The 111327-nt window shown below is 59.7% G+C and carries 106 protein-coding genes and 31 pseudogenes (1 of these 137 only partly in view); 70 read left to right on the top strand and 67 right to left on the bottom strand.

Features of this window, described 5'->3' with window-relative positions:
• Positions 1 to 152: 152 nt before the first annotated feature.
• The 8 genes from sctT to G5S42_RS42405 all read right to left on the bottom strand — a co-directional run bounded on the left by sctT (position 153) and on the right by G5S42_RS42405 (position 6510).
• Positions 153 to 1031 (bottom strand): type III secretion system export apparatus subunit SctT, encoded by an 879-nt coding sequence (gene sctT / locus G5S42_RS42370; RefSeq protein WP_176112530.1) that lies wholly within the window; start codon positions 1029 to 1031, stop codon positions 153 to 155.
• Complete coding sequence (locus G5S42_RS42375) at positions 1028 to 1534, bottom strand: hypothetical protein (RefSeq protein ID WP_176112532.1); 507 nt, start codon at positions 1532 to 1534, stop codon at positions 1028 to 1030. Before G5S42_RS42375 ends, sctT begins: the two co-directional genes overlap by 4 nt.
• Positions 1531 to 2892: a type III secretion system ATPase SctN gene (gene sctN / locus G5S42_RS42380; RefSeq protein ID WP_176112534.1), complete on the bottom strand. Its 1362-nt coding sequence runs from the start codon at positions 2890 to 2892 to the stop codon at positions 1531 to 1533. The genes G5S42_RS42375 and sctN overlap by 4 nt, the downstream gene beginning before the upstream one ends.
• Entirely contained in the window at positions 2889 to 3698 is an 810-nt protein-coding gene (gene sctL / locus G5S42_RS42385) for a type III secretion system stator protein SctL (RefSeq protein WP_246392644.1), read from the bottom strand. The genes sctN and sctL overlap by 4 nt, the downstream gene beginning before the upstream one ends.
• Complete coding sequence (locus tag G5S42_RS42390) at positions 3683 to 4426, bottom strand: type III secretion protein HrpB4 (protein WP_176112536.1); 744 nt, start codon at positions 4424 to 4426, stop codon at positions 3683 to 3685. Before G5S42_RS42390 ends, sctL begins: the two co-directional genes overlap by 16 nt.
• Before the next feature lie 116 nt (positions 4427 to 4542).
• A complete protein-coding gene (gene sctJ / locus G5S42_RS42395) occupies positions 4543 to 5367 on the bottom strand; it encodes a type III secretion system inner membrane ring lipoprotein SctJ (RefSeq protein WP_176112537.1) in 825 nt (274 codons plus the stop codon).
• A gap of 61 nt (positions 5368 to 5428) precedes the next feature.
• Positions 5429 to 5881 carry a type III secretion protein HrpB2 gene (locus tag G5S42_RS42400; RefSeq protein WP_176112538.1) on the bottom strand — a complete coding sequence of 151 codons (453 nt, stop codon included), beginning with the start codon at positions 5879 to 5881 and terminating at the stop codon, positions 5429 to 5431.
• Positions 5882 to 5913: 32 nt separating this feature from the next.
• Positions 5914 to 6510: an HrpB1 family type III secretion system apparatus protein gene (locus G5S42_RS42405; protein ID WP_176112539.1), complete on the bottom strand. Its 597-nt coding sequence runs from the start codon at positions 6508 to 6510 to the stop codon at positions 5914 to 5916.
• A 258-nt stretch (positions 6511 to 6768) separates the two neighbouring features.
• On the opposite strand from G5S42_RS42405, the gene sctU reads away from it, so the two are divergent.
• The 12 genes and pseudogenes from sctU to G5S42_RS46010 form a co-directional block, all read left to right on the top strand.
• Complete coding sequence (gene sctU, locus G5S42_RS42410) at positions 6769 to 7875, top strand: type III secretion system export apparatus subunit SctU (RefSeq protein WP_176112540.1); 1107 nt, start codon at positions 6769 to 6771, stop codon at positions 7873 to 7875.
• Positions 7869 to 9971, top strand: coding sequence for a type III secretion system export apparatus subunit SctV (gene sctV, locus G5S42_RS42415; protein WP_176112542.1), 2103 nt, complete (start codon positions 7869 to 7871; stop codon positions 9969 to 9971). Before sctU ends, sctV begins: the two co-directional genes overlap by 7 nt.
• A 7-nt stretch (positions 9972 to 9978) precedes the next feature.
• The gene (gene sctP, locus G5S42_RS42420; protein ID WP_176112543.1) at positions 9979 to 10656 is read left to right on the top strand and encodes a type III secretion system protein SctP; all 678 of its coding nucleotides are present in this window, start codon (positions 9979 to 9981) and stop codon (positions 10654 to 10656) included.
• Positions 10657 to 10683: 27 nt separating this feature from the next.
• A complete protein-coding gene (gene sctQ, locus G5S42_RS42425) occupies positions 10684 to 12033 on the top strand; it encodes a type III secretion system cytoplasmic ring protein SctQ (protein ID WP_176112546.1) in 1350 nt (449 codons plus the stop codon).
• Positions 12020 to 12670: a type III secretion system export apparatus subunit SctR gene (gene sctR / locus G5S42_RS42430; protein ID WP_176112548.1), complete on the top strand. Its 651-nt coding sequence runs from the start codon at positions 12020 to 12022 to the stop codon at positions 12668 to 12670. The genes sctQ and sctR overlap by 14 nt, the downstream gene beginning before the upstream one ends.
• Positions 12671 to 12680: 10 nt before the next feature.
• Positions 12681 to 12944, top strand: a complete 264-nt coding sequence (gene sctS, locus G5S42_RS42435; RefSeq protein ID WP_176112549.1) for a type III secretion system export apparatus subunit SctS — start codon at positions 12681 to 12683, stop codon at positions 12942 to 12944.
• A gap of 24 nt (positions 12945 to 12968) precedes the next feature.
• Positions 12969 to 14207: a hypothetical protein gene (locus tag G5S42_RS42440; RefSeq protein WP_176112551.1), complete on the top strand. Its 1239-nt coding sequence runs from the start codon at positions 12969 to 12971 to the stop codon at positions 14205 to 14207.
• A 178-nt stretch (positions 14208 to 14385) separates the two neighbouring features.
• The gene (locus tag G5S42_RS42445) at positions 14386 to 15651 is read left to right on the top strand and encodes a type III secretion protein (protein ID WP_176112552.1); all 1266 of its coding nucleotides are present in this window, start codon (positions 14386 to 14388) and stop codon (positions 15649 to 15651) included.
• Between the two features lie 127 nt (positions 15652 to 15778).
• Positions 15779 to 16024 (top strand): type III secretion protein, encoded by a 246-nt coding sequence (locus tag G5S42_RS42450; RefSeq protein WP_176112553.1) that lies wholly within the window; start codon positions 15779 to 15781, stop codon positions 16022 to 16024.
• 47 nt (positions 16025 to 16071) lie between these two features.
• A complete protein-coding gene (locus tag G5S42_RS42455) occupies positions 16072 to 16527 on the top strand; it encodes a CesT family type III secretion system chaperone (RefSeq protein ID WP_176112555.1) in 456 nt (151 codons plus the stop codon).
• A 203-nt stretch (positions 16528 to 16730) separates the two neighbouring features.
• Positions 16731 to 17366, top strand: coding sequence for a phosphotransferase family protein (locus G5S42_RS42460; protein WP_176112557.1), 636 nt, complete (start codon positions 16731 to 16733; stop codon positions 17364 to 17366).
• Positions 17367 to 17400: 34 nt separating this feature from the next.
• Positions 17401 to 17712, top strand: a pseudogene (locus G5S42_RS46010) (class I SAM-dependent methyltransferase); the annotation flags it as partial.
• Here G5S42_RS46010 and G5S42_RS42465 read toward each other — a convergent pair.
• Together G5S42_RS42465 and G5S42_RS42470 are read right to left on the bottom strand one after the other, a co-directional pair.
• A complete protein-coding gene (locus G5S42_RS42465; RefSeq protein ID WP_376777365.1) occupies positions 17700 to 18380 on the bottom strand; it encodes a GNAT family N-acetyltransferase in 681 nt (226 codons plus the stop codon). The pseudogene G5S42_RS46010 and the gene G5S42_RS42465 sit on opposite strands and share 13 nt — an antisense overlap.
• A gap of 422 nt (positions 18381 to 18802) precedes the next feature.
• Complete coding sequence (locus G5S42_RS42470; protein ID WP_217710380.1) at positions 18803 to 18985, bottom strand: hypothetical protein; 183 nt, start codon at positions 18983 to 18985, stop codon at positions 18803 to 18805.
• 488 nt (positions 18986 to 19473) lie between these two features.
• Between G5S42_RS42470 and G5S42_RS43980 the strand changes: the two genes are divergently transcribed.
• The 3 genes and pseudogenes from G5S42_RS43980 to G5S42_RS42485 form a co-directional block, all read left to right on the top strand.
• The gene (locus tag G5S42_RS43980) at positions 19474 to 19755 is read left to right on the top strand and encodes a hypothetical protein (protein WP_217710381.1); all 282 of its coding nucleotides are present in this window, start codon (positions 19474 to 19476) and stop codon (positions 19753 to 19755) included.
• Positions 19756 to 19904: 149 nt separating this feature from the next.
• Positions 19905 to 20143: pseudogene (locus G5S42_RS42480) on the top strand (DDE-type integrase/transposase/recombinase); the annotation flags it as partial.
• Positions 20144 to 20148: 5 nt separating this feature from the next.
• Positions 20149 to 20313 (top strand): annotated as a pseudogene (locus tag G5S42_RS42485) (IS3 family transposase); the annotation flags it as partial.
• Positions 20314 to 20369: 56 nt separating this feature from the next.
• Here the strand turns inward: G5S42_RS42485 and G5S42_RS42490 are convergent.
• From G5S42_RS42490 to G5S42_RS42510, 5 genes and pseudogenes are all read right to left on the bottom strand, one after another.
• Positions 20370 to 21092 (bottom strand): IS6 family transposase, encoded by a 723-nt coding sequence (locus G5S42_RS42490; protein WP_176112563.1) that lies wholly within the window; start codon positions 21090 to 21092, stop codon positions 20370 to 20372.
• Between the two features lie 56 nt (positions 21093 to 21148).
• Positions 21149 to 21475 (bottom strand): annotated as a pseudogene (locus tag G5S42_RS46015) (winged helix-turn-helix domain-containing protein); the annotation flags it as partial.
• A 221-nt stretch (positions 21476 to 21696) separates the two neighbouring features.
• Positions 21697 to 22461, bottom strand: a complete 765-nt coding sequence (locus G5S42_RS42500; protein WP_176112567.1) for a hypothetical protein — start codon at positions 22459 to 22461, stop codon at positions 21697 to 21699.
• Positions 22462 to 22463: 2 nt separating this feature from the next.
• A complete protein-coding gene (locus G5S42_RS46135; RefSeq protein WP_246392619.1) occupies positions 22464 to 22871 on the bottom strand; it encodes a hypothetical protein in 408 nt (135 codons plus the stop codon).
• Positions 22872 to 23103: 232 nt separating this feature from the next.
• Positions 23104 to 24057 carry an IS5 family transposase gene (locus tag G5S42_RS42510; RefSeq protein ID WP_176112570.1) on the bottom strand — a complete coding sequence of 318 codons (954 nt, stop codon included), beginning with the start codon at positions 24055 to 24057 and terminating at the stop codon, positions 23104 to 23106.
• Between the two features lie 166 nt (positions 24058 to 24223).
• Here G5S42_RS42510 and G5S42_RS45010 point away from each other — a divergent pair.
• A pseudogene (locus G5S42_RS45010) lies at positions 24224 to 24380 on the top strand (IS5/IS1182 family transposase); the annotation flags it as partial.
• 72 nt (positions 24381 to 24452) lie between these two features.
• Here G5S42_RS45010 and G5S42_RS42515 read toward each other — a convergent pair.
• Complete coding sequence (locus G5S42_RS42515; RefSeq protein ID WP_176112572.1) at positions 24453 to 24692, bottom strand: hypothetical protein; 240 nt, start codon at positions 24690 to 24692, stop codon at positions 24453 to 24455.
• 205 nt (positions 24693 to 24897) lie between these two features.
• Between G5S42_RS42515 and G5S42_RS42520 the strand changes: the two genes are divergently transcribed.
• Genes G5S42_RS42520 through G5S42_RS42530 form a run of 3 tightly spaced genes read left to right on the top strand, consistent with a single transcriptional unit; the run spans position 24898 to position 26303 of the window.
• The gene (locus G5S42_RS42520) at positions 24898 to 25239 is read left to right on the top strand and encodes a hypothetical protein (protein WP_176112573.1); all 342 of its coding nucleotides are present in this window, start codon (positions 24898 to 24900) and stop codon (positions 25237 to 25239) included.
• A gap of 28 nt (positions 25240 to 25267) precedes the next feature.
• The gene (locus G5S42_RS45380) at positions 25268 to 25525 is read left to right on the top strand and encodes a helix-turn-helix domain-containing protein (RefSeq protein ID WP_176112575.1); all 258 of its coding nucleotides are present in this window, start codon (positions 25268 to 25270) and stop codon (positions 25523 to 25525) included.
• Positions 25526 to 25580: 55 nt separating this feature from the next.
• Entirely contained in the window at positions 25581 to 26303 is a 723-nt protein-coding gene (locus G5S42_RS42530) for an IS6 family transposase (RefSeq protein ID WP_176112576.1), read from the top strand.
• A gap of 26 nt (positions 26304 to 26329) precedes the next feature.
• On the opposite strand, the pseudogene G5S42_RS42535 reads toward G5S42_RS42530, so the two are convergent.
• From G5S42_RS42535 to G5S42_RS42545, 3 genes and pseudogenes are all read right to left on the bottom strand, one after another.
• Positions 26330 to 26715: pseudogene (locus tag G5S42_RS42535) on the bottom strand (transposase); the annotation flags it as partial.
• Positions 26716 to 26784: 69 nt separating this feature from the next.
• The gene (locus G5S42_RS42540; protein WP_176112579.1) at positions 26785 to 28485 is read right to left on the bottom strand and encodes a tetratricopeptide repeat protein; all 1701 of its coding nucleotides are present in this window, start codon (positions 28483 to 28485) and stop codon (positions 26785 to 26787) included.
• 152 nt (positions 28486 to 28637) lie between these two features.
• Positions 28638 to 31086: pseudogene (locus G5S42_RS42545) on the bottom strand (Tn3 family transposase); the annotation flags it as partial.
• On the opposite strand from G5S42_RS42545, the pseudogene G5S42_RS42550 reads away from it, so the two are divergent.
• Positions 31084 to 31235: pseudogene (locus G5S42_RS42550) on the top strand (IS6 family transposase); the annotation flags it as partial. The pseudogenes G5S42_RS42545 and G5S42_RS42550 overlap by 3 nt on opposite strands.
• Positions 31178 to 31483 carry a hypothetical protein gene (locus G5S42_RS42555; RefSeq protein ID WP_176112528.1) on the top strand — a complete coding sequence of 102 codons (306 nt, stop codon included), beginning with the start codon at positions 31178 to 31180 and terminating at the stop codon, positions 31481 to 31483. The pseudogene G5S42_RS42550 and the gene G5S42_RS42555, both read left to right, overlap by 58 nt.
• A gap of 828 nt (positions 31484 to 32311) precedes the next feature.
• Here the strand turns inward: G5S42_RS42555 and G5S42_RS42560 are convergent.
• A pseudogene (locus G5S42_RS42560) lies at positions 32312 to 32931 on the bottom strand (transposase).
• 107 nt (positions 32932 to 33038) lie between these two features.
• Here G5S42_RS42560 and G5S42_RS42565 point away from each other — a divergent pair.
• Positions 33039 to 33974, top strand: a complete 936-nt coding sequence (locus G5S42_RS42565; protein ID WP_176112581.1) for a hypothetical protein — start codon at positions 33039 to 33041, stop codon at positions 33972 to 33974.
• A 223-nt stretch (positions 33975 to 34197) separates the two neighbouring features.
• On the opposite strand, the gene G5S42_RS42570 is transcribed toward G5S42_RS42565, so the two are convergent.
• Both G5S42_RS42570 and G5S42_RS42575 read right to left on the bottom strand, forming a co-directional pair.
• On the bottom strand, positions 34198 to 35520 hold the full coding sequence (locus G5S42_RS42570; protein WP_176112582.1) for an IS5 family transposase: 1323 nt from the start codon (positions 35518 to 35520) through the stop codon (positions 34198 to 34200).
• A 520-nt stretch (positions 35521 to 36040) separates the two neighbouring features.
• Positions 36041 to 36764, bottom strand: a protein-coding gene (locus tag G5S42_RS42575) for an IS6 family transposase (protein WP_176112584.1) whose coding sequence is annotated in 2 segments (ribosomal slippage) — positions 36041 to 36604 and positions 36606 to 36764 — 723 coding nt in all. Because the reading frame shifts where the segments join, the coding sequence is not laid out codon by codon here.
• On the opposite strand from G5S42_RS42575, the pseudogene G5S42_RS42580 reads away from it, so the two are divergent.
• Positions 36763 to 37245, top strand: a pseudogene (locus tag G5S42_RS42580) (IS701 family transposase); the annotation flags it as partial. The gene G5S42_RS42575 and the pseudogene G5S42_RS42580 overlap by 2 nt on opposite strands.
• 55 nt (positions 37246 to 37300) lie before the next feature.
• On the opposite strand, the gene G5S42_RS42585 reads toward G5S42_RS42580, so the two are convergent.
• Positions 37301 to 38023, bottom strand: a complete 723-nt coding sequence (locus G5S42_RS42585; protein ID WP_176112586.1) for an IS6 family transposase — start codon at positions 38021 to 38023, stop codon at positions 37301 to 37303.
• 40 nt (positions 38024 to 38063) lie between these two features.
• On the opposite strand from G5S42_RS42585, the pseudogene G5S42_RS42590 reads away from it, so the two are divergent.
• The 3 pseudogenes from G5S42_RS42590 to G5S42_RS42600 all read left to right on the top strand — a co-directional run.
• A pseudogene (locus G5S42_RS42590) lies at positions 38064 to 38489 on the top strand (IS21 family transposase); the annotation flags it as partial.
• A gap of 6 nt (positions 38490 to 38495) precedes the next feature.
• Positions 38496 to 39272, top strand: a pseudogene (gene istB / locus G5S42_RS42595) (IS21-like element helper ATPase IstB); the annotation flags it as partial.
• A gap of 430 nt (positions 39273 to 39702) precedes the next feature.
• Positions 39703 to 40920 (top strand): annotated as a pseudogene (locus G5S42_RS42600) (tyrosine-type recombinase/integrase); the annotation flags it as partial.
• A gap of 701 nt (positions 40921 to 41621) precedes the next feature.
• On the opposite strand, the gene G5S42_RS42605 reads toward G5S42_RS42600, so the two are convergent.
• On the bottom strand, positions 41622 to 42731 hold the full coding sequence (locus G5S42_RS42605) for a replication initiator protein A (RefSeq protein ID WP_176112588.1): 1110 nt from the start codon (positions 42729 to 42731) through the stop codon (positions 41622 to 41624).
• A gap of 180 nt (positions 42732 to 42911) precedes the next feature.
• Between G5S42_RS42605 and G5S42_RS42610 the strand changes: the two are divergent.
• Positions 42912 to 43019 (top strand): annotated as a pseudogene (locus G5S42_RS42610) (IS6 family transposase); the annotation flags it as partial.
• 88 nt (positions 43020 to 43107) lie between these two features.
• Positions 43108 to 43365, top strand: coding sequence for a helix-turn-helix domain-containing protein (locus G5S42_RS42615; protein ID WP_281375217.1), 258 nt, complete (start codon positions 43108 to 43110; stop codon positions 43363 to 43365).
• Here G5S42_RS42615 and G5S42_RS42620 read toward each other — a convergent pair.
• Positions 43328 to 44066 (bottom strand): annotated as a pseudogene (locus G5S42_RS42620) (IS6 family transposase). The gene G5S42_RS42615 and the pseudogene G5S42_RS42620 sit on opposite strands and share 38 nt — an antisense overlap.
• Before the next feature lie 41 nt (positions 44067 to 44107).
• Between G5S42_RS42620 and G5S42_RS42625 the strand changes: the two are divergent.
• Positions 44108 to 45067 (top strand): annotated as a pseudogene (locus G5S42_RS42625) (IS5 family transposase); the annotation flags it as partial.
• A 39-nt stretch (positions 45068 to 45106) separates the two neighbouring features.
• Positions 45107 to 45334 (top strand): hypothetical protein, encoded by a 228-nt coding sequence (locus G5S42_RS42630; RefSeq protein ID WP_176112591.1) that lies wholly within the window; start codon positions 45107 to 45109, stop codon positions 45332 to 45334.
• Here the strand turns inward: G5S42_RS42630 and G5S42_RS42635 are convergent.
• From G5S42_RS42635 to G5S42_RS42645, 3 genes and pseudogenes are all read right to left on the bottom strand, one after another.
• Positions 45289 to 45458 (bottom strand): annotated as a pseudogene (locus G5S42_RS42635) (IS3 family transposase); the annotation flags it as partial. The gene G5S42_RS42630 and the pseudogene G5S42_RS42635 overlap by 46 nt on opposite strands.
• 50 nt (positions 45459 to 45508) lie before the next feature.
• On the bottom strand, positions 45509 to 46231 hold the full coding sequence (locus tag G5S42_RS42640) for an IS6 family transposase (protein WP_176112593.1): 723 nt from the start codon (positions 46229 to 46231) through the stop codon (positions 45509 to 45511).
• Positions 46232 to 46281: 50 nt separating this feature from the next.
• Positions 46282 to 47093, bottom strand: a protein-coding gene (locus G5S42_RS42645; RefSeq protein ID WP_176112594.1) for an IS5 family transposase whose coding sequence is annotated in 2 segments (ribosomal slippage) — positions 46282 to 46745 and positions 46745 to 47093 — 813 coding nt in all. Because the reading frame shifts where the segments join, the coding sequence is not laid out codon by codon here.
• 430 nt (positions 47094 to 47523) lie between these two features.
• Here G5S42_RS42645 and G5S42_RS42650 point away from each other — a divergent pair.
• On the top strand, positions 47524 to 47733 hold the full coding sequence (locus tag G5S42_RS42650) for a hypothetical protein (protein WP_176112596.1): 210 nt from the start codon (positions 47524 to 47526) through the stop codon (positions 47731 to 47733).
• A gap of 117 nt (positions 47734 to 47850) precedes the next feature.
• Here G5S42_RS42650 and G5S42_RS42655 read toward each other — a convergent pair whose 3' ends face one another.
• The 3 genes from G5S42_RS42655 to G5S42_RS42670 all read right to left on the bottom strand — a co-directional run bounded on the left by G5S42_RS42655 (position 47851) and on the right by G5S42_RS42670 (position 49964).
• On the bottom strand, positions 47851 to 48072 hold the full coding sequence (locus G5S42_RS42655) for a hypothetical protein (RefSeq protein WP_176112768.1): 222 nt from the start codon (positions 48070 to 48072) through the stop codon (positions 47851 to 47853).
• 83 nt (positions 48073 to 48155) lie between these two features.
• Positions 48156 to 48374 carry a hypothetical protein gene (locus tag G5S42_RS42660; RefSeq protein ID WP_176112598.1) on the bottom strand — a complete coding sequence of 73 codons (219 nt, stop codon included), beginning with the start codon at positions 48372 to 48374 and terminating at the stop codon, positions 48156 to 48158.
• A gap of 867 nt (positions 48375 to 49241) precedes the next feature.
• Positions 49242 to 49964, bottom strand: a complete 723-nt coding sequence (locus G5S42_RS42670; protein ID WP_176112602.1) for an IS6 family transposase — start codon at positions 49962 to 49964, stop codon at positions 49242 to 49244.
• Positions 49965 to 50039: 75 nt separating this feature from the next.
• Between G5S42_RS42670 and G5S42_RS42675 the strand changes: the two are divergent.
• The 3 genes and pseudogenes from G5S42_RS42675 to G5S42_RS42685 all read left to right on the top strand — a co-directional run.
• Positions 50040 to 50180: pseudogene (locus tag G5S42_RS42675) on the top strand (IS3 family transposase); the annotation flags it as partial.
• Positions 50181 to 50575: 395 nt separating this feature from the next.
• Positions 50576 to 51934 (top strand): XopAG/AvrGf1 family type III secretion system effector, encoded by a 1359-nt coding sequence (xopAG, locus tag G5S42_RS42680; protein WP_217710383.1) that lies wholly within the window; start codon positions 50576 to 50578, stop codon positions 51932 to 51934.
• Positions 51935 to 52099: 165 nt separating this feature from the next.
• Entirely contained in the window at positions 52100 to 52822 is a 723-nt protein-coding gene (locus tag G5S42_RS42685) for an IS6 family transposase (RefSeq protein WP_176112604.1), read from the top strand.
• A gap of 499 nt (positions 52823 to 53321) precedes the next feature.
• Here G5S42_RS42685 and G5S42_RS42690 read toward each other — a convergent pair whose 3' ends face one another.
• Both G5S42_RS42690 and G5S42_RS42695 read right to left on the bottom strand, forming a co-directional pair.
• Positions 53322 to 53525: a hypothetical protein gene (locus G5S42_RS42690; RefSeq protein ID WP_176112529.1), complete on the bottom strand. Its 204-nt coding sequence runs from the start codon at positions 53523 to 53525 to the stop codon at positions 53322 to 53324.
• Entirely contained in the window at positions 53522 to 54529 is a 1008-nt protein-coding gene (locus G5S42_RS42695; RefSeq protein WP_176112606.1) for a DNA-binding protein, read from the bottom strand. Before G5S42_RS42695 ends, G5S42_RS42690 begins: the two co-directional genes overlap by 4 nt.
• A 156-nt stretch (positions 54530 to 54685) precedes the next feature.
• Between G5S42_RS42695 and G5S42_RS42700 the strand changes: the two genes are divergently transcribed.
• Positions 54686 to 55873, top strand: coding sequence for a tyrosine-type recombinase/integrase (locus tag G5S42_RS42700; protein WP_176112608.1), 1188 nt, complete (start codon positions 54686 to 54688; stop codon positions 55871 to 55873).
• A gap of 119 nt (positions 55874 to 55992) precedes the next feature.
• Here G5S42_RS42700 and G5S42_RS42705 read toward each other — a convergent pair whose 3' ends face one another.
• From G5S42_RS42705 to G5S42_RS42725, 6 genes and pseudogenes are all read right to left on the bottom strand, one after another.
• On the bottom strand, positions 55993 to 56244 hold the full coding sequence (locus G5S42_RS42705; protein ID WP_176112609.1) for a hypothetical protein: 252 nt from the start codon (positions 56242 to 56244) through the stop codon (positions 55993 to 55995).
• A gap of 351 nt (positions 56245 to 56595) precedes the next feature.
• The gene (locus G5S42_RS45020) at positions 56596 to 57315 is read right to left on the bottom strand and encodes an IS630 family transposase (RefSeq protein ID WP_312883743.1); all 720 of its coding nucleotides are present in this window, start codon (positions 57313 to 57315) and stop codon (positions 56596 to 56598) included.
• Positions 57210 to 57581 (bottom strand): annotated as a pseudogene (locus G5S42_RS45025) (helix-turn-helix domain-containing protein); the annotation flags it as partial. The gene G5S42_RS45020 and the pseudogene G5S42_RS45025, both read right to left, overlap by 106 nt.
• Before the next feature lie 88 nt (positions 57582 to 57669).
• A protein-coding gene (locus G5S42_RS42715) for an IS5 family transposase (RefSeq protein WP_176112613.1) occupies positions 57670 to 58475 on the bottom strand; the annotation gives its coding sequence in 2 pieces (ribosomal slippage) (positions 57670 to 58145 and positions 58145 to 58475; 807 coding nt in all).
• A 510-nt stretch (positions 58476 to 58985) separates the two neighbouring features.
• Positions 58986 to 59837 carry a hypothetical protein gene (locus G5S42_RS42720; RefSeq protein ID WP_176112615.1) on the bottom strand — a complete coding sequence of 284 codons (852 nt, stop codon included), beginning with the start codon at positions 59835 to 59837 and terminating at the stop codon, positions 58986 to 58988.
• 9 nt (positions 59838 to 59846) lie between these two features.
• A complete protein-coding gene (locus tag G5S42_RS42725) occupies positions 59847 to 60461 on the bottom strand; it encodes a helix-turn-helix transcriptional regulator (protein WP_176112617.1) in 615 nt (204 codons plus the stop codon).
• Positions 60462 to 60560: 99 nt separating this feature from the next.
• On the opposite strand from G5S42_RS42725, the gene G5S42_RS42730 reads away from it, so the two are divergent.
• The 3 genes from G5S42_RS42730 (at position 60561) to tnpB (G5S42_RS46025) (ending at position 62099) form a co-directional block, all read left to right on the top strand.
• Positions 60561 to 61283, top strand: coding sequence for an IS6 family transposase (locus G5S42_RS42730; RefSeq protein ID WP_176112618.1), 723 nt, complete (start codon positions 60561 to 60563; stop codon positions 61281 to 61283).
• Positions 61284 to 61476: 193 nt separating this feature from the next.
• Complete coding sequence (gene tnpA / locus G5S42_RS42735; RefSeq protein ID WP_312883744.1) at positions 61477 to 61935, top strand: IS66-like element accessory protein TnpA; 459 nt, start codon at positions 61477 to 61479, stop codon at positions 61933 to 61935.
• Positions 61932 to 62099, top strand: coding sequence for an IS66 family insertion sequence element accessory protein TnpB (gene tnpB / locus G5S42_RS46025; RefSeq protein WP_176112620.1), 168 nt, complete (start codon positions 61932 to 61934; stop codon positions 62097 to 62099). The genes tnpA (G5S42_RS42735) and tnpB (G5S42_RS46025) overlap by 4 nt, the downstream gene beginning before the upstream one ends.
• Positions 62100 to 62111: 12 nt before the next feature.
• On the opposite strand, the gene G5S42_RS42745 is transcribed toward tnpB (G5S42_RS46025), so the two are convergent.
• Entirely contained in the window at positions 62112 to 64205 is a 2094-nt protein-coding gene (locus G5S42_RS42745; protein WP_176112622.1) for a recombinase family protein, read from the bottom strand.
• The gene (locus tag G5S42_RS42750; RefSeq protein WP_176112358.1) at positions 64183 to 64380 is read right to left on the bottom strand and encodes a hypothetical protein; all 198 of its coding nucleotides are present in this window, start codon (positions 64378 to 64380) and stop codon (positions 64183 to 64185) included. Before G5S42_RS42750 ends, G5S42_RS42745 begins: the two co-directional genes overlap by 23 nt.
• A gap of 300 nt (positions 64381 to 64680) precedes the next feature.
• Here G5S42_RS42750 and tnpB (G5S42_RS42755) point away from each other — a divergent pair, with 300 nt between their 5' ends.
• The 5 genes and pseudogenes from tnpB (G5S42_RS42755) to G5S42_RS42775 all read left to right on the top strand — a co-directional run bounded on the left by tnpB (G5S42_RS42755) (position 64681) and on the right by G5S42_RS42775 (position 68351).
• On the top strand, positions 64681 to 64896 hold the full coding sequence (gene tnpB / locus G5S42_RS42755; RefSeq protein ID WP_376777326.1) for an IS66 family insertion sequence element accessory protein TnpB: 216 nt from the start codon (positions 64681 to 64683) through the stop codon (positions 64894 to 64896).
• Positions 64897 to 64926: 30 nt separating this feature from the next.
• Positions 64927 to 66494 (top strand): annotated as a pseudogene (gene tnpC, locus G5S42_RS42760) (IS66 family transposase).
• A 113-nt stretch (positions 66495 to 66607) separates the two neighbouring features.
• Positions 66608 to 67309 (top strand): IS6 family transposase, encoded by a 702-nt coding sequence (locus tag G5S42_RS42765; protein WP_176112624.1) that lies wholly within the window; start codon positions 66608 to 66610, stop codon positions 67307 to 67309.
• Positions 67310 to 67464: 155 nt separating this feature from the next.
• A complete protein-coding gene (locus tag G5S42_RS42770; RefSeq protein WP_176112626.1) occupies positions 67465 to 67893 on the top strand; it encodes an Xre family toxin-antitoxin system antitoxin in 429 nt (142 codons plus the stop codon).
• A complete protein-coding gene (locus G5S42_RS42775) occupies positions 67893 to 68351 on the top strand; it encodes an RES family NAD+ phosphorylase (RefSeq protein WP_176112628.1) in 459 nt (152 codons plus the stop codon). Before G5S42_RS42770 ends, G5S42_RS42775 begins: the two co-directional genes overlap by 1 nt.
• 313 nt (positions 68352 to 68664) lie before the next feature.
• Here G5S42_RS42775 and G5S42_RS42780 read toward each other — a convergent pair whose 3' ends face one another.
• Positions 68665 to 69366 carry an IS6 family transposase gene (locus G5S42_RS42780; protein ID WP_176112624.1) on the bottom strand — a complete coding sequence of 234 codons (702 nt, stop codon included), beginning with the start codon at positions 69364 to 69366 and terminating at the stop codon, positions 68665 to 68667.
• Between the two features lie 153 nt (positions 69367 to 69519).
• Between G5S42_RS42780 and ligD the strand changes: the two genes are divergently transcribed.
• Both ligD and G5S42_RS42790 read left to right on the top strand, forming a co-directional pair.
• Positions 69520 to 70122, top strand: coding sequence for a non-homologous end-joining DNA ligase LigD (gene ligD / locus G5S42_RS42785; RefSeq protein WP_176112630.1), 603 nt, complete (start codon positions 69520 to 69522; stop codon positions 70120 to 70122).
• Between the two features lie 7 nt (positions 70123 to 70129).
• Positions 70130 to 70273: pseudogene (locus G5S42_RS42790) on the top strand (type II toxin-antitoxin system PemK/MazF family toxin); the annotation flags it as partial.
• Between the two features lie 285 nt (positions 70274 to 70558).
• Here the strand turns inward: G5S42_RS42790 and tnpC (G5S42_RS42795) are convergent.
• From tnpC (G5S42_RS42795) to G5S42_RS42810, 4 genes are all read right to left on the bottom strand, one after another.
• Positions 70559 to 72139: an IS66 family transposase gene (gene tnpC / locus G5S42_RS42795; protein WP_176112633.1), complete on the bottom strand. Its 1581-nt coding sequence runs from the start codon at positions 72137 to 72139 to the stop codon at positions 70559 to 70561.
• Between the two features lie 32 nt (positions 72140 to 72171).
• Positions 72172 to 72525: an IS66 family insertion sequence element accessory protein TnpB gene (gene tnpB, locus G5S42_RS42800; protein WP_176112313.1), complete on the bottom strand. Its 354-nt coding sequence runs from the start codon at positions 72523 to 72525 to the stop codon at positions 72172 to 72174.
• Positions 72501 to 72995 (bottom strand): transposase, encoded by a 495-nt coding sequence (locus G5S42_RS42805; protein ID WP_176112314.1) that lies wholly within the window; start codon positions 72993 to 72995, stop codon positions 72501 to 72503. Before G5S42_RS42805 ends, tnpB (G5S42_RS42800) begins: the two co-directional genes overlap by 25 nt.
• Positions 72996 to 73645: 650 nt before the next feature.
• Positions 73646 to 74410: a helix-turn-helix domain-containing protein gene (locus G5S42_RS42810; RefSeq protein ID WP_176112635.1), complete on the bottom strand. Its 765-nt coding sequence runs from the start codon at positions 74408 to 74410 to the stop codon at positions 73646 to 73648.
• 195 nt (positions 74411 to 74605) lie between these two features.
• Here G5S42_RS42810 and G5S42_RS42815 point away from each other — a divergent pair, with 195 nt between their 5' ends.
• Positions 74606 to 75037, top strand: a complete 432-nt coding sequence (locus G5S42_RS42815) for a hypothetical protein (protein WP_176112637.1) — start codon at positions 74606 to 74608, stop codon at positions 75035 to 75037.
• A 504-nt stretch (positions 75038 to 75541) separates the two neighbouring features.
• Here G5S42_RS42815 and G5S42_RS42820 read toward each other — a convergent pair.
• The 4 genes from G5S42_RS42820 to G5S42_RS42835 all read right to left on the bottom strand — a co-directional run bounded on the left by G5S42_RS42820 (position 75542) and on the right by G5S42_RS42835 (position 77911).
• Positions 75542 to 76045: a hypothetical protein gene (locus G5S42_RS42820; RefSeq protein ID WP_176112638.1), complete on the bottom strand. Its 504-nt coding sequence runs from the start codon at positions 76043 to 76045 to the stop codon at positions 75542 to 75544.
• Positions 76046 to 76098: 53 nt separating this feature from the next.
• A complete protein-coding gene (locus tag G5S42_RS42825; protein ID WP_176112639.1) occupies positions 76099 to 76422 on the bottom strand; it encodes a hypothetical protein in 324 nt (107 codons plus the stop codon).
• Positions 76419 to 76874, bottom strand: a complete 456-nt coding sequence (locus tag G5S42_RS42830; RefSeq protein ID WP_176112640.1) for a hypothetical protein — start codon at positions 76872 to 76874, stop codon at positions 76419 to 76421. The genes G5S42_RS42825 and G5S42_RS42830 overlap by 4 nt, the downstream gene beginning before the upstream one ends.
• A gap of 71 nt (positions 76875 to 76945) precedes the next feature.
• Positions 76946 to 77911, bottom strand: a complete 966-nt coding sequence (locus tag G5S42_RS42835) for a tyrosine-type recombinase/integrase (RefSeq protein ID WP_176112641.1) — start codon at positions 77909 to 77911, stop codon at positions 76946 to 76948.
• A gap of 210 nt (positions 77912 to 78121) precedes the next feature.
• Between G5S42_RS42835 and G5S42_RS42840 the strand changes: the two genes are divergently transcribed.
• Positions 78122 to 78523, top strand: coding sequence for a hypothetical protein (locus G5S42_RS42840; RefSeq protein WP_246392621.1), 402 nt, complete (start codon positions 78122 to 78124; stop codon positions 78521 to 78523).
• Positions 78524 to 78537: 14 nt separating this feature from the next.
• On the opposite strand, the gene G5S42_RS42845 is transcribed toward G5S42_RS42840, so the two are convergent.
• The gene (locus tag G5S42_RS42845) at positions 78538 to 78834 is read right to left on the bottom strand and encodes a YlcI/YnfO family protein (protein ID WP_376777329.1); all 297 of its coding nucleotides are present in this window, start codon (positions 78832 to 78834) and stop codon (positions 78538 to 78540) included.
• Positions 78834 to 79442, bottom strand: coding sequence for an SEN1982 family lipoprotein (locus G5S42_RS42850; protein WP_246392647.1), 609 nt, complete (start codon positions 79440 to 79442; stop codon positions 78834 to 78836). Before G5S42_RS42850 ends, G5S42_RS42845 begins: the two co-directional genes overlap by 1 nt.
• 67 nt (positions 79443 to 79509) lie before the next feature.
• Here G5S42_RS42850 and G5S42_RS42855 point away from each other — a divergent pair, with 67 nt between their 5' ends.
• From G5S42_RS42855 to G5S42_RS42865, 3 genes and pseudogenes are all read left to right on the top strand, one after another.
• Positions 79510 to 79851, top strand: coding sequence for a hypothetical protein (locus tag G5S42_RS42855; protein ID WP_176112643.1), 342 nt, complete (start codon positions 79510 to 79512; stop codon positions 79849 to 79851).
• A gap of 409 nt (positions 79852 to 80260) precedes the next feature.
• Positions 80261 to 80995: an IS6 family transposase gene (locus G5S42_RS42860; protein WP_176112644.1), complete on the top strand. Its 735-nt coding sequence runs from the start codon at positions 80261 to 80263 to the stop codon at positions 80993 to 80995.
• A gap of 57 nt (positions 80996 to 81052) precedes the next feature.
• Positions 81053 to 81391, top strand: a pseudogene (locus G5S42_RS42865) (DDE-type integrase/transposase/recombinase); the annotation flags it as partial.
• Between the two features lie 39 nt (positions 81392 to 81430).
• On the opposite strand, the gene G5S42_RS45030 reads toward G5S42_RS42865, so the two are convergent.
• The 3 genes from G5S42_RS45030 to G5S42_RS42880 all read right to left on the bottom strand — a co-directional run bounded on the left by G5S42_RS45030 (position 81431) and on the right by G5S42_RS42880 (position 83508).
• Positions 81431 to 81838: a hypothetical protein gene (locus G5S42_RS45030; RefSeq protein WP_246392622.1), complete on the bottom strand. Its 408-nt coding sequence runs from the start codon at positions 81836 to 81838 to the stop codon at positions 81431 to 81433.
• A gap of 256 nt (positions 81839 to 82094) precedes the next feature.
• A complete protein-coding gene (locus G5S42_RS42875; protein WP_217710385.1) occupies positions 82095 to 82649 on the bottom strand; it encodes an IS630 family transposase in 555 nt (184 codons plus the stop codon).
• 100 nt (positions 82650 to 82749) lie between these two features.
• A complete protein-coding gene (locus tag G5S42_RS42880) occupies positions 82750 to 83508 on the bottom strand; it encodes a hypothetical protein (RefSeq protein WP_176112646.1) in 759 nt (252 codons plus the stop codon).
• Between the two features lie 762 nt (positions 83509 to 84270).
• Between G5S42_RS42880 and G5S42_RS42890 the strand changes: the two genes are divergently transcribed.
• Positions 84271 to 84531: a hypothetical protein gene (locus G5S42_RS42890; RefSeq protein WP_176112647.1), complete on the top strand. Its 261-nt coding sequence runs from the start codon at positions 84271 to 84273 to the stop codon at positions 84529 to 84531.
• A gap of 654 nt (positions 84532 to 85185) precedes the next feature.
• Positions 85186 to 85701 carry a hypothetical protein gene (locus G5S42_RS42895; protein WP_176112648.1) on the top strand — a complete coding sequence of 172 codons (516 nt, stop codon included), beginning with the start codon at positions 85186 to 85188 and terminating at the stop codon, positions 85699 to 85701.
• A gap of 146 nt (positions 85702 to 85847) precedes the next feature.
• Here G5S42_RS42895 and G5S42_RS42900 read toward each other — a convergent pair.
• From G5S42_RS42900 to G5S42_RS42910, 3 genes and pseudogenes are all read right to left on the bottom strand, one after another.
• Positions 85848 to 86995 (bottom strand): annotated as a pseudogene (locus G5S42_RS42900) (IS3 family transposase); the annotation flags it as partial.
• A gap of 380 nt (positions 86996 to 87375) precedes the next feature.
• Entirely contained in the window at positions 87376 to 88245 is an 870-nt protein-coding gene (locus tag G5S42_RS42905) for a GNAT family N-acetyltransferase (protein WP_176112558.1), read from the bottom strand.
• A gap of 157 nt (positions 88246 to 88402) precedes the next feature.
• Positions 88403 to 89125 carry an IS6 family transposase gene (locus G5S42_RS42910; RefSeq protein ID WP_176112649.1) on the bottom strand — a complete coding sequence of 241 codons (723 nt, stop codon included), beginning with the start codon at positions 89123 to 89125 and terminating at the stop codon, positions 88403 to 88405.
• A 59-nt stretch (positions 89126 to 89184) separates the two neighbouring features.
• Here G5S42_RS42910 and G5S42_RS42915 point away from each other — a divergent pair.
• Both G5S42_RS42915 and G5S42_RS45035 read left to right on the top strand, forming a co-directional pair.
• Positions 89185 to 89346 (top strand): annotated as a pseudogene (locus tag G5S42_RS42915) (IS6 family transposase); the annotation flags it as partial.
• Between the two features lie 99 nt (positions 89347 to 89445).
• Complete coding sequence (locus tag G5S42_RS45035; RefSeq protein ID WP_246392623.1) at positions 89446 to 89841, top strand: transposase; 396 nt, start codon at positions 89446 to 89448, stop codon at positions 89839 to 89841.
• Positions 89842 to 90111: 270 nt separating this feature from the next.
• Here G5S42_RS45035 and G5S42_RS42925 read toward each other — a convergent pair whose 3' ends face one another.
• Positions 90112 to 90903, bottom strand: a complete 792-nt coding sequence (locus G5S42_RS42925; protein ID WP_176112650.1) for a hypothetical protein — start codon at positions 90901 to 90903, stop codon at positions 90112 to 90114.
• 547 nt (positions 90904 to 91450) lie between these two features.
• On the opposite strand from G5S42_RS42925, the pseudogene G5S42_RS42930 reads away from it, so the two are divergent.
• Positions 91451 to 91585 (top strand): annotated as a pseudogene (locus tag G5S42_RS42930) (IS6 family transposase); the annotation flags it as partial.
• A 56-nt stretch (positions 91586 to 91641) separates the two neighbouring features.
• Here the strand turns inward: G5S42_RS42930 and G5S42_RS46145 are convergent.
• Positions 91642 to 91734, bottom strand: a pseudogene (locus G5S42_RS46145) (IS6 family transposase); the annotation flags it as partial.
• 49 nt (positions 91735 to 91783) lie between these two features.
• Between G5S42_RS46145 and G5S42_RS42935 the strand changes: the two are divergent.
• The 4 genes from G5S42_RS42935 (at position 91784) to G5S42_RS42950 (ending at position 96747) form a co-directional block, all read left to right on the top strand.
• Entirely contained in the window at positions 91784 to 92518 is a 735-nt protein-coding gene (locus G5S42_RS42935) for an IS6 family transposase (protein WP_176112651.1), read from the top strand.
• 61 nt (positions 92519 to 92579) lie between these two features.
• Positions 92580 to 92894 (top strand): hypothetical protein, encoded by a 315-nt coding sequence (locus G5S42_RS42940; protein WP_176112652.1) that lies wholly within the window; start codon positions 92580 to 92582, stop codon positions 92892 to 92894.
• A 194-nt stretch (positions 92895 to 93088) separates the two neighbouring features.
• Positions 93089 to 96445: a DEAD/DEAH box helicase gene (locus G5S42_RS42945; protein ID WP_176112774.1), complete on the top strand. Its 3357-nt coding sequence runs from the start codon at positions 93089 to 93091 to the stop codon at positions 96443 to 96445.
• Positions 96446 to 96468: 23 nt separating this feature from the next.
• Positions 96469 to 96747 carry a DUF3717 domain-containing protein gene (locus G5S42_RS42950; protein WP_176112653.1) on the top strand — a complete coding sequence of 93 codons (279 nt, stop codon included), beginning with the start codon at positions 96469 to 96471 and terminating at the stop codon, positions 96745 to 96747.
• A gap of 279 nt (positions 96748 to 97026) precedes the next feature.
• On the opposite strand, the gene G5S42_RS45040 is transcribed toward G5S42_RS42950, so the two are convergent.
• The gene (locus tag G5S42_RS45040; RefSeq protein WP_246392624.1) at positions 97027 to 97893 is read right to left on the bottom strand and encodes a transposase; all 867 of its coding nucleotides are present in this window, start codon (positions 97891 to 97893) and stop codon (positions 97027 to 97029) included.
• 847 nt (positions 97894 to 98740) lie between these two features.
• On the opposite strand from G5S42_RS45040, the gene G5S42_RS42965 reads away from it, so the two are divergent.
• From G5S42_RS42965 to G5S42_RS43010, 10 genes and pseudogenes are all read left to right on the top strand, one after another.
• Positions 98741 to 99130, top strand: coding sequence for a hypothetical protein (locus G5S42_RS42965; RefSeq protein ID WP_176112654.1), 390 nt, complete (start codon positions 98741 to 98743; stop codon positions 99128 to 99130).
• On the top strand, positions 99105 to 99407 hold the full coding sequence (locus tag G5S42_RS45045; RefSeq protein ID WP_246392625.1) for a helix-turn-helix transcriptional regulator: 303 nt from the start codon (positions 99105 to 99107) through the stop codon (positions 99405 to 99407). Before G5S42_RS42965 ends, G5S42_RS45045 begins: the two co-directional genes overlap by 26 nt.
• 194 nt (positions 99408 to 99601) lie before the next feature.
• A pseudogene (locus G5S42_RS42975) lies at positions 99602 to 99852 on the top strand (IS5/IS1182 family transposase); the annotation flags it as partial.
• Between the two features lie 383 nt (positions 99853 to 100235).
• On the top strand, positions 100236 to 100736 hold the full coding sequence (locus G5S42_RS42980) for a hypothetical protein (protein ID WP_176112655.1): 501 nt from the start codon (positions 100236 to 100238) through the stop codon (positions 100734 to 100736).
• A gap of 57 nt (positions 100737 to 100793) precedes the next feature.
• Entirely contained in the window at positions 100794 to 101357 is a 564-nt protein-coding gene (locus G5S42_RS45385) for a S8 family serine peptidase (protein WP_176112656.1), read from the top strand.
• Positions 101354 to 101686: pseudogene (locus tag G5S42_RS45390) on the top strand (S8 family serine peptidase); the annotation flags it as partial. The gene G5S42_RS45385 and the pseudogene G5S42_RS45390, both read left to right, overlap by 4 nt.
• Positions 101687 to 101947: 261 nt before the next feature.
• Positions 101948 to 102688, top strand: coding sequence for a DDE-type integrase/transposase/recombinase (locus tag G5S42_RS45055; RefSeq protein WP_376777366.1), 741 nt, complete (start codon positions 101948 to 101950; stop codon positions 102686 to 102688).
• A 23-nt stretch (positions 102689 to 102711) separates the two neighbouring features.
• Positions 102712 to 102957 (top strand): annotated as a pseudogene (locus tag G5S42_RS43000) (IS6 family transposase); the annotation flags it as partial.
• Between the two features lie 1106 nt (positions 102958 to 104063).
• Positions 104064 to 105692 (top strand): PA0049 C-terminal domain-containing protein, encoded by a 1629-nt coding sequence (locus tag G5S42_RS43005; RefSeq protein ID WP_246392626.1) that lies wholly within the window; start codon positions 104064 to 104066, stop codon positions 105690 to 105692.
• Positions 105693 to 105761: 69 nt separating this feature from the next.
• Positions 105762 to 105917: pseudogene (locus tag G5S42_RS43010) on the top strand (IS6 family transposase); the annotation flags it as partial.
• 54 nt (positions 105918 to 105971) lie between these two features.
• Here the strand turns inward: G5S42_RS43010 and G5S42_RS43015 are convergent.
• The 5 genes and pseudogenes from G5S42_RS43015 to G5S42_RS43040 form a co-directional block, all read right to left on the bottom strand.
• Positions 105972 to 106694 carry an IS6 family transposase gene (locus tag G5S42_RS43015; protein ID WP_176112657.1) on the bottom strand — a complete coding sequence of 241 codons (723 nt, stop codon included), beginning with the start codon at positions 106692 to 106694 and terminating at the stop codon, positions 105972 to 105974.
• A 259-nt stretch (positions 106695 to 106953) separates the two neighbouring features.
• Positions 106954 to 108007, bottom strand: a pseudogene (tnpC, locus tag G5S42_RS43025) (IS66 family transposase); the annotation flags it as partial.
• A 63-nt stretch (positions 108008 to 108070) separates the two neighbouring features.
• A complete protein-coding gene (gene tnpB, locus G5S42_RS43030; protein WP_176112658.1) occupies positions 108071 to 108409 on the bottom strand; it encodes an IS66 family insertion sequence element accessory protein TnpB in 339 nt (112 codons plus the stop codon).
• A complete protein-coding gene (gene tnpA, locus G5S42_RS43035) occupies positions 108406 to 108798 on the bottom strand; it encodes an IS66-like element accessory protein TnpA (RefSeq protein WP_312883745.1) in 393 nt (130 codons plus the stop codon). The genes tnpB (G5S42_RS43030) and tnpA (G5S42_RS43035) overlap by 4 nt, the downstream gene beginning before the upstream one ends.
• Before the next feature lie 290 nt (positions 108799 to 109088).
• The gene (locus G5S42_RS43040; protein WP_176112659.1) at positions 109089 to 109337 is read right to left on the bottom strand and encodes a hypothetical protein; all 249 of its coding nucleotides are present in this window, start codon (positions 109335 to 109337) and stop codon (positions 109089 to 109091) included.
• A 361-nt stretch (positions 109338 to 109698) separates the two neighbouring features.
• Here G5S42_RS43040 and G5S42_RS43045 point away from each other — a divergent pair, with 361 nt between their 5' ends.
• Positions 109699 to 110220 carry a hypothetical protein gene (locus G5S42_RS43045; RefSeq protein ID WP_176112660.1) on the top strand — a complete coding sequence of 174 codons (522 nt, stop codon included), beginning with the start codon at positions 109699 to 109701 and terminating at the stop codon, positions 110218 to 110220.
• A gap of 125 nt (positions 110221 to 110345) precedes the next feature.
• Here G5S42_RS43045 and G5S42_RS43050 read toward each other — a convergent pair whose 3' ends face one another.
• Positions 110346 to 111327: the 3' portion of a hypothetical protein gene (locus tag G5S42_RS43050; protein WP_176112661.1), read on the bottom strand. It continues 389 nt past the right edge of the window; the window shows 982 of its 1371 coding nt (coding positions 390-1371); the start codon falls outside the window, past its right edge — the gene reads right to left on this strand; it ends in the stop codon at positions 110346 to 110348.

Raw genomic sequence — 111327 nt, forward strand, 5'->3', positions numbered from 1 at the left:
AAATGGTGGCGACAAATGGAAAATACAGTGTCGAGAACATGGCTGTGCTCCTGGTGATGCGCTGGCTGCGTGTCATTCCGGATGGCAGTCAATGTAACGGAGAGTTGAATCGAAACTCTCAAAAAGTCTCACTTCCGATGACAATTTGAGAACTATTGAGTTTTTGTTGCCGGATTTGTCAAGGCTGGCGGCCGGGCGCCCGACGCGGCGTCAGGTTTGTCGGCGCCTGCCCTCTGCGAAAGTGCCTGCATTGTGGCCGAGAAGTCTCGCAGATTGAGCTGATTCTTGACCTGATCCACAAAGAGGCCAACGAAGAGCGCCAGCATTAGCAAGGTCATCGCTCCCTTGACGGGCTGGCTCAAGGTCGCCAGGTCGAACTTTGCCGCCGATTTGACTGCGAAGGCGAAGGCGAAATCGATCAGCAGCAGGATCAGCATCATAGGCGCGGCGAGCTTGGCGACCAGTTGCATGAGCGTGTCGGTTTCGCGCATGGTGAACGCTTCAATGATGTTCGAGACGTTGGGCGACGCTGCCGAAACTGGCCACCAGTTATACGACTCGTACACCGTTCCGAGGAGAAAGGTCATGCCGCCGAACGCCCAGAACGCGGTGATCGCAACCTGGCCGAGCAGCGTGGCGGTAGGAGTGGAAGTTTCGGGCCGCGTGGGGTTGCTGATCTGCACGTTGTTGTAACCGGCCAGGTCATCAATATAAGTGCCTGCGCCTTCCGCGACCCAGAACACTACGGACGCAGCGAAGCCGATCACGAGGCCGATCAGAATTTCGCGCATCTCCACTTCGACCAGCAGCGCGCCATGCAGGGTGCCAATGAAATCGCCCGGCTGGCCATACGCAACGTAAGCGCTGAACAGTATGACAAGTGCGGTCCGGACGAGGCCTTGCAGCACGGTGTGGCCAGTTGGCGGAAATATGTAGAAGGTGACAAACAGGCGCAGCGCACACAGCCCTATCAGGATCAGATAGCCGCCGATCAGTTCGACGATTGGCGGGAGCGCGGCAATTGAATTCACACGGGCACGCTCCGCGCGCGCAGCACGCGGCCAACGGCATTCTCCTGCGACTCGTCGTCAGCGCCATCGCTTGCCGTGTTGTCGATCTCGCGCTGTATGCGACTCGCACGGTCCTTGACCAGATCGATACACATGCGGTTGCTCGCGATCTGCTGGCGAGTCCGGGCAATCGCAGCGTCGCATTGCGCCAGTTCTGCCTGCTGCCGTTCGAGAGCGGACAGGTTCATGTGATGGAGCTCGGCCACGCGCTGTAGGTAACGCTGCGCTTCATTGAGCGCTTCGATAGAAAACGCCCGGGTTCCGCACGTGAGCGCATCCAGGCGTTCGTTGCGCTCGAGCAGCGCCGCGGCGCTGCTGTCGGCCTGACGCTGCCATGCGACACACAGCGCGACTTGCTGCGCCTGTCCCTCGCGCTGCTGCTGGAGCGTGCCACGCAAAACGTCGTCCAGCCGCTGGCGGCGACGCGCGGAAAGTTCGAGCGCCACGATGCGGCGATCGTTCATAGCGCTGGTGCGCCGAGTTCGGCGAGGCTGGCGCGGGTGCGCTCAAGCGGTGTGAATTCATCGGTGCCTTGCGTGAGAAAAGCTTCCAGCGCGGCGCGCTTGGCAATCGCTTCATCGGCGACAGGATTGTTGCCCGCCTGGTATTCGCCGATCTGCAGCAGCATCTCGACTTCGCGATACTTCGCCAGCATTTCGCGCACCCGCCCGGCCGCTTGCAGCGTGTGTGCGGGCACCACGCGCGGCATCACCCGCGAGAGACTGCCCAGCACGTCGATGGCGGGATAACGGTTCTTCATTGCGATCTCACGCGAGAGGATCATGTGGCCATCGAGAATGCCGCGTACTTCCTCGGCCACCGGATCGGTCCCGCTCTCGTCCTCGGCAAGTACGGTGTAAAGCGCCGTGATCGAGCCTGAATGCTCTCCCGCGCCCATCCCCGCGCGTTCCAGCAAGCGCGGCAAATCAGCGAAGATCGAAGGGGGAAAACCGCGCCGTGCGGGCGGCTCGCCGGCGGCCAGGCCGATCTCGCGGCCCGCGCGAGCAAATCGGGTAAGCGAGTCCATCATCAGCAGGACCCGCTGGCCCCGGTCGCGAAAATATTCGGCAACTGCAGTTGCAACATACGCGGCCTTCATGCGCTCCATGGAAGAGCGGTCCGAGGTCGAGCACACGACCACGGAGCGGGCCATTCCGTCCGTCCCCAGAATCTCCTCGACGAATTCGCGGACTTCACGTCCGCGTTCGCCAATCAGCGCGATCACGTTGATATCGCACTCGGTGCCGCGCGCGAACATGCCGAGCAAGGTGCTCTTGCCCACGCCCGCGGGTGCGAAGATGCCTACGCGCTGGCCCTCCGCCAGCGTCATCAGGCCATCCACCAGGCGCACGCCGGTAGTAAGAGGCTGCGTAATCGGGCGGCGGCCCATGGCAGGCGGCGGCCTACCGAACACCGGGCGCGTGTCGCTGGTTTCGATCGGCGGACCACCATCGAGCGGCACGCCCAGGCTGTCGATCACGCGGCCGAGCAGCGCGTCGCCTACGCCGACTTCCAGCGGCCGGCCGAGGCCGAACACCTGGGTCGACCGCGAAATACCGGAAAGCCGCGAGAATGGAGAGAGGAGCGCGAGGTCGCGCGTGAAGCCAGTAACTTCCGCGTGCTGCACCTGCCCGTCAGCCAGGTTGCGCAGCTCGCATAACTCGCCGAGCGATACGTCAAGCCCCGATACCTTGATCAGCGTGCCGACCACCTCGACCACCTTGCCTGTTCGCACGATGCCCGGCGCCTCGAGCAGCTCACGCTCGATTTCGTCGGTGAAAAGGCTGAAGTCCGCCTCGGGAGGAAGCCAGGGCTGGTTCATGTGCTGTGCGCCTCGCTTGTCTGGTCGCTCGGCGCATCCCCTTCCTCCAGCGCGCCCGAGCTGTGTTGCTCTGCGTCCAGGACGGCGCGCTTGAGCGCCCGTGACACCGCAGTGCGCACTGCACACAGCTGCGTTTCGAGACTGGCGTCGACCGTGCCGAAATCCGATTCTGCGATGCAACTGCCCGGCGCAAGCCGCCCGTCCGCCACGATGGACATCGGAAACGCCTGCCCTACTTCCCGCCAACGCACGGCTAGCCGGTCGAAAGCAATGCGGGCGTGATCGTGGTCGTCAGGATGCACGGCGATGTTCAGATAGGTCGCGCCGCCTGCAATGCGGTCGACTTCCAGAAGCGCCCTTTCAAACAACAGGCCGCGCTGCTCGACCCTCACCACCTTTTCGACAGCAATCGACACGACGGCTGCCAGGCGCTCGCGCATGCGTCCGAGCAACCGCGCATGTGCGTCGCCTTCTTGCGCGGTGCGCTCGAACCAGTCTGCGAGCGCGCGCTGCTCGCCTTCGCGATAACCTTCCGCCTCTGCCGTCTCGCGCTCGCGGCGCGCCTGTTCGATCAACTCGACCGCCTCCGCACGGCCCGCATCGACAAGCCTTGCTGCTTCCTCTCGCGCCGCAGCCAGCACTGCCTCGCGTTCGCTGCGCAGCGCTCGGAAGCCTTCGTCGAGCGCGACCAGCGCGCCGAATTCCGCTGCGCCCATGATCTCCGCTGCAGCGCCCACACGCGTGCTGCCCGGATCATCAGTGGCGCCGTCCTGCAATTGACGAGTGTTTCTCAACCAAATAGCCATGCCCACTCCGGTAGCAGTTCCGGCAGCCGCGCAAATAGCCGCGCGGTACCCGGTGAATCGATCTCGCGCGGCATGCCGGTAATCCATGCGGGCGGATGCTGCATGCGCGGCAACGCCAAGCCCAGCAGCGGACAGGGGGACACCTGCATTTCGAGGTCGCGCTGTATCAGCATCAGGCCTTCGAGCGAAAGTGCATCTGCGTCCAGTTCGCCCAGCGGCATGATCCGCGCCCGCATGCCAAGACGTGCAATATCCGGAGCCTCGGCAAGATGCGCGTCGTGCCATAGCGAATCGACTGAGCACCCGGCCCACGCGGAGAGTTGCTTGCGCGAGCGCCGGTCGATCAGACGGCGCACTTCCGTGCGCCTGAACGACAGCGCGCGCATGCGCAGCACCTGCAGTCCGGTGACGGCAGGAACCACGTCGATCAGCGACGGATTGGGGCTCGCGCCTTGTGGCCGGGGACGCAAGGCCGGCTGCGAGAGTGTTTCGATAGACGGCGCGGCCACGCCCGCGCTTGCGCACAAAGCAAGCGACACACGCTCCACGGCAGCAGGCGACGACTGCGCAAGCGCGCGGTTCCATTCGGCGAGCTGCGCCGCGTCGAGCGCGAGCAGGAACAGCGTCCAGGACGGATGCATCCAGCGCGCAGCTTCGCCAGCGTTGGCGCGATAAGCGCGCAGCGCTGCCGCCGCGCGTATGAAAGGTTGGTTGAGCCGCGCGCTCATGGTCGCGTCACTCCTGGTTTGCAGTCCGGTATGCAATCGGGTTTGCGAACGCGGCGCACGCGCGCTGGCGAGGTATCGTGTCATTTGTCATTGCAGACGGCATCCGGCCGCGCCGCTCATCCTGCCGGCCGCGCAGGCACGCGTCCGAGAATCCGGCGCACGCGCCCGACCAGACTCCCGCCCGTACCCTTCTCTGCGTCCGTCGCGGGCTCGCTGCCCAACTGCACGCTGCGCCGCGCCACCACCAGCAATGCGAGCGCAACCACGAGACAGCCGCCCACGATAGCCGCAATCACCCATGCCGGGGTGCCGGAAGCGCTTTTGATGCGGGCCACGTCGAGCGGGTCGGCTGCCACCGCGGTCACGCTGACTTCTTCGTAATTCAGGCCTTCCACGCTATGCATGACCAGTGTCTTGATCTGCGGCACCAGCGCGCCGACATCCGCGTCCGGCCGGTATTTGATGAACACCGCCGCCGACGACGGCTTGATGATTTGCGCGAGCGGATCGTTGTTCGGAAGCACGATCTGTACGCGTGCGACCAGCACGCCGTCGATTTTCGATAACGTCGACGAAAGTTCCTGCGACATGCCATAGATGAACCGCACGCGCTCCTCGGTCGGCGTGGACAACAGGCCGTCCTTCTTGAACAACTCGCCGAGGTTGTCGTAACTGCTGCGCGGCAAACCAGCCGCGCGCAACACCTGAATGGCCTGCACCACCTGGCTGTCATCCACTTGCAGCGACCAGGTCTTGCCGCTGTCTGGCGTCTCCTTGCCCGCATCCACGCCATGCTCGAGCAGCGCTACGAGGATCTCGTTGGCATCCTGCTCGGCCAGCTTGCCGTACAACTGCTTCTTGCAGCCGCCGAGAAGCATGCAGAGCGCAAGCGCGCACAACAGCCATCTACTTACGGGGCGCAGCGTGCTTGGTTCCACCATGTGCATTCCCTGCAGTTTTCTGAGTGATGACCCAACCAGCCGTTGCAAGCCGGAGGCGGAATTACTGGTTCTTCATCAGTGTCTCGATTGCCGACTTGGTCGACTGGACCACGCCCATCTTCGCCTGCAGATCAAGCTGCGCGGTCGACATATTCAGCATCAGCGTTGTGGCGCTCGCCGATAGTTGCTGCATCGACATCGTTGGCGCCGCCTGGACGAACGCCTGGGCGTCGACAGGAATGCGCTGCAGTTCTGCATCCTGGGTGGCCAGGACCTTCGCGGCGGTCTGCATGCCGCTGGGCGTGTTCGCGGCCGGTGCTTCAAGATGCGCACCCTGCATCATCGACTCGAAGCGGCTGGCCAGCTCCGCCGGCGTCGTCCCGCCCTTGCTCCCGCCCTGCGCGAGCGAATCGAGTGCGGCCCGCATTTGCAGGGCTTCAATACTGATACTCATGGGTATCTCCCGACACATTGCCATGGCGTTGGCGCCGTGTTCACGTGAAACGATCTTCAAACCTGCACCAGACGATGCTCGGCGTCTCGCTTTCACGCGCCGATAAAGCCCTGGTATGGCGCGCCTTCGGCCGCCGCGCCTGCCTTCTGGCCGCTGCCTGCGCTATTCGGCGTGCCTCGTGCGTCCGCTGGTGCTCGCGCCATGTCGATCATTGCCGCAACCGAATCGGGCATGACAAACTTGCCGTTCAATTGACCGGCCCGCTGCGCGGCCATCAGGTCGTCCCGGGCAATCAGCGCGCGCATTAGCTTGTCCGCGTCTCCGCCCGCCGCGTCACTCTCGATCACTTCGCCCGCGCACTGGCGCCAATGCGGGTCGCCCTTTGCGGCAAGGCTGAAAGCAAGCAACGACTTCGCATACAGGAAGCCTGGCGCGCGCGCCACGACCTGGTGAAGGATATGGATCGCATCATCCCAATTGCCATTCACGATTTGCAGGATGCCGTCTAGCGCATCCACTTCGGGGACATCAGGGCGCAACACATGCAGTGCATCGAGCACAAGACCAACGTCTTCACGATCCGCCGAAGGTCTAGGAAACTTTTCGAACAGCGCCACACACAACGTTTCAATCAATCCGCCGACAATTTCGGCACTGCAGTTCAGGTACTCCGGTTTGCTGGCGTTCACGGCTGCTGACTCCTTGATGACTTCGGGCCGGTACGAAAGACCATAGCAACTGGCAACACCGCCTCGCAGCACCGACGCGAAGCAAACGCAGCACACCCGAAGCGCCCGGCGTGCTTCGCCTCGCATGCGCTCGCTTCGCCTGCATACCGGCCGGCGCAAGCAGGGCGCGGTAACGTCGGTCACGCTTCCGGCCCATCCCGGCTAAGCGCCGGCGCCACATCTTTCCCGGCATCCTCCCGCCGTTCACAGAGCCGTTTCATGAGCCAGACCGACGAAAAGACTGAAAAGCCCACTCGCAAGAAGCTCGCGGACGCGCGCAATGACGGTCAGGCCGTACATAGCGCGGATCTGGTTTCGGCCGTCAGCATGGCAGCGGTGGTCCTGCTGCTCGCAGCGGGCGCAAGCCATCTCAACGACGCGTTTCGCGGCTTGATCGCGCTCGCGACCGTCTTCGTCGATGCCGATCATTCGGACACCAAGCTTTACGCACAGTTGTTCAAGCTCGGCGGAGCGGCGCTGGTCGTGATCATTCCCTGCGTGTGCGCGGCAGCGCTCGCGGCGATCCTCGCCTGCGGCGCGCAGGTCGGCTTCAAGATCGCGATGAAACCCGTGACGCCAAACCTGACCGCCGTCCATCCAATGACCGGCCTCAAGCGTATTTTTTCCGTCAAGACCCTGATCGACATGGCGAAGATGATCATCAAGGCTGTGCTCATGGGGGCAGCCATGTATGTCACCATCAAGCGGCTGTTCCCGCTGATCGTGGGATCGCTATACCGGCCATTGCCGGGGCTCGTGCTGTTGATGTGGGACATCATGGTGCGCCTGCTGGTCACCGCGACGGCGATCCTGCTTCTGACCGGCGGCGCAGACGTCAAGCTGCAGTCGATGATGTTCATCAAGCGGCTGATGATGAGCAAGGACGAAGTCAAGCATGAAAACAAGCAGCTCGAGGGCGATCCGCGCATCAAGCGCGAACGCCGGCGGATTGTGCGATCACTCCTGGAGACGGCGGTGCAGGCGCCCGTGTCGCAGGCTGATGTGATGCTCGTGAATCCGACACACTATGCAGTCGCACTGCGGTATGCACCCGACGAACATCCGTTGCCGCGCGTGATCGCAAAAGGCATGAACGAACGGGCTGCAAGGCTGCGCGGCGAGGCGCATGATGCGGGCGTGCCGATCATTGGCAATCCTCCCGTCGCGCGCGCGCTCTACAAGATCGGCATCGACCAGCCTATTCCCGAGGAACTGTTTGAAACCGTGGCGGCGATACTTCGCTGGGTCAATGCCGTCGGAGCGCAGCGCGGCGACACCGGAACCGCCACCTTCCGTTCCGGCGACTCCACGGACCTGTCATGTTGAAAGCGTTCAAACTGCCCGCCGGGGGCGAACTCGGTATCGCGGCCATGATCGTCGCGATCATCTCGCTGATGATCCTGCCGTTGCCACCCGCACTGATCGACATCCTGCTCGCAATCAACATTGCGATCAGCGTGACACTGCTCATGATCACGCTTTACGTGCCGAACGTGCTCTCGCTCTCCGCGTTTCCGACGCTGTTGCTGTTCACCACGCTCTACCGGCTGTCGCTGAACATTGCCTCCACCAAATCGATCCTTCTGGACGCCGAGGCTGGCCATATCATCGACAGTTTCGGCGAGCTGGTGGTAGGCGGCAACCTGGTGGTCGGGCTGGTGGTGTTTGGCATCATCACGACCGTGCAGTTCATTGTGATAGCGAAAGGTTCCGAACGCGCGGCGGAAGTCAGTGCGCGTTTTTCGCTCGACGCCATGCCGGGCAAGCAAATGAGTATTGATGCCGACTTGCGCGCCAACCTGCTGACCGGCGAACAGGCACGCATGAAGCGCGCGACGCTTGCAATCGAAAGCCAGCTGAACGGCCGCATGGACGGCGCGATGAAGTTCGTCAAGGGCGACGCGATCGCAGGCCTCATCATCACGACCATCAACATTGTCGCGGGGATCGCCGTGGGTGTCGCGTACCACGGCATGAGCGCGGGCGAAGCGGCGAACCGCTTCTCGGTGCTATCGGTGGGCGACGCCATGGTCTCGCAGATTCCTTCACTGCTGCTTTCGGTAGCGGCAGGCGTGATGATCACGAGGGTCTCGGACGAACGGCGCTCGAAGCCGATTTCGCTGGGCGACGAAATCGGCCGCCAGTTGGGTGCCAGTGCGCGCGCGCTGTACTTCGCGTCGGCGCTGCTGCTTGCGTTCGCCGCTGTCCCGGGTTTTCCCGCCGCGCTGTTCCTGCTGCTCTCGGGAACGCTGGCGTTTTCTGCGTTCCGCCTGAACCGCAAGACGCCGCAGCCTCCGGCCCAGGAGGACGAAGGCCTCAATGCCATGCAACGGTCGGGCTCCAGGACGCAGACGCCTGCAATCCTCACGCGCGCGCCGCAATTCACTTGCGCGCTAGGCGTGCGCATTGCGCCGGACCTGCTCGCGCGGCTGGCCATGCCGTCACTTGACAAGTCGTTCGATCTCGAACGCTGCGCGCTGCAGGAAGAACTCGGCCTGCCCTTTCCCGGCATCACCATGTGGACGCATGCCGCATTGCCCCCGTCCACCTGCGAGATCCTGGTCCACGACGTCCCGCAACTGCGCATTGAACTGCCGCCCGGCAAGGTGATGCTGCCCGAGGCTGCGCACACGCTGCATTTGTCGATGCCCGCAAGCGCGCCCGTGGACGCCGGTGCGCTCGCCGCGCTGATGGCGAAGGCGCAAACGCGCGACCCGATCGAACCCAGCGGCGCTCCCACGCACTGGATCGAAGACCGCCAGGTGCCCCCGAAGACCACGGTATGGCGCGCGGAGCAGGTGATCGCACATGCGTCGGTGGCGCTGCTGCGCCGGCATGCTCCGCTCTTCCTCGGCATCCAGGAAGTGCAGTGGATTCTCGATCAGCTCGGCGCCGAGTATCCTGGCCTTGTCGTCGAAGTGCAGAAGGGCTTGCCGCTGCAGCGCATCGCCGACGTGCTGCGCCGCTTGCTGGAGGAAAGCGTATCGATCCGCAACGTGCCCACCATCATGGAAAGCCTGATGGTATGGGGCCCGAAGGAAAAAGACACGCTGATGCTCACTGAGTACTTGCGCCGCGACCTATCGCGCTTTCTTGCGCATCGTGCGACCGCGGGCCGCAAAACACTTTCCGTGGTGTTGTTCGACCTGCAGGTCGAACAACATATCCGGCAGTCGATCAAGCAGACGCCCACCGGCAATTTCCTTGCGCTGCCGCCCGAGCACATGGCCACCCTCACTGAACGCATCAAGGCATTTGTGGGCGAGACGCCGCAAAGCGGCGTGGCGCTCGTCACGTCGATGGATATCCGCCGTTACGTGCGGCGCATGATCGAGACGAGCATCGGCTGGCTCGCGGTGTATTCGTACCAGGAACTGGGCGAGCAGGTCGAGTTCAAGCCGCTCGGCCGCGTTGGCCTTTGAGCTTGCGATGACCTCGATCTATTCGCGCCGCCTGCGCGTCGTTCCGGTCGATGATCACGCAGACGATGGCAGCGCATGGAGCAAGACCGAGCGCTCTTCGAACTTCGATTACGCGAGCCTGTTGCGCGGCGGTCCCGGTTTGCATCGGCCGGTCGGACGGGAGTCGCATGCCGTACAACCTGCAGGCACGCATCGCGGCGGAGCAGGCGACGGCGGCTTGCCGGCTTCGCGCGACGGCGCGTGCCTGCCGAGCGCAGGCCTGAAGTATACGCGCCTTGACAGCATGGCACTGGCCCCCGCCTCGTCCGATGCCGCGGGCAACGACGGCCAGGGAGCGCGTGTAGAGCATGCCTCCGAGGCGCTGGTTGCCTCGGTGTTCGCGAGCCAGCAACGGGGGCTCGACATGGTCGGGACACTCGCGCATGAGATCGCGGGATTCGCCAACGACCGCGCCATCGCGGCAGCGGGCAACTGGGACGTGCGCATGCCACTCGATGAGACGCAATTTTCTCACACCACGCTCTACCTCACGCTTTCGCGTTTCGTCATGCAGCTTCGCTTCGATGTGGCGGATCCCGCGGCCAGGCAACTACTCTTGGACCACAGTGCAATGCTTGAACGGGAGCTCGATGCAACACTCAGTGCTTGGGGCAACATCCGCGACATTCGGATCACCGTCTGGTAAGCGGGGCTGAAGCCAATGGCCGCTTCGATGCCGGAACTTGACGATGACTCGCGCCCAAGGCCGGTCGTGCACGCGGCGCTTGTGCATCGGCGCGGGGCCGGGGCAACCGATCTGGCGGCCGGCGCCGTCAACGCCGCCGGCCCGGCAATGCCCGTTGCCGCGCTCAGGCTCACGCCTGTCAGTCATGAACTGCTGCCCTTCTTACAGTCGCTGTGCGATCTTCGGCTTGCGGATTGCGCCGCTCAAGGCGGCGCGCAGCTAATCGCCATTGAAGTACTCGCGGCAGGCGAACAGGCGAGCGCCGGGTCGCGAGCACGCGACCCGGCGTTACTACGCCTCGCGTTCAGCGTGGCGGACAATCCCGCCGCGCGGGCGGAAGCGCTGCTCGAAGTCGACCTTGAACAATATCCCTCGCTGCGCATCGCGCTGGGCGGCAGCATGAGCGCTCCGGCAGCTGCCGCACCGGACGCAGCTGCCTCGCGCACGCGTGACGCGCTCACGCTGGCGGTGGCGGGCTTGCTTGTCGAGCCGCTGCTGACGCGCATGATGGTTCTTGGTTTTGTCGATGCACGTCTTGTCGACATCTCACGCGGGAGTCTTGCAAGCCGCGATGCGGGACCAGTCGTGCAACTCGCTTATGCGCTGGCGGACCCCGTGCGAGGCGCCACCAGCCGCGCGCCAGAACGCTACGAACATCTGCTGTCGCTGCCGCGCGCCGCGCTCATGGTCTTTGACGCCTGTGTCGCGCGCATCTCGCCAGTGACGTTTTTTTATGACCTGCTACTACCGGGCAGCATTGTGCTCGGCGTCAAGGCGCTGCCAGTCGCCACCCTTCAGGAACTGTCTCCGGGCGACGTCCTGCTGCGCGCCCTCTTTCCTGGATTCGACGCTCAGATCCTCGCCTCGCACGAAACCGCGCCGGATCCCGCTGGCCACGGCGCGCCAGCGCCGCGCGCCGTGGCCGTATGGGGCACGCCGGGGCTCAAGCGCCTGTGCGCCGCCGTGCAATTCGACGGGCCAACGCCCATCCTCGCCAAGGAGCCGTACATGTCAGACAAGCTGGACTCGGCTTTTGTCGATGCAGCCGCCACCGTCAATCAAGCCGATGACCTTATCCGGGTTGGCGAGCTGGAACTGCCCGTGCAATTCGAAATCGATACGGTCGCCATGCCGCTTGCACAACTCTCCACCCTTGGGCCCGGCTACGTGGTCGAGTTTCCCGTGCCGTTTGCCGACGCGCGGCTGCGTCTCGTCGTGCATGGGCGCACGATCGGGTACGGCGAACTGGTGACGGTCGGCGAGCACCTTGGCGTGCGAATCATTCGCATGGCGCACTGCGCCGCGGGGCGTCCGAGGTCCGCCGATGGTCCAGTTTAGCGACATCACCGGGCTGCTGCTGGCAATCGTCGTCATCAGCGTGATCCCGTTCGTGGCGATGGTTGTGACGTCGTACGCCAAGGTCGTGGTGGTGCTCGGGCTGCTGCGAAACGCGCTGGGCGTGCAGCAGGTGCCACCCAACATGGTGCTCAACGGTATCGCGATCCTGGTGTCGATCTATGTCATGGCGCCCATTGGCATTGCCGCCAGCAAGCAGCTGCAAAGCCAGTCGATCGCGCCGCAATCCTCGCAGGCGATGATCCAGATCTTCGACGCAACCGAGGAGCCGTTCCGCGCGTTTCTCAAGGCGCACGCGCAGGAACGCGAGAAGCGCTTTTTCGTGCGTTCCGCCAACATGGTGTGGCCCAAGCAGGAAGCGCAGGCGCTCAAAGAGGACGACCTGATCGTGCTCGCACCCGCCTTCGCGCTGACTCAACTCACCGATGCGTTCAAGATCGGCTTCATGCTGTATATCGCGTTTATCGTGGTCGACCTGATTATCGCAAATGTGCTGCTTGCAATGGGGCTGAACCAGATCACGCCGACCAACGTCGCGATCCCGTTCAAGCTGTTGTTGTTCGTGGCGATGGACGGCTGGTCGACGCTCATCCACGGGCTCGTAATGAGCTATCGATAGAAAATCCGCCATGCAAATGGACACGCTGATGCAGTACACCATGCAGGGCATGCTGCTCTGCCTGACCGTGTCGTTGCCGACAGTGGTGGTGGCCGCGCTGGTCGGGCTGGGCGTGTCGTTCCTGCAGGCGATCACATCTATGCAGGACCAGTCGATCTCGCATGCGGTAAAAATCATCGCGGTCACCGTCACGATTGTCATCGTCGCGCCGCTGTCGGGCGCCACCGTCCTGCATTTCGCCGACCAGATGATGAGCGCGGTGCTACCGCAATAGCGCGCCGCTGACAGGAGGACATCGATGACATGGATCGGATCGCAGGATGCCGCAGCGGCCGCCGAAGCGCAACGTCATTCGGAGGCGCGGCGCGCGGCGGAAACCCAGCGTGCCGGCGAGGCGCAGCGCCTCGATCACTCGCAGGCCACGCACAAAGGCATGCGCTTTGCGACACTGCATCACGGCACCAGTTATGCCTATGGCGGCAATTTGGAGCATGCGAGGCAAATCCGCTCGATCAACACCCGGAATCTGCTGCGGCCCGGGTGGCTGCGCTTGGTCATGCGGCGCCCCCGCCATGGCGAACATGCAGGCGGCGCAGAGGAAAGCGGCGGCTCCAAAGGCAGCATGTTTCATCCGCGTGAGGCGGATGTGGCACGGCGTCAGGCCGGCCGTGGCGGCCAGGGCTGCCATGCTCAGGACGAAGGCGGAGGCCCCTCGGACGAAGGCGGCTCGCCGGAGCACCGCAAGAAGCTGCGTGTCAAGGCCACGGGCGGGTCGGTGCGCAAGAGCCAGCGACCGCACGACGGCGGCGAGCAAGGCACCCGTGGTGGCGGAACTGGCGGCGGCAGTCAGCAACAGCGCGAGCGCCAGCCGGCCGACAGGCACGATGCGTGTCCGTCAGGAGCGGCAAGCGAAACGATAAAGCAGACCGGCACCGCCTGGCCACTCGCTGCCATCGCCGCCTGCTTCGATGCAGCCAGCGACGATCCCCGGCATTCAAGTGCCATGCGAGACGTCTGGGGCCACGGCCTGCTTGATATCGTCGACTGGCTCTCGGCCGATCCGTCTGCGGCCTTTCATCTCGGCATGATCCAGCAAGTCCGGCGCTGGCTTGCGTTCAGGCGCCGCAATGGCGCACAGCCGGCCGCGGGACTCGGACCCTTCGTCGAACTGACGAAGCAACGTGCCGCCACGCGTATGGGCGCAGCTTCGGCAGGCAACGCTGTTCACGCCGGCAGTACGCTTACCGCAACCACGACCGATCCCTGCCCGCGTCAGGTAAAGGATGAAGACGCGCCCTACGCCTGGGGCGAACGGGTTCGCGACGCTCGTTTGCTGGCCCCGCTCATATGGCTCAATGGCGACCGGCCGTCGGCGAACGATTCGCTCGACAAATCGATTTCTCGTATCGGCATGCAGGAAGCGGTCATCGGCTTGCACGCAACGCGCACGACACACGAGGAACTACAGGCGGATAAGCCGCGACCGGCATCGGCGGCGGGCGGCGCCGGCCCGGGCGCACGAGGCACTCGCCGCTGACAGTCGCAAAGCTTCGCCTGCGCGGTGCGCGCTTCGTATAGCCTTGAGTGAGCGCGATCGCGAATCGCTACATTTGACACCGGCCACTCTCGACACACTCCCCCGCGCACGCGGCCAGCGGGCCCGCGCAAGCCATCCCGCGCCCCCGCCGCCACTGAACCGCAATGCAGGACACGCGATGAAAGTTCTCCGAATACTGACGGGTATCCATGCAGGCGGGTCGTTGCCGCTCACGCCAGGGCGGTACCGCGTTGGCCCGGACGACGACGCGGACATACACCTCGCCGACTGGCAAGGTCCCGACGCGCATCTCGATGTCGATGAAACCGGCGTCGTTAGCATTTCGCGCGATCTGCCCGGCGATGCCGAAGCGGACGCGGTCCTGCTGATTGACTTCGTGCCGGTCCAGTTCGACGATACTGTGCTATGTCTCGGCCCCGAAGACACGGCCTGGCCTTCTGACCTGGACCTGCTTTCCATGTTGCTTGCCAGCCCGGTGAAATCGCAACTGGCCTCACTGAGGCAGCAGCGGCGCCGGCGCCGTCAGCTAACGGCGGTTGCGGCCGGTGTGCTGCTTGGCGGCGTGATCACCGCAGGCGCGCTCGTGATCACCATGCAGATCAGCGACGCAGCGTTTCCCCCAAGCGCCAACGACCGCACGTTGCGGATATCGCAGGCACTGGCCGAGTCGCACCTTGCCGGATTGCATGCGGCCCCGCTTGGCAATAGCGTGGTGGTGACCGGCATGGTCGCAAGCACCAGCGACGACGCCGCCGTGCGTGCTCTGCTTGCACGCGTTGCGCCGGACGGCATCGTGCGCAAATACGACGTCGCCCAGGAAGACGTGCGCAGCATCCAGGATTCGCTCGGCGTGGCCGGCGCTGCAGTTTCCTACGCCGGCAATGGCCGCTTCGTGATCTCGGGCCACGTGGCCGACAAGACCCAGCTCGATGCCGCCGTGGCGCGCGTGCGCTCGGATCTCGATTCGAATGTCAAGGCGCTGCTGGTCCAGGCGGACCAGGTTTCGCGGCCGGGTCCGGAATCGGCGGTAGCAAGCTACTCGGAAATGGTTTCATCGGACGACGTGCGATATGCGGAAACGCCCGATGGCATCAAGCACATCTTCGCGGTGGACTTGCCTGGAACGCTTGCATCCAGCGATCCCGCGAGCGGTTCTCCCTTCGCGTCCGGCACCGGCACCGGCAACGCCAATGCCGAAGCCGAAGCCGAAGCTGAAGCTGAAGTCAATGCCGATCCTGCCGGCGCTTACGCGAATCCGGGCGGCGCGCCGGTGCGAGCACCCGCGGCTACCGACAATGCTGTGCTGGGCGACGCGTCGCTCGAACCGGCTGCGCCCCGGCACATAGCCGGCATGGCGGCCGGGAAGGTCGCGCAAGTGCCCCGGGCCGCACACGCCGACGCCAGCAGCAGTGCGCAGAGGTGACATGGGACGTCGCTCAGGGCGTCATGTTCACGCCGCTGCCCGCCGCCGCCAGTCTTTCTGCGCGCCATGCGCCGCAGGGATGAGCGCGCGGCGCCCCAAGGTTCATCGATTTATTGCGGAGACTTACATGTACGAACAGATCGAAGCGCAGGCTGCCCAGTTCGACAGCCTGCGTGCGTCGCTCGCCACCCCCGGCCTTGCGGACATCGACGGGCTGCGCGGCGCGCTGGAGGCGACTGCCCGCGAGTTTGGCGAGGCGCAGGGACGCACGGAACTGGACCGCAACAATCTCGCGCGGCTGTACCGGGGATTCATGGCCGCGGCGCGCGTGATTGGTCATCTCCAGGAACAACAGATCGGCGCCGCGCGCTGACCCGTCCGGATGGGACAGCCGGTCGCTCCATTCGATGAAATCATGCCGTGAGCAGCAAACGCTATTCGCAGATTGTCACCGAACTGTGCGGTGTCGTGGGCTTGCCCGACGTCGAGTTCGTGCTGGAAACGCGTTCGATAGAAGTCGAGGGCTTTGATGTCCGGCTCGAGTACTTCGACAGCGATCTAGATGCCATGTACGCGAATTTCCACTATGGCACGGTGACCACGGGCCGCACGGTGGTCGTATTCCGGCTGATGCTCGAAGCAAACCTGTTGATCTATGCCCAGGACCAGGCGCAGCTTGGCCTCGATACCGATACGGGTGGCATGGTGCTGGTGCTGCGCCTGCCGTTCGAAGAGGACCTGTCCGGTTCGATGCTGGCCGACCTGCTGTCTCACTACGCCGAGCATGGCCGCTACTGGCGGCAAAACATCCTGGAGTCCACCGATGAAATGTTCGAAGGCATTGCGTCGGGCGAATACTACTGGCTGCGCGCATGATACCGGATATTGAAATGAGTCCGGGCAGCCCTGCTCGGCACGGGCTGCAGCGCCCACGTCTTCGCTCAGGGCGATGGCTGGGTTCTCAAGCTGTTTCATCCACAGTGCCTGCAAGAGTATGTGCAAACCGAGGCGGTTCTTGCGCGGACGGCGTATGCGGCGGCGCAAGCGACCGGGTCGATTCGCGTCCCGCCATCGGCGCGTTGCTGCCGGCGGCGCCGCACGGACGCAACGGTATTCTTTATGCAAAGGTGGCAGGCACGGCGTTGCGGGGAGCATTACGGGGCGTGACGCCAGGGCATGTCGGCGAACGGCTGGCGGATCTGCATCGTGCTATACATGGCCTCGGCGCGGCCGCGCAGCGGCATGCGCTGCGCGCCCTGCGTGGAATGCTCACGGCGCGATGCCGCGACGGCCGCCTGTGCCACGGCGACTTCCATCCGTTCAACGTGTTGCAGGACACAGGCGGCGGCGCGACGATCATCGACTGGATGACGGCCGAGATGGGCGACCCGCTCTGCGATGTCGCGCGCTCGATCGTCGGCCTGCGCTTCCCCCCGGCGCCGGGCGCCATGAGCGTGGCACCCGCCGAGAACGTCATGAGGCGCCTCTTGGCAGATGCCTATCTGCCACGCTATTCAGATGCACTCGACACACCGGACGCCCGCGAGCGAGTCGGACGCCGGCTGCCGCTTGCGGTCGCGGCACGGCTTGCCGACGGCATTGGAGCAAACAAAAGCGCGACGCTTGGCGAATGGGTTGCCGAATGGCTCGCCGGCCGGCGCGGGTTCTCGTCTGCAGAAGATCGCGAGCCTGCGCACGTCGCTCACCTTGATTAACGATATCCGGCACGTTGCTGCCGATGGAGCTCTCATGTCGGACGCAAAGGAACATGCCCGGTACTATGCTGCCCGCGCCGCGGAATACGACGCCTCTGTGGGTTATGGCACCGCGCTGGTCGAAGCCGGTCTGGCGCCGCTCAAGCAGCATTTGGTCGACGCGCTAAGTGGCCTGGATGTGCTCGAAATCGCGTGCGGCACTGGCTACTGGACCCACGCAATCTCGGGGGCGGCGCGCTCGCTATATGCTGTGGATTACGACGCAGCGTCGCTCGGGCTTGCCCGGCGGCGGCTTGCACACGAAGATCACGTCCGTTTTGAGCGCGCGGACGCTTATCGGCTCGACGAAGTGCCCGCCCGGTTCGACGGCGGTTTCGGCATGTTCTGGTGGTCGCACATGCCGCGGGCGCGCGCCTCTCCCGGTCCGCCATCCTGCGCCACGGACCGCGTCAGGGCGTACAAATAACTGTCGCCTGCAACAAGTCCGCGGTTCGGACGTGCTTCGTAATTGATCATCGTCCCCTCGCGGCAAAAACCGAGCCGCTCCATGCTGCTGTGCGCGCGGCCATCCACCGCGCAGCATGCGAACACCCGATACACCCCGGGCTGCGTAATCAGCCAGTCGAGAATGACGCGCAGGGCAAGGAAGAATTTGCGACGCTTGCGGCTGCCGCCTTGTCGGCTGATCATCACGCCGAGTTCGACTTGCGGCAACCGGGGCGTGAGTTCCACGATAGCCGTCAGCGCGCCGTCGTCCTCGCCGAACAGGCCGTAGCGGTATCGCAAGCCGTATTGCCAGCCCTTCATGGATTCCGTGATGTATGCGTGCGTGGCCCAGGCGTCGGTATGCCTCGGGATCACGAGATCGAGCATGGTTTCGTCGTCGCTGAACATCTGTTCGAAGAGCGTCGGACAATCGTCTGTCGTGAGCGGCCTGGCAATCAGGCCGTACGCGCTCATGGTATCGAACGGCTTTAACTCCATCGAAACCTCCTGTTCGTATCGGCGCGGCATGAGGTCTGCAACATCCGGTTTGCAGCACCCGGCTCGCGGGGTCAGGCGTCCGATATCACGATATTCACCGTCTTGCTGGTATCTCCCGGGAGGCCCATGGCCGCTGCGTCGTCGGTCGGGTGCATGTACGGCCTGATGTCGTCGCCATCGCCAGCGCTGCGGCCGTCCGCCGTGTTCGACCGGAATCAACCATGACCGACATGGCACTTCTCCAGACGACAGTGCATCGTCCGATTTCGTTGCACGTCCGGTATGGCATCCGCGAGCACAAGACTTGCAAGCGAATCCGGTACCACATGCAACCCGGCCAGCACCGCTGGATGCCGGAGCCCGGCCAGCGGCGTGAGATCGAGGACGCTGACAGGGGACCCGGCACGCTGCCCCGCAACAGGCGGCCGGCGCGCGGCGTAGCAATCAGTCGGTTACTTTGCCGCTGACTTGAGCGAGTCCGACAGGCCGTTGGAGAACTGCGCTTCGGCGTTCGTGATGGCGTTCTCGAGGTTCAACTTCTGCTCGAACATCTGGAACTGCATCGCTGCCAGTTGCAGCGCTTGCATCTCAGCTTCCATTGCCGCCATTCCGGCTATTGGAGCGGCGATTGCCATAGGATCCTCCGATGAGAAAAGTTGCGTTGGTTGGCTGTTTGCTGCGTTGACCGGGGCCGGTGAAGAAGCACCGACCACAGGGATGATCATAGGCATCCGTAAAAATGCGCACGTGCCGGACGCGAAGGCGGCGCGCCGCGTGCGAAGCAAGAGGACGGCTGCTTAAACCCTTAAGCGCCAACGCGAATCGATCGATGGAACTGGGAAGCGTGTGTTCTTCTTCGCTCGTGACGAAACATCTTCGCTTTTGCGGGCGTTGCGCCCGTGGCGCATGCTAGCGTCGTCAGACCGGGCTTCACTGCTTTCAAAATCCGGGGGCGCGCCGCTTGCAAGCTGGACCGCCCACGCTTTAAGGAGCGCACATGCCACTTCCTGGTTACTATCATATTGGCCCCGCTGCACCTATTGACACCGACGCCGCCGCGCACGAGCCACAATCCCCGGTCCGGCGGCCCTCCGGCACGCCCACGGCAAGTCAGAACGCTGGCGTGCTCGACGGCCTGACGGCGGGTGGACCGTCGCCGCGTGCGCGGTCCGCAAGCCGTCAGCCGCCTCCCGCACATTCGCCTTCCGGCATGCCGGAAGGTCCGCCGCAAATGTCGCCTCAGGATGTCCAGTCGCACAACAATCAGATGTCGCAGCTATTCCAGCTATTCCAGATGGCGCTGAATGTGTCGCAAAACAGCCGTCAGCTTCTACAAAAGGCTATGGACGGCGAAAGTCAGCTTACCGCATCGGAAGCCGCGGGAATGGAGCGCGCCGCCCGCTGATTGCGCGGGGCTCGCGAACCGGTAGTGGTGCAATTTGGATGCGCTGGTCTGTTACGCCCGAGATTTTGACGAGCACGAGCCAATGGGTAAGCTGAAAGACATTGACTGATTGTTCGACGGGCGCCATTTATCGCCTGGCCTTGAAAGCGGGCCATTCGTGGCGAGTCGACGAGAGCTATGTGAAGATCCGTGGCTAATGGGTCTATCTTAACTGCGCGGTTGACCGGGCGGGAACAACGGTCGATTTTCGACTCAGCGCCAAGCGGAATGTGGCTGCGACAAAGGCGTTCCTTTCTCAAAAAACTTGAACAATCTGATTGAGCAAGATCATCGCAACATCAAGTCCTGGGTCCACGCGATGCTCGGGTTCAAATGCTTCAGAAACGCGACCGTCACCCCCAGACGGCGCTTCGGCAGCGCATGCGTGAGATTGCCCAGACCCGTGTGCGATACGGCTACCGGCGGGTGCACGTGCTGCTCAAACGCGAAGGCTGGCGCGTGATCCGTAACCGGGTCTACCGGCTCTACGCTGAGGAAGAGTTGCAGCTACGCTCAAAGCGGTTCTGTTGCAGTAAGGGTGTCGGGACGAGAAATGTCGATATGATAAGTATTGCTTATGACACAAGGGAGTAAAACTGCTGGGAAGCAGGCGACGGGTCTTTGCCCGCAGATTTCATCTGTCCTTTCCTGATCATGTGCATTACCTCGATGCCGCCGAGAATGACCCTCGCACGGTGGAAGTTCTTGACTCCCAGCATCGGCCGGGTCCGGCGTTTGATAGCCCGATGGTCCTGTTCGACAATGTTGTTCAGATACTTGATCTGACGGACCTTGATCGGCGTCTCGCGATCGGCATTCACCGCATCCAGTGCGGCCAGATTGGAGCCGCTTTTGTCGATGGTCACGGTCTCTGGCGTACCATTATGGGTGATCGCCTTTTCAAAGAACCGCCGGGCAGCGACCTTGTCCCGCCTGGCCCTGAGCAGGAAGTCGACCGTGTCGCCCGCCTTGTCCACTGCCCGGTAAAGATATTTCCACTCACCTTTGATCTTGATATAGCTCTCGTCCATTCGCCAGCTTTTCCCAACCGGACGCTTGTGCTTGCGGAAGCTCCTTTCGAAGAGCGGCAGCAGTTTGATGACCCAGCGGTACACCGTCGAATGATCCACCGCGATACCACGCTCGCCCATCATTTCCGCAAGATTGCGCAAACTCAGCGAATAGGCCACGTACCATCGCACGCACAGCAAAATCACTTCAAGCGGGTAGTGACGGCGCTTCAGGACCTTGGCCAAGCCCGGCGCGAGTGTGGTTCGCAGTGTCTTCGTCTTCTTCATCGCACAGCTCAAAAATTCGCTACCCAATTTTAACGTGGGCCTTACTGCAACAGAACCACTTCGGCTCCTTCAGCCTGGGCCCGCTGCGCAATGGCAGGATAGTCTTCATCGAGCCACTTCCTGATCGCCGCCGACGATTGCTCATAAGCCTTCTTCAATGGCTTTTGCGGGGTGAAGCCCCAGCGCGACAGATACAGCCCCATCGTACGAACCGGCACACGGATGCCGAACCGTTGTTCGATCACTTCGGCCACGCTCTGACGGGTCCACAGGGCATAAGGCATTTTCAACTGGTCAGGTGTGCGGTCCTGGATGATTTTCTGCACGACCCGCTCCTGATCTGCGCTCAGGCTGCGTCCGGTACCCGACGGACGACCGCGAGGCCCGACATCCACGGCACGCCAGCCGCCCGCCTCGTACGCCTTGCAGGCCGCAATCACCGTCGTGGGCGACATCTCGCAACGCAGCGCCACTTCTTTCAACGCTACGCCTTCGATGCGCATCTTCACCGCGCGGCGACGGCGTTCATTCAGTGCCGCCATCGGCAAGGTTCGGGAGTCGATTTTTTCCATACTACTTCCGACCATGTGTTGCGCTCAAAGTTTCAACATTTTATTGCCGGATCAATATCCACCTTCTGCTCAAACACTGCGTATTTGTGTGGAGGGCCGTCAGCCAATAGACTCGCCGCAACGCCTGTTTTCGGTGATTGAGCGTCCGATGATGTCATCGCCATCGGTGCGGCCTTTTTGTAAAACGCCTCCACGGTCGGGAATCTACTAAGCGTGTCGATCGTGACTCGCATCAAGGGGACGGCATTGCTACCACAAGAGGGCATGCTTGCGCCGTCCTGCGGCGGCGCACTCGCTACGTCATGATCGGCTTTCACGGGCAGGATGAATGGAGGCGGTGTCGCGATTTGCCTGAGGTGATATTTGCGAACCGCAGGTTGTTCCATCACCGGGACGCAGTCGTAGGTCTGACCGTTTGCCACAAAGCTCTTCGAGACATGCACGCCGTTATAACGGTCCAGAATCGACTGGCGCATTTCTTCAAAAGCGGACGAGTCCCTGACTTTCAAAGAAGGCGATGCGGGAAGGTTGTGGTTGGTCTCCGCAAGCTCTGTCAGTTTGATGTCAGCATGGCCAACGTAGTCCTGAAAGTTTGCAGTTTTTGTATGTGCAATAAACGTGTCGAATGACTCCTGCTGCTGGTTCTGGGCCTGAGCATTCGCCTGAACCGTCATCGCCGAAATTACGGTGATACACAAAGTCACGGCATACCGAATTAATGTTCCGGACCTTCGAGGACTTGTGACTTCACTGATATCGCAACTTGAAACATGCTTTTCTTTTCGTCTGGCAGACATCGTTAGCATTTCCAACTCTCTCTAGTTGCCACGAAGACGATCTGATCGCGTTTCCCCGTATAACGGATAGATCGCCAGATCGGAGCGCCGAGCGGATCTTGCAAGGTCGGATCACCTACAGGGCCGACTGTCGCGTGCTCGTCGGAAAAGCTCAGAGACGGTTTCAAGTGCGACGCGTGTCGCCGTCCGCCATGGTCCAGCAGGCATTGATCTTCACCCCGCCACTCGTACCGGTTTTGGAAGCCGTATTGCCGGTAGGTGAGCATTTCGTCAGGTCGACCGCCACCGATACGGCAGCACCCCGGTAATGCGCTTTCCACATTGGCAGGGCTTGATAGTTGTTTCGCCGGTTCTGCATGCACCGATATCATCGGCGCGGCAATTAATGGCGCGACAAGGATTGTCTGCATGCAATTACCTCGCAGTTGAGATGGACGCGCGTTAGCTGGTAGGAAGTCTGCCGTAATATGGCATCAAAGGTGTTGATCTAGGGAAGGTCTGCACAACTCGTGTTCAGAGAGTTGGCCGTTTGCCACTTGCGTCGTATCAGCCATGAGAGTCTGCTGGCAGGTTGGTCGCCTGGCTTTTTGAAGCGTGACGACTACTGTTTGCCGAGATTCGCGGCCTGAATCTGCGAGCGTTTCAAGCTATCCACAAAGCCTTGCGTGCCATCCACAGGTTGCCCAGAGCAAATAGTGTCGTGATCTGGGCGGTGTTCTTCATCAACCCCCGGTACCGGGTCTTCGTATAGCCAAACTGCTGTTTGAGGACGCGGAACGGATGTTCAACCTTGGCGCGGATGCCGGCCTTCAGGCGTTCAATCTGATCGAATATCGCGTCCCGCCGATCGGTTAGGTCCAGTTGTCTGCGCCTGCCTGGTCGCATCGCGACATGCCAGCGAACCGCGCTTACCTGGCAGCGCTTTTCGATACCCTGATATCCGGCGTCAGCGTACACATCCATTTCCTGGCCGTGCAACAGCGCTTCGGCCGCATTGATGTCGTGAACGTTGGCGGCTGTGCCGATGACCGTGTGGACCAGGCCCGACTCTGCGTCCACGCCGATGTGCGCTTTCATCCCGAAGTACCATTGATTTCCCTTCTTCGTCTGGTGCATTTCCGGGTCCCGCGTACCAGAGCCGTTCTTCGTCGAAGTGGGTGCGGAAATCAAGGTAGCGTCGACCGCCGACCCCACCTTCAGCATCAAGCCTTTCTCGCTCAGGATCTCATTGACCAGCGTTAGCATCTGCGCAGCCAGGCCGTGCGTTTCGAGAAGGTGACGGAACCGGAGAATCGTGCTCTCGTCCGGCAAACGCGTCATACCCTCGTCCAGCCCAGCAAACTCACGATACAGCGGCACGTCATAAAGCGCCTCTTCCATCGCCGGGTCTGACAGACCAAACCACTGCTGCATGAAGTGGATCTGCAGCATCGTCGCAATAGGAAACGGCGGCCTTCCAGTCTTACCCCGTGGATAGTGCGGTTCGATCAACGCAATCAACCTCGCCCATGGCACAACGCGCCTCATCTCATCGAGAAATTCCCGCTTGCGCGTGCGTTTAGTTGAAAGATCCAGACCAAGACCAAGCTGTGTCATCGAGGTACCCCTTAAACCTGCCTTCTCCCAGGATAGTCCACCGAGACGTCAACGCCAGGACTTTTGCAGACCTTCCCTAGGGCAATGCTGACTAAGTCCACCGTTCACGACTGTCGAGCGTTATAGCGTGGACACGCAACGGCGAAAGTAAAAACGCGATGAAGCAATTACCCTGGCGAGGGCTGTCGATCAATGCGCGGGATTCGGGGCGCAGCGCAAACCCTACGCGACGCGAAGCGTTTCTCGACGAGATGAACATGATCGTGCCGTGGGCGCGACTGTGCGCAGTGGCGGAGCCGTTTTATTCGAAACGGGGCAATGGAAGCGCGTGAACGGGCCGACAAACGCGCCCCCCAGCGCGGTCCCGGTAAGTAGGCCAAAGGATGGCGCCGCGATCACACCTTGACGGCCAAGTCCAATCGAAGTCGCAAGGCTTTGAAGCCGCCCAGATGTGGTTCCTTTATGCGCCGCTCGAGCGAGCGACGGGCTCGCTCGTCTTCTTCCCATTGCACCAACGGTGCGACCCACAGCTCCTGCGCAACCTCGGGCCCCTGGGCCAGCAGCCCGTGAAGACGCAATTCTTGCGCGCGCGTGCGCAACGATTCAAATGACAGCTGCCGGAAACCGATGGCCATGATAAAGCGATTTGTTCTTGGTCATATGGCCATCTTACTCGACCGCCCTTGACAACGTGACAACGCCCCTTTTGTTTCTGGTCGCAGCTTTGTACTATTGCCGTGCTAGCATTTTCGTTCAAGCCGCTCAATCCGATCCACCATAAGTAGAGAAACTGCGGATGCACATTCATCCGCTTCATCCGATCAGGGACCGAAAACGCACATGACACTTTCTTTGGAAGACGCATTTTCCAGTGCACAGCAAACAAAACTGAATCGCCGCCTGCTGGTGGCGCTGATTGACCAAGCCGATACCCGTTGGTGGGGTGGTCATGTCGATAACTGGCAGCCGGACGAAGCACTGTTTTCCTCAGGGACGGCACTGAAGCGTTACCGGAAACTCGTGACCCGTTTCAAGAAAGGCGAAACCGCAAAGGCACACGTGCTGATGATGCACATCGACGGCACGTTCGGGGCCGTCATGTTTGGCGTGGAGTCAGCCGAGGAAGCGCAGCAGCTTCTTGAGGATACGCTGGAAGAAGTACGAGCCAGAACTTCAGATTGACGCCATCAACGCCGCGCGTGAAGCCCCGGTGAGGATCCACCAGAACAAGTATCTAAATAACATACCGAATAGGATATCGGGCGATCAAACAGATCATCAGAGCGATGAGGGGCTTCAAGGGCTCAAGCGCGTACGGGTGCTCATCGAGCGACTGTACGGCGTTACCTTCAGCGAGGTACATGTCTGGCGGTTGCTGGGCGCCTTGGGGTTCAGCTCGCAAAAGCCGGAGCGCCGGGCGATCGAGCGCAACGAGGAGGCGGTACTGACCTGGAAGCGCAAGACGTAGTTCTGTTGCAGTAAGGCCCACGTTAAAATTGGGTAGCGAATTTTTGAGCTGTGCGATGAAGAAGGCGAAGACACTGCGAACCACACTCGCGCCGGGCTTGGCCAAGGTCCTGAAGCGCCGTCACTACCCGCTTGAAGTGATTTTGCTGTGCGTGCGATGGTACGTGGCCTATTCGCTGAGTTTGCGCAATCTTGCGGAAATGATGGGCGAGCGTGGTGTCGCGGTGGATCATTCGACGGTGTACCGCTGGGTCATCAAACTGCTGCCGCTCTTCGAAAGGAGCTTCCGCAAGCACAAGCGTCCGGTTGGGAAAAGCTGGCGAATGGACGAGAGCTATATCAAGATCAAAGGTGAGTGGAAATATCTTTACCGGGCAGTGGACAAGGCGGGCGACACGGTCGACTTCCTGCTCAGGGCCAGGCGGGACAAGGTCGCTGCCCGGCGGTTCTTTGAAAAGGCGATCACCCATAATGGTACGCCAGAGACCGTGACCATCGACAAAAGCGGCTCCAATCTGGCCGCACTGGATGCGGTGAATGCCGATCGCGAGACGCCGATCAAGGTCCGTCAGATCAAGTATCTGAACAACATTGTCGAACAGGACCATCGGGCTATCAAACGCCGGACCCGGCCGATGCTGGGAGTCAAGAACTTCCACCGTGCGAGGGTCATTCTCGGCGGCATCGAGGTAATGCACATGATCAGGAAAGGACAGATGAAATCTGCGGGCAAAGACCCGTCGCCTGCTTCCCAGCAGTTTTACTCCCTTGTGTCATAAGCAATACTTATCATATCGACATTTCTCGTCCCGACACCCTTACTGCAACAGAACCGCCACGGCAGCGACGACGACACACGCGGCGACTTGCGTACCCAGGGTGGCACGATCAACGAGTTGAATCTGACGCCCGCGTCCGAGCGGTCGCCACCTTGGGCACCTTGACGGGCGCCGGACCCACCGCCGTGAGGATCTCGCGCTCTGGCAGATAGCCGTTGCGCACGAGCGCTCGTCGACCGTCCATCGTCTTCACATTCGAATATTGCTCAAGCATCGTCGCCAGTTCTGCCTCAATGGCCTGCTGGATGATTCGCCGCGCGCCTTGCTGGATCAGATCGTCCAGACCGCACGCGCCCTTGATGTCTGCTTCTGCTGCTTGACTGCTGTTCGTTTCCTGCGTACGTTTCGCCATCGTGGTAGAGTTCGATTGGGGAAGTGTTACCTTGGAAAGCAACATTTTCTCGCAATCGCCACCGCCTCCTCACCCCCTCCCTACGCCGCGTACACCAGTTTCAACGATAACTTCCGTTGCCGCCCAGATCCTCAGCGCAGTGGTAACGTCCTCAATCGTTTCACGCCATTCGCCAAACCTGCTTTGCCTGAACAGGCTTACAGCTCCTGGGTACCACGGCGAATCCGTCCGGTCCTGCAGCCAGCGCCAGTCGCACCCAAAGGCCGGGAGTAGTACCCAGCATGGTTTGCCGAGCGCGCCAGCAACGTGCGCGATCGCCGTGTCAACACAGATTGTCAGGTCCAACTGGGCGACGATGGCGGCTGTGTCGGCAAAATCCTTGATTTTCCCGCCCAGTTCGACGAGAGGCTGTTCTGCGGACGCTCGCCGGGATTCATCGCGTAGCCCATGCTGCAGACTGACGAACGTGAGCCCCGGTACCGACCACAGCGGAGCCAGGTCCGATATGTCACGCAAGGAACGGCTGTGATCGTTTCCGTGCGTGCCCCTGCCTTTCCAGACCAGCCCGATTCTTAGTCCCTCAGCGGGCAGTTCGTTGCGCCAGTATTCCAGCCGCTCGGGCGTCGCATGCACATATGGCAGAGAGCCAGGCATCGTTTCAACGGTCGTCCCGAAATGCATCGGCAGACTTAACGGAAACGTCCAGTAGTCATGCTCCGGTACCGATCCGGAATCCGTTATCACTTCGTCAACCCCGTCGACCGTCTCCAGCAGGGCGCCGAGGACCGGGTCGCAAACCACACTGATTCGCGACGGGCCGCGTCCCTTAAGCAAGGGAATGTAGCGGGCGAACTGTATGCAATCGCCGAATCCCTGTTCCGGCAGGAGCACGAGGGATTTGCCGCCCAAAGGCTCGCCCTGCCACTGCGGATATGAAAATCCCGGCACCACCATTTTCCGGTCGCTCATGTTCGGACTGTAACGGGTCTCATAGTTCGGCCATGCTTCGGCATATCTTCCTGTCGCAAGGAGCAGCAGGCTCAGATTGAAACGGGCATCAACATAGTCAGAATTCAGTTCCAGTGCCCGGATGAAGGCCGGTTCTGCTTCGGCAAACCGGCCGATGCCAGACAGTAAATGACCCAGATTGTTGTGGGCTGCTGGATAGTTTACGTTGAGCGCGAGTGCTTTTTTAAAAGCAGCTTCCGCATGGGCGTAACGTCCGGTTTTGCTCAGTAGGATTCCGAAATTGTTGTGCCCCTCTGCGTAGTCGGGCTTCAACAGCAGCGCATGGCGAAGGGTGGCCTCTGCTTCTACGAGCTGCACGGTTTCACAAAGAACCTGTCCCAGGTTGTTCCATGCCTCGGCAGAATCAGGCCTGAGGCCGACTACACGTCGAAAGGCAATCTCCGCTTCCACCGTTCGCTGCGTCTGGACAAGGAGAATACCCAGATGATTGTGTGCTTCAGCCAGATCGGGGTTCAACTCCAATGCCTTCCGGAACGCGGCTTCTGCGGCGGAAAGCTTACCCTGGCAACCCAATGCCACACCCAGATCTGTCATGAAAACAGCGTCTTTGCGGTGTGTCAGCGCCGCAAGGATCAGCACCTCCGCTTCGCCCGGCCTGCCTCTTTGCAATTCAATAACGCCTAGCAGATGCATGGCGTCAGCGTGCGCCGTATTGATCGACAGAAGCTGCCGGTAGGCAGCTTCTGCCTCGACCAGTCGGCCTGCCCGGTGTGCGGCAACAGCGACCTCAAACTTGGTCATGGCGCATCCTTTGCGCGATCGAGAGCATTCGCAGTATGTCCTTGCTCGCCGTTGAAGTTGAAGCTCCCTGTTAATCGGTCACGCCCGGGCATTGATTCGATCAAGAGGTTTGGGAGCCAGGATCCGTTAAAAAAAATCGGGCATGTCCAAGACTAGGCTGCTGATCTGAACGCAAAATCGATCGTCGGATCGAGGGGCGAAACGGGACGCTGGAGATCGAGCAGATAGTCCCCGAGCCGGTTGATGTGCTCGCGCCGGTAGGGCGATAGTACCCTCAGGACGTCTGCATCGACCGGGTGCCCCTTCTCCTTCAGTTCCTTCAGCTTGCGCGACATCCATTGCACGTTGTACAGGATCACCATGTTCGCGACGAGGTGGTTGTATTTGATCACCTTGCGTTGCTCGTGTCGGACGTTTTCGGCTATCACTCCTTCGCCACCGAACATCAGCTACTGGGCGAAGTCGTTGAACTGCTCGCTCTTGTTGGTCGCCGCGTGAATCGTCCGTCGTAGATCCGGTTGATTGAGATACTTCAGCAGGAACAGCGTCCGGATCACGCGCCCCAGCTCCCGGAATGCGAAGTAGAGCTTGTTTTTTGTACTCTCCGATCCGAGGCGGCGCAGGATCGTCGATGGCGTCATCCTGCCTGCCTTGATTGACAATGCAACGCGCATCATGTCGACATAATGACGTTCGATGAGTGACCAGTCAATCGCCTGACGGCACAAGCTGTCGATGTGCTTGTATTTGCGCCCCCGGTCGGCCTTGTACAGCACGAGATCCTTGATGTTGCGCATGCGCGGCATGAGGTTGATGCCCACCACGTACGACAGGCCGAAGACCGGACCGCTTTGCGCCCTGCGTATCACCGTGGATCGTATCGGGCTTGACGTCGGCGCCATTCAGGATCAGCCCATCGAGGATGTAGACGGCTTCGTGGACGCCGCATGGGATGAAGTGACTGCACAGCGCGATGTACATGTCGGATACGTGATAGTAGCCGATCCCGCCGTATCCTTTGCGAGTGAGACCTTTCACCGAGCGCGCCGTCTGGCTCGGCCCCAGGTTGCAGCCGTAGCAGAACAGCGTCGTGATGAAACGCTTGCGCGGATCGTCGATTTTCGCGTCAAACCCGGATAGCGGTCCAAACAGTTTATGCAGGTCGAGCCACTGCTCGGTTTCGGTGAGGAGATCCAGGATGCTGAGCTGCGGCATCGATGCCGTGATGGCCTGATCGATCAACGTGCGGTTCGGCGGCTCGGGCTCCTTGCCCGGCTTGTGGATGACGAGTTCCTCATTGACGAACTCGATGCTGTCGTTTGCCGGGAAGTTCGCATCGGCCTCGTCAAGCGCCGCGTTCAGCCTGCCTCGCAGATCCTTCGCAAAGCTCTTGCCGTCCGTGGGCAAGCCCACGATCTCACAATAGCGCGGCAGTTCACGCCGGAATTTTTCGTCGGTAACTTGATGCACCCGATAGTCGTCGAAGCGGTCGCTGCCCTCCACATAGAGGTCACCGGAATTGAGTTCCCGCATGATCTGGCTGAAGACACCCAGCTCAAAGAACCGGCGGTGCAGCATCCGGCTGTCCCGGCCGTGCGGAAATGTCGCGCGCTCCCACTTCTCCGGCAACCAGTCCAGAGGCAGCTTCGCGAGGTCGTTGTCGGTCAGCAGCAGGTATTCGCGGTGCGCGCTGCGGAAACCTTGCAGCCACGCGAGCGCGACCAGCACCGCGCGGTCCTGCGAGCTCGATTGCAGCGGCAGCACGTCCAGGCACTGGAACAGCAGCGAGCGCTGAGTGCGGTACGGCACGAGCATGAACGGCAGATCGAACTGTCCGGCATAAGCGATGTGCTCGTTGCATTGTGCGAGCGCTTCGGCCGGATCGCCGAGCGCCTCGCGGATTTTCGGTAACCGCTTAGGCTCCGGTACGCCCTCATCCTGAAGTATCTGCAGGACGTCCCGGAACTGCCCGACCAGTCCCTCCAGCATACCGGCGTGCTCAAGCTGGTATTTTTGCAGTCGGACCTTTGCGTAGGACTCCAGCTTGCGCACCACCTTGATGAAGATCTCGGCGACGTCATCAAGCGCCTTCTGCAACTGCGCCTGGATGAACAGTACCGCAAGTGCATGACGCTTCGAGGTCTTGAGCGAACGAAACTCGGCGACATCGAGTGCGCGCGCTTCGGTCACCAGTTGGGTCCGTTTGCTCACCGAGAGCATCGCGGGCGTTGGCGGCAGGCCCTCGGCCAGCTTGCGCAGCTCGTGAATGTGCTTGAGGAAACTTGCAATCACGCGTACAGCAGGCCGCTTCGATTCGCGTTTGAGATCGTCCCAGCCCGATTTGCCAGCCTTGACGATCAGGAGCGCGTCAATTTTCGCGACGAGTGACGCGTCGAGCGCGTCCGCTATGGCCCCGTAGATGGCTTCGTTGACCTCGTTGCGGGCCTGCACGGCGATGCGCTGCAGAGTTGCCAGCGGCGGCAGTTCGTAGCGGTGGCGGACCAGTTCCTCGATCAACACGTTGACGATATCGGGCAGTTCGACTTTTGTCTTCGCCTCATTCAGGGCAAGTTCGCCCAGCCATTGTGCCTGGTCGATAGGCCAATGCTGGGATTCAAGAACTTCTCCCGTGCGAGGGTCACATTCTCGGCGGCATCGAGGTAATGCACATGATCAGGAAAGGACAGATGAAATGTGCGGGCAAAGACCCGTCGTCTGCTTTCCAGCAGTTTTACTCCCCTGTGTCATAAGCAATACTTACCAGATCGACATTTCTCGTCCCGACACCCTTACTGCAACAGAACCCGAAGCGGTGGTGTATCGCGTGCCTGCGGCGATTCACGTTCCGGCCGCTCTCCAGCCGGTCGTCACGCCGACCATGACACCGCCCGCCGCGCATCCGGTCGCGGCCGCACCGCTTGCCGAATTAGTGGACATATTAGCGCTTCTGCGAAAAACCGTTATCAGAAAATGCGAGCCGCAACATCAGTTTTATTGATCTGATTTGCTTGCATCCTTGCAGCCGCTCGGACAAAATTCGACGGGAATACTGAGATAGTCTGGTCACGTTGGCGGTAAGGGTCAGGTGTTACGCTTTTATTTCGGTGCTCTATCATCACGTGATGTTGAGCGGAGGCGCGCCAGTGCGGCGACTCTTGCGAAACAGCCGAGCGCAACTGATGAAAACGGCAGGGAAGCACGAAAATGGATGCGCCTGACACAGCCCTCCGTGGGCAGAATAAGACGGCAAGTGGCCGCCGTCCGTGCTTTTTGAGCTGGGAGAGAGGAAACTAGGAATTCTGTTATGCGAAGTAAATCCACTCGGCCGCTCCTACGGTCAGCCTGCGCGGTCACCTTCCATGACTAGGCGCGGGCGGGCCGTAGAGAACGTTCCGTAACGCACAGATCCGACGGAGCTTGACTTCCTGCTCCATCGTAGAGAAATCAAATTCAAAAATATATGCTATCACTCAAGAAATTCAATACATCCAAGGATCATAGGGCGCTGGCCGTCATGACGGTCATCGTCCTGAGCACAGCTTGGTCAACGTCTGTCGTTTATGCTCAATCGCCTACCTCGGAGACTGACACAAAATCGCCTTATACACAGGCGTCGAAGGAACAGCAAGCAAATTGGCGAGAGTCAGTACGACAAATGGGGCCTCCTCCTAGCAGGATGCGGAAATACCCCCGCCCGGAATCGGCCTTCCACGATTTGAGCGCCCACCGTCGCTAAATCTTTCGCATTGTGCAATTTCAACGCGCATCAACCTTTTTAAAGCACTGTGAGGCCGGCTTCTGGCCTCATTGCCGCCTTTTCCAGCCACTATGGGCGGATTTGTGCCAGGGATCGCATGCGCACGAGGTTATAGGCCGTCATGTTCAACACGAACATCTGGTCCACCTTCTTCAAGCCGCGCACCATCACCTGGCGCATGCGCCCTACGGTCTTGGCCCAGCCGAAACCTTGTTCGATCAACTTCCGCTTTTGCTGCGAAATGGCGTAGCCCGCGCTCGAGGCAATCGTATCGGGCACTGCCGAACGTCGCCCCGAGGTGTTTTGCGCAACGTGCGGTGTGACCTTCATCTGTTGGCACGCCTCGATGAATTCCTGAGCGTCGTAACCCTTGTCTGCACCCAACGTAATTTCTACGTTCGGATTCAGCGAAACAGCAGGTTGTACTGCACCTGCTCCATGAGTTGGCGCTCCGAGCGGATGCTGTAAAGGATCTGGATCAGCATGGCTCGCAGCAACTTCTCTGGCGCGATGCTCGGCCGTCCACCCTTTATGTCAGCTTCGTACATCCCCGCGAACAGTCGATCCATCTTCGCCAGCGCTTCGTTCGCCATCACGCGGATCGAACGCAACGGATGCGACTTGGGCACGAAGTCGTCCAGCTTGCGTACGGAAAACAAACTCTCGGTGAACGTGTCGGCGCCGCGCATGATCTCCAGTGGGCAAGTGGTGGTTCATCTATCAACGCTTCACGAACTCTGCGCGATGACGTGTTTCAGCGGTACTTCAGCAACCTGCTAAGGCAGGATGCTACCGGATGTCTTATCCCGACGCCACATGGAAGGAAGCGCCGTGCGCAATGGCATCCGTTCAGCATCCTACTGCGAAACATGCGTCTCCCGTCGAAACGATGAGAAAGAAACGAATGAGTCAAAGTGAGCATATTACAGACGATAATGCCGATTCCGCAGAGGATATGGCCGCATTCACAGGGAACGGGAGGGATTATATGGCACAGACCGAGGGGCTCACGACCTCAGCAATTGGGGGCTTCCCGGGAACCGTTGTAAGCGGTCTTGTGGACGATGCCAAGGGTTATTCGCTTCAACTCAATACTAACCATCCTCGCGCTAATGCATCCTATTGTGCACAGAACGGATTTCATCCGGATTGTGAAGTGTGGCAACAATTCGTCTATTCTTCTACTTATCCTTGGCAGCCTGGGCCTCAGGGTGTAACTCCTGAAGGGCCACAAATATATATACAGGACTGGATATTGCTGACGAATAACGACGATGTACATCGTCCGTGCCCCGCTGGATGGCAAAAGGCTGCGGATGGATGCTACAAAAACAGTCCCACTCTTGCGGCGCCAGCCATTCCCGTGGGCAATCTCGGCTTGACGACCTTGGCGGGGTATGTCTCGACGCCCGGTTCGGGCGCAACCGATACCGTAATACTCACGTATATGGGTAGTGCCTACACCGTAAGCCAGCCGGACGACACCCTTGATATCGCTCAAGGCTGGAGTCAGTCTGAATTTAACATTTTCGGTAACGCAAATGCTTCGAAATTATCTTTTAGGCCAAAAACGTCGATTACAGTAAATCTGCAAGTAAACGACGGAACCACATATGCACCAAAGTGTTTGTATGGCGGGACAACCGGGGAAACTAATAACTTAAACTTGGGAAAATGTACCGCCACAGAAGGCGCGATGCCGTCAATTCAGTTTACCGAATCGATGAACTGAGAACCGACCGAGTCCCTTAACAGGTTGCGGAAATACACCCCCCGGCGGAAGCGGCGCTCCTCGATTTACGCGCCCGCCGATCGCAAACTTTCGCATTGTGCATTCTCAACGCGAATTCAACGTTCTTTCGGCGGTTTGAGGCTAGTTTTTGGCCTCATTGCCGCGATCACCGCCACTATGAATTAGTCGGGTCTGAATAATTCGTTTTCGGCGACGACGCCGTTCATGGTGTCGAAGCGGAAGCCGCGGAGCGGTTGAACAATGCGACAAGTACAAGGACGTAAAAACGCCGCAGCTTTCTGAGGATCGTGCGCAGGTTGTGCCCGGCACCACATAGCACTGCGTTGATCGCATCCCCGAGCGCGCCCTTGAGCCAGTTCCGGTCGAGTTTGCCGTCGGCCTTCATATGACCGATCGCTGGTTCAATCGCGCTGCGCCGCCGGATCATGGCGCGCAACGTGCGCGTGATGCCGCGTCGCAGGCCGGGATGGTAGACCTTCACCCCGTCTGGCTCAGCGCCCCGGTAACCACGGTCGACGATCGCGATTTCAGGTTTGACATCGCTGAGAATCGCTGCCTGCTCCAGCGCTTCTTCCAGCGTATGTCCATCGTACGGATTGCCCGGCATCGAGCGGGCACCCACCACCAGCCCTTCCCGGTGTGTCGTCGTGATCGACACCTTGACGCCAAACTCGTATGGCGTGCGCGCCTTACCCTTGGCCAGGCACTCGACTTCCGGCGCGTGCAGCGCGTACAGCTTATTTTTGTCCTTCGTCTTCTGCGTCAGGATTCGCTTCGCGCGGGCAATCAGTTCCTGCAGCTCAGCTCGCCTGTTATCAACCACCGTGTCGAGTTGCCGTTCGACATCGCGCATGACGCGGCCGACACGCGAGCGCAGGGTGCGCACTGCCTTTCTCATCCGCCGGTACTGCTTCGCGTGCGCGTAGCGGCTGATCTGGGTGGCCAGGCGTGGTGCTTCGCGGTTGTAGTTCTGACGCAGTTTCAGGCCGTGCCGCGCAGCGGCCTTCACGAGGTGTTCACGACAGCGCTCCAGCAGTCGCGAGTCAGTCGGATGTGCGATCGCCTTGGGCATCACGGTCGTATCAACGATTACGCGTTTCGCGCTCGACGCCTTGATCACTCCGGCACGCTTCGCCGCGTCGATCGTCTCGGCGAGCAACTCCTCGACACCGGCTTCTCCCAACCGTTTGCGCCATCGCGTGAGGCTGGACGGATCGATCGGCGGTTCGGTCTGCAAGTACGTCTCGCCCGTAAAAACCTGCCAGTACGGGTTCTCAACCCATTGCCACACAACATCCTCGTCCGAGAGGTCGAAGGCGTGCTGCAGATACAGCAGACCAGCGATCAGTCGAGGCGAACTCGCAGGTCTGCCTTTACCCGAAACGAAACTCGCGCTCATCGATGCACTGAGCCGCTCCCAATTGATCAGCTCGGCCAGCCGTACCAGTGGATGCTTGAGATTGATCTGTTCGCGCAGTGGATGCCGGAACAAATCCTTCTCCGTTACAGGCGCCTTCGGACCCATCTAAACCTCGTCAGAATTTGCAGGCTATACCCAGCAATATGCCAGGTCTCTGCAATTCCAACAACACGATTTCCGCCGGAAACCCCCAACGCTTAAGGCTCTACGGTTTGTTCAGGCTGGACGAATTAGTCGGCCCTGAAAAACTCGAAGCGCCTTGTGCAGCAAGGGTTTGAAGCTGAATGTTGTTGATGCATTTGCAGGAACCTGGCAGATTGTATGGACCCGACGCCTTTTGCAAGCTTCTTTTTCCTGATGTCGAAACGGTCTGCATGCATGTATCCGGCTTGCCGGTGGGCGACTTGCCGAAGCACGCCCGCAGCCTTGATGAGATCCGCACACCCTGTCCTTAGCAAATTCGCGGCTTGCCTGAAGGGCAGCCGGCAGGAATCACAGGTTTCAGGATGCTGGTTCAACCATTTTCGTCATCGCTTTAAGAAGCTTCGCAAACCAGGGGGAGTCATGCGGTTCTGTCGCGTTAAGGACGATGCGACGATCAGGCGCCCAAGGTGAAGAGGATTGCTTACATCACGAGAGAATAGAATTGTTCAGCTGCAGTCGAGGCGACGCCATCGTCATACATCTGCCCCTTGCGGATCATGTGTGCGATCTCAATGCCAGACAGGATGATGCGCGCACAGCGGAAATCCTTGAACCCCATCATCGGTTTGATGATGCGTTTGATGGCACGGTGATCCTGCTCGACGACGTTGTTTAGGTATTTGTTTTGCCGGACCTTGATCGGCGTTAAACGCTCGGCATTGAGCGCTTCAGGCGCAGCCAGATTGGCACCGCTCCTGTCCACGGTGATTGTCTCGGGCTCGCCGTTCTGTTCAATCGCCTTCTCGAAGTAGCGGCGCGCCGCGGCCTTGTCCCGATGGGCGCGCAGCAGGAAATCCACCGTGTTGCCCGCCTTGTCCACGGCACGGTACAAGTATTTCCAATGGCCTTTGACCTTGACACAGGTCTCATCGACGCGCCAGCTCTTGCCGACAGGCCGTTTGCGTTTGCGGAATGCTTTTCCAAACACCGGCAGCAGCTTGATAACCCACCGGTGCACGCTCGAATGGTCCACCTCGATACCCCGGCTCGGCCATCATTTCTTCGAGGTTTCGTAGGCTCAGTGAGTACGCCACGTACCACCGGACGCACAGCAGGATCACGTCCAGCGGGTAGTGCAGCCGCTTCAGTACCTTGCCAATGCCAGCGGGCAGCCTCTTGCATGGCGTCTTCGTCTTTGTCATCATGCTTCTCATGCGTTGTCGTCGGCGGATTTTACTTGACCGCGTTGTTGCGACAAAACCTTATTGCCAGGGGCTGATGCTGCCGATTGCGCGTAAAAGTGTCGAGCCGCTGGCAGCCCATCTCGAGCCGCATCGCGTGAGTGCCCGGCATCAGTCCCTGCATCACTTCGTTTCAAAGTCCGAGTGGTCTGACGCTGCATTGATAGAACAGGTTCGATGCTGGGTATTGCCACACATGGATCCGTCAAACGGGCTGTACTGGATCATTGACGACACGGGTTTTCCGAAGAAGGGAAAGCATTCAGTGGGCGTGGCGCGGCAATACTGTGGGCAGTTGGGTAAGCAGGACAATTGCCAGGTGGCCGTGAGCCTGTCGGTGGCTACCGGGGAGGCGAGCCTGCCCGTCGCTTATCAGCTTTACCTGCCGCAGGAATGGGCGCACGATCCGGCAAGACGGCAGCAGGCCGGTGTGCCTGAGGAAATTGGTTCTGTTGCAGTAAGGGTGTCGGGACGAGAAATGTCGATATGATAAGTATTGCTTATGACACAAGGGAGTAAAACTGCTGGGAAGCAGGCGACGGGTCTTTGCCCGCAGATTTCATCTGTCCTTTCCTGATCATGTGCATTACCTCGATGCCGCCGAGAATGACCCTCGCACGGTGGAAGTTCTTGACTCCCAGCATCGGCCGGGTCCGGCGTTTGATAGCCCGATGGTCCTGTTCGACAATGTTGTTCAGATACTTGATCTGACGGACCTTGATCGGCGTCTCGCGATCGGCATTCACCGCATCCAGTGCGGCCAGATTGGAGCCGCTTTTGTCGATGGTCACGGTCTCTGGCGTACCATTATGGGTGATCGCCTTTTCAAAGAACCGCCGGGCAGCGACCTTGTCCCGCCTGGCCCTGAGCAGGAAGTCGACCGTGTCGCCCGCCTTGTCCACTGCCCGGTAAAGATATTTCCACTCACCTTTGATCTTGATATAGCTCTCGTCCATTCGCCAGCTTTTCCCAACCGGACGCTTGTGCTTGCGGAAGCTCCTTTCGAAGAGCGGCAGCAGTTTGATGACCCAGCGGTACACCGTCGAATGATCCACCGCGATACCACGCTCGCCCATCATTTCCGCAAGATTGCGCAAACTCAGCGAATAGGCCACGTACCATCGCACGCACAGCAAAATCACTTCAAGCGGGTAGTGATGGCGCTTCAGGACCTTGGCCAAGCCCGGCGCGAGTGTGGTTCGCGGTGTCTTCGTCTTCTTCATCGCACAGCTCAAAAATTCGCTACCCAATTTTAACGTGGGCCTTACTGCAACAGAACCCCTGCGCAAGCCCGGCGATCGCCACACGGTGCGTGACCACCAGCCGCCTGAAGCGCAAGCGTGGCTCGAGCACGATCCACAGTGGTGCCTGGCGCGGGCAAAGGATATCGGGCCAGCCTGCCACGCGCTCGTTCTCGCGATGTTCAACGACAAGGTGCTCGTCAACCTGCGCGGCGCGCAGGGCGTCGTGAGGCTTCGCGAGAAGGTCGGCAATCAACGGCTGGAGGCTGCGTGCGAGCGTGCGCTCGTGGTCGCCAGCCCCAAGTACCGGACCGTCAAGACGATCCTCGACAAGGGGCTGGACAGCCAGCCCACCGCACCAGCGCCGACGCCGACGCCGACGCCTGCCGACACCTATCTGAACGGCGGCCGCTTCGGCCGTGACCTCCAGTCCCTTCTGATCCATTGAACGCCTATGCATCCCAGTCCAGAACTGAATACGATCCTCAAGCAGTTGCGCCTCTCAGGCATCCTCGACTCGCTTGAGCAACGCAACCGTCAAGCCATCGACGGCCAACTTGCCTACACGGAGTTCCTCGCCACGCTTCTGCACGACGAGGTCGCGCGGCGAGAACAGAGGAAGCTCGGCGTGCGGCTCGCCCGCGCTGGCTTCTCCCTGGGCAAGACCCTCGAGAACTTCGACTTCGACCGCGTGCCCAAACTCAACCGCGCTCACATCCATGATCTCGCCACCGGCCGCTACATCGACGAGAAGGTCTGCGTGCTGATGGTCGGCCAAACCGGCGTCGGCAAGTCGCATCTCGCGCAGGCCTTGGGCCACTGCGCCGCACGCCAGGGCCGCGATGTCCTGTTCATCACGCAAACCGAATTGCTCAAGAAGCTGCATGCAGCACGGGCGACTGAGCTCTATGAACGCAAGTTGCAGCAGTTCGTGCGCGTTCCGGTGCTGATCGTCGATGACTTCGCACTCAAACCCCTGCGTGCGCCCCACGACGAAGACTTCCACGACCTGATCGCCGCCAGGTATGAGCGCGCGGCGACGATCCTGACGTCGAATCTCGACTTCAGCGAATGGGGCGACGCGTTCCCCGACAACCGCATCCTCGGTGCTGCCACGCTCGATCGGCTACGGCATGGCGCCTACCGTGTCGTCATTGAGGGTGAGAGCTTCCGCAAGCCGAAACCGATGCCCGAAAACGGCGAAAACGCGGTTGCCAAATCAGGCAAAAAAACGCATTTCTTGAGTCCCTTCGAAATCGCGTTTCGGGGCCATTCCAGGTGGCCTCATTACGCCGATCATCCCCGGCTCGATTACGCCGATCCGTGACACCAACGTGACAGTGCCCTCGCAGGCTCACCCCGTAGGTTTTCGCCGCCGCAGTCTGCGTCATGCCGTCACGCACGGCCTGCACCACCATTTTTCTCAGGTGCGCCTGCGTGGCGCCGTCCAATTTGCGGGCATCAGTTTTCGTCTTCATGCCCATATAACGCACAACGCACTATTTGGTGCACTCGTCAGTAACCGATTCGCCCCCGCGCTATTTGCACCAGAGCCACAAAATCAGTCTATTCGAAAACTCTGAATAGGCATCGAGAAAAATACATAATTGTCGACGTGGATCAAATTTTAGTTCACTTCCTTTATAGGCACGTGTTGCCTACAGATCGAAGCGTTCTTCGCCACTCGTCCGCAGCTCACGGAACGCGCCCGGGCATTGATTACTGTCGCACAGCCAAGCGCAATCGTGCCATGGGAACAGTTGCGCCTGCCCCACGAGGTCGATGGTTCGCACGGCAGTTTCCGGGCCCCGCGCGAGGCCTGCACGCTGAACGCAACGAACGACTACGAGGCGGTGCAGGCGTGGCTTGCACTGCACGAGACGGTTGCCACCCAACGCGCCTACCGCAAGGAAGCCGAACGTCTCATCCTGTGGGCCATTGTTGAACGTGGACAGGCGCTGTCGTGCCTGACGACCGACGATGCGATCGCGTATCGGGCGTTCATCAGGCGGCCGACGCCGCGCGAGCGCTGGGTCGGTCCGCCCCGATCGCGCGATTCGGTTGAGTGGCGACCCTTCACGGGCGGACTGTCGGCGCGCTCGACGGCCTATGCGCTGACGGTTCTCTCCGCGCTGTTTCGCTGGCTGATCGAGCAGCGCTACGTGCTGGCCAATCCGTTCTCCGGCATCAAGGTCCGCGGCCACACGTTGCGTCCGGCGATGGACACGACTCGAGGCTTCACGGAAGGCGAGTGGTTGCTGCTACGCGTGATTGCGGACGGCCTTGACTGGTCGTACGGGTGGTCTGATCCTGCTGCGCAGCGGCTGCGCTTCCTGCGCGACTTCGGCTATGCGACGGGCCTGCGCGCGAGCGAGCTGGTTGGCGCCGTGCTTGCCGACGTTCGTGTCGACGAGCGCGGCGATCACTGGCTGCATCTGGTCGGCAAGGGCGCCAAGCCCGGCAAGGTGGCGTTGCCACCACTTGCGCGCACTGCACTCGACCAGTATCTGGTCCAGCGAAAACTCCCGGTGACGCCGGAACGCTGGAACCCCAAAACGCCACTGGTCGGCAGCCTCGGGGACGATGGCAACGCCGGCATTGCCGGCGCACGCCTGTGGCGCGTGATGCGCCGTTTCTTCACACAGGCAGCCGATGTGGTACAGGCCGAACAGCCCGCGACCGCCGAAAAGCTTCGCCGCGCGAGCCCTCACTGGATGCGCCACAGTCATGCGAGCCATGCCCTGGTACGTGGTGCAGAATTGACCACTGTCCGCGACAACCTTCGCCATGCGTCAATCGCAACGACCTCGATGTACCTGCATGGCGACGAAATCCAGCGTGCGAAGCAGATGGATCAGGCCTTTGCGGCCCGAAAATAAGGCCTAACCGCATGAATCAAAAAGACTTCCAGAAAATCAGGGCGTCCGGCTTATAACCCCTAGCTACATACCCCTACCCTATCGCCAAAAACCGGCCAGGCGGGCCATAGGCGCGTTCTCGAGTACTGGATTCGCGGGCCGGCTGCGCCCTTCTTGGTGTCCATCGTCTTTTTCAGCCGTGGCGGGTCGATGGTCTTGGAGCTGGCCAAGGTGACCGGCTTGCTGCTTTCCCTGCCAAATCGCCTTTGGCGGCCTCACAGCAGCCGCGGGCGGTTGCTAGGTCGATGACCTAGCCGCCGCGGTGCGCGGCTTGACCGCGCTCGTTGGGGGTTTCCTTCTGGCCGCAGGCCAGCTCAAGCTAAGGGGGAAGGGGGCTGCCGCGAAGCGGTGGGGGAACCCCGCAGGGGTGTCCCGGCCGCAAGCCGCTTTGGGGCTTTACGCCATGACGTTTTATCCACAAGCCAATGCGTTTTAGAGTTTTAAATAAGTTTTAAAGATGTTTTAGCCGCTAAAAATGCCGTTTTTTTCTTATGGATCAAGGCATTGCGGAATCGGCCGGTGTGTAATAGACGGAATCCGGTGTGTAATAGACGGAATCCGGTGTGTAATAGACGGGTTCGGGTGGGTAAAAGACGGTCTATCCACAAGCTGGAAGGGCCTCCGGCCGGTAGGGCCTAAAGGCCTAGCCCCGGCTCCGTCTATTACACACCGCTCATCGCCAAAGCCGGCGCGTCGCGGTATCTCATAACGATCAGCGGGCCGCCCTGCCCCGCTTCCTCTCCTAAGTCATACTCGGGTAAATCGTTGGCCAAGATGATCTTGCGCAACATGCGGCAAAACTCCTTGAACGTGCCGGCGCTGCCACTACGTTCATAGAGCGTCTGGAACGCCCATTTCGCCTCATTGCGGCCAGCAGCTCGCCGCGCCAAGCGATACAGGAATCGACCGATCCCCGGCTCGATCAGGAAATAGTCGGGATGCACTGTCAGAACGTCGGGCTTCTTGCCTTCCGTCACCTCACGATAGAGCCATCCGGGGATCTGGATCTCGACCGATGCAACGCGGCCGTTGTCTTGGTAGGACACAACCGAGTAGTCGCCAATCAATCCCTCCGCGTTGACCTCCCGAACCGGCCGGCCGGCTTGGTTGGCTCTGATGCGGACGTTCTTGATGGTCGTGCCTTTGAGGCGGGCTAGCGACGCCTCGACCTCGATCGCCTGCCGGCCGCCGTCGCCCTTCCGGCAGAACTTCAAAATCTCGGAGATATGCGGCCGGAATACGCGGCCCGGCTTTGGCCCCAGCCTCGCCTGATAGCGATTCGTCGCCTCCGTCAAGTGCGACACGATCATCAGCACAATGTCGTAGTCCCATACCGACGCCATGCCGTGCGGCCCGGCCTTCACCTCGACATAGCCATCTGGCAGCTCGTAGCGGATCACCTCGCCGGCGCGCTTCTCGCGCTTGGACAGTCGGAACACGGCCACGTCCATGATGCTGCGGTCGTCCTTGGCCGCTACGTCGTAGAGCGACGGGACGAAGAAATCGAGCTGCTCGTCGCCACTCGGCGGCGGCCGCATCGAGCTTGCTGTCGCTGGTGTGGCCACCGCGCAGTTTTCACTCGCGGCGGCCATCGCGTTCACAGTCAGGTTGATGTAGTTCATCAGCGCGACGGGAACCGGCCCCAGCACATACCAGCACTTGCGCTCGGCGTCCCATCTCGCGCCGTGGCACTTCGCAAGGTCTTTCTTGTCGAAGTCGATTTTCAGGTAAGTCCGAGTCCTGCGGTGCGCGCGTGGTTCCGGGTGATTCATTGGCTTTCCTAACTAATCAGACTACGCTCACGTGCCCATGCCGGCGCATTCATCAGCTCGTCAATGGGGCGGTTGGCGTTGTCACGGGCGTTGTCACGTTGTCAACGGCGGTCGAGTAAGATGGCCATATGACCAAGAACAAATCGCTTTAATCATGACCATCGGTTTCCAGCAGCTGTCATTTGCTGTGCGGTTCGCTGGTACTTCCGGTTGCAGTTGAGCCTGCACGACATCGAAGAGTCGCTATTCGAGCGCGGCGTCGTGGTCAGTTACTCACGAGTGCACCAAATAGTGCGTTATGCGTTATATGGGCATGAAGACGAAAACTGATGCCCCCGCAAATTGGACGGGGCCCACGCAGGCGTACCTGAGAAAAATGGTGGTGCAGGCCGTGCGTGACGGCATGACGCAGACTGCGGCGGCGAAAACCTACGGGGTGAGCCTGCGAGCAGTAAGCAAATGGATGAAGCTGGCGCTCGACGGCGGCCTGCGGGCGCTGCGACCTGGCAAGCGAGGCCGCCTGCCGGGAAGTGGTCGGTTGAATGGCATTGTCAACTTGTCGGCAGTGGCTCGGACTACGGCGAAGAGCCAATCGCTCAGGAGACAGTCGACGGATTTTGAGCGATGCCGGTGAATTCACGCCACGCAGCGAATCGGGATGCGAGTTGTTTGCGATAGAGCGAAGCACGTAGCAGGTGTCGCTTGAGCGCGAAGTGCTGCCGGATCAGGCCGAAGCTGGAGAGAAAAGCCTGCGTGCGCTTCGGGTCGCGAAATCCGCGCATGCGCCGCTCACGTTCACGCGTAGGCTGATGACTATTCTCTGCCCGGTTGTTCACCCGGGCCGCAGCCTTGACGAACACATGCTTGACGTTCGCCAGTTCGGGGATGTCGGCCTTGGCTGCCGGGTAGCTGCGAAGCTTGATCGGTGACAATCCTTCGTGGCGCGTCGGGACAGGCGGCCAGCACGCGGTTGAAGAAGCGCTTTGCTGCGGCCTTATCGCGACGTTTCTGCAGCAGGATGTCGAGTTCGGCGCCGTGCTGGTCGACTGCCCGCCACAGCAGATAAGGCTCACCGCGCAACGTAACGAAGACTTCGTCAAGATGCCATGTGCGGCCAGGTTTGCGGCGAGCAGCTTTGACGCGATGTGCGAAGCCCGCGCCGAATTTGTCGCACCAGCGGCGGATCGTCTCGTAACTGACAACGACACCGCGCTCGAACAGCAGTTCTTCAATATCACGCAGGCCAAGTTGGAACCGCAACTACCACCGAACCGCGAGATCAATGATTGCCGCCGGGAACCGGTGGCCATAATAAAGCGATTTTCTTTTCTTCATCGTGACATCTTACGTGACTACCTCGCCAACGTGACAGTGCCGAACTGCTGGCCGAGACGATCGAAGCGGCGAAGCGTGCGGGCGTGATCAAGGCCGCAAGCGCGAAGCGCATAATCGTTGACACGACGGTCATGCAAAAGGCGGTCGCCCATCCAACCGATTCGCGTCTGCTCGAACGGTGTCGCGAACATCTGGTGAAGGCTGCGGCACGGCACGGGTTGAAGCTGCGGCAGAACTACAACCGCGAGGCGCCGCACGTGGCACTTCAGATTGGCCGCTACGCCCATGCGAAGCAGTTCAAGCGCATGAAGAAGGCGCTGCGCACGTTGCGCTCGCGCGTTGGGCGGGTGATGCGTGATGTCGAGCGTCAGTTCGATTCAGTCGCCGATACTGGGCGCATCGCGCTGCAGGAATTGATCAGCCGCACGAGGCGGATCCTGTCTCAGAAGCAGAAGGACAAAAACAAGCGGTACGCACTGCATGCGCCAGAAGTTGAATGTTTGGCGAAAGGCAAAGCCCGCACGCCCTACGAATTCGGTGTGAAAGTGTCGATCACGACGACACACAAGGAAGGGTTTGTGGTTGGCGCCCGCTCGATGCCCGGTAACCCATACGACGGTCACACGCTGGCTGAAGCGTTGGAGCAAGCGGCGATCTTGAGCGATGTGAAGCCCGACGTCGCCATTGTAGATCGCGGTTACAAGGGTGTCGCTGTCGAGGGAGTGAAGATCTACCACCCGGGATTGCGACGCGGAATCACGAGGGGCCTGCGCGCGATGATCCAAAGGCGAAGCGCGATCGAGCCTGCCATTGGTCACATGAAGGCCGACGGCAAACTCGACCGGAACTGGCTCAAAGGCGCACTCGGCGATGCAATACACGCAGTGCTGTGCGGCGCTGGCCACAACCTGGGGATGATCCTCAGAAAGCTGAGGCTTTTTTACGCCCTTGTTCTGATCGCCTGGCTTAGCCGATCAATCACCGTCGACTTCCAGGCTTGAGGGCAAGCGCCGACCAAACGAATTATTCAGACCCGACTCATGAGCAGCGGAAACCCGACTGGATTGAACATCGGCGATTCCGTCTGGCTTGTACCCGGCTCCAAGACGACGCTCTACAGCTCGGTTCCTGTCAACGTCGATGTGCTGCTACCGGTTGTGCAAACCCTGGCGTCGTCGACAGAAGCGATTGTCGGTTTCGCCGCCTTCCATATCGATGCGTCGCTACGGTCAATCATCGCTTTGCGCTCAGCAATCCCGCCTTGGTGAGCGCGCCGCTTAAAAAATCATTCTCCAGGGTGAGCTGTCCGATCTTGGCGTGCAGCGTCGTCACGTCTACCGGCGGTTCATTCGATGCGGCACCAGCCGATCCAAATACGTCGGCCGCGGGTTCTGTTGCAGTAAGGGTGTCGGGACGAGAAATGTCGATATGATAAGTATTGCTTATGACACAAGGGAGTAAAACTGCTGGGAAGCAGGCGACGGGTCTTTGCCCGCAGATTTCATCTGTCCTTTCCTGATCATGTGCATTACCTCGATGCCGCCGAGAATGACCCTCGCACGGTGGAAGTTCTTGACTCCCAGCATCGGCCGGGTCCGGCGTTTGATAGCCCGATGGTCCTGTTCGACAATGTTGTTCAGATACTTGATCTGACGGACCTTGATCGGCGTCTCGCGATCGGCATTCACCGCATCCAGTGCGGCCAGATTGGAGCCGCTTTTGTCGATGGTCACGGTCTCTGGCGTACCATTATGGGTGATCGCCTTTTCAAAGAACCGCCGGGCAGCGACCTTGTCCCGCCTGGCCCTGAGCAGGAAGTCGACCGTGTCGCCCGCCTTGTCCACTGCCCGGTAAAGATATTTCCACTCACCTTTGATCTTGATATAGCTCTCGTCCATTCGCCAGCTTTTCCCAACCGGACGCTTGTGCTTGCGGAAGCTCCTTTCGAAGAGCGGCAGCAGTTTGATGACCCAGCGGTACACCGTCGAATGATCCACCGCGACACCACGCTCGTCCATCATTTCCGCAAGATTGCGCAAACTCAGCGAATAGGCCACGTACCATCGCACGCACAGCAAAATCACTTCAAGCGGGTAGTGACGGCGCCTCAGGACCTTGGCCAAGCCCGGCGCGAGTGTGGTTCGCGGTGTCTTCGTCTTCTTCATCGCACAGCTCAAAAATTCGCTACCCAATTTTAACGTGGGCCTTAGAAGCGTTAACAAAATGAGTTCTTCAGCTTTCGCCAGCAGATGATGCAGCAGGCGATTTTCATGAAGGCTTCATGGATGAATGCAAGACGTTCGAAGCGGATGCGCAGTCGTCGAAAGTTATGAAGCCACGAAATGGTGCGCTCGACCACCCAGCGTGTTTTGCCCAGTCCGCTGCCGTGGGGCTCGCCGCGTCGGGCGATTTCAGTCGCGATGCCGGCTGCGTGTAGCGGACGGCGGTATTTGTCGTGATCGTAGCCCCGGTCGCCTTGAACAATGCGGGGCTTCGAAAGCGGCCGGCCACGCTTGCCAGCAATGGGCGGGATGGCGTCAACCAGTGGGTGAAGCTGGGTAACATCGTTACGGTTGGCGCCCGTGAGAATTACCGCGAGCGGGATGCCCTGCGCTTCGGTGATGAGGTGGTGCTTTGAACCGGGTCGCGCGCGGTCCGTGGGATTCGGTCCCGTTTTTGACCTGCGCCCGCGGCGCGGATCGAGGAGGAATCGACGACGACACGGGACCAGTCAATCTGGTCAGCCGCGCGCAGCCTGGCGAGCAGGACTTCATGCAGTCGGTCCCAGACGCCAGCAGCCTGCCAGTCCCGCAGACGGCGCCAGCAACTCATGCCGCTGCCGCAGCCCATCTCGCGTGGCAGCAGGTCCCAGCGCAGGCCTGTCTGCAGGATGAACAGGATGCCAGTGAGCAGCGCACGATCATCGAGCGGCTTGCGCCCAGGATAACGGTTTCGCCTTGGTTTGGGAGGGGGCAGTAACGGTTCGATGAGTGCCCAAAGTTCGTCGTCGAGTATGGGTTTAGCCATGTCCTTTTCGTCGTCGAAACAATGAAAAGGTTAACAGGATTCATCGAGAGTAAACAGCCCCTTTGTTCATTTTGTTAAGGTTTCTTACTGCAACAGAACCCTCGGCCGACGCCTGCGGGCCAGGACACGCAAACTCCGGGCGAGGCTAAGAAGCGACGTGATGGTGATCCGACAGGAATGCTCGTCGGAGTTGTGTTCTGCCGTTTTCTGCAACAGGCCAACTGCAACTTGCAGAGAACGCTTTAACGCGACAATGTCCACATATGTCGTCGGGAGTTGGACAAACAGGACGACCATCCAGACAATTGATCCCGCCCCTCCAGTGTCCCAGAAACCGTTTTGCATAAGCGTCTGATCCTTCCGAGGATGGAAGCGGCGGTCGCCGTCCACATGAACGGGCGTTTATCGGGTTGTACTGATCGACGTAACGTTGGATACTGCCGCTGAAGCCGAGCTTGTCGCCGCCTTTCTTTGCCGCGGTTGTGGTGCCATCGCCGTGGATGATGCGCGTGTCCAGACGGTCGTCGCCATGCAGCCTGAACACCGAAGCCTCGAAAACGGTTGTGTCGCGTTAAGGACGATGTATGACGATGGCGTCGCCTCGACTGCAGCCGAACAATTCTATTCTCTCGTCATGTAAGCAATCCTCTTCACCTTAGGCGCCTGATCTTCGCATCGTCCTTAACGCGACACAACCCATCTTATTACCCCGATCTTTCATCGACCTATCTATGCACCAACGCCCATTTGATCGCTTTCACTTGCCAGTTTCGCCATGACTCTCGCCGGGCAGCTCGGCGCCGTGCGCACGGATCGCGGCAATCAGCTCGGCCGGCGTGATCTCATAGCGCACCTCGCGCTGAGTCCCGGGTTTGCGCTGGTCGACGTCGATCAGGACCAGGCTTTTGCCGTCAGGCGCAGCTTCGAGTCGCACCGTGCGCCGCACGCTCGCGGTCAGCGCGTCGCTGTCAGTCAGCAGATGGACGGCGCCGTGCGCGCCATTGTGGGGGGGGTCATCGGACCAGGCTCCTGAAAAGACTCACCGGCGATACCTGCAAAAGCTCACCGTCCGAACATCATTTGCCGAAAGTCGGCTTCGTCCATTTCTCCGCGCTCAACTCGCCGCAAGACGGCCTCACCCACGAGCGCGAGCGTTCGTGCCTGGTCGGCTTTGCTCTCCTTGTATGCCTTGCGGCGCGCCTTGTCGGAAGCTTTTCGTGCCTCTTTCAGGGCGTTCAGCTTTTGCTTCGTCGCCGCTAGACGGTCTTTCAGCAATGTCATCAGTTGCTCCTTACACGTCCAATCATTCTAATCGCACACCTTAACCGATTTGACACGCGCTATTGACACCGCAGCCCTTGATCTGCCGCAAGGAGTACCTTCATTACGTCCTTCTTGTCACACGCACCCTGTATCGTGCAGCAATAGGACATTCCGTGAGGAATAGGTAGCCATGCCGAAAATCGATGCAGGATCCCGTCCGGCGGCACTAGATGTCGCATTAGTTCCTACGGCCGCTGGCGATGCCCTTAGCGCTCCCGTTGACTCCGCTCCCCCGCAACCATCGTGCAGCACCATACTTCTCCCACTAACGCGGTTGGTGTGTGGCCGACCGAGCTGGCGCACGACAGGCGCTGCGTTACAGGAAGGCAACTCGGTTGCAGCGTCATTGGAAGCAGCCGAGGCGCGATCTGCGGTGCCGGCATTGACGCGCCAATTCGGCATGAGTCACAGAAAAGCGCTGGCGACGCGCGGTCCAGTGCTTTGCGCACCGGGGACTGGAAATGTCATCGATTGTTGAAACTTCCTTGTGCCCCCCGTTCCACTACCCCCGCGTTTGCGAGACAAGATTGCGGCTGTCGAAGGCGCGATGCACGAAGCGAAAGCGCCGCTCAGGAAGTACGCGCAAGCGGCGATTAGCCGCGTACGGCATCGTGCCACGCAGGAGTCTTCAATAACGCATCTTGACATCGGAAACCTGAAGGTGTTGGCAGATGTCGAGAACCAACGCAACCACGGACTGCAGTTGCGACAATTTACTCACCAAGATCACTTCATCGCCGCGGTAAAGTCAGGCGTATCGGATTCGTTTCGGTTCTGTTGCAGTAAGGGTGTCGGGACGAGAAATGTCGATATGGTAAGTATTGCTTATGACACAAGGGAGTAAAACTGCTGGGAAGCAGGCGACGGGTCTTTGCCCGCAGATTTCATCTGTCCTTTCCTGATCATGTGCATTACCTCGATGCCGCCGAGAATGACCCTCGCACGGTGGAAGTTCTTGAATCCCAGCATCGGCCGGGTCTGGCGTTTGATAGCCCGATGGTCCTGTTCGACAATGTTGTTCAGATACTTGATCTGACGGACCTTGATCGGCGTCTCGCGATCGGCATTCACCGCATCCAGTGCGGCCAGATTGGAGCCGCTTTTGTCGATGGTCACGGTCTCTGGCGTACCATTATGGGTGATCGCCTTTTCAAAGAACCGCCGGGCAGCGACCTTGTCCCGCCTGGCCCTGAGCAGGAAGTCGACCGTGTCGCCCGCCTTGTCCACTGCCCGGCAAAGATATTTCCACTCACCTTTGATCTTGATATAGCTCTCGTCCATTCGCCAGCTTTTCCCAACCGGACGCTTGTGCTTGCGGAAGCTCCTTTCGAAGAGCGGCAGCAGTTTGATGACCCAGCGGTACACCGTCGAATGATCCACCGCGACACCACGCTCGTCCATCATTTCCGCAAGATTGCGCAAACTCAGCGAATAGGCCACGTACCATCGCACGCACAGCAAAATCACTTCAAGCGGGTAGTGACGGCGCTTCAGGACCTTGGCCAAGCCCGGCGCGAGTGTGGTTCGCGGTGTCTTCGTCTTCTTCATCGCACAGCTCAAAAATTCGCTACCCAATTTTAACGTGGGCCTTACTGCAACAGAACCTGTTGATGTGCTCGTGGCCGGTGGATCTATCCCACCAAAGACGCCGCACGCGCGGAGGTGTTCAACTACATCGAGATGTTCTACAACCCAAAACGCCGCTACGGTTCCAATAGCAATCTGTCACCGGTAGAGTTCGAGCGGCGCTACGCGCAACGAGGGTCCTGGGTGTCTACAAAACCCTGGGCGTATCAGTCTTACTTCGGATTGCCGTCAATGAATTCGCAGATTCTTGAAATATGGTAAATGTCGTGTGTTAGTTAATAACTTGCTTGCCTTCTAGACAAGCATCATCTTTTTACAATTGCAAATTGTATCAAATTAATTTTCATGTGGCTTCCTTAATTAACTTGAATATTGAGGTGCCGGAAATGCGTATAGTTGGGAGTAATGTGAGATCGATTGCATCAGCCCTAGCAAATGAATCTAATAAGAGCACGCACACTTCGTCTCAAATGACAGGTGAAGCGAATAGTTCGAATGGAATTCTCTCAGCACTCACACCCTTTTCAAGGAATGCAAATCGCAAATCTTCTAACAGTAACAACCCGAGAGGAATGGCACTTCTTGCGAAGACCGCCAAATATCTTGCAGGGGCTGCCGGTGCTGCTTATGCCTACGACAACATCGCCAACAGATTCTTTCTTTCAACAACATCACTACATGATGGTAAGCAAGGCTTCACCAGTGACGCTCGCCTGCAGGAGGCTGAGGAAAAAGCTGAGGCTAATTATAACGAATACCATGCTCATGGCTGCCCTGAAAACGTTGTGGTGGCGCGCGCTTTATCATGGCCAAAGCTTGTTGGAGAAAATCTTTTCGTCACGATGGTAGATTTCCGCGCTGCTACCAAAGTTCACATGAAACAATTAATCAATACAAAAGAGGCACGCGATTCCATTTCGCTAAATATATCATGCATTCTTGGTGATCGCATAAAGCCTGAGCTGCTCGCCAAGCATGGAGTTGTTCAGGCTCCAGTTAATTTCGATATGACCATGGAGGATGATTTTTACGCTAAAAACAAATATTCGCTTTCGGGTGTTCCAAACCAAGAAACCGGCTCCTACGGTTATGCATCACGATCAATTTCTAACCCTTTTATTGAGAAGGGCGAAAAGCATCACGCCCAAGCAATCGTCAGTGACCGAGCGTTGACGCCAGAAGCCTGTATGGTTGCATTGCAACCGCTTCTGGAGAATGGCGAATCACTTAGCCCGGCAGCCCAGTTCCGGGCCGGGCAGGCACTGCTGATTCTTAGGCCATTATACTGCAGCCCGAAAACCTGGGGGGATGCTCACAAGGTGCTAATGCCATTTCTCGAGGGAAAAGGCTTGGCATCTTCACGTGAAAATCAGCGTCTTGGTGAAACTAGGCCGTTTAACCAAAGTGACATGGATAAAGGAATTGCCCGGCGTAATACGAGCGTCGCTGGGCCACTTCTCCATGAGCTCAATATGGTGATACAGGAGTCAATTTGTAAAAAAGATGAAGAGTCGATGAGAGATCTTAGGTCAAAAAAAATGCGAGAGATGAAGTATATTCCAGTTAGTCATTTCAAAATGAATGATGACTGCTCCGGTTTCGAGGATTCTTCCGGCTTGGCTGATTCGTTTACTGGATATAATGTTTCGGCATACATCAATCATGCGCGTTTACTAAGTGGCGAGGATAGGCTTTCTAAGCAGGACGTTGTCGCCATAGTCGGATGCCTGAACGCTGTTTACGACAACGCCAGTAGCGAGCGTCACACACTTAGAGAAACTGCGCACGGGTGTTTCGTCGGAGCTGGCTACACAGTGGAGGACGCTGAAGCTTTTTACAAAAATGTATGCAAGGATGCCGCATTGGAGTTTTATGGCGGAGAAGCACTTAGAGCGGCTAACAAAACTCGGGCAGATGGCGGAGACAGATGACCGAGCAGGCGAGTGAGAGGGACGGCGGGGATTCGTGTAAAAAAACAGCCAAAAGTGAGATAACTCGCTGTCAGCACAGAATTTTTCACGAATTCCCGTCTGCCCTTGGGTTCTGTTGCAGTAAGGCCCACGTTAAAATTGGGTAGCGAATTTTTGAGCTGTGCGATGAAGAAGACGAAGACACCGCGAACCACACTCGCGCCGGGCTTGGCCAAGGTCCTGAAGCGCCGTCACTACCCGCTTGAAGTGATTTTGCTGTGCGTGCGATGGTACGTGGCCTATTCGCTGAGTTTGCGCAATCTTGCGGAAATGATGGGCGAGCGTGGTGTCGCGGTGGATCATTCGACGGTGTACCGCTGGGTCATCAAACTGCTGCCGCTCTTCGAAAGGAGCTTCCGCAAGCACAAGCGTCCGGTTGGGAAAAGCTGGCGAATGGACGAGAGCTATATCAAGATCAAAGGTGAGTGGAAATATCTTTACCGGGCAGTGGACAAGGCGGGCGACACGGTCGACTTCCTGCTCAGGGCCAGGCGGGACAAGGTCGCTGCCCGGCGGTTCTTTGAAAAGGCGATCACCCATAATGGTACGCCAGAGACCGTGACCATCGACAAAAGCGGCTCCAATCTGGCCGCACTGGATGCGGTGAATGCCGATCGCGAGACGCCGATCAAGGTCCGTCAGATCAAGTATCTGAACAACATTGTCGAACAGGACCATCGGGCTATCAAACGCCGGACCCGGCCGATGCTGGGAGTCAAGAACTTCCACCGTGCGAGGGTCATTCTCGGCGGCATCGAGGTAATGCACATGATCAGGAAAGGACAGATGAAATCTGCGGGCAAAGACCCGTCGCCTGCTTCCCAGCAGTTTTACTCCCTTGTGTCATAAGCAATACTTATCATATCGTCATTTCTCGTCCCGACACCCTTACTGCAACAGAACCGTACACGACGTGGAAGCGCTCGTGGTTTGCCATATCCATAGTCTACAGGGGTCAGTGGATCCGAGGGTTGGTCACGCAGCACAATGACGCGCGCCGCGGCATCATGCCCGATGGGCATCGAACTGACAATTCGTGCGGGGGGAACAACTCCACCCGTCCCTGCGGCGCAGGTAGTTTCCGATCACGGCTCGATGTTTCGCATTGCGTCGCGCGCTCGCATCTGCGAATCGGGATGTGTGCCACCGGCGCCTGTTGGGACTGAACCGTGGGTGGCCGTGGTGCTGGCTCTATCAAGGCGTCGATCGTCAGTTTGTTGACCGCTGGGAAAGCGCCTGCGTCCGACGAAGTGAAAGTTGATCCATTCCAGAAGTAAGACTTGTACCGGTCCGCGAAAGGGCTCTGAGCCCAACCACATTCTCAGTCGTCAGCGCGGCAACCACATTCTCAGAACAGCTGCGCTAGAAGCGGCGCCAGATTCTTCCACTTCACCGTGCTCCGGAAGGCAAGGCCATCTTCGTCAAGTGATTCGATGATCACGCGCTGACCGCGCGCTTCGGCCACCACCCGCACCACTCGCTCCCCATAGCGCATCAGCACGCCGATGTCCGGGCAGACATCCTTCCGTCGACCGCGTCCTGTGCGACTCATGTCTTCGCGCCGGACTTGCGTACAGCTTTCACAGGCCCGGCAGACTGCCGGCCCGCGCGGCGCGGAGCGCGGCGTGCGGCACTGCCCGGACCGGACGCTTTCTGCCGCAGGAATTCCAGCTCCTGCGCCTGGGCCTCGTGGCTCGCCCGCATCGCTTCAAATCGCCCCTCCAGCATACCCGTCGAATGGCGCAAATCTCCCAGTTGCGCCTGCAATGAATGGATCTCGGCCTGCGCGCGCTCGCCGTCGCGAGACGCGCGTTGCTGTACACCTTCAAGTTCGCGCTGCAGACGCGTAGCCGCGGCCCGTTCGCGCTCGATCTCGAGCAGCGCGCGCTTCTCCGCGGCCTGCAAACGGGTCTCGGCCAGTTCGGTGCTGGTCCGCTGTTTGTCGAGTTCAGCGGCGAAGTCGGTGCGGGCCTGCGCCAGAGCGGCGTCCCGCTCGCGTAGCGCCTGCTGCGCGCGCTCCAGCTCGCCTTCAAGCGCGTGACGGGTCGCCGCGGCCGCCGCCTGCGCCTGCTCGAGTTCCTGGATGCGTACTTGGGCGGCAAGCAGCGTGGTTGTCCGCTGCTCCAGTGCCGTTTCGGTGCGCGCCAGATCCGCCTGCACGGCCGTGACAGACGCCTCGGCGGCGAGCCGCGCGGCTTCGACTTCGGTCCGCAGCGCCCGGAGGGCGTCATCGGCCGCGCCGGCAGCACGTTTCCAGAGTGTGGCCACCAGGTCGCCCGCCGCGTCACGCAGTTCTGCGGGCAGGTCGGCGTGTTCGATGCGCACGCGGCTTTTCTCCCGAAGGTCGGCCCAGAACGCGTTGAGCACCGCGACGGGCGTACTCATGCTGCCGCGGCGCACGAGCTGATAGAGACGGTTCGCCGTCGGCGTGACGCCGAAGCGGAAAAACAGCAGCGCGCAGGCCTCCCGATAGAGATCGCGCGTATGCGGAAATTCGGCTTTCAGGCGCTCGATCTCGGCCTGGAGGCGGCTTTCATCAGGAACGGTGTCAGACATGAGCATTCCGCGGGATTTTTGAGAAGTAATATTACTGCGTAATTTGACTTTTCTCTACTATTTCTACATTAAATTTCAACATTAACCGTATAATGTTGAAATCGACTGCGAGAGGTGCGACACTGAACGCGTGACACCCCAAGACCACCGGATCCCATGAAAACCGCCCTCGTCGCGCCGCGCCCGCTCGACGTCCTCGAACTGCCCGATGATCTCGACGGCCGCACCGGTGTCAATCGCGCCACCAGCCGCCGCCAGATCGCCGCCGATGACGACCTCGCGGCCGTGCGCGCATGGCTCGCGCGCGTCGCCGACACGAAAACCACCTTCGAGAACTACCGCAAGGAAGCCGAACGGCTGCTGCTGTGGTCCATCGTCCAGCTCGGCAAGCCGCTGTCCTCGCTCACGCACGAGGATCTGCTCGTGTACCAGCGCTTCCTCGCGGACCCGCAGCCGCGCGCGCGGTGGGTCAGCGGTGGGGAAAACGGCAGCGGCCGGAAGTTTTCGCGCGAGGATCCGCGCTGGCGCCCGTTTCACGGGCCGCTCGCCCCAAGCAGCCAGCGCCAGGCGATGGTCATCCTCAACGCCCTTTTCTCCTGGCTCGTCGGTGCGGGCTATCTGGGCGGCAACCCGCTGTCGCTCTCACGCCAGCGCGCGCGACGCTCAGCGCCGCGCGTCACGCGCTTTCTGGAGCGCGACCTGTGGCAGGAGGTCAAGGTCTACATCGATTCGCTGCCTCGCGAGACGGCCCGCGAACGCGAACGCTACTGGCGCGCGCGCTGGCTGTTCACCCTGCTCTATCTGGCCGGCCTGCGCATCTCGGAAGTCAGTGGCAACACGATGGGCTGCTTCTTCTGCCGGCGCGACACCGACGCGCACGAGCGCTGGTGGCTCGAGGTCACGGGCAAGGGGGACAAGGACCGGCTCGTGCCCGCCTCCGCCGAGATGATGGTCGAGCTTGGCCGCTACCGCCGCGAGCGTGGGCTGCCGCTGATGCCCGCTCAGCACGAGGACACGCCGCTCGTGCTGCCACTCGGAAAATCCATGAAACCGCTCACGCGCGCGGCGCTGCACACCATCGTCAAGGCCATCTTTGCCGGCGCCGCGAAAAAGCTGCGCCTGCGCGGCGACGAGTACGCTGCGCGCGCCGCGCAGCTCGAGCGCGCCTCGGCGCACTGGATGCGTCACAGCGCGGGTTCCCACATGGCCGACGGCGACGTCGATCTGCGGCTCATCCGCGACAACCTTGGCCATGCGTCGCTGACCACCACGAGCCTGTATCTGCACGCCGACGATGACCAGCGGCATCGCGAAACAGAAGAGAAGCACCGCATCGACTGGTAACCGGCGATCCCGCGCGGCATGCCGCGCTGCGCCGATGTAACCGGTTTCCGCAGCGAAGCCCAGTCCACTTGCCTGGACCGCGGAGTTCCCAGCGTTCGCCCGGGATCGACGCACCCAGCTCAGAACAGGCCGCCGCGCTCGGCGTCTTCACAAGAACCGGACACGATGGTGGTGCGGCCTCGGGTCCGGAAACATCGCACGCGGGTTTCCCCGGCCAGTACCGCACGCACCCGGGCGAGTTGCCGACCCAGCTCCGGCCAGTCGCCGGAGCCTGCAACAGGCGCCGGTTGCGCGAGCGTCGCCGCAAGGCAATCAAGCAGGCGGCAAATATCGGTGGCAGCGGGCATCCGCTGCTGAACGGACTGAACCAAATTACGCTCCCCGGTAGCGGACACGCCCCCACTCTAGCATGCAGCTTCGTCCATGCCGCCCAGGAAATCGAGCGCAAGCTGGGCGTCGCGCAGCGTTGCCGCGGCCTGCCCCGGACTGCACAAGCCGTCGCCGGACCGGACCGGACCGGACCGGGCACGGCGACGCGCAGGACATCGCGATGGAAGGCGACATCGGCGGTGATCCGCACGAGTTCGCCTGGCGGGCCGTCCCGCGAAGTGATGTTGTTTCATCCCCCAAAGAAAGTCCCGTGGTGCGGTAACCCAACGTGCCGTGAGTTCAACTTTACTTTCCGGAAAAGCAAACTATTGAGAGTTACGTAATTCATGACATCACCAAAGCTCGGCTTGCTTCCAGCAGGCAACGATGATCGATTTGCGCTTCTGGCCGCTCTTGAGCTTGTTTCGAGCGGTGTGCTTCAGTTCGGCCAGGTTATCAGGGCAGAAGTTCGCCAATGCGTGCCGCTTGAGCCAGGCCCAAAGGTATTCGACTGGATTCAGGTCCGGGGCGTAGCCGGGCAGCAGCGCCATCTGGATTGCGCCATCCGTGCTGTCAAGGTACTCGCGCACGACGCGGCTCTTGTGCTGCGCTGCGCCGTCCCACACGATCATCAGCTTGCGCCTGAGTTGCGCGCGCAGCGCTTTGAGGAATTCGATGATTTGCGCGCTTCTGATCGCGCCGTCGTGCAGTCGGAACACGAAGTTGGTACGGGTAAGACCGGCGATGGCCGAAACGTGCTTCCAGTTGAAGTGGTACTGAATGATCGGCGTGCAGCCCTTGGGCGCCCAGGTGCGCACTCGTGTGGGGCGCTCCGAGAGGCCGGATTCGTCAATGAAGACGATCAGTCTTCCTTCGGCGGTACTCTTTTTTTGAGCGCGGGCCAGGTCTTGCGCTTCCAGGTCAGTACCGCGTCCTCGTTGCGCTCGATCGCCCGGCGCTCCGGCTTTTGCGAGCTGAACCCCAAGGCGCCCAGCAACCGCCACACATGTACCTCGCTGAAGGTAACGCCGTACAGTCGCTCGATGAGCACCCGTACGCGCTTGAGCGTCCACAGTTCGGTACCGAATCCGTGTGTCAACGGGCTCTGCAGCAGCGCTGCGCGCAGACCTTCGAGTTGGGCCGCATCCAGTTGCGCCGGCCGCCCCGTGGCCATCACGCGGAGCGCATCGATGCCACCTTCGTCGAGTCGGGCCTTCCATGTGTATGCAGTCTGCCGCGCCACTCCGACCATCTTTGCCGCTTCGGCGGGCGTCTTGCCCGCCAACATCAAGCGACCGGCACGCACCCGCTTGCGCGTAGCGTCGTCCATTTTGGCCATCAACCCCGTCTCCCTTCAACGTGATGACCGTATAACGCACCAGCAGAGAATCGGTTGTCGTGAATTTAGTAAATCTCAATAAGAGTCGCTAACACAAGTCATCCACGAAGCGCGAACAGATAACAGCAGCAGCCAGGGAAAGTAACGCAACATGAATGTCGAGACGACGCTCGAAACGAATGCGCAGTTTGCCGAAACCGGCAAACCAGGCATGCGTGCGCTCGACCACCCAGCGATGCCGTCCGAGCTTCTCTTTACTTTCTACGCCGCGCCGCGCGATACGGGCCTTGATGCCACGCTTGCCCAAGTAATGCCGACAGCGGGCAAAGTCGTAGCCCTTGTCCGCATGCAACTTGCCTGGACGTTTGCGGGGCCGGCCGTTCAGGCCCGCCACCGCCGGAATTGCATCGAGCGTGGACTCGAATGCCATCGAGTCGTGCCGGTTGGCGCCGGTGACCGTGATGGCCAAGGGAATACCTCGTGCGTCTACGACGATGTGCCGTTTCGACCCGAGCTTCCCCCTGTCTGTCGGGTTGCGGCCGGTTTCCTGGCCCCCCGGGGGCTGGATACGCTGGCGCCGTCAATACTGGCCCGCTCCCAATCAATCTGGTCATGTTCACGCAAGCGGCGAAGCAGCGCGAGATGCAGTTGCTCCCACACGCCTGCGGCCTGCAAGTCCCGTAGCCGTCGCCAGCACGTCATGCCACTGCCGAAGCCAAGCTCTTGCGGCAGCTCTTCCCATGGAATGCCCGTTTGCAGCACATACAGGATGCCGTCCAAGGCTGCGCGGTCATCCACCGTTCGACGTCGGCCGCCGTTCGGTGAAGGCGTGAACACCGGAATCAGCGGCTCCAGTGCCGCCCATAACTCGTTACTTATTTTTCGTCTGGCCATGCCGCCAGGATATGGCTTTCATGACCGGATGTCCAGGTTGTGTTAGCGGCTCTAAACGTGGACCTTGTTGACGAAGGGAAGTAAATCTGGAATTTTGCGGATGTTTGCTGGTAGCTGACGTTCGTCTGGTCGATCCTTGAGCGCTATTTGCACCACAACCGTTTTGCGAAGGCAGAGTCGAAAAAGTATCAGCCGGCTCTTTGTATTCTCTTGGGCGTTTCCTCGATCGAGGAACTGCTGGTGCTTTTCAAGACCGCCGAGGATTGCGGGATGTTGGAAGGGTATCGTTTCAACTCCTCGTTAGGCCGCATTCCGTTCAGGAAGTTGATGAACTACGACGGACTTTCAAAGGTTTCGTAGACTGCGGCATCGAGAGGGGCGGAGGGACCGCCCCTCGCATACTAATGAAAAAACGATCTGTTTCAGTTTGCCCGTCGCTTCCCGATGCGTGGGTCTTCCATACGATATCCGTACATGGTCATCGGACGATGTTGGTCCACGTCGCGTACCCTATGTAGGTGTCTCGCCGACAGCCAGAAAATCTTCAGGCGGATCCGCTCGAAGACTGATGTATTCGAGGCGCCACTGATCAACCCGTCGAAGATCTGCCAGCGAGAGATGTGTATCCGCGACGGCGACACTACTCTCAAGAGCAATTTCCTTAGCTTCCTCTGGCTTGCCATAGACGCTCGTGAATAGTTCGGAAATCTCGCTGGCCGCTTTCTCGGCTGCAGCACGCGCAACCGGCCCCCCTTCTGTAGCGTCATACGCAACGGTGATGCGTAGGAAGTAAGGCTCACCGTCTTCGAGGTCCTGAAAGCGCGCTGTGTCGAGGTCGAAGAAAACGCCCACCAGATGGGCGTTGTATGGCTCGAGGAGCTTGCCGGTCAGTTGCTCAACCGTCTTGCCCTTATGTTTTCGGCGAAGGCGATTCTCGAACGCATTCGGGAAAGCCGGACGACCATACCGCGCGGCCAGCCATTGCTTGAGTGCCCTCTTCTCATCGGCATTCAGTGTGACTGACGCATCCGGATTGGCAGCGATCGCATCGAACATCGCCGTACCGACCACGCTTCGGGCATCGCGACGCAGTTCAAGCGCGAGCGTCTGCCCTTCCCCCGTGGTGTAGGAGAGATGAAGCCGGCGTACGTTTCGGGCACGAGTGAACGTTGGCTCCGCCGTCGCAACGATGTCCGCGACGATGCACTCGACAAAGGGCTCCCTGTCGTTGGCGAGATCGCAGTCGTGCGAGATGACAACGACGCGATGTTGACCGCCGTCATCAAAGACGAGTCCGAGGTTCAACGCATGAGCGTCAACGATGAGACTGCCTTGCCGCCAAGCACTGTCACGTCCCGGCATCCCGCCCCCTCAGCGATCCTCGGCAGCACCTGGAATCGAAACATCCGATTGCCAGTCTGCTGTGGCTGGAGCCGCGGTATTCGAAAGACCTGAGAGTGCATAGGATCGCTCCATTGCCCGAGCCTCTTCAATCAAAGTCTGCACGGCCGCCGAACTGTCCTCCCCGGCCTTCAGGATGTCGAACAGGGAGCGATCTTCAAACGCTTTCATTTTCAGGAGACTCGGCGCGCGCGCGACTCCTGCCGCCTTGAACGCGTCAGCGATCTGACTCAACGTCCTGATGCGCGCGAGCCTGTCCGCGTCCGGCATCGACTCTTCGGACAGCCACTTGTAGATCGCCTGGCGCGACACGTCGAAGAGAACCGCCAGATCGCCAATAGCGGGATTCAGCACTGCGCGGACATTTTCCAGATGTTCCTTCGCCGTCCGGATATCCGCGCGCGGGCGCCTGCGCGGCGACCGCACCGCCGTGTCATCGCTGACAAAGAGTCCTGATCGAGGTGAAAGGTACCCGCTCCAACGGTCTACGTTCTCAAGCGGATATGCAGACCCCGTCCCAACGAACGGCCGCAACATCACCGGGTAATGCTTCGCAGCGCCAAACGCAGGCAATGATGATTGCATATGTCCGTCTCCTGATTAGTTTTTTACGACCAAGCCTTTAGGGGTTCTGTTGCAGTAAGGCCCACGTTAAAATTGGGTAGCGAATTTTTGAGCTGTGCGATGAAGAAGACGAAGACACCGCGAACCACACTCGCGCCGGGCTTGGCCAAGGTCCTGAAGCGCCGTCACTACCCGCTTGAAGTGATTTTGCTGTGCGTGCGATGGTACGTGGCCTATTCGCTGAGTTTGCGCAATCTTGCGGAAATGATGGACGAGCGTGGTGTCGCGGTGGATCATTCGACGGTGTACCGCTGGGTCATCAAACTGCTGCCGCTCTTCGAAAGGAGCTTCCGCAAGCACAAGCGTCCGGTTGGGAAAAGCTGGCGAATGGACGAGAGCTATATCAAGATCAAAGGTGAGTGGAAATATCTTTACCGGGCAGTGGACAAGGCGGGCGACACGGTCGACTTCCTGCTCAGGGCCAGGCGGGACAAGGTCGCTGCCCGGCGGTTCTTTGAAAAGGCGATCACCCATAATGGTACGCCAGAGACCGTGACCATCGACAAAAGCGGCTCCAATCTGGCCGCACTGGATGCGGTGAATGCCGATCGCGAGACGCCGATCAAGGTCCGTCAGATCAAGTATCTGAACAACATTGTCGAACAGGACCATCGGGCTATCAAACGCCGGACCCGGCCGATGCTGGGATTCAAGAACTTCCACCGTGCGAGGGTCATTCTCGGCGGCATCGAGGTAATGCACATGATCAGGAAAGGACAGATGAAATCTGCGGGCAAAGACCCGTCGCCTGCTTCCCAGCAGTTTTACTCCCTTGCGTCATAAGCAATACTTATCATATCGACATTTCTCGTCCCGACACCCTTACTGCAACAGAACCTACCGCCGTTCCCCGTCTTGCCAATACCTTGATTTCCACTGCTTGCTCCTGAGTCAGCATCGGCGGCAAAAAGCCGCCATCCTCTCCTAGGTGGGTCAGGTTTACTTCGTAAGCGGCTCGTGCCGGCCGTTATAGACAGTGGCTGAGGGCGACATCAAAGTGATGCACATCATTTCGAATCTGATGGGCACCACTTTGACACAGTCTGCGGAGAAGAAGCCGGGTACCCGAACGGGGCGGCCGAACTACCCCCGGGAGCTGCGTGAGCGACTGGCAGCAGCAGCTTGCGAGCCTGGCGTATCAGTCGCGAAGCTGGCCCGGGAGAATGGCATCAACGCGAACATGCTGTTTACCTGGCGGCGGCGTTATCTGGCCGATCAGCAAGCTCGATCTGCCGGGCTCATTCCGGTCGTATTGCTCAGCGACACGCCGACGGAGGTCATTGAGTCAGCTCCGGTAGAAGCGCCCGCGCAGGGCGCGAAGCCTGTATCACCGGTCGGCACGATCGAGATCCGGATCGGTCGTGCGGTGGTTAAAGTGGACGGCCTGGTTGATGCCGATATGCTGCGGATCGTGCTGGGTAGTCTGCGCTCATGATCTCCCTACCGGCAGGCACGCGCATCTGGATCGCTGCTGGCGTCACTGATATGCGATGCGGGTTCCAGGGGTTGGCAGCGAAGGTGCAAACAGCGCTTGGGGAGAATCCGCTGGGCGGCAACGTCTACATCTTCCGGGGCCGTCGGGGGAGTCTCGTGACATAGTGCATCCTTTGGTTAGAAGCCCGGCAACTTGAGTGACTTCTCTGCTTCCTGTCGGGCCTTGAAGTGAGGCGGCCGCCGTTCCTTGATAGCCCGTACACCTTCCCTGACGGCTTCGGAATCGAGCGCAGCAACAGGGACCTGCCAGGGCGCGGAGGGCATGAGTTGGGTCGCAGGCAGTATTCCCTCACGTATCAGACGGTGAATCGAGCTCCCGTAAATTCCCAGTCGCCGTGAGGCCTCTTCCACGCTGATCGTCTCCGCATGCGATGCCATCGGATCGAATGGCGCAATGCCCAGCCGTTCACGCAGTTCGGTAACACGAACCGTGGTCCAGGTCTTGCCGTCTGGCGATTTGCATCGCATGCGGTTCATGGTCACCGCAAGCTCCCTGTCCGGCCACTGCCCGCCAAGCTTGCGCATAACCTCAACAGCACTGAAGTGTTGGCTGGATGGATACCGTCCAACATTTACGCGTGCGACGCGTAGCTCCGTATGCCGACCACCGGTCCAATGGACTGTGGCGATCGCTTCATTCGTGCTGTCGTCCAGATCAATCACGACTTCCTGAATGAGAATACGGGTCAGCCGCTGCTTTGTCCGCATGTCGGTGCCCGGCGCATTCCACGCCGCTGGGAGGTCGTACGCGAGCGTCATCAGCTGTGCCTGGTCGATCGCCGGCCGGCTTGCGACCTCGCGGTCCAGAAGCGCTGCCCGCTCTTCGAGGTGAGCGACACGTTCAAGCGCCGCATTCCAGCGTGTTTCAAGCTCGCGTGCAACCAACCGCTTCGTCGGATCGACGACCTCATACCGGCGCGCCGCAAGAGATGCATCGTAGCGTGCTTCCTCGAGTTCACAGGACAACGCGCGACGCACATCGTCATCTGCGCGCGATGTTTGCTCTGCAGCGCGGATGGCCGCTTCCACAGCATGTTCCGAAACCGCTTCGAGAATTGCCGCCGCCACCGCTTTGTCGACACGTACTCCACCGATTCCGATACAGAGAATCGCTCCGACATGTGCCTCGTCGCCGCGGCAGTAATAGCGATGCGCGTGACCGGCTCTCATTCCGTAGTTCACTCGCATCATTCGACCGCATCGGCCACATCGCGCCAGACCAGTCAGCAACGCCCGCCCGCCACGAGCAGATCGGCGGGAAGCTCGCTTCTTCATATGTGTGTTCTCGGCAATCATCCTTTGATGCTCCTCGAACTGATCCCACGTGATATAGCCTGGGTGATGGTCATGCAACAGTACGCTCCATTCCTTCATCGGCTTGGAGTGGCCTTCAGTCTTACGAGCCCGTCCGTCGACGACGGCAGTGCGTTGCGTCGTCCTTCCAAACACATACGCCCCAGCATAAACCGGATGTTCCAGCATCTGGACGACCGTGTGATATGCAGGCCGGCTCCATTCGATCCGGATGCCAGCGGGGCCGTGCCGCGTTACAGGCAGCTTGACATTGGATTGTATGGCCCATAGCAGCACCTGACGGGCACTGCCGAGTTCGCGGAACTTACGGAAGAGCACCCGGATGGACTCGGCAACCCGTTCGTCTGGATCCATCTCGATCTGCCCAAGCTCATTCCAGCAGTAGCCCGGAGGTAGTGCAAAGCGCAATTCGCCTCGCCGTGCCTTCGAATCACGCGCGGCAATGCCACGCTGCCGCAGCAGACTGAGTTCGTACTCCGACATCGTGCCTTTGAGTCCGAGCAGGAGCCGATCGTTGACCAGCCTGGGGTCATAAATACCGTCGTGATCAACGACGACCGTGCCGACCAGTGCGCAAAGATCAATGAGATGGTGCCAATCGCGGCCGTTGCGCGCAAGTCGTGAAGCCTCGAGACAGAACACGGCGCCGACGGATCCTGCACACACTGACGCGACCAGCTTCTGGAACCCGGGACGTTCGATACTGCCGGAGCCCGAACGTCCAAGGTCATCGTCGATCGTCGTCACTGAAGCAAAGCCCATGGTTCGTGCAGATTCAGCGAGCGCGTACTGACGATTCTGGCTCTCCGTGTGCTCCACCACCTGGCTCATGGTTGACTGCCGGACGTAGACCACTGCGCCTCGGCAGAGATGATCAGCAGAGATCTTCTGGCTCATCGCGATCTCCTCGGTCGGTTATGTTCGCCGGCTTTCCCAGCGCTTCCAGCAGAAGTGCCGCGAGCGCGTCGATCACTTCCTCCCGTCGATTCCCCACTATGGCTGCGTCGAAGGTGGGATCCAGGTGCAGTTCCAGCGGAAGCTGTACGCCGGGTTCTCTTTGCAGTCGTCTCATCGGAATGGCCCTCCGTTGACAGAGGCTTCTATGATCCTCCTGCGGCGGAGTGGCGCTTCCGATCAGACAGGACGCGGCACAAGAAGGCCAGCGCCTCGGCGCTCACTTGCGGTTCGCCAAGCGACATCGCCGAGCATATTGACGCATCGAGCATCCAGGCTGGCAGTTCGCGGGAGATCTGTTGCGGGACGTCGAGGTGAACCATCTGATTCCCGCGGCGCCCAGTGCGGCGGACCAGCCTGTATTCCTGGCCGTAGGCGGGGTGCCAGCGGTATGCGATCACCACAATTTGCGATCGGTATGTTGAATGTCGTGTGGTTTGGCGATCTGGTAAAGATTCTCTGGGCCTCGGAGGACGGAATCTGGCTGCTCGCGAAGCGGCTTGAACGAGGCCGTTTTATATGGCCCAAGGCCGACGGTGGCAAGGTCCATCTGAGCTCTGCACAACTGTCGATGCTGCTTGAGGGCATCGACTGGCGACAGCCCCGTCGCACTGCCGCACTATCGATGTTGTAAACCGCGCGGCAGACTCGTAAACTACGGCGCATGTCGAACGGCGCCGATCTTCCTGACGATGTCGAGCTCCTGAAGGCCTTGCTGGTTGAGGCCCGTAGCCTGCTTGCCGAACGCGATGTCGAGATTGAGCAACTCAAGGCGCAGATCGACAAGCTCAGGCGCATGCAGTTCGGTCGCAAGTCCGAGCAGTTGCAGCGGCAAATCGAGACGCTCGAGACTCAACTTGAGGATCTGGCCGCCGGGCGCGGAGTTGTGGATGTGCAGCGTGCGCAGGCCCGCGGTGCAAATGCGTCCACCTCAAATGCGACGACGGACGAAGCGGCTTCCAGGCAAGCGCTTCCCGCGCATCTGCCGCGCGAGGATCATGTGCTCAAGCCTGAATCAAGTTGCCCGGATTGCGGTCAACCAATGCAGGTGCTCGGCGAGGACGAATCCGAACAACTCGCCCGGGTCGCAGCGGTGTTCAAGGTCATTCGCACGATCCGGCGCAAACTGGTTTGCCCATGCTGCAGCACTATCACCCAGCCGCCGATGCCCGGCCTGCCGATCGAGCGGAGCATCGCCCATCCGAGCTTGCTGGCAGACATCCTCGTCTCGAAGTATGCAGACCACCAGCCGTTGTACCGGCAATCGGCGATCGCGGGGCGCGACGGCGTGACGCTTGACCGGGCCAGTATGGGCCGATGGGTCGGCCAGTGCGAGGCACTGTGCGCTCCGCTAACAGAGGCGCTGCGCCGCTATACGATGGCCGCGACCAAGCTCCACGCGGATGACACGCCGATCCCGGTGCTCTCACCGGGCAACAGGAAGACCCGCACCGGCCGGCTATGGGTCTACGTGCGCGACGATCATCGCTCCGGCTCGGCGCAACCTGCTTCAGTCTGGTTCGCGTACTCGCCGAACCGGCAAGGCATCCATCCTCAAACCCATCTCGCCAGCTTCAAAGGGATTCTGCAAGCGGACGCTTACGCGGGCTTCGACGAATTGTTCCGCGATGGCTTGATACGCGAGGCGGCATGCCATGCCCACGCGAGGAGAAAGTTCTACGACATCCATGTGCGCACGCCATCTGACACAACACAAAAGGCACTCGAATATATTGGCGGCTCTATGACATTGAGGCCTCCATTCGCGGCAAGCCCGCCGCCGAACGGCTGCGAATACGGCAGGAGAATGCCAGACCTCTGCTTCAGATCTACGAAGCGTGGCTCAGGGCAAAGCTCGAAACGCTGTCGTCGAAGTCCGATATGGCCAAGGCGATCAATTACACGCTGAACCAGTGGAGCGCACTGACGTTGTATTGCGAAGACGGTACGCTCGAGATCGACAACAACATCGCGGAGAACGCGCTGCGTTGTGTAAGCCTGGGTCGGAAGAATTTTTTATTCGCCGGCTCCGACAGTGGCGGCGAACGGGCAGCAGCAATGTACTCGTTGATCGGCACTTGCAACTTGAATGACATCGATCCGCGTGCCTACCTGGACTATGTGCTAGCCCACATCGCCGGTCACAAAATCAATCAGATCGACGAGCTCCTGCCTTGGCGTGTGGCCGACAAGCTGCACACGCCGGCAAGCCCGCCGAATCCCGCTACCTGACCGGCGGCTCCAGTTCACCATCATGCCCCACGCGCATGCGAATGGACCAACGGCCCAGCTGAGCCGCTTACTTTACTTCGGCGGGTGGGTCAGTTTTACATCGGCGCTAACAGATGACCGAGAAGCTGAGTCCGGGTGTGGGAAAAGTACTCAAACGCTTGCATTACCCGCTGGACGTGATGTTGCTGTGCGTTCGGTGGTACGTGGCCTATCCGCTGAGCCTGCGTCATCTCGAACAGATGATGGCCGAGCGCGGGATTGCGGTCGATCATTCGACCGTTCATCGTTGGGCACTCAAACTGTTGCCGGTCCTGGAGAAGGCGTTTCGACGGCGCAAACGGACGGTCGGCAAGAGCTGGAGGATGGACGAGACCTACATTCGAATCAGGGGTGAGTGGCGGTATCTCTATCGGGCTGTCGACAAGGCAGGCAACACCGTTGATTTTCTGCTGCGAGCCCGACGGGACAAGGCTGCAGCCCGGGCCTGTTTCGAAAAGGCAATCGACCAGAATGGCGAACCCGAGACCGTGACGATCGACAAGAGCGGATCGAATCTGGCTGCCTTGCAAGCGATCAACGCCCCGCGGGATGTGCCGATCAAGGTCCGCCAGAAAAAGTATCTGAATAACATCATCGAACAGGATCATCAGGCGATCAAGCGCCGGACCCGACCGATGCTTGGATTCAAGAAATTTCGTTGTGCCCGCATCCTGTTGGGCGGCATCGAAGTTATGCACATGATCGTCAAGGGGCAGATGGACGATGGTGGTGTCGATCAGAATCCCGCACAGCAATTCTATTCACTGGCTGGATAAGTAGTCCGTATCGTATCGGGTCTTTACTAACCTCTCATTCTTACCGCGACAGAACCTCTTTGCCAGCCCTGCCAGACAGTCAATGCCCGCTCCTTAGCGCGGCGGTCTCATATGGCGTATAATCGGGCATCATTTGATGCTTCATGGAGTCCATCATGGTCATCGTGTCCCCAGCGCGAATCGCGTCCGTCATGGCGCTTTCCCGGCTGCCCGCTTCGTTTGCCGAGCTCGACGACTTGGTGCGTGGTGGTCTGCCCAAATCGGCGCTCCGCGCCAGTGTCGAGCATGTCGCGCGAACGACCGAAGAGCGCCGCAGCCTGCTCTTTCGCATTGTTCCGGAGGCCACGTTCAAGCGCCGTCGCGACGTGCTCAGCCCCGATGAATCCGAGAAGGCCGAGCGGCTGGCGCGGATCTTTGCGACTGCTGAATATGTGTGGGATTCAGAAGTTGACGCGAGGGAATTCCTGAACACGCCCCATCCACTGCTGGACGGCCGTACCCCACTTGATGTCTCGATGACCGAGCTGGGTGCGAGGCGTGTGGAAGAACTGCTCTGGAAGCTGTTTTATGGAATTCCCGCCTGATGCGGATCTATCGCATTGCGGATAGCCGTCACCCTGTCTGGGATGGCACCGGCGCTCAGCTGGTCGGCGGTCGATTCAACAGTCCTGGCCGCGCTGTCATCTACGGCGCGGTCACCTTCGCTGGCGCCATGCTCGAGGTGCTGGTCCACGCGCGTATAGGCAAGGTGCCGCGTTCCCACGTCGTCGTTACGGCTGAAGTACCCGACGATGTTCCGGTAGAGCACGCGGACGCCACTCTGCTTCCGGCTGGATGGGACGGGGCGAACATCCAGATCGCTCGGGAATTTGGGGATCGCTGGATCGCGGAACGTCGCACTGCGATATTGCTTGTGCCCTCGGTGGTAGCGAGGGAAGAGTGGAATGCGCTGGTCAACCCCGCCCACCCGCTCGCGCAGGGCATCGTTGTTGGCAAGTCGCGACCTGTCGTCTGGGACGAGCGGCTGTTTCCGCGGCCCTGATGATTGTGTAGCAACAGTGGTCCATCACTGATCGTTGCGCGGCGGCGCAGTACAACCCGGCGTCTAGACAATCCGCGGCCCTCCGGAGATCGTCCCGATTCCGCCTACCGTTTCACAGGTTGATACGTTGCAGGCATCACGACGTTAGACTATGACTGTTAAATCGTTCAACCTTCAACACAGAAAATAAGACTGCGGGGTCCGCACATGGATGGCGCCGCGCAAATCGTTACACAACTTCATCAGGCAGTTGCCACGGTTCTGTCGCGGTAAGAATGAGAGGTTAGTAAAGACCCGATACGATACGGACTACTTATCCAGCCAGTGAATAGAATTGCTGTGCGGGATTCTGATCGACACCACCATCGTCCATCTGCCCCTTGACGATCATGTGCATAACTTCGATGCCGCCCAACAGGATGCGGGCACAACGAAATTTCTTGAATCCAAGCATCGGTCGGGTCCGGCGCTTGATCGCCTGATGATCCTGTTCGATGATGTTATTCAGATACTTTTTCTGGCGGACCTTGATCGGCACATCCCGCGGGGCGTTGATCGCTTGCAAGGCAGCCAGATTCGATCCGCTCTTGTCGATCGTCACGGTCTCGGGTTCGCCATTCTGGTCGATTGCCTTTTCGAAACAGGCCCGGGCTGCAGCCTTGTCCCGTCGGGCTCGCAGCAGAAAATCAACGGTGTTGCCTGCCTTGTCGACAGCCCGATAGAGATACCGCCACTCACCCCTGATTCGAATGTAGGTCTCGTCCATCCTCCAGCTCTTGCCGACCGTCCGTTTGCGCCGTCGAAACGCCTTCTCCAGGACCGGCAACAGTTTGAGTGCCCAACGATGAACGGTCGAATGATCGACCGCAATCCCGCGCTCGGCCATCATCTGTTCGAGATGACGCAGGCTCAGCGGATAGGCCACGTACCACCGAACGCACAGCAACATCACGTCCAGCGGGTAATGCAAGCGTTTGAGTACTTTTCCCACACCCGGACTCAGCTTCTCGGTCATCGATCACGTCACGCATTAAGGCCCGTCAGCATAGCAGACCGACTTATTACGACAGATCCCGCAGAAGGGCAGCGCCTGAAAGCCGTTACACAGTTGCCGGGGTCGATGCACCCCGGTCATGCGCCGCTACTGGTTGCGAACACGCGAGAAGCGTTGCTGGAGCTTGCGCAACTCAACACGATCGAGATTCACGCGTGGAACGCGACTGCGCCCGACCTCGACCATCCCGACCGTTTCATCCTCGATCTCGACCCCGATCCACAACTCGACTGGAACGTGATGGTTGAAGCCGCAACGCTTACGCGGGTTGTGCTGGACGAACTCGGACTGCAGTCGTCCTGCAAGACCAGCGGAGGGAAGGGCGTGCACATCATCGTGCCGCTTGCGCCGGTCCATACGTGGCAGGATGTGAAGGGATTCAGTCACGCGATTGCGCGACATCTTGCGAAGATCATTCCTCAACGCTTTTCAGCCGTGTCAGGCCCGCGAAATCGCATCGGCAAGATCTTTGTGGATTACCTGCGAAATGGAAAAGGCGCAACGACAGCGATCGCCTTGTCTCCTCGGGCCAGACCCGGGCTTCCGATATCGATGCCGGTCAAGTGGGACGAGTTGCTGGAACTCAGTGGTGCCGCCGACTGGAACGTCATGACGGGCATCGCAAAAGCCAGGCTGAGGTCAGGCGAAGAGGCCGCTGGCGCCGGTCAGCAGGTGTTCACCGACAAAATGCGGCGATTGATTCGTGCGGCCGGTTGACCGTCAATCTTTCAAGCGCAAACACTGCTTGATACGTCTGGATCAGATTCGCGCAGTAGACAAGGTGCGCCTAGTCAAGAAACAGGGTGCAGTTGCCGATAAGACGTTGTTGGACAGCCTGCGAACCTTGCAGGAAGTTTTTGCAGATTAGGGAAAATCGGAAAATCCGGGAACGAAATGGTAGGCACTCACACTTTTCACGTTTCAATCAACGGCGAGCCAGAACAAACTATAACGGTTCGTACCGGCCAATACATTCTTGCGGCTGCGGCCGCTCTTGCGACGCTGGAGCATTCTGAAAGCAGCGATGGTCGCGATATCGTGAAAATTTGGTCGCCCGAGGTTGTCGCTATGTCGATCAAGCGTATGCGGTCCGTGAACGACGCCCCTCAGAGTGATGCAGTTGACGGCGCGGGGTACTGGGAATTGGTACGGATCAGCGGAGATCGACGGGCATGCGCCAAGGCAGCAACGCTTCGTAGTCATCTGCCGTCTTCGCTAGAGGCAGACGCTGGAACAGCCACGTGAGGTAGCGGTAGGGATCGATACCGTTGGCCTTTGCCGTTTCGACCAAGGTATAAAGATTGGCACTTGCGTTCGCGCCATCAACAGTGTCGCTGAACAGCCAAGAGCGGCGTCCCACGCAGAATGGGCGAATCGCATTTTCACAAGCATTGTTGCTAACGGGCCAATCGCCGTTCTCGATGTAACGGATCAGCTTTGGCCACTGCGCACGTAGGTAAGTCAGTCCTTTGCCAAGAAGGCTTTTCGGTACGACACCGTGCGACTGCTCGAGCATCAGCGCGTGGATCGCGTCGAGCACACGTGCGCTGTATCGCCGTCGCAACCGCTGCCGTCGCTGTGCAGACCACGTCTCGCTACGCACTTCGGCGGCAAACAGCCTGCCGATCAATTTGATGAAGCGCGTCGCAAGAAGGTCGTGGGTTCGTGCCGCCTTGGGCACGCTGTCTTCTGCCTTGACGAAGTACCGTCTCACGTGAACCCAACACCCAAGGTGCACGAGCTCGTAGCGCCTGGCGATATCGTTGTAGGGTTCGTAGCCGTCGGTCATCATGACCGCGCCTGACCGGATTCCAGTGAACAGCCTGTCGGCCAGTTTTGTACCGCGCCCGGGTGTATAAGTGAAGCAACGGATCGGCACACCCGAACCCGTCATTTGCGCCCACAGGTAGCTCGTCGTTTTTGGCCGGCGGCCTTCTTCTTTCAGCACCTGCAGCGTCGTCTCGTCGCAATAGATCAGCCCGGCGTCAAGCAGCGCGTCGCGCAGCAGGTTGATCACGGGCTGCGACGCGAGACCGACGCGGACCATGCTGGCCGCGATCGTGTTCGACGAGATGTCGCCGCCGAATCGACGCAGCAAGCCAGCCTGGCGATACAGAGGCATGCCGAACTGATACTTGCCGGTGGCGATCCACGCGAGCGCCGATTCGCCCAACAGCCCACGAGGGATGATGCGTGCCGGCGCCGGCGTGACCTTGATACCGAGATCGCAGCACGGGCAGGCATACTTGACGCGCTGGTGCTGGATCACGCGAAGCTGCTCCGGAATGACGTCGAGCTGTTCGCTGATCTCCACGCCGAACTCGACGAGCGCATGTCCGTCGTTCATGCAGAAGCGCTCGGCTTCGGGCAATTCGTGCCGCACAACGTCGCGCGGCAGGTTGGGATCGAGCGGCTTGCGATGGCCGCGTTTCTTGCGCGTGTGTGCTGAGACCGTCGACTCCGGCGAGTCTTCTCGGGCGGGCATGCGCCCGGCACCGAGCACTTCTGCTTCATTGAACAAGCCGAGCTGATCGGAACCTCGGGCTTCGCTCTTTACGCCGAACAACTCCTGACGGTAAGCCCGCAGGCGCTCTTCGGCAAGGTCGCGTTCCGCTGTCACGAGTCGTAGGGCACCGCGTAACGCTTCCTGCTCCTCCCGCAATGCCCGAGCCGCATCGCGCTCGGCGAGTAGCGCTATCAGTTCCTCGGCGGTGATCGTGACGTTGACCGGCATGCTGGATTAGACCATGTATGCCGGCGGGTTGTTCAGCTCACACGCCGATATTGCTGCCTCGGATGTCGACGGACCGTCGTGATGTCATCGCCGTCGAGCAGGGCATGCAACACGCTGGTCGTCATCGTCACGACCTCGGCCTTGTTGTCGGGCCAGATAAAATGGCTTGCCTCAAGGCGTTTCGTCATAAGCCAGAAGCCGCTACCATCCCAGCAAAGAATCTTGATTCTGTCTCGACGCCGGTTCCCGAAGATGTAAAGCGAGGAGTCCATTGGATTCAGGTGCATCGCCTGTTCAACGAGAATCGACAGGCTGTTCATGCCGTACCGGAAGTCAACCGGATCGCGATGTAAATATACGCTCAGTTTTTCGTCGAACCGGAACACGGCATCCTCCCCAGGATCTGAATCAGCGTCGTCAGCTCGTCGATCGTCGCGATGGCCTTTCCGAACTGGAGCTCGACACCGTTGGACAGGCGCACATGCACTGCGAGTGTCATTGACCCGGCTGACGCTGAGGCCGGTGGCGCCGTCGCCGCATGGACAACCGGGACGAAGGCGGCAGCATTCGCCACATGTGGCAGCACTTCATTGCCAGCGGCTGGAACATCAATCAGCACGCCCTCCAGGCTCGGTGAAGGCTGTTTGGTGTCGGCGTGCCTCTGCTGATATTGGGTCACCCAGGTACGCAGCAGATTCGGGTTGATGTCGTATTCGATTGCCGTGCGAGCTATCGATACGCCTGGCATCAAGCATAGACGGACAAGCTCATCGCGTGCCTCATTATCGTATTCGCGTCGGCCATCGCGTTTCTGGCCAATCACCAGACGGCTTCTCAAGTCTTTTTTCTCTGTCATCGGTGCAAGTGTCTACGTGTCCACGTGGACACGTAGCATCAGAGTGCAGCGATTTTCAGACAAGGGCGTCCTTGGTGGACCGCATACGATCAAGCAGCAACACGAGTCGGAAGGCGCTCGATGCATGGGGACACAAGGAGTGTATTTTTTCTCATGGGATGGTCACGCGCTCGGTCACGTCGCACTCAGTGAGCGCTGGTAACGCATTGATCGGAAAATCGAAAAAGAGGAAGAGCAATGCAAAACCGGCCTACAAGCCGCCCGCAGGCCCTGGGTAAGGGTAAAGCGACCCATAAAAACCTCGCCATTTAGACGGTGACGGACTTTGTCAACAGCATCATAGGATAGGGAGAGCGGTCATTCGAACGACCATCTGGCGGCGATGACGAACGGCGGCAATCTGGCCCGACTCCGGCCTGACGTAGACCGGCCGCCGCGGTCGGCCATAGATCGGCCGCGTCGGGCAGCAGTCGACCCTTCTGAGACGTTCCCTGATTCTCGCAGCGACGGGCAGATTCCAACGTGGCAACGGTCATTGGATACGGCCGACGGGCGGCAATCGCTCGGACAAAGCTGCCGGTCATCAGCCCCCATTTCCAACTGCGCGCCGCATCTCGGTGCACTAAAGGCTAGTAGTCAGTGAATAGTAGTCAGTGAATAGGCCCGAGCAGTGCTTGGGCCAGATCCTCACAATGCATTCCTACCTTCTTGTGAACACGTTTGAGATGGACCGCGATGGTATTAGCATTGGCGTTTCTTCCTTCGAGCTTAAGGGCCCGGGCAATTTCTTTCGCACCCAGTCCTCGCACCGCTAGCGTGGCGACTCGCATCTGCATCGGAGTGAGCCCTAGAAGGCGAGGTACCACGCCCATTGGCCATTTGCCACTCGAGTCGCGGTCACTGATCTGACCGGCTGCGAGTTCCTGCCACGTGTAGAGCCAATGCGGAACGGAATACGCAGCTATCTCCGCATCAGCCGGAGAAAACGGTACCAACTCGACAACCTCCGTGACCTTCGGCGCATCCCGTCTATACATGGTGATCCAGGCAATCCCGAACCTGCTTTCGAGGCCGCAATTCATGAGGTACCGGATGCCGATAGCGTCTAGGTAGTCAGCAATCGTTGCTCCAACTCTGCCCCCACGAGGTCCCCGGTAATCGGCGACCGAAATGGGCTGTACAACACGGGGAAATGCCGAAAATAGGTAACCGACTACATCATGCGGGGCGATGCCTGCATAGTCGGACACGAAATTGGACGGGAGGCCTTCAGTCGAGAAATCTGGGCTGATGACGATCGATCCGGAAGAGTTGCGTGTGCCAGTCGACCATATATGAGCGTTGAACGAGATTCGCGCATGAAGTGTGTGCAAAACTTGTGCACGAAATTCGTCTGCTGAAATTTGCATACTCATCGTGAACCTCCGTACTTGAAACCCGGTACGTACAGCAGTGCCTGAATCGCTTGTGGAAGATTAGGCAAAGGGAGGTAATCGCAACATCTTCCGAAGCGGTTTCCATCTGGTTGCGTGAAATCGGAGGTCGTCACGAAGCCTAAGTCAATTCGACGCAATAGCAAGCTTTTGATCGCGGTACTAGTGAGCGCTGCGATGTTGGTCGGAAATGTTGGGGCTGCAGCAGCAGCTTTGCCCACGAATTCAACGGCAATCATGCTCAACCCAGTCACCTACGCTGTGGCTTCATGGCCCGTTCATGTGGTGCAGGCCAGTTCATCCGACGACGGTTCTTCTGATGAGAGCTCCTCTGAAGATGACTGCCTGGTTGTCGCGGATGATGACGGCTTGAGCGTCAAGATTTGCAAGTCTGGGGAGAAGAGTGTAAGAGTCGATGTCGACGTCACAGGTGATCGTATGCAACGCGCTACCAAGATCGAATTCACCGACGGCAACCCCCTCGGCGGACCGAATTCATTGATCAGACATGGTGCTGAGCAACTCGGACGCTTGTTGCCAAAGTCAGGCGTCCGTCACATGGAACCGCCCGAAGGCTCAGCGATCCTGTCGCGGCCCGGTCACTATTGAGCGGCGCGAATTGATGCGACCACACTGACCAGCGGCGGTAGCCGGAAGTCCGACCGAGTCACAAAGACCACCGTCACTATGTACGATTTCCCACGTTGCCGATGGCGAAGGCGATCAACTCGCTTCGCCATCGAGTGTCGGTTGATAGAAGCGGATGCGATGTTCGAACGACCGACGCATCGTCACGGTGAGTGGCTGAAGATGGCCGAACACTGCCTTACGCGGCCGGCCGCAGTCGGCGCCTTTACGGTCATCAGGTTGGCAGCGTCCAGTCCCCACCATGCGGTCGCCGTCGGCTGGAGGTCGTGGGGCGGCTGAAGCAGAACCACCGGTTTCGAGCCAAGCTACTTGCCGCAAGCCGGTGATGGGGCCTTGCAAGGTCGGCTCGCTTCGCTTCCTGTCTCCGGTTCCGTCGCGACTTACCATCGGCGCGTCGAGCGACTGAAAAATGCTGTCGTCATAGTCGAAAATGCAGGTGCGCTCGTCGAGGCGTAGGCGCGGAGCCTAGCGCCGCGCGCGTCCGCCTGGAAGCCGCTGTTCAGGGTCTCCGGTTCTTCGGGGCTGGTCGCGCCAAGCGGTAACCCGCCGTTCCGGCAGCTTCGATTTGAGCCAACCGGCGATGTCAGTGTCGTTGGTCATGAAGTCGACAGCAGATGCGAGGGCGTCTCGCCCTGCCAATTGATGTGCCATCCCGTCAGGGACGGCGCCGCATGCGACAAGCACGGCGGGCCCGGCGATCACGCGTTCGATCACCTTGCCCGCGTACTGCAGACGCAGGCGGAAAGAGGGCTGGTCGTCCGCGTCGGGATCGTAGATGAGGTCGACGGAGGAGTCCGGATCGGTGGTGTCTGACCACAGCGTGTCCACCTCGGGCGCTTCGCTGCCGGTCAATTCGGCCGCGCGATCGAATCCCTCTTCCACCTGTCCGATGGATCGTCCCGCCGGGTCGATCAGGTAGCAAAGGAACATCGCTTTCTCCGGCCGCGCGCCATTTTCACGATAGTGCATGCCGAGCAATCCGTCTGCCCGAATGAAAACCGTCGCGTCGATGGGCTCGCCTTTCAGTCGGGCTCGTCGTCCGTCAACGCCGCCAGGCGCGGCCACGGCCATGCCTTGAGCGCCCAGAGCGGCGGCTCTGCGACCACTTTAAACTCATACTCGGCCGGCTCGTCGAAGATGTCGTCGAAAGTCTCGTCCAGTATCTGTTGCATGTACTTAAGGTCGCGCATGCTCATGTAGTGCCACGCCTTGTAGTAACGATGCTCGCCCGCGACCACTTTTCTGGCGCGCAGGTCGATGAGAATGCGGTGGGACATGTACGGATGGCTGGCCCACAGCGACTCCCACCGGCCGACAGCGTATTGATGAAGCCGGGGGCTGTTCATCGCAGCATTCTCGTAACTACGTCGTTTGCTGGCTTTCCGCCGTCGTGGTCGACGGAAAACGCGACTGAGCCGCCAACCACGTCGATAGAGCGGATGTGGATCGGCTGGTCGGTGGTGCCCGGGGGCCGCGGTTCGCGACCGCCGTGGCCCTTCAACTCCAGCGCGTTATAGGTGATAGGGTAGTCGGTCAATTGCGCGCCGGTCTGAACCACGAGCCGGATGCAGTCGTGACGCACGCCCGTCAGTTCGCCGTCGATGATCCTGTTCAGGATCACGTCGATCGCCGTGGGAAGGTCTGTGCTTTCCGGCTGGGTCGGCTCATCAGCAACGAGATGGACGATCGCGCGCACAAGTCGCGAGGTCTTTGCGAGCACGATGCGGTAGCGCGTGGCGAGCGGCTCCCGGTTCTGCGCTGGATAGATGATGTCCCTGAAGGCGCTTTTGTAGACCATGACTGAAACCCCGTATGTGTGGCCGCACCCCTGTACGGCTCACTCAGCAGGCTACGCGTCGCTGGCCAAAGTCAAGGCAACGGTTCGCGAGACAGCCAGGCAGTGTCGGCCGTCCGGTCGTCGTCATCGCCGGGCTCCAGGATGGTTTCCCGCAACCGGGTGGCCGTCCTGTGACTGGACAGGCCCAGCAGGTTACTCACCTGTTCGTTGGTCTTGCCTTCCAGCAGGTGCCGGCGTCCATATGTGTTGCGTAGCAGGCGCGGGCTCTCGTCAGTGGCCGCCGCGTCGACGAGCCGCAGTGCCGCACGCACACACTGCCCAAGCGTGGCGGGCTTCATCGGCTTGCCGCCAGCCGTCGCCATGAAAAGCAGGCCATCGCTGATGGGCAGCCGGGTCCGCGTCTTCGCGTAGACGCGCAGCAGTTCAACCGCAAATGCATCAACCGGCACGCGGCGCGCAATACGCGGCCCGCGTTTTCTAACAAAGACACTGGGGCGTGCGCCTGCCTCGAGGTCATCCACGGCGAGCGCGGCCAGTTCCGCGGCGCTGACGCCGGTGCCGAGCAGCATCGTTACGATCGCGCGGTTGCGCATCTCCTTGAACGACTCGAAGTCCACTACGCGGCAAAGCTCCTGCAGTCGCGCATCCTCATCCGGCCACAGGAAAACCGGCATCGGCTCGTCTTCCGGCCAGTGCTCCTGAGGAAGCAAGCTTGTGGCCGGATTGTCGGTGCGCAGGCCGAGCAGGGACAGGTGGCGCGAGAGCCGGTCCAGTAGTTTGAGGTAGCGTAGGCGCGTCGATGTGCCCGGCGCGCAGTCGCGATCCAGATCGGCGAAAAAGCCGTCGATATGGTCAGTGCCGAACTCCGTCACCGCAACGCCGTGGCTTGTCAGATAGCGATGGAAACGGGCAAACATCGAGCGGTGCTGAATGATGGAGCGATCGGCAAACGCTCGTCTGTCCGCGCCGGTGGCTTCTGCATGCTGCCATTCAGCGTACGCCGTTTCGGGATCGGACCGCCACAGGTTTGCATTCATAAAATATATATACTGAAATCGCGCTTTCCCCATGATAACGAAGCTTGCGCTTCGCCGAAACCTTGCCGGCAAGGGGATGGGGTTGCTGCGAGGCGGGCGATGGGTGACGATTATTCATCTGCGGGATCGGCGAGGAAGGCATCTGCGCCTATCGTACATATCGCCACGCAATGTCAAGGCGCGGTGTTGCGCCGGAAGCACGAGACTTCTATGAGCGAGCTATCACAACAGTGCCGCAAGCTGCTTTACCGAATGATGTGGCAGACGCCTGACGGGATTGTCGACGCGTTCGCGCTGTGCGCGACCCGTGAGGACGCGCGGCGTTTCTTCTTCACAGCCATATCGCTCGTGTCGGGCATCCATCAGGACGAGCTCGAACTGTTCAACCTCGAGTCGTTTGACGATCTGGTGAACGCGGGAGTGAGTGACGAAGAAGACATGCGCATCTTCGAGACGCAATGGAACGGCGCTCATGTCGTTGGGTGGACCACGCGGCCGCTCTTTCTGACGCCGGACCCGACGCTGATCGCCAGATGGGCAGACCTGCGCGCGGAGCTGGCCTCAGCGCAGACCAACTCGGTCATCTCACGTATCAGCGGGCGCGGATACTAGAAGTAGGTCGAGCGTCACTCGGCAAAAAGATCGGGCGTCGAGCCGGCCCGCCGTTGTTCCAGAAAATCGCCTCGACGGATCTTCGCGAGCGTCGCCGGCGGCAGCCACATTGTCTCAATCGCGTCGATGCCCTGCTCGATGATCTGCTGCAGAAAGAACGACTGCGTGCGCCCCGTTGCCTCGGCAAGCAGCCGCAACCTGCGCTCGATGTGCGGGTTGACCCGCACCGCCACCACCTTGAGCCTGTTATCGGCGCTTCGTTTCATCTCCGGCCCCAGGCACTGGAAAACTGATGTTGCTGAACCGGACACTACAGCGACGGATTCACGACCCAACCGTCGTTGGTCAGTTCAAGGTATAACTCGCTGTGGTACTGATCGTTTTCCGTCTCAATCACATCGGGGTGCAGCGTTCGAAGCACCGCCTCATCGTCCCAGCGCGGACGATCAACCAGCTTCGCCTCATACTTGATATTTACCCTGTCGCCCACGTGAGGGTTTTCGGCCGACGACGCGAACGTGATTGCGAGAAGCTTGGCTTTGCCCCCACAGATCTTCGAGTTCTTTGCTGGATCTGCCCGGCGGTAAGCTTTTTTGCCTTCGCCGGTCAGCGCATAGTGGAAGCCAGGAAGCAGCATGTGCGCCGAGCCGTCATCCTGCACATGGGTCGGCTCTTTCGTAAGAAGACCGGTTTTCACGAGCGGCTCGGCCATCAGCGCCTCACTCGAATGTTCGGCCGCATCGAACGGCACTGCGCCGACCAACATGCACACCGCGTCCTTGCCGTCGAAGTAGGTCTGCACGGCCTTCGCGTAGTTCTCCTTGGTTGGCGACGACTTGCCGTCGCAGGCGGCTAGCGAAATAGTCAAAAGCAAGGCGACACAGGTGCCGCAGATTTTTGGCGACTTTATACGTTGCATATTCAACAGTGAAATGTAGGGCGGGATCTGATTCCTGTGCCTAGTCCGCATCCGGAAGCATGCTGCGATGTTCCGGCGTGACGCGCGTGGCCTTGCCGGGACGCTGTGGCGAGCGTTGCGCGATGCGAGCAATCCCGATCGTACGCACATCGAAGCCTATCTCGCCAGCCGCTCTGACGGCGGCATCGAGAGTCTTGAAATGACGCACCTTATGAGTATCAAGCTCGCGAGCGGTGCGCAACTGGATCTGCGTCTGCCGACCCTGCCGACCGACGACGAGCAGCGTAAGTACCCACTGATCGTCACCAACATTCGTCGCGAAGAAATCATCTACCATCCCTGCGCGAAAGAACGTCTTGGCCTGGGCCGGCGTCCACGTCTCGAATTCCCGCTCGAACAAGTCCCCTGACATTCCCAATGTATTTGCCTCCGCTCGTTCGGATCGGAGTGTACCAAGACGTTCCCGAAAAATGTTGGAAGAAAACGGAAAAATGCCAGTGGCCAGCAGAGTCAGCCGTCCCGCGAAATCCCCCAAAGAAAGCCCCGTGCTGCGGTAAGCCAACGAGCCCATGTGTATTCAACTTTGCTTTCCCGAAATGCGAAGCAAACTTGGACCTTGGTGTCTTGTTGGAGCGGCGTAGTTGAGGTGATGGGCTGGCAACTGGCAGACGCATCGGGCGGTAGTCGGCCAGACTGAGTCATTCGACGAGAAGCGGCGACCGTCACCTTGCGGCCAGATTACAGACCGAAAAACGGCATTTCAGCGGAGGGCATTGTCACGTTGCTGCTGGGACGGAACGGCCGCGTAAAATGGCGCGATGAAAAATGCAAAATCTCTGTATCACGGGCACCGCTTCCCGCCGGCGGTGATCGGCTGTGCGGTACGCTGGTACTTCAGGTTTCAGTTGAGTCTGCGCGATATTGAAGAGTTGCTATTCGAGCGCGGCGTCGTTGTCAGCCACGAGACGATCCGGCGCTGGTGCGACAAATTCGGCAAGGGCTTCGCTCATTGCATCAAGGCTGCTCGCCGTAAGCTCGGCGCCACATGGCATCTCGACGAAGTGTTTGTTTCCCTGCGTGGTGAACCTTATCTGTTGTGGCGGGCGGTCGACCAGCACGGCGCCGAACTCGATGTCTTGCTGCAGAAACGGCGCGACAAAGCGGCAGCCAAACGGTTTTTCAAACGGCTTCTCGCCGCATGTCCTGAGGTGCCACGCAAGATCGTCACCGACCAGCTGCGTAGCTATCCCGCCGCGAAAGCCGAGATCCCCGAGCTGGCGAACGTCAAACATGTCTTCGTCAAAGCCAGCGCTCGGTTGAATAACCGAGCCGAAAACAGTCACCAGCCCACACGTGAGCGGGAGCGTCGCATGCGTGGCTTCCGCAAGCCTGGGCGTACGCAAGTCTTCCTGTCGAACTTCTGGCCGATCCGGCAACACTTCGCGCTGAAGCGCCATCTACTGCGCGCCTCTCTCTATCGAAAACAACTCAGCGAACGGTTCGCAGCATGGCATCGCTTCACTGAGGTCACCCAAAATCCGTCCGCTTTCTGAGCGGACGTGCTTCCTTTGTACTACTGTGTCGCCAGGAACTCAACGTGACAACGCCCCCGGCGGTTCTTTGAAAAGGCGATCACCCATAATGGTACGCCAGAGACCGTGACCATCGACAAAAGCGGCTCCAATCTGGCCGCACTGGATGCGGTGAATGCCGATCGCGAGACGCCGATCAAGGTCCGTCAGATCAAGTATCTGAACAACATTGTCGAACAGGACCATCGGGCTATCAAACGCCGGACCCGGCCGATGCTGGGAGTCAAGAACTTCCACCGTGCGAGGGTCATTCTCGGCGGCATCGAGGTAATGCACATGATCAGGAAAGGACAGATGAAATGTGCGGGCAAAGACCCGTCGCCTGCTTCCCGGCAGTTTTACTCCCTTGTGTCATAAGCAATACTTATCATATCGACATTTCTCGTCCCGACACCCTTACTGCAACAGAACCGATCGAAAGCGAGTCGATGCAGGCGTACCGCAAACGTTCGCCGTCCTGACATTGCACTGGCTCCCTCGATGCCTGCCTGAGGCTCTGTCAGGAATAATCGCACTGCGGCCGCGCGGATCGATGCTCTCACTCCACAGACGCCCGACATACGGACGCAATCCGTCGCGCAGCCAATCGCCCGCTTTCGCGTCGATCTTCTCGTCTACCAGAACGTGAAGCGCGTTCGGCGTGTCGTCAGCCGAACGGCAGAATCTGCCAAGGCCGTCGACAATCATGCGGCCTATCTCAAATGGCGCGATCTCGACGATCTTGCCCGTGACGAGTGGTACCTCGACCGGACCGAGGCCATAACGGGCCGCGAGTTCTTGGGGCGGCTCTGCCGGTAGATTCACCGGAGCGCTAAGCGCAGACGAGACCGATCTGTAGGCACGCGAGTGGACAGTCCCTGATGCGACGTTTGGGGGAAAGCCGCGCCTCGCATGTTCTGCGATTTCCCGGTTGAATGCGAGATAGGTACCGCGCCGATGTGAAAGACGGTCTGCGACAAGACGTAGCGTCGAAATTTTTCCCGCGCCAGCGTACGCTTTGATTTTTATGTTGCCGCCAGTGGAAACAGCATCGACGATCGCCTGCTGCTCCGCCGTCGGTCTAATTAATATTAGACGCGCGGACCACCGGCGTTTCGCCCTTCAAGGCGAAGCTGGTTCCGCTGATGTGGTCGCTTCGCAATCCCATTTCGTCGCCCCAGTAGATTGTCGCGCCTTCCTGCTTCGCTTCCTTCGCAATCGTTGGGTAATCCTCGTTCAGCCAGCGCTCGATCGCTTTGCCCTTTCTTTCGTAGGCCCGTCGCACCGGCTTCTGCGCACTCATACCCCACGCCTTCAGGTATCGACCCGCCGTCCACTTCGACACCGTGATGCCGTACTGCCTTTCGATCAGTTGCGTGACCGATTCGCGGGTCCACAGGTAGAACGGCATCGACAGTTGATCCGGCATCCGCTCGATGATCAGCTTGCGGATTCTTACGGCTTGCCGATGAGTCAGGTGGCCGCTTCCCGGTCGACGGCCCCGCTTGCCCGACCTCAGCGCCCGCAGGCCGCCTTCCCGCGCCGTCTTCATCCACCTGCTTATCGCGCGCAAACTCACACGGTACGTTCGAGCGGCCTCGACTTGCGTCATCCCGTCGCGCACCGCCTGCACCACCATCTTTCTCAGGTGCGCCTGCGTCGACTGGTCCAGTTTTCGAGCATCGGTTTTCGGGTTCATCCCCGTATAACGCATCACGCCTTATTTGGTACACCTGTCAGTAAGCTCTTATCCCAACGAACACGAAAGCGGCACTTCTGGGCGATCTAACGCCCGCGGCGATCATCTGATTGTTGGCAGTCACGGCTTCAAAGTCGATTGTTGTGCCCGCCCACAGGCATGACGTGTCTTCGAATGTCACTGTGCCATCGAGCACTTTTTTCCCCGAAGCGCGGGGCTTCAATGATCCGCTGAACGTACACGACCCGCTTGCCCCGGTGAAACTGCCATCGCCGGCAACTGTCATGGTCGTAAGGGCGGCACTTCCCGCCACTGTTCCCGCCCACGTTCCGGCGACTTCGGACACGGATGACGACGTATCGTAGGCGGAATTGTACGTTGTTTTGAAAGTCTCAAACGCATGGGCTTCCTCTACGACAGCGCTGAGCTTCTGTTTGGTCGTGACCCAAACCTCAATCCCGGCCGGCACCGCGTACGCATCACCGGTGAGGTTCCAGTCGACTGCCGAACGGTCGAAGATTGAGGGGCCGTCGACCGCGAACGTTCCCTCGATCATTCGTTCGACTGAATTGTTGAATGAGTACACAGCAAAGTACCGCCCTGTCTCCAGCACAAGCATTGCGATCGTGCGGCCACTGCTCGACTTGCCTAGCCAGAAGCCTTGTGGATCTGCAACGGACGTTACATCGCTGCCATCACCAACGGACGTTACATCGCTGCCATCACCACCACCGCATGCAGTCAGGAACAATGCAGCGACAATGCATATAGCTTTTTTCGCATTCATTTTTATCATGACTGATCTCCCGGAATTAAATTCAGTGTTACCGTCCCCGGTCAGCTGGGGGAACGTGCAGTTAGAAAGGTTCCCTTGCGTGACCAGACTTGTTTCAGGTCAACATGGCAACGCGCTCGTGATCTCGCTGAACGCAAAAAAGGAGCTCGTCGCGTGCTGGATAAAGTTGCTGCAATAGTAACGTTTGGTATCTGCCTGCCTTCATACCAACCTGACGACAGTGTCGTGCATCAGGCTTTCCGCCCAGACATCCTTGTACTTGTCGAGCAAGGCCGCCTATTCACGATCCTCCATCAGCTTTGCGTTGACCTGCTGCATCTTGTCGAGACTGTCCGTATAGATCATCACACCGATTTCCACCCGCGCCGGATGCGGACGCAACGCGATCATGCCGGTGAGCCGGCCGCTTGCGCGGTCTTCCAGAACTCAGCGGATCAGCGCGCCGTTTAGCCAGCCTTGCGCGACTCCTCGATGAACGTGAGCGCTTCGTCGATCTGCGTACGACACCAGAAAGGGCACGAGACGGCCCGCCTGTCGTCACGCGTTCTGCCAATTGCCACAGCCAGGCAACAAACCGGGCAGCGATGTCGTTTGCGATGGAGTGCAGCGCGTAAGAGATGCCGCTGAACGCGAAATGTTGACGGATCGGACCGAAGCAAGCATCGGATGGTCTTCATATGTCACGGTCACCGTCGCGGACCAGCACGAAAGCTCAGCGCGCATGTGATTTGTTACTGACGAGTGCACCAACCTGGACATGACATGTTCGATAGACAGACGCATCGAGGCTTCAGCATCACGGTGACAGCGCGCGACGACGTACGCGGAGGCTCCAATGTCACGTTGCTCGTCGAGCGCATCTTTTCCCACCGGGACGACGTGCGCACCGGCGCCCCGATCGCAAAACCGGAGCATTACCACTCGTTGCACCCCGCAACTGCGGCCGCCGGCGAAGCCATGCAACGCGCCAGGCGGCTAATTGACGAGGCGCTCGGTGAACGCGATCCGCTGGAAGGCGAGTAATTTTCAATTTGCAACTCTCCAGCCCGGTCTGCAGCGAGCGGCCGTAGAGTCCCCCATCCACCAAACCATCCCGTGCTGCCTCGACCATTCGGCACGCCGGGCACAATCGAGCGCTGCGAAGCCTGAAACCTATCGGCTTGTCGGACCTTAGAGATCCAATTTGATCCGGTTTCGTTGAACCCGAACCATGCGCCGACACCGGAACACTGCACAACTAGCAGCTTGTCGTCGCGATGCATGTGCGGACGCAAAGTGTCTGCTACTTGCACTGCTGTCAGATCAGTGACGATTACCCAAGTCGAATCCAAGTGATGCAACCACGGCGAGAATGAAGACTCCAGTGTCTGGATGAGATTCGTATAGTCGTGACCATCTATTCGGGTGAGGTCATACCCGACAATGTACGAACTCTGAATACGCCGTGCCATAAAACCCCCCGATCGTAATGATGGAGTTTGATATTGCACGTTCCATCATACTAATGAATTACAGGCTCGCCAGCGATTTAGCCGATTTTAATTGGCTTGCATCAAATAGACCGGATTTAAGATTCGACCTGGCACAAGATATTGAAAATCATTTTTGTTTTCAGTAATTCATGTGGGTACGTCCGGGGAAATGACGCGCGCGCGACCATCACCGAGGGTACATCACGTGGGATCAGCATTCCGCTGTATCGGAATCGGCGGAATACGTATCGACAAAGCAGTGGCGGCCGCAATTCTCGAAGCGGTTTCGGAGCATGCGGTGGAAGCGGCCGTTCGCGCTGCACAGCAAACATCGCGCGCAGGCGATGATGCGCGTCGCGCGTTAGCCTGCGAGCTCGAGGAAGCGCGCTACGATGCCTCTCTTGCCGCACGCCGGTATGAGGTTGTCGATCCGACGAAACGATTGGTTGCACGCGAGCTTGAAGCGCGTTGGAATGCAGCCCTCGAACGTGTCGCTCACCTCGAAGAGCGCGCTGCGCTTCTGGACCGCGAGGTCGCAAGCCGGCCCGCGATCGACCAGACACAGTTGATGACGCTCGCGCGCGATCTCCCGGCGGCGTGGAATGCGCCGGGCACCGATATGCGAACAAAGCAGCGGCTGACCCGTATTCTCATTCAGGAAGTCGTGATTGATCTGGACGACAATACGAATGAAGTGAGGTTGACCCGGTTCGACGGATAGATCTGTAGTTGAGGTTAATGCGGTGTGGCACCTCCCGTTAAGATCAAATCGCGGGTTGTCCACGGCCGGGCGGCGGGTCGCCTGTCACGACCACGACGCTGCCCGGCGGTGGGGAACCCGCGCGACGACAAGCTTTGATCTTGCGCATGCAGGTTTTCGAACTCGAGCGGCGAGCAGTAGCCGATGCTGCTGTGGAGGCGGCGTATGTTGTACCAGCTCTCCAGAAACGAGAACAGACGCCGCCTTGCCAGTTCGTGGGTCGCGAAGTGTTCGCGACAGAGCAGTTCGGCTTCGAGCGTGCCGAAGAACGACTCACACATCGCGTTGTCATAGGCGTCGCCGGCGGTCCCCATCGACGGTTGCACGCCGGCTTCGCGGCAGCGCCGCCCGAAGGCAATGGACGTGTATTGACAGCCTTGGTCCGAATGAAGAATCACACCTTCGTGGCGTCGCTGCAGCAGAGCCATGTCGAGCGCACGCAACATCAGTTCCGTGTACAGATGGTTCGACATCGCCCAGCCCACGATGCGCCGGCTGAACACATCGAGCACCACAGCCAGATATAGAAACCCCTCGTCGGTCGGTACGTAGGTCGCATCTGCCACCCACAGCACGTTCGGCGCGTCGGCGCTGAAGTGCCGGCGCACAAGATCGGGCGCGTGCCGTGCCCCAGCACGTTGCCGTGTGGTACGTGGCCAGCGCCGGCGGCTGGCGCCACACAGGCCGGCCATGCGCATCAGACGCGCTACCCGCTTGCGTCCAACGTGCACACCTTCGCGCGCCAGTTGCGCATGGATACGGGGCGCGCCGTACGTGCCGCGCGAACTCGCATGCAGCGTGCGGATGCGCGCGAGCAGTTGCGCATCGCTACGCGTGCGCATCGCGGGCTCTCGCACCAGCCAAAGGTAATAGCCGCTCGTCGAGACACCGAGCAGCCGTGCCATCATCGCAACGGGCCAGCGGACCCGGTTCGCTTTCATGAATCCGTACCGCCCTTCGGTGGAACGGATCCCGTCTCCCTCGCGAACCAGGCTGCCGCGTGAGAGAGGATATCGCGCTCCATCTTCAGTTGCCGGACCTCACGACGCAATCGTGTGAGTTCCTGCCGTTCGGCTGTGGTCAGACCGTCATGCCGCACACCTGCGTCGCGATCAGCCTGCGCCACCCAGTTGTAGATGGTCTGTGCAGTCGGCTCGAACTCCTTCTCCAATTCCTCCGGCCTGCGTCCGGCCTTCACCAGCTCGACCAGGTGCGCCCGAAATTCCGCCGGGTACGGGGTACGATGCTTGGCCATAATCGGCACCTCCTTCTCCAAAGGATAGATGTCCGTTTTTGCGGGTCAATCTCAAAGCAGTCGCAACGGTTCACTGGACCGGTGGTCGGCACACGGAGCTGCGCGTCGCACGCGTGAATGTTGGTCGATATCAATCCGCCGTCCAGAACGGCCCTCACGAGTTGCTTACACTCGCTTCGAAACCTTTGTTTCATCGCTGGCCACCACGCCGTGGTCACGCTCGCCCGCGTCATGCCGAACTATTCGCACAACGACACACATCGTCGCATCGCACGCCTGGCAACCGCGATTCCTTCCCATCCTATTGGCCTGTACAACCGCGCTGCGCCGAGCCTGCTCGAAACGCGCAACCAGTTGGTCCGTTTTGAGCGCGCGGACGCTTATCGGCTCGACGAAGTGCCCGCCCGGTTCGACGGCGGTTTCGGCATGTTCTGGTGGTCGCACATGCCGCGGGCGCGCGCCTCTCCCGGTCCGCCATCCTGCGCCACGGATCGCGTCAGGGCGTACAAATAACTGTCGCCTGCAACAAGTCCGCGGTTCGGACGTGCTTCGTAATTGATCATCGTCCCCTCGCGGCAAAAACCGAGCCGCTCCATGCTGCTGTGCGCGCGGCCATCCACCGCGCAGCATGCGAACACCCGATACACCCCGGGCTGCGTAATCAGCCAGTCGAGAATGACGCGCAGGGCAAGGAAGAATTTGCGACGCTTGCGGCTGCCGCCTTGTCGGCTGATCATCACGCCGAGTTCGACTTGCGGCAACCGGGGCGTGAGTTCCACGATAGCCGTCAGCGCGCCGTCGTCCTCGCCGAACAGGCCGTAGCGGTATCGCAAGCCGTATTGCCAGCCCTTCATGGATTCCGTGATGTATGCGTGCGTGGCCCAGGCGTCGGTATGCCTCGGGATCACGAGATCGAGCATGGTTTCGTCGTCGCTGAACATCTGTTCGAAGAGCGTCGGACAATCGTCTGTCGTGAGCGGCCTGGCAATCAGGCCGTACGCGCTCATGGTATCGAACGGCTTTAACTCCATCGAAACCTCCTGTTCGTATCGGCGCGGCATGAGGTCTGCAACATCCGGTTTGCAGCACCCGGCTCGCGGGGTCAGGCGTCCGATATCACGATATTCACCGTCTTGCTGGTATCTCCCGGGAGGCCCATGGCCGCTGCGTCGTCGGTCGGGTGCATGTACGGCCTGATGTCGTCGCCATCGCCAGCGCTGCGGCCGTCCGCCGTGTTCGACCGGAATCAACCATGACCGACATGGCACTTCTCCAGACGACAGTGCATCGTCCGATTTCGTTGCACGTCCGGTATGGCATCCGCGAGCACAAGACTTGCAAGCGAATCCGGTGGTTCTGTTGCAGTAAGGGTGTCGGGACGAGAAATGTCGATATGATAAGTATTGCTTATGACACAAGGGAGTAAAACTGCTGGGAAGCAGGCGACGGGTCTTTGCCCGCAGATTTCATCTGTCCTTTCCTGATCATGTGCATTACCTCGATGCCGCCGAGAATGACCCTCGCACGGTGGAAGTTCTTGAATCCCAGCATCGGCCGGGTCCGGCGTTTGATAGCCCGATGGTCCTGTTCGACAATGTTGTTCAGATACTTGATCTGACGGACCTTGATCGGCGTCTCGCGATCGGCATTCACCGCATCCAGTGCGGCCAGATTGGAGCCGCTTTTGTCGATGGTCACGGTCTCTGGCGTACCATTATGGGTGATCGCCTTTTCAAAGAACCGCCGGGCAGCGACCTTGTCCCGCCTGGCCCTGAGCAGGAAGTCGACCGTGTCGCCCGCCTTGTCCACTGCCCGGTAAAGATATTTCCACTCACCTTTGATCTTGATATAGCTCTCGTCCATTCGCCAGCTTTTCCCAACCGGACGCTTGTGCTTGCGGAAGCTCCTTTCGAAGAGCGGCAGCAGTTTGATGACCCAGCGGTACACCGTCGAATGATCCACCGCGACACCACGCTCGTCCATCATTTCCGCAAGATTGCGCAAACTCAGCGAATAGGCCACGTACCATCGCACGCACAGCAAAATCACTTCAAGCGGGTAGTGACGGCGCTTCAGGACCTTGGCCAAGCCCGGCGCGAGTGTGGTTCGCAGTGTCTTCGTCTTCTTCATCGCACAGCTCAAAAATTCGCTACCCAATTTTAACGTGGGCCTTACTGCAACAGAACCCCATCAAACGCATCATCAAACCGATGATGGGGTTCAAGGATTTCCGCTGTGCGCGCATCATCCTGTCTGGCATTGAGATCGCACACATGATCCGCAAGGGGCAGATGTATGACGATGGCGTCGCCTCGACTGCAGCTGAACAATTCTATTCTCTCGTGATGTAAGCAATCCTCTTCACCTTAGGCGCCTGATCGTCGCATCGTCCTTAACGCGCGTGTACGTTCATGTCAGCGTCGATCGACGGTTGTTCGGATAGCGAAGGAATGGACGCCGTGCTGCCCGCCGATGTGCCGATGGATCGGGTGATTGCCGATGGCGCGTACTACAGCATCGAGCGTACCGAAGCGCTTTCAGGCGCGGGCGTGACGCCCGTCATCCCACCGCCAGCTCACGCGGTCGTACACGGCGAGGAGAGAACCCGCCGGCATGACCGGATCGTCAGGTACATCGAGGACAAAGGCATCTATGCATTTCACAAGAAATACGGCTACGGTGTGCGCTCGCTGGTCGAGGCACAGATCTCGCGCATCAAGCGCCGCATCGGCGAGCGCCTGCTGACGCAGGAGCTTGCGTCGCAGGAAGGCGAAGGCGTAATCATCGCCAACCTGCTGAACCGGTGGAACGCCTTCGGCAAACCGGTTTGCGTCAAAAATGCATAGTTGCGTCCATGGCACGGGAACTCGTACCCATCCGGACAAAGCCTCGTCCCCGGACCTCATTACGTGAGAATGAAACCACATTAGTAGAGAACAGCCCGATTGCATCGACCAGGAACCACTTTGCGTGAGAACGCCTGGGGCGATACGCCGGCAAGAAGAAGTTGATACTGTACGCGTTGGCTGGCTGCAGCCAGCCGTTGAGTGTTCTACGTCATACCGTCCAAGGCGCAGGCTTGCCACTTTGCGCCCTATGGAGCTGGGATGTCGGGGTCAAACATCGGTCCGATCATTTTGCGCCGTCTCTTCCGTGCTTGGACGCCTGGCTGTCACAGCTTCGTAGTGTCCCTGCTGGTCCCAGATAACGACATGGTGCGTGAACGGGGCACTCGCGCCAGAAGCGGAAATGGTTTCCTTGCTCGTCACGGGGTATGCCGCGTCTAGGCCCGCTTCGACTACCCCGACCTGTATGTTTACGTTGTAGCGCTCATTGACAAGCTTGGTGAGGGTCTTGGCCGCTCCACCAACGCCGGTATCCAGATGCAGCATCCTGTCGTTGCTGTCGGACGGATTTTTCACGTCGTACTCGCGGCGCAACTCGTTAACTTCGTTGTCGAGATTGCTGTCCTTCAAATCCGGTCTGAGGTGTTGCACCAACGCATAGATCGCGCAGTTGCTCCCCGTTCCCGGGTTGGAAATGACCTGCAGGTCATGTTTGGTCAAGTGTGCCCTAAAAGCGTTGTTGAGGTCGGCGAATCCCAACATCTGCTGCTCCCGGTTATCGTTGGAGACTTCAGACGGTTCTTCGTTCCTGTCAGCCTGATTGACCACGGCGTTATTCGTGCGATTCGAAGTATGCGTCGTGTTGCCTTGAATGGCTTGCAGTTCAGGTTTGGCCAGTATCCAGAAAGCCTTCTCCTGCAGGCTGCGTGCGATGGCTTCCTCCACCGCAGCTGCGTCGGCACTATCCATTTCGTCGGCAGTGCGGGCCTTCTTTTGTCCGACTGTGCCGTACTTAGCCAAAAGTGTTTTCTGGTCAGGGACTGCTGAGCGAACGTTTTCCATCGCTGAAGTCCCTTGGCTCGAACTCAAGTCGCGATGGGCATTAGCGCCAATATTATTCTGGACTCGTGTCTTTAACCCTGCCAATTGACCGCTCGCGCACAAGGAGGATGCGGAATTAGGATTAGTGGGCGATTCTTCACCCGTACTCGTTGCCCTGAGATCGGTGGAATTGTTACTTGAGCTAGATACGCTGGAGATTGGCATGTCTGTTCCACGATCGGTCGTGTTGCTTACGCGGCTAAAGCAGTTACCCATAATTTTTCCTTCATGTCAGACAATGACTAAGCCTGATTTTGCGGGGAAAGCTTTGTGGCGTCCTGAATGCGAACGAAGCTGGGAAAGATAATGCGAAGAACGGCCGAAAAGCAGGGCGCGGAACAGTAACGCATGGCGTTCACATGACATCGTGTTCACGTGGCAACGCCGCGGGCTTTGTCACGTTAGAGAGAAGACAAGGCAATGCTGGCAGGGGCGATCAGTCGCTCAAAAAGGTTTTGTCGCAATAACGCGGTCAAGTAAAATCCGCCGACGACAACGCATGAGAAGCATGATGACAAAGACGAAGACGCCATGCAAGAGGCTGCCCGCTGGCATTGGCAAGGTACTGAAGCGGCTGCACTACCCGCTGGACGTGATCCTGCTGTGCGTCCGGTGGTACGTGGCGTACTCACTGAGCCTACGAAGGCGTTGTCACGTTGAGTTCCTGGCGACACAGTAGTACAAAGGAAGCACGTCCGCTCAGAAAGCGGACGGATTTTGGGTGACCTCAGTGAAGCGATGCCATGCTGCGAACCGTTCGCTGAGTTGTTTTCGATAGAGAGAGGCGCGCAGGGCATTGTCACGTTGCTGCTGGGACGGAACGGCCGCGTAAAATGGCGCGATGAAAAATGCAAAATCTCTGTATCACGGGCACCGCTTCCCGCCGGCGGTGATCGGCTGTGCGGTACGCTGGTACTTCAGGTTTCAGTTGAGTCTGCGCGATATTGAAGAGTTGCTATTCGAGCGCGGCGTCGTTGTCAGCCACGAGACGATCCGGCGCTGGTGCGACAAATTCGGCAAGGGCTTCGCTCATTGCATCAAGGCTGCTCGCCGTAAGCCCGGCGCCACATGGCATCTCGACGAAGTGTTTGTTTCCCTGCGTGGTGAACCTTATCTGTTGTGGCGGGCGGTCGACCAGCACGGCGCCGAACTCGATGTCTTGCTGCAGAAACGGCGCGACAAAGCGGCAGCCAAACGGTTTTTCAAACGGCTTCTCGCCGCATGTCCTGAGGTGCCACGCAAGATCGTCACCGACCAGCTGCGTAGCTATCCCGCCGCGAAAGCCGAGATCCCCGAGCTGGCGAACGTCAAACATGTCTTCGTCAAAGCCAGCGCTCGGTTGAATAACCGAGCCGAAAACAGTCACCAGCCCACACGTGAGCGGGAGCGTCGCATGCGTGGCTTCCGCAAGCCTGGGCGTACGCAAGTCTTCCTGTCGAACTTCTGGCCGATCCGGCAACACTTCGCGCTGAAGCGCCATCTACTGCGCGCCTCTCTCTATCGAAAACAACTCAGCGAACGGTTCGCAGCATGGCATCGCTTCACTGAGGTCACCCAAAATCCGTCCGCTTTCTGAGCGGACGTGCTTCCTTTGTACTACTGTGTCGCCAGGAACTCAACGTGACAACGCCCTTAATGTGACAACGCCCACTGAAGAGCTGCGCGGCCAACTGGCCGCTGCCCAAGCTGAACTGAAGCACACCGCACTTCAGCATGCCGACGTGCTCGACGCGCTGCGCACCGAGCTCAGGCTTTCACAGCAGCAGGCTGAAAGCGCAGTGCAGCTGCACCGCGACAGTACGGATGAGCTGGCCCGCACCCGGTCGTTATTACAGGACGCGCTGCAACGGGTCGAGCGTGCCGAGGCCGAGGCCCAGATCACGCGCCAACTGATCAACGAGCTGAAAAGGACGCCGCCGACCCGGACGGCATCGAAACAGAAAGCGGGGTAACCGTACCGGCGTCGCCCGTGCGCCGGGCAACTTCCAAAGGCCATGCCGCAAACGTTGGCGCGTAAAATAGGCAGCCATCGCGGGCAACGGATGCCGGGAGGTCATGACAGGGACAGGAAGTCAACGTCTTACTCATCTCTGCCTGCTCACGCGTTGCCGTCATCGCTGGTCGAACATGTATGGATGGGTCACGGATGTCGTCAGTTTTTTATGACCGGGCGCAGATCGCGCGCTGGCTGGATTCCCGCACGCTCGCCAAGGCGCGTGATTACGTCCACGCGGTATCAAAGCTGCGCTGGCAGGACAATGTACTCAGCGGCGAGGTGCAGGGGACTGCGCGTCGCCCCTATACGGTGGATGTGCAGTTTTACGACACAGCGGATGGCCTGTGGGCCGAAAGTGAATGCTCGTGCCCGGTTGGATACGACTGCAAGCACGCAGCGGCGCTGCTGATTGCAGGCCTCGAACGCATGCCGAAGCCCCAGCCAGACGTACGTCATGAACTCGTCAGCTGGCTGGAAACGTTTCGTGCCGAACTGGCGACTACCGCGCCCAATGCAAGGAAGGCGGCCTCGAAACCGCCCCATACGCTCGCCTATGTGCTGGGCTGGTCGCGCTATCACCAGCGCCATGAAGTGCAACTCTTCAAGGCGCGCCGCAATGCCGACGGCACGATCCGCTCGATCGACGATGCGTGGAACAATGTCGAGGCCGCCCTCATCAAGCCGCCGAAATTCGTCACGGACGATGATCTGACGATCCTGCGTGGACTGTGGCTGGGTCGCTGTCGCGAGGACTATGGCAGCTTCGTGTTGCGCGGCTCAACCGGGGCGGATGTGCTGCAGAAGCTGATCGTGACCGGTCGCCTGTTCGCCGCAGTGAGCGCGAATCAGGGCGCATTGTCCACGCCTGTGGCGCTGTCCCAGGGCGATCCTCGTACGGGACAGATCGAGTGGCAGCCCCAGGCAGACGACCATCTGCGACCTGTATTGCGAACCGGGCCACTAGCCACGCTGCTGCTGGCAACCGAACCGCTCTGGTACGTCGACGCGCAGGCGGGTGTCGCCGGCATCGTGCAGTTGCCGTCGCAATCCCTGACATCGCAGCAACTGGCCACGTACCTGTCGATGCCGCCGATCTCGTTGGCTGAAGCACCGCTCGTGGCCGCCGTGCTGCGCGAGATTGCCCCCGATCTGCCGTCACCTCCGGCACACGACGCATCGGCCATCCGGGTGATCGACACCGAGCCGGTGCCGCTCCTGTCGCTCGACACCCGCTCGGTGTATTCCGCGAGCTTTGGCAAATATGACTACCACAGCGGCGTGCTGGATTTCGCGACCGTCGGTTTCGACTATGACGGGGTTTGCCTCAACGCGGATAGTGACGCGACCCTGGTCTCGCATCCCGACGGTGGCGTTGTTCAGCTCAGGCGGCGCCCTGATGCCGAGAAAAAGCGGCTGATAGAGTTACGCAAGACCGGGCTGCAGAAGATCCCCGCCAGTCGCGTACAGAGTATGCAATCGCTTCCCGATGCGATGCTCGGGCTGACGGAGCCCGATGCGTGGTACGCGGTCGTGAATGACGTGTTACCGGTGCTGCGCGGCAAGGGCTGGCGCGTCACCATGACCGCTGGGTTCCGCTTCAACGTGATCGAGATCGACGCCATCGACGGGACGGCGCACCACGCGGGCGACGGCTGGTTCGATCTGGAAATGGGGATCACGGTAGGCGACCGTACGGAGCGCCTCGAGCCGCTGCTGGCGGAACTGTTCCGGCGCGACCGGCGCTGGCTGTCGGGCGAACTCGATACGATTGCCGATGACGAAATGATCGAGCTGAGAACCAATCGGAGCGAACGGCTGCGCCTGCGCGCCGACCGGCTCAAACCGGTCGTGCGGATACTGGTCGATCTGTTCGAGTCTGTTGGAGAAGGTTCCCTGCGGATTTCCGAACTGGATGCCGGCCGCCTCGAAGCACTGAACGATACGGGCCGCTGGCAGTTCCACGGCGATGCGTCAATTCGCCAGCTCGCGCAGCGCCTGCAGGCCGGACCAGGTCTGGCCGAGGTACCCGTGCCGCGCGGATTGCAGGCTGAATTACGCGCGTACCAGCATCAGGGCTTAAGCTGGATGCAGTTCCTGCGCGAGCACAACCTGTCGGGCGTGTTGGCCGACGACATGGGACTCGGCAAGACCGTGCAGACACTGGCCCATGTGCTCGCCGAAAAGGAGGCAGGTCGTCTCGAGCAGCCCGCGCTGATCGTCGTGCCGACCACGCTGGTCCACAACTGGCGCGAGGAAGCGGGACGTTTCGCGCCCGACCTGAAAGTCCTCGATCTGAACGGGCCCGAGCGCCGCGATCGTTTCGACCAGATCGGCGAACACGATCTCATCCTGACGACCTACGCGCTGCTGTGGCGCGATCAGGCCATCCTCGCGCGGCATGACTATCACCTGCTGATCCTCGACGAGGCCCAGTACGTCAAGAACGCCACGACCAAAGCGGCAGCTACCATCCGCGAACTGCGCGCGCAGCACCGCCTGTGTCTGACCGGTACGCCACTCGAAAATCACCTGGGCGAGCTGTGGTCCCAGTTCGATTTCCTGCTGCCCGGGTTCCTTGGCAGCCAGAAAGATTTTACGAAGCGCTGGCGCACGCCGATCGAGAAAGGCGGCGACACCGTGCGGCGCGAGCTGCTCGCACGCCGAATCCGCCCGTTCATGCTGCGCCGGCGCAAGGATGAGGTTGCGACCGAACTGCCGCCGAAGACAGTCATCGTGCGCACCGTGGACATTGAAGGTGCGCAGCGCGATCTGTATGAAACGGTACGCGCCGCGATGCAGGAAAAGGTCCGGACCGCCGTTGCCGCACAGGGACTCGCCCGCAGTCACATTATCGTGCTCGATGCGTTGCTCAAGCTGCGTCAGGTCTGCTGCGATCCGCGCCTCGTCAAGCTGGAGAAAGCGGCACAGGTCAGGGAATCAGCCAAGCTTGACCTGCTCCTCGAAATGCTCCCGGAACTGATCGACGAAGGGCGCCGCGTGCTGCTGTTCTCGCAGTTCACCGGGATGCTGGCGCTGATCTCGGCGGCGCTCGAGAAGGCCGCCATCCCATACGTCATCCTCACCGGCGACACCACCGATCGCATGACGCCCGTGCAGCGCTTCCAGCAAGGGGAAGTGCCGCTCTTCCTGATCAGCCTGAAGGCCGGCGGTGTTGGTCTGAACCTGACGGCAGCCGACACCGTGATTCACTACGATCCGTGGTGGAACCCCGCCGCGGAAAACCAGGCGACGGATCGTGCGCATCGTCTCGGCCAGGACAAGCCGGTGTTCGTCTACAAGCTGATCGCCGCCGGCAGCATCGAGGAAAAGATCGTCGCGCTGCAGGAGAAGAAGGCCGTGCTGGCCGACAGCATTCTGTCCGAAGACGGCGCCGGCGCGGTCAAGCTTTCAGCCGACGACCTCGATGCGCTGTTTGAACCGATTCCGGATGTCTCGCCGGCCGCAGCGGCCCGTCCGCGCGCCAGGACCGGGACGCAGGGCCGATGATGTCCAGTTTCTCTGCAAATTCCATGACCCCAGCCGATTTTCCGATCCCCGCACAAGCCAGCCACCGCCTCACCATCGCCCATGTCGAGGCTGCGCTCTCGCGCTGGCGTGAGCGCAAACCGGTCACGCTCCACACCACGACCTCCCCGGCCGAAGCCCTCGCCGAACTGCGCGCGCGAATGACGGCCCGTCGTGAAACCACCATCCGATGGATTGACCTCATTTATGTGGAACGCCACGCCCTCGGTATCCTCTATCCGCATCCGGTCGGCAGCGCCTGGCCGGGGTTACCACCTGACTGACGCTGCCATCAACTTCCAGTCGACCCTTGCGGTATTCAAGGCCCTGCGATCGGTCAAAATTTTCTCTTTGACTCATTGAATTACAACTGATTGCGGGTTTCAAGCAGACTGAAGTTGCATTTGATCAGTAATGCATATGTTTCATGAAATGCATGAGTTGGCAAGACAGGCAACGCGAAGCGGAAGTCTGATTTGCGAAGTGATCGACATGGTAACGACGCGCGCGGCCATGGCGCAATGCGCCGGCGAAGTAGCGACAGGCCGCCCTGAGGGCCGCGATCAGCTGCGGCAGTAGTCCCTCAGGTTGATCATCGTGTAGGCGAGCGTCTTGAGCGCGTAGTGCACGGCACTGATGCGTTCGAAGCGCAGCAGCAGGGGGCGGAAGGTGTCCTCCCAGGCGAACACGCGCTCGATGGTGCTGAAGCGCTCCGCGAAGATGGCCGCGTCGAAATGCCGTCTGCGACCGCGCTTCGGTGCCTTGCGCCCACGCGGGTTCTCGGGAATGTTGGGCCTCATGCCGCGGTTGAAGATCGCACGGCGGTTTTCGCGGCAGTCGTGGACGCCATCCAGACTGACGGTTGAGCCCTGCAGGTTCGCACCAATGGCGCGCGCTATGGCGGTGAGTTTGGGCAGCGCGTCACGCAGCAGGGGTGATTCGTTGCGATTGCCCGGCGCCGTCACGAATGGCGCGATGATGTTGCAGTTGCGATCGCAGAAGGCCACCACCTTGTCGCCCTTCAGATGCTTGTGCCCGCTGTCGCCCAGGTTGTCGCCGCCTTTCTTTGCCGCTGTGGTCGTGCCGTCGCCATGGATGTTCGCGAGGTCGGGGAGCTGGTCCCGATGCAGTTGATCGACCGAGCCCGCGAAGACCCGGTCGATGCTGCCGTCAGCCTGCCAGCGTCGCATGATCCGGTAGATGTGGGTGTGGTGGATTTCAGGCAGCCCCTTTGCATCCGTTTCGATCGGCAGCATCTTCCATTGACACCCCATATAGAGCGCCTTCAGGACGTAGTTGAACATCCTCTGTAACGGCAACGTCGGCGGCGGGCCGCGCCGGCCCCGGCTCAGGTGCGGCAAGACAAATTGCCCGAACTGCGCTTCACTCAATTTCGTGGGAATCGCCTGCCGGCCATGGTTTGTAGCCATTTTCGCATCCGCAAAGCCCTCACTTTAACCGCTCCCCCCTCGCCAGCTCCGAAAGCCACCCCCGGTGGGGCTCGCAGACAAATTCGGCCCCTTCGGAAAACCCGCAATCAGTTGCATCACTTCATTCTACCGCCGCTTTACCGTCAACCTGACAAAGCCTTGTTAAGAAATACTATCCACTACATTCAAAAAAATTTACTAGCGCGCAATTTTTCTTCTGTCTACGCTCGGCTCTACTCGCTGGCAATAACGAAGCCTTGAGGCTCCGTACGTCACACAGCGAGTTTGTAATGGGAGGCTCCATGCCGAAACACAGGCTGATATTAGCGGTGCTCGTTTTTTCCAGCGCGACAGCGAGCGCGCAATACGATGGCGCTTACTACACGTGGCGCCATGGTGACCGGCTAACATGCGGGCCTACTGCACCCAATCCGTCTTGGCAACGCGTTGACGGGCCATACTTTGACGGCGACTGCACGCAGAAGCTGCCGGTGCGACCGGCTGCGCCGGTGCCAGCCAGCGCAGCTTCAGAAGGGATGAGCGAATGAAAAATGCCGTCCTGGTCTACGCATTGTGTGCCGCCGAGTTCTTCCTCGACGGCTGCGGTGGTGACGACAACGTTGTATCTGCCACTGCCGTCGCACACCTTCCTCGTCGACCAGTCCGGACAAGCTGACTGCTGTTGGGCCAACCAGCCCCACTCAACCCACGAACACCCCGCTCGACCCTCCAGCCTCGCTTATCCCGCCGTCCAACCCAAAACCGTTTCCAGCACCGTCGCATCTGACATATGCTGGTTGCATGAATACCGGCGCCACATTCTCGTACGAGGAACGGCGGAAACCTGATGTACCTACATTCGCGCGCGCAATACTCGTATAGCGTCGAACCGCCCTTTATCTGCATCATCGATCACAACGATGGCGCGCGCTCCGTAACCAATGACGCCGAGCGCGTCATCGCCGATCTGGTCGCCGATGGCTTTCGCGTTGATGAGTACGTCATCATCTATCAGGACAGCGAGGGCGTATGGGATCGCATGCTGACCGCAGACGGCGCCTTCCTCTGCTTTGAGTCTGTCTGCGAGTTAAAGAGCAGGCGAAGCGCGTCATCAATGGCGAGGCGCCGTATAGCCCGTCAATCTGAGGGGCGGCAGTGGTCTGTTTCTCGGAGCCCGGCGGCCCCGATATCAAAAGGGAAGGGTCTGAAACATGACAACGAAGACGACAACCATTAGCGCGAAGCCGGTCTATCTCGACCTGCATGCGGCGGCGACATTCGTATCGCTATCGGAAGCGATGATTCAAAAGCTGGTGCGCGAGAATGAGTTCCCGCCGCCGCGCAAGATATCCGCGAATCGGGTGGCCTTTCATGCTTTCCAACGGCGTCGTCTATGCAGACCTCGCCTCGGTACCGACTACTTCAGCCGGCTCGACACTGGCAAAACCATCCAACGCCTGCTCAAGCGGCTTGCCGATCTCGGCTACAACTCGCAACCGGCCCCTTCCTCATGAGCGCTTCTTACCAGCAACTGGTTGCGTGTTTTCAAAAACGAAAACGCGCAACCAGTTGAAAGTCATACTGCCTGGGCGGTATTAGAGAATCACGCGGACATCAAAAAAACATTTTATATCTATGTGATGGGCGATCGGTGCCATGATGGCAGCAATCCCATAGGGCCTGCAGTCTCGATCTTTGCTTGTGTGCGCACAGGGGGTTTTCGGGATTAGACAAGGGTATGACGCGTTTGATTGGCGAGAGTGCGATTCTCCGGTTCCGTCACCTCCTCGCAACACACGGCTTGGCCGCGTGATACGCACGCTGGTCAATGAGATCCTGAGCGAGCAAGGCTTGATGCTGAAGGCAGGGTCGGCGGTCGATGCGATCTTGATTTCGGCACCCAGTTCGACAAAGAACGGCTCTGATACACGGGGCCCGGAGACGCACCAGATGAAGAAGGAACCAGCAGCAGTTTGGATAGACGAAGGCCCCGTATCGAGGGTTGATGAAGAGCACCGGGCAGATCACGACACTGTTTGCACTGGCCAACCGTTGAACGGCGCGCAAGGCTTTACGCGAAACGTGAAAAGCCCATCGGTCTCGGCAAACGGAGGTCGTCATGCTTCGAAAGCCGGGCGACCACCCTGCCAACAAACTCTTACGACTGATATGCCGCAAGTGGCAAAAGATCAGCGCTCTGAAAACTAGCGGCTGAGCGACGCAGACCGACGAGTGGTATGGGTGACTGCGTGGCGCTGAGGGAGTAAGGTGGCTCCGGTCGAGCCGGCTGGGACAAGCCCAACGATGTACGAGCTCGAAGCTCGATGGGGTCCGAAGACTCCGTGGAAGCACCACTGGGAATACCCCGCGTTCTCGGCGTGGGGTCGTTTATTAGCGGGGTGGGCGGCATGAAACACTGGCGAGTGCCTTGGTTCGGAATGCGAACCATCTCGCATGCGTCCCATCAGCTCGAGTCTCCTACCGGACACCGCACAATTTTTGCCAATAACCGCTCGTTGAGCCATGCTCATCATCGCCGACACCTCCGCCGTTTCACGCTCGCGTTACAGATCGACCTTGTGCATATGGTCAGCCGCACCCTTGATCCCTGTCGATACGTATCGCGCAATCGTTGCTTGCAGCCCGAACGACTTCCTTCCGCCGGTACGATGGCGGCTCTAAGCGTCGATCATACCGACACACAGGCTAAAGCGATGTATAAGGCAAGGTCGATCGCATTGCTTCATGTATTTCTTGTGGGATCTCTGTTTCTAAAGCCAGCATTCGGTCAGGAACGACTCTATACGAATGCCGACGGTAGCAAAACGGACAGCCTGGAGTAAGCCGCCAAATCTTGGGGCAACGATAAAGAATTCAAGGCGAGCTGGTCGGCTGGCGCGATGAAGGCGCAATACGCGTATGCGATGGGGTTTACCGGAAGAGGCATAAAAGTCGGGGTGCTGGATTCAGGCGTCGATACGACACATCCCGAACTGTCAGGACCTCGGATCCATCCTGTGTCTACTATCGGTACATACTATGAAGACGGGTTCCAGTTTTATGCCGACGATTCGACGATCCCGGTCAAGAAGGGTGACGTATTCAATGTTCCCGGATCGCATGTCGATGATGTGAATGACTCGCATGGAACCGAGGTAAGCGGAGCCATTGGTGCCGCACGAGACGGCAAAGGAATGCAGGGTGTCGCGTTCAATGCAGATGTTTATGTCGCGAACACCAATGGGACCGACGACAATCGTGAACATGGCTCCAACCGCCTAGACTACGGTTACTTTACTGCTGCCTATGATTCCTTGGGAAAAAGTGGTGTTCGTATCGTCAATCAGAGTTGGGGTCAGAGTTCTCCCATTCCGGCAGAGAATCTGACAGACAATGTTGACCAGTTAAAAACCGCGTACAGGGATTCGCTAAACGCGCGCGCGAAGGTTCGAAAACTTGGATAGATGCAGCCGCAGAGGCCGCCACGAAATATCACTATATTGAAGTTATTTCCGCGTCGAACGACCCTCAGAGAAATCCGGATGTGCTGGCCGCGTTGCCATACTATCGTCCGGAAATTGAAACGGACTGGTTAGTCGTGTCCGGTTATTCCCGCAACAATGGGCAGGTTTATAACCAGTGCGGTGTTGCAAAATGGTGGTGTCTCATGGCGCCGACCGTGGCGATGGCCCCCAAAGCTGGAGGCGGCTATGACCCCCGCTTCAACGGCACATCCGCGTCTGCTCCATACGCCTCCGGTGCGCTTGCGCTTGTCATGGAGCGTTATCCCTATCTGACTAGCGAGCAGGCGTTGACGGTATTGCTCACGACTTCGCAAGAGATGGTTTCGGATCCCAACAAGGTCGACCCTTCGAAACCGCTCGATCAGCTTCCCTACGACAACAGTGGTAGTTACGGCAATCTTACTGCATTGATCCCGGGTAATACGCACGTGCCCAATGCGGTGGCAGGCTGGGGGCTCCCAGATCTACAGAAGGCAATGAACGGCCCCAGCCAGTTGCTGGGTCGGTTCCATGTTAATTTGCCTTCTGGCATGTCGGATGTATGGTCGAACGACATTTCGGACATTGCACTCGCCGCGCGTCAGAAAGAAGACGCGGCAGAGCATCAATCGTGGCTCGATACGCTGAAAACGAAGGGCTGGACGCAGGGACTGCCCTCGAATGCGAGCGACAGCGACAAGACAGCGTACGACATCGGCACCGCGCGCGAGTCTGCTTACCAGACACGTGCCTATGAAGGTAGCCTGACAAAGTCAGGCAGTGGTCTGCTGACCCTGTCGGGGAACAATACCTATCGCGGGTTACTGTATCTGTTGTGGCGGGCGGTCGACCAGCACGGCGCCGAACTCGATGTCTTGCTGCAGAAACGGCGCGACAAAGCGGCAGCCAAACGGTTTTTCAAACGGCTTCTCGCCGCATGTCCTGAGGTGCCACGCAAGATCGTCACCGACCAGCTGCGTAGCTATCCCGCCGCGAAAGCCGAGATCCCCGAGCTGGCGAACGTCAAACATGTCTTCGTCAAAGCCAGCGCTCGGTTGAATAACCGAGCCGAAAACAGTCACCAGCCCACACGTGAGCGGGAGCGTCGCATGCGTGGCTTCCGCAAGCCTGGGCGTACGCAAGTCTTCCTGTCGAACTTCTGGCCGATCCGGCAACACTTCGCGCTGAAGCGCCATCTACTGCGCGCCTCTCTCTATCGAAAACAACTCAGCGAACGGTTCGCAGCATGGCATCGCTTCACTGAGGTCACCCAAAATCCGTCCGCTTTCTGAGCGGACGTGCTTCCTTTGTACTACTGTGTCGCCAGGAACTCAACGTGACAACGCCGCATTTCCCGGTGGACGTGATTTTGCTGTGCGTACGATGGTATGTGGCGTATTCGTTGAGTCTGCGTGATCTCGAAGAGATGATCGCGGAACACGGTATCGAGGTCGATCATTCGACCGTGCACCGATGGGCCATCAAGCTGGTGCCGTTGTTCGAAAAAGCCTTCCGCAAGCACAAACGTCCGGTCGGCAAAAGCTGGCGTATGGACGAGAGTGTGTCACGAACACAACCGAAAGCTTGTGGTGCTGTACTGAAGATGGGAGTAGGCCTCCCGAAGCCGGCTTGCAGGAGCAGGCTTCAAACCGCCCGGTGCTGCTGCGTTCAAAAGACGTGGTGGTGAGCGACCGTGGAAAAGTCATCCATAAGGATGGCAGGTATGTGTTGAGAAGATGAGCGAAAGCAAACCGTTCGATGATGCGTCGTTAATTCGTTAAGGTGCTGTCAAAACTGGGGTCATTTCGTCGCTCCAGGATCAGTCAGGACGAGACCTGTTTACGGACCTGGCGGCAGCCGGCGTAGAGGCGGCATGAGCTCAATACAGGCTTCGGTATGGAACGTGAGAACCTTGTTGCGGATGGAAAGGGAAATGACAAATGGCGCTGTCCGCCAAACGGAAAGAAATGATGCCCCAACTGTTCTGAAAGGAGGTCGAATATTTCACCTATTCAGAGTTCGACCGCGTCAAGGGACGGAATTGATGTAGGAATGAGTTCATTCGATGTGTGGTTTGTCGGCATTGTCGCGTGTATGTAGTGGTGGCAATAGAAGAGACTTGACTTGCCAGGACGTGTCGTCGGTAATAGTGAAATTCGGATGCGCTGGTCTGTTATGCTCGAGTTTTTGACGAGCACAAGTCAATGCGTGAGCTCAACGACATTGACGGATTGTTCAACAGGTGCCACTTCGATCGCGGATATTTCCCATTGCTTGCGCTGGTACCTGCGGCACAAGCTCGGCTTTCGAGATCTCGCTGTGACGGCTGGGCGCTGTCTGTCGATGGCGCACACGACGATCATGCGCTGGGGCCAGCGCTTCACGCGGCCGTACGTCACACGGCGCGTTTTGTAAGGAAGACTCCATGCCAAAACACTGGCTAATATTAGCGGTGCTCGCTTTTGCCAGCGCGACCGCGAGCGCGCAGTACGATGGCGCTTACTACACGTGGCGTCATGGTGAACGGATAACATGCGGTCCTACTGCACCCAATCCGTCCTGGCAACGAGTTAACGGGCCATACTTTGACGGCGACTGCACGCAGAAGCTGCCGCTGCGACCGGCTGTACCGGCGCCAGCCAGCGCAGCTTCAGAAAGGACGAACGGATGAAAGACGCCGTACTTGTCTGCGTGTTGTGTGCCGCCTTGCTCCTTGACGGCTGCGGTGGTGACAACAACGTTGCGTCCGACACTGACGTCGCACCGTCCTCGACGGCCAATCGGGACGAGCCGATTTCCGTTAGCCCCAAAAACCCCAATCAACCCACGAACGCCCCGCTCGATCCGCCAGCCTCGCTCATTCAGTCATCCCAGCGCGAATCCGCCTCCCGCACCGTCGCACAAGCATACGCGGGTTGTATGAATACAAGCGTCGCGCTCTCGTACGAGGAGCAGCGGCTCGTCAATGTACTGCCGGGCAACACCACGCCGTTCGCTGAACAGATTCTCGCCGCATCGGGCTTCGATCACTTTGGTCCTGACTTCTCAGGGCGACTCTGCGAGGACGGCGCGATTCGCTCTTTTGACGACGCGGTGCGCATTGTAAAAATCGCTGGCGAGGGCTTATGGAATGCTGCTGTCGATCGCGTGCAGGGTCGTTCTGTCAGCGGCACACTACCGCGCAGCGACGACCGCATGCTGTACTGGGCGCGCCTCAAGATGACACGGGTACTGCGCCAGTGGGCCCCGCAGGTGACGCTCACGACCTTCGAGCGCGCACAGCTCCAGTGGGTGCTTGAACGCGCATCGCGTGGACAATACGCCATTCAGTTTGCGCCCGGGAAGGGAGTGAAACGAATTATCATCAGCGGCTTCGATCCGTTCACACTCGGTACGCCAGGAGCAACTCACTCATCGACCAACATCCGGACTGGCAATCCATCAGGAGCCATTGCGCTCGCACTTGCCAACCGCAGCATCAAACTGGTGGACGGCTCGACGGCATTAATCCAGACCTATCTGCTACCAGTAGATTACGATCCGTTCCGCAAAGGGATGCAGGAGCACACGCTCGCACCATTCTTTATCGGTGATGCACGGGTCGATGCGTCAATTACGATGAGTCAGGGTGATTATGGTGCTTTCTGGATCGAGAACTGGCACGGCCGCTATCACGCGGCCGCATTCGCAGACAACCTCGGCACGACGATTGGCAATCCGTTTGGCGCTCCACTGCTACCTGGAATGCAGGACGCGGACATCTATCCACCCGACGACGTGCTCAGCTACGATCCGCAGCCTTGGCAACTCGATCAGCCGGAGCAGTACACGACAACCACGCTACCTGTCGCGACCATCATCGGAGCGAATTCCGGCGCGGCCATTACGGAGCCGGGCAGCTCGCAGCCCGGCGGTTACAAAGTTGCCTGGCATACCAACCACGACGACTTCAAGGATTGCGGTAACTCAATCGAGACATCGTTCAACTCGGATACCGAATCACTGCCATATCCACCACCGACCAACCCAGTACCGCCCGCCGCAACGTCGTGCGCTTATCGCGGTGGGGGCGGCAATTATCTGTCAAATGAGAGTGGCTATCGCAACACACAGTTGCGTGACACGCTGAATCCGCAGCGCACGATCTTCGCGGGGCATCTGCATGTGCCGGTCATGACCAACTTCTCCGACGGCGACGACGGAAAGCTCAGCGACAGCCTATTCGAATCGTACCGGGACACGATTGTGCAGCAGGCAACCAATATCGTGACTGCGATAGCAGGAGCAATCCAGTAGCCCGCCGACCTACATGCTACGTGGGAGGGCAGTGGCAGTAAGCCCCAAGGCATTGCCACGTTCCCGGCGATGGTCATCAGCCATGCGGTGCGCTGGTACTTCCGGTTCCAGCTCGGCCTTCGCGATATCGAAGAGTTGCTGTTCGAGCGCGGCGTGACGGTCAGCTACGAGACGATTCGCCGCTGGTATGAGAAGTTCGGCGTGGGCTTCGCGCATCGCATTAGGGTTCTGTTGCAGTAAGGGTGTCGGGACGAGAAATGTCGATATGATAAGTATTGCTTATGATACACGGGAGTAAAACTGCTGGGAAGCAGGCGACGGGTCTTTGCCCGCAGATTTCATCTGTCCTTTCCTGATCATGTGCATTACCTCGATGCCGCCGAGAATGACCCTCGCACGGTGGAAGTTCTTGACTCCCAGCATCGGCCGGGTCCGGCGTTTGATAGCCCGATGGTCCTGTTCGACAATGTTGTTCAGATACTTGATCTGACGGACCTTGATCGGCGTCTCGCGATCGGCATTCACCGCATCCAGTGCGGCCAGATTGGAGCCGCTTTTGTCGATGGTCACGGTCTCTGGCGTACCATTATGGGTGATCGCCTTTTCAAAGAACCGCCGGGCAGCGACCTTGTCCCGCCTGGCCCTGAGCAGGAAGTCGACCGTGTCGCCCGCCTTGTCCACTGCCCGGTAAAGATATTTCCACTCACCTTTGATCTTGATATAGCTCTCGTCCATTCGCCAGCTTTTCCCAACCGGACGCTTGTGCTTGCGGAAGCTCCTTTCGAAGAGCGGCAGCAGTTTGATGACCCAGCGGTACACCGTCGAATGATCCACCGCGACACCACGCTCGCCCATCATTTCCGCAAGATTGCGCAAACTCAGCGAATAGGCCACGTACCATCGCACGCACAGCAAAATCACTTCAAGCGGGTAGTGACGGCGCTTCAGGACCTTGGCCAAGCCCGGCGCGAGTGTGGTTCGCGGTGTCTTCGTCTTCTTCATCGCACAGCTCAAAAATTCGCTACCCAATTTTAACGTGGGCCTTACTGCAACAGAACCGATCAACCTTCAGATGAAGCGCGACGCCATGCAGGCGTTCTGGAAGAAGGCTGGCATTGAGCCGGCGACCACAAAACCATGGAAGCCCAAGGCCGACCTGCTCGCGTTCTTGCAGTCCTTGTGAGCGCGATCAAACCTTATGTGGAGTTCGAACCTCAGACATGCCGCGGATCCGTTGGTGGCAACCTGCTTCCCTCCAGATAAAACCACGCTCGGGATAATGCGCCGCACATCCAATTTCAGTGATGCCCTGCTGGAATCCAGCCTTGTAACCACTGTAGTCGTCGCATACCAGTTTGCCCTGCCAGCCAGCGAGGAACGCGCGGGCATGCTCGCCTGCACGGCTGTCGGCGAAGTCGTAGACCACGGCGCGTAACTCACTGTAGTGTGTGGGCGTATACGCCCACAGATACGCGCGGTGAGTCTTGCCTTTGCCGGGACTGAGCATCTGTACCGGCGTCTCATCCGCATGCAGCACACCCTGCTGCAGGATTTCCTGATGCAGCGCGTCGACCAGCGGTTGTAGCTGCACGCCGCACGTACCGACCCATGCGCCCAATGTCGAGCGCGGTATCGCGACGCCCGCTCGCGCAAAGATCTGCTCCTGACGGTACAGGGGAAGGGTGGTCAGCGTACTTGGCAACCAGCACTGACGCCAGCAGTCCTGCGGTCGGGATGCCCTTGTCGATCACATGCGCAGGCACCGCAGCCTGAATCAGTGTTTCGCAGTTTCTGCACACCCACTTGCCACGGATATGCCGCTCCACGGTGAACACACCCGGCGTGTAGTCCAGCTTCTCGCTGATGTCCTCGCCGATGCGCACGCGCTCGCAGCCACACTGGCATACGGTGCTCTCCGGCTCATGCCGGATCTCTGTGCGCGGCAATTGCGCCGGCAGCGCTGCACGCTTCGGTTGCAGGGGTAGCGGCTCGGTTGTGGCTTGTGGCTGAAGTTGCTCGAGCTCAACTTCAATGGCGGCGAGATCCGCGTCAATTGCCTCGTCCAGCAGGTTCATCTGATCGCTGCTGAGCTGCTCGCTGCGCCTGCCGAACTGATGGCGTCTGAGAATCGATATCTCGTGGGTCAACTGGTCGATGCGGGTCTGCCGATAGCGTAATTCCCGCTCCTTCTCACCGACCTCCCGGGTCTTCTCTTCAATCTCCCGGTCCCGGTCTTCGACGCGTGCAATCAGTTGCGTGGCGAGCGCACGCAGTTGTTCGGGGCTAAGAGTGTTGAGGTCGGCGGGCAGATCCATGCAGACGAGTCTGCCAGAACCCCGGAGAGCGCGAAAGCGCGACCGTATACGTACCGAACGTCCTCAAATGACACGGATCACACCGTCCGCGCCGATGCGCTGCCATGGCAAACCCACCACCAGACCGGCAAGTTGTTCCTGCGTGAGCGCATGCTGCTTTGGTTCGCTACCCGCGCGCGGCCATGCGAACTGCCCCTGATTCAGCCGTCGCGCTGCCAGCCAGATGCCAATCCCATCGTGAACCAGCACCTTCAGGCGGTTGGCTCGCCGGTTGGCAAACAGGTAAGCATGGTGCGGATGCGCAGCGCCGAACACGGTGATCACCCGACCCAGTGCCGTATCGAAGCCGGCCCGCATATCCAGCGGGTCAACTGCCAGCCACACCTGATCAATGCGGATCATGCGAGCCACTCGCGCAGCCAGGCGGCGCACTGCGCTGCCTCTGAGGTTGGCCAGCTAACCGTTATCGACAGGTCCGCGCGACGCACCTCGACGCGAATCTCAGCTGTGCGCGTGTTTCGCGTCTCAAGAGGCAACGGTACAAATTCCGGTGCTGGCGTCGCTACCAGTGGCGCTGCCATGTCGCTACGCGCCACCAGCACACAATCGTTCGTTTCGGCCTGCTCGACCCAACGTCGAAGCAGATTCGCGTTCAGCTTGTGGTGCAATGCGATGGCCGCGAGCGATACCCCGGGCCTTTGGCAAGCTGCTACTACCTGAGCCTTGAACTCGACGCTGTAGCGCCGGCGTCGTCGACGGCCAGGCGCCGCTGCTTCTTCAATTGTGTTCACGTGTCCACCTATTTAAGTGAACACGATGCTCCCAAGACTTTCACGGTGACTCAAGATGGGATGACCGGGCGCTTACATTTGCTCGCCGGAAACCGGCCATTGAGCGGGGGTGGATGAGACCTTCGCTATTCAAATTGGATGGCGAGCTCGACCGGCGGCTCGTGGCCGGCTAGTGCCCGATGACCAAGCACGGCGATTGCCTCCGGCGCGCCATCTCATGCAAAAAGGCAAACAGACCGACGGGACACGCGCAATCCCGGCTGGATGGGTGCGGCACGTCACGGGCGCTTTCAGAACAGGGAAGCGTTACCAAAGTCGCTCAGCGGTGCGGATGCAGTGGTGCTGCGTCGTGACCGATGTCGCATCGCGCCGGCGTGGCCGGCAAGCGAGGCAAGCACCTGTGCCAGTTGCCGGTCCACTTTCGACCAGTCAGTTGAGCCGGGCGCCACTGCCAATTGCGGGAGCCTGACGGCAAGCTGGTCGAGCAGGATGCAGAGTTGAGTGGCCGCGGCCACACGCCGAACATCGTGAAGATCCAATCTTCCCTCCCTAGGCGGAGCTGCCCAACTCTAGCACGAGTCCTCGTCCGTATCGTGCGCGAAGGCAAGCGAAAGCTGGACCTCGCGCGTCGCCCTCGTGGCCGCTGGAGTCTGTCGACCCGCCATCGGTGAAGGTGCGGCAGCATGCAGGGCATCGCGATGGAAAACGACATCGGGCGTTATCCGCACAAGCTCACAAACCTGTCCAGTGTCGCTGGTCATTGATTCCTTGGGCATTCAACCGGGCGATGACGGTCGATCAAATATCAGTCATTTGCCGTTGCGAAGGCCGGGGTTGATCCGTCGTTGGATGCGGATCGCGTCGCAACGCTATCGGCCACGACGACCCTGGAACCAGTCCATGTCGACCAGAAAATCCTTTCGCACGCCCCGCAAGCAAGCTGCGGGCGCGCGCTCCCGAACCCTCCTCCTCCCGATGCCTCGCGACGATGCGGCGAAACTCGTACTCCGCACGCGCCTCGCGCTCGATCGCCTGCGCAATGGTGAAGCGGACCGCCGCCTGATCAACGAATTATCCCAGATTGTCCTGTTGACCAATTTCATTTCCGAAGCCGGACACAGTGACCTGGAACTCGCCTGGCTCGAACGCGTGGAGGGCGATCTGGCCGGTGTCCTAGTGCAAGCTGATGCGACCGGAATCTGGGTTGTGCCTGAAGACCTTGTCGGTGACGTGACGAAGGTGGTAAATGAATACGACCGTGCGCTGTCACAGACACGTCTTGCGGTGATCGTTGACGCCTGCAATCGACTGGAGCGACTCATCGAGGCGAACCTCAAGCACCAGTTGGCGCCCGTCGCCGGTGCCGGCAATCCGCTCAGTCCAAACGCTCGCGCGGCGGTGCTGGAAGGCACTCTTCCGTGAGAATGCGGTACGCCCACGCTCTGTCCTGTGTCGATAATCCGTCCGGTCGCCCTCATTGACAGCCGATCGGTCCGTGGGCGCGCCTTCCCCGCAGGTTCCCATCGCCATACAATTAGTATTGCGATTTAATTTTCTCGCGAAAGCAGTGTCTTGCTTTGCTGGTCTTGCACGGGCCTGACGTTCTGGTACAGGCGTAGTTGATGGCTGCTGCGATGGGCATTGTTCCCCGGAATTTTGTACAACCGAAAATCGCGATGTAACTTCGGTAGCGCGAGAATCTGAATCTGCGCGGCTTCCTTCCGATAGACGCCACCCCGAACGACGACCGTTCTACGCGCGAAATCCCGGGCTGGAAACGGCAGCCAGAGTGGGCGGCGGTGCTCGCTAGCGTCCTGGGCCTCCGAAAGAAACGTGCGAAAACTGTCCATGCACGCCTGTACGAGAAGGTGCAATGTCAGCCACTGACTGGCCGCCCTGCTCCAGGACGCAGGTGCAACCGGTGCATCGATCGAGAGCCAGATGGCAAGGCCAAGCGCACCGTGCGCGGGACGCTGTAACAGGCAACCCGGTGTACTCACGCCTTCCCACTTGCAACGCCATCGCAAAAACGCATGTGCGACGGGACAAAATGGCGTCGTCGCGCAGGCGGCCAGTGGCCAGACCAGATGGCGCGCAGCGGTCGTGATGCACGTGTGGTGTCCCTGGGCGTAGACGCGCATCAACCTCCGCCGCACGCACTTGTAACAGGCACGAGCCCGGGCGTCGATATCGCCGGGAGATCCGTCGCACGCGGAGACAACATTCCACGGATCCTCGCCCTCCGCCGTTGCGCTCGCGCCGAACGCGATCCATGCCTCATCCGGCGCCGCCGACTCGCGCGCGCGCGCGAGGGTATCGCTCACCCGTCCGGCCACCCGGCGTTGAAACGGGCGAGCAACACGAAGGTCATCAGGACCCTGTGTCGGCACCCACCACGGTCGGGCGCAGGACGGACAGTTAAACGGCGTCCGGAAAATATCCGGCCTGAGCCTGTAGGGAATGGCCTCACCACACCGTTCGCAGCGTTGCTCCAGCGGCAGATGGTGCACGGGACACTCGTCCACGTTG

Origin of the sequence: Paraburkholderia youngii, assembly GCF_013366925.1 — a bacterium.
Classification (GTDB): Bacteria; Pseudomonadota; Gammaproteobacteria; order Burkholderiales; family Burkholderiaceae; genus Paraburkholderia; species Paraburkholderia youngii.

Excerpts from the sequence above, each read along its gene's own strand:
- G5S42_RS42530 (WP_176112576.1), top strand. The coding sequence starts at position 25,581 with ATGAAGAAGGCGAAGACACTGCGAACCACACTCGCGCCGGGCTTGGCC.
- G5S42_RS42925 (WP_176112650.1), bottom strand. The coding sequence starts at position 90,903 with ATGGAAAACGTTCGCTCAGCAGTCCCTGACCAGAAAACACTTTTGGCT.
- sctP (WP_176112543.1), top strand. The coding sequence starts at position 9,979 with ATGACCTCGATCTATTCGCGCCGCCTGCGCGTCGTTCCGGTCGATGAT.
- sctR (WP_176112548.1), top strand. The coding sequence starts at position 12,020 with ATGGTCCAGTTTAGCGACATCACCGGGCTGCTGCTGGCAATCGTCGTC.
- G5S42_RS42725 (WP_176112617.1), bottom strand. The coding sequence starts at position 60,461 with ATGCAATCATCATTGCCTGCGTTTGGCGCTGCGAAGCATTACCCGGTG.
- G5S42_RS42440 (WP_176112551.1), top strand. The coding sequence starts at position 12,969 with ATGACATGGATCGGATCGCAGGATGCCGCAGCGGCCGCCGAAGCGCAA.
- G5S42_RS42855 (WP_176112643.1), top strand. The coding sequence starts at position 79,510 with ATGTTCCGGCGTGACGCGCGTGGCCTTGCCGGGACGCTGTGGCGAGCG.
- G5S42_RS42670 (WP_176112602.1), bottom strand. The coding sequence starts at position 49,964 with ATGAAGAAGACGAAGACACCGCGAACCACACTCGCGCCGGGCTTGGCC.
- G5S42_RS42840 (WP_246392621.1), top strand. The coding sequence starts at position 78,122 with ATGAGCGAGCTATCACAACAGTGCCGCAAGCTGCTTTACCGAATGATG.
- G5S42_RS42515 (WP_176112572.1), bottom strand. The coding sequence starts at position 24,692 with ATGGCCATCGGTTTCCGGCAGCTGTCATTTGAATCGTTGCGCACGCGC.
- G5S42_RS42835 (WP_176112641.1), bottom strand. The coding sequence starts at position 77,911 with ATGAATGCAAACCTGTGGCGGTCCGATCCCGAAACGGCGTACGCTGAA.
- G5S42_RS42950 (WP_176112653.1), top strand. The coding sequence starts at position 96,469 with ATGACCCCAGCCGATTTTCCGATCCCCGCACAAGCCAGCCACCGCCTC.
- tnpB (WP_176112658.1), bottom strand. The coding sequence starts at position 108,409 with ATGATCCGCATTGATCAGGTGTGGCTGGCAGTTGACCCGCTGGATATG.
- G5S42_RS42660 (WP_176112598.1), bottom strand. The coding sequence starts at position 48,374 with ATGACATTGCTGAAAGACCGTCTAGCGGCGACGAAGCAAAAGCTGAAC.
- G5S42_RS42585 (WP_176112586.1), bottom strand. The coding sequence starts at position 38,023 with ATGAAGAAGACGAAGACACCGCGAACCACACTCGCGCCGGGCTTGGCC.
- G5S42_RS43045 (WP_176112660.1), top strand. The coding sequence starts at position 109,699 with ATGTCGACCAGAAAATCCTTTCGCACGCCCCGCAAGCAAGCTGCGGGC.
- G5S42_RS42880 (WP_176112646.1), bottom strand. The coding sequence starts at position 83,508 with ATGATAAAAATGAATGCGAAAAAAGCTATATGCATTGTCGCTGCATTG.
- G5S42_RS43015 (WP_176112657.1), bottom strand. The coding sequence starts at position 106,694 with ATGAAGAAGACGAAGACACCGCGAACCACACTCGCGCCGGGCTTGGCC.
- G5S42_RS42775 (WP_176112628.1), top strand. The coding sequence starts at position 67,893 with ATGCGGATCTATCGCATTGCGGATAGCCGTCACCCTGTCTGGGATGGC.
- G5S42_RS42720 (WP_176112615.1), bottom strand. The coding sequence starts at position 59,837 with ATGCCGGGACGTGACAGTGCTTGGCGGCAAGGCAGTCTCATCGTTGAC.
- G5S42_RS42700 (WP_176112608.1), top strand. The coding sequence starts at position 54,686 with ATGAAAACCGCCCTCGTCGCGCCGCGCCCGCTCGACGTCCTCGAACTG.
- G5S42_RS43005 (WP_246392626.1), top strand. The coding sequence starts at position 104,064 with ATGAAAGACGCCGTACTTGTCTGCGTGTTGTGTGCCGCCTTGCTCCTT.
- tnpB (WP_176112620.1), top strand. The coding sequence starts at position 61,932 with ATGATCTCCCTACCGGCAGGCACGCGCATCTGGATCGCTGCTGGCGTC.
- G5S42_RS42470 (WP_217710380.1), bottom strand. The coding sequence starts at position 18,985 with ATGGCAATCGCCGCTCCAATAGCCGGAATGGCGGCAATGGAAGCTGAG.
- G5S42_RS42390 (WP_176112536.1), bottom strand. The coding sequence starts at position 4,426 with ATGAGCGCGCGGCTCAACCAACCTTTCATACGCGCGGCGGCAGCGCTG.
- G5S42_RS42860 (WP_176112644.1), top strand. The coding sequence starts at position 80,261 with ATGAAAAATGCAAAATCTCTGTATCACGGGCACCGCTTCCCGCCGGCG.
- G5S42_RS42935 (WP_176112651.1), top strand. The coding sequence starts at position 91,784 with ATGAAAAATGCAAAATCTCTGTATCACGGGCACCGCTTCCCGCCGGCG.
- sctQ (WP_176112546.1), top strand. The coding sequence starts at position 10,684 with ATGCCGGAACTTGACGATGACTCGCGCCCAAGGCCGGTCGTGCACGCG.
- sctL (WP_246392644.1), bottom strand. The coding sequence starts at position 3,698 with ATGGCTATTTGGTTGAGAAACACTCGTCAATTGCAGGACGGCGCCACT.
- G5S42_RS42570 (WP_176112582.1), bottom strand. The coding sequence starts at position 35,520 with ATGGGTCCGAAGGCGCCTGTAACGGAGAAGGATTTGTTCCGGCATCCA.
- G5S42_RS42770 (WP_176112626.1), top strand. The coding sequence starts at position 67,465 with ATGGTCATCGTGTCCCCAGCGCGAATCGCGTCCGTCATGGCGCTTTCC.
- G5S42_RS42630 (WP_176112591.1), top strand. The coding sequence starts at position 45,107 with ATGAGCAGCGGAAACCCGACTGGATTGAACATCGGCGATTCCGTCTGG.
- G5S42_RS42445 (WP_176112552.1), top strand. The coding sequence starts at position 14,386 with ATGAAAGTTCTCCGAATACTGACGGGTATCCATGCAGGCGGGTCGTTG.
- G5S42_RS42695 (WP_176112606.1), bottom strand. The coding sequence starts at position 54,529 with ATGTCTGACACCGTTCCTGATGAAAGCCGCCTCCAGGCCGAGATCGAG.
- G5S42_RS42555 (WP_176112528.1), top strand. The coding sequence starts at position 31,178 with ATGTGCGGGCAAAGACCCGTCGTCTGCTTTCCAGCAGTTTTACTCCCC.
- G5S42_RS42690 (WP_176112529.1), bottom strand. The coding sequence starts at position 53,525 with ATGAGTCGCACAGGACGCGGTCGACGGAAGGATGTCTGCCCGGACATC.
- G5S42_RS42375 (WP_176112532.1), bottom strand. The coding sequence starts at position 1,534 with ATGAACGATCGCCGCATCGTGGCGCTCGAACTTTCCGCGCGTCGCCGC.
- G5S42_RS42490 (WP_176112563.1), bottom strand. The coding sequence starts at position 21,092 with ATGAAGAAGACGAAGACACTGCGAACCACACTCGCGCCGGGCTTGGCC.
- G5S42_RS42765 (WP_176112624.1), top strand. The coding sequence starts at position 66,608 with ATGACCGAGAAGCTGAGTCCGGGTGTGGGAAAAGTACTCAAACGCTTG.
- tnpB (WP_376777326.1), top strand. The coding sequence starts at position 64,681 with ATGTTGAATGTCGTGTGGTTTGGCGATCTGGTAAAGATTCTCTGGGCC.
- G5S42_RS42945 (WP_176112774.1), top strand. The coding sequence starts at position 93,089 with ATGTCGTCAGTTTTTTATGACCGGGCGCAGATCGCGCGCTGGCTGGAT.
- G5S42_RS42605 (WP_176112588.1), bottom strand. The coding sequence starts at position 42,731 with ATGAATCACCCGGAACCACGCGCGCACCGCAGGACTCGGACTTACCTG.
- G5S42_RS45045 (WP_246392625.1), top strand. The coding sequence starts at position 99,105 with ATGACAACGAAGACGACAACCATTAGCGCGAAGCCGGTCTATCTCGAC.
- G5S42_RS42820 (WP_176112638.1), bottom strand. The coding sequence starts at position 76,045 with ATGCACTATCGTGAAAATGGCGCGCGGCCGGAGAAAGCGATGTTCCTT.
- G5S42_RS42465 (WP_376777365.1), bottom strand. The coding sequence starts at position 18,380 with ATGCCGCGCCGATACGAACAGGAGGTTTCGATGGAGTTAAAGCCGTTC.
- sctJ (WP_176112537.1), bottom strand. The coding sequence starts at position 5,367 with ATGGTGGAACCAAGCACGCTGCGCCCCGTAAGTAGATGGCTGTTGTGC.
- G5S42_RS42520 (WP_176112573.1), top strand. The coding sequence starts at position 24,898 with ATGACACTTTCTTTGGAAGACGCATTTTCCAGTGCACAGCAAACAAAA.
- G5S42_RS46135 (WP_246392619.1), bottom strand. The coding sequence starts at position 22,871 with ATGCAGACAATCCTTGTCGCGCCATTAATTGCCGCGCCGATGATATCG.
- G5S42_RS42965 (WP_176112654.1), top strand. The coding sequence starts at position 98,741 with ATGTACCTACATTCGCGCGCGCAATACTCGTATAGCGTCGAACCGCCC.
- sctS (WP_176112549.1), top strand. The coding sequence starts at position 12,681 with ATGCAAATGGACACGCTGATGCAGTACACCATGCAGGGCATGCTGCTC.
- G5S42_RS45385 (WP_176112656.1), top strand. The coding sequence starts at position 100,794 with ATGAAGGCGCAATACGCGTATGCGATGGGGTTTACCGGAAGAGGCATA.
- G5S42_RS42640 (WP_176112593.1), bottom strand. The coding sequence starts at position 46,231 with ATGAAGAAGACGAAGACACCGCGAACCACACTCGCGCCGGGCTTGGCC.
- sctN (WP_176112534.1), bottom strand. The coding sequence starts at position 2,892 with ATGAACCAGCCCTGGCTTCCTCCCGAGGCGGACTTCAGCCTTTTCACC.
- G5S42_RS42510 (WP_176112570.1), bottom strand. The coding sequence starts at position 24,057 with ATGACACAGCTTGGTCTTGGTCTGGATCTTTCAACTAAACGCACGCGC.
- xopAG (WP_217710383.1), top strand. The coding sequence starts at position 50,576 with ATGGCACTTCTTGCGAAGACCGCCAAATATCTTGCAGGGGCTGCCGGT.
- sctU (WP_176112540.1), top strand. The coding sequence starts at position 6,769 with ATGAGCCAGACCGACGAAAAGACTGAAAAGCCCACTCGCAAGAAGCTC.
- G5S42_RS42850 (WP_246392647.1), bottom strand. The coding sequence starts at position 79,442 with ATGCAACGTATAAAGTCGCCAAAAATCTGCGGCACCTGTGTCGCCTTG.
- G5S42_RS42745 (WP_176112622.1), bottom strand. The coding sequence starts at position 64,205 with ATGAGCCAGAAGATCTCTGCTGATCATCTCTGCCGAGGCGCAGTGGTC.
- G5S42_RS42830 (WP_176112640.1), bottom strand. The coding sequence starts at position 76,874 with ATGGTCTACAAAAGCGCCTTCAGGGACATCATCTATCCAGCGCAGAAC.
- G5S42_RS45035 (WP_246392623.1), top strand. The coding sequence starts at position 89,446 with ATGGACGCCGTGCTGCCCGCCGATGTGCCGATGGATCGGGTGATTGCC.
- G5S42_RS42685 (WP_176112604.1), top strand. The coding sequence starts at position 52,100 with ATGAAGAAGACGAAGACACCGCGAACCACACTCGCGCCGGGCTTGGCC.
- G5S42_RS42890 (WP_176112647.1), top strand. The coding sequence starts at position 84,271 with ATGTTCGATAGACAGACGCATCGAGGCTTCAGCATCACGGTGACAGCG.
- sctV (WP_176112542.1), top strand. The coding sequence starts at position 7,869 with ATGTTGAAAGCGTTCAAACTGCCCGCCGGGGGCGAACTCGGTATCGCG.
- G5S42_RS45055 (WP_376777366.1), top strand. The coding sequence starts at position 101,948 with ATGTCGGATGTATGGTCGAACGACATTTCGGACATTGCACTCGCCGCG.
- G5S42_RS42780 (WP_176112624.1), bottom strand. The coding sequence starts at position 69,366 with ATGACCGAGAAGCTGAGTCCGGGTGTGGGAAAAGTACTCAAACGCTTG.
- G5S42_RS42825 (WP_176112639.1), bottom strand. The coding sequence starts at position 76,422 with ATGAACAGCCCCCGGCTTCATCAATACGCTGTCGGCCGGTGGGAGTCG.
- G5S42_RS42540 (WP_176112579.1), bottom strand. The coding sequence starts at position 28,485 with ATGACCAAGTTTGAGGTCGCTGTTGCCGCACACCGGGCAGGCCGACTG.
- G5S42_RS42615 (WP_281375217.1), top strand. The coding sequence starts at position 43,108 with ATGGTGGTGCAGGCCGTGCGTGACGGCATGACGCAGACTGCGGCGGCG.
- G5S42_RS42810 (WP_176112635.1), bottom strand. The coding sequence starts at position 74,410 with ATGAGTATGCAAATTTCAGCAGACGAATTTCGTGCACAAGTTTTGCAC.
- G5S42_RS42565 (WP_176112581.1), top strand. The coding sequence starts at position 33,039 with ATGTCTTATCCCGACGCCACATGGAAGGAAGCGCCGTGCGCAATGGCA.
- tnpC (WP_176112633.1), bottom strand. The coding sequence starts at position 72,139 with ATGCCGGTCAACGTCACGATCACCGCCGAGGAACTGATAGCGCTACTC.
- G5S42_RS45040 (WP_246392624.1), bottom strand. The coding sequence starts at position 97,893 with ATGGCTACAAACCATGGCCGGCAGGCGATTCCCACGAAATTGAGTGAA.
- G5S42_RS42500 (WP_176112567.1), bottom strand. The coding sequence starts at position 22,461 with ATGTCTGCCAGACGAAAAGAAAAGCATGTTTCAAGTTGCGATATCAGT.
- G5S42_RS42805 (WP_176112314.1), bottom strand. The coding sequence starts at position 72,995 with ATGACAGAGAAAAAAGACTTGAGAAGCCGTCTGGTGATTGGCCAGAAA.
- G5S42_RS42730 (WP_176112618.1), top strand. The coding sequence starts at position 60,561 with ATGAAGAAGACGAAGACACCGCGAACCACACTCGCGCCGGGCTTGGCC.
- G5S42_RS42815 (WP_176112637.1), top strand. The coding sequence starts at position 74,606 with ATGTTGGTCGGAAATGTTGGGGCTGCAGCAGCAGCTTTGCCCACGAAT.
- G5S42_RS42750 (WP_176112358.1), bottom strand. The coding sequence starts at position 64,380 with ATGAGACGACTGCAAAGAGAACCCGGCGTACAGCTTCCGCTGGAACTG.
- G5S42_RS42910 (WP_176112649.1), bottom strand. The coding sequence starts at position 89,125 with ATGAAGAAGACGAAGACACTGCGAACCACACTCGCGCCGGGCTTGGCC.
- G5S42_RS42450 (WP_176112553.1), top strand. The coding sequence starts at position 15,779 with ATGTACGAACAGATCGAAGCGCAGGCTGCCCAGTTCGACAGCCTGCGT.